At 42.6% G+C, this 115,343-nt stretch carries 106 protein-coding genes and 1 tRNA gene (1 of these 107 running past the window's edge); 57 read left to right on the top strand and 50 right to left on the bottom strand.

Annotation, left to right across the window (positions count from 1 at the left end):
- On the bottom strand, nucleotides 1-319 hold the 5' portion of the coding sequence (locus GTQ38_RS09630) for a phosphoribosyltransferase (protein WP_161435304.1). Its footprint begins 326 nt before the window's first position; the window shows 319 of its 645 coding nt (coding positions 1-319); the start codon lies at nucleotides 317-319; its stop codon lies off the left edge, out of view.
- Nucleotides 320-460: 141 nt separating this feature from the next.
- The gene (locus GTQ38_RS09625) at nucleotides 461-1,645 is read right to left on the bottom strand and encodes a polymer-forming cytoskeletal protein (protein ID WP_161435303.1); all 1,185 of its coding nucleotides are present in this window, start codon (nucleotides 1,643-1,645) and stop codon (nucleotides 461-463) included.
- A gap of 204 nt (nucleotides 1,646-1,849) precedes the next feature.
- On the opposite strand from GTQ38_RS09625, the gene GTQ38_RS09620 reads away from it, so the two are divergent.
- From GTQ38_RS09620 to GTQ38_RS09605, 5 genes are all read left to right on the top strand, one after another.
- Nucleotides 1,850-2,092, top strand: a complete 243-nt coding sequence (locus tag GTQ38_RS09620; protein ID WP_238857884.1) for a hypothetical protein — start codon at nucleotides 1,850-1,852, stop codon at nucleotides 2,090-2,092.
- A 39-nt stretch (nucleotides 2,093-2,131) separates the two neighbouring features.
- Complete coding sequence (gene upp, locus GTQ38_RS09615) at nucleotides 2,132-2,785, top strand: uracil phosphoribosyltransferase (RefSeq protein ID WP_161435302.1); 654 nt, start codon at nucleotides 2,132-2,134, stop codon at nucleotides 2,783-2,785.
- Nucleotides 2,786-3,347: 562 nt separating this feature from the next.
- The gene (locus GTQ38_RS21120; RefSeq protein ID WP_262886129.1) at nucleotides 3,348-3,473 is read left to right on the top strand and encodes a hypothetical protein; all 126 of its coding nucleotides are present in this window, start codon (nucleotides 3,348-3,350) and stop codon (nucleotides 3,471-3,473) included.
- 126 nt (nucleotides 3,474-3,599) lie between these two features.
- Entirely contained in the window at nucleotides 3,600-15,971 is a 12,372-nt protein-coding gene (locus GTQ38_RS09610) for a T9SS type B sorting domain-containing protein (protein WP_161435301.1), read from the top strand.
- A gap of 142 nt (nucleotides 15,972-16,113) precedes the next feature.
- Entirely contained in the window at nucleotides 16,114-18,177 is a 2,064-nt protein-coding gene (locus tag GTQ38_RS09605) for a DUF11 domain-containing protein (protein ID WP_161435300.1), read from the top strand.
- A gap of 151 nt (nucleotides 18,178-18,328) precedes the next feature.
- Here the strand turns inward: GTQ38_RS09605 and GTQ38_RS09600 are convergent, their stop codons facing one another.
- From GTQ38_RS09600 to GTQ38_RS09580, 5 genes are all read right to left on the bottom strand, one after another.
- Nucleotides 18,329-18,724, bottom strand: a complete 396-nt coding sequence (locus GTQ38_RS09600; RefSeq protein WP_161435299.1) for a hypothetical protein — start codon at nucleotides 18,722-18,724, stop codon at nucleotides 18,329-18,331.
- 396 nt (nucleotides 18,725-19,120) lie between these two features.
- Entirely contained in the window at nucleotides 19,121-19,861 is a 741-nt protein-coding gene (locus GTQ38_RS09595) for a LytR/AlgR family response regulator transcription factor (RefSeq protein WP_161435298.1), read from the bottom strand.
- Nucleotides 19,862-20,133: 272 nt separating this feature from the next.
- On the bottom strand, nucleotides 20,134-22,122 hold the full coding sequence (locus tag GTQ38_RS09590; RefSeq protein WP_161435297.1) for a YHYH protein: 1,989 nt from the start codon (nucleotides 22,120-22,122) through the stop codon (nucleotides 20,134-20,136).
- Between the two features lie 181 nt (nucleotides 22,123-22,303).
- Nucleotides 22,304-23,065 (bottom strand): hypothetical protein, encoded by a 762-nt coding sequence (locus GTQ38_RS09585; RefSeq protein ID WP_161435296.1) that lies wholly within the window; start codon nucleotides 23,063-23,065, stop codon nucleotides 22,304-22,306.
- Nucleotides 23,066-23,327: 262 nt separating this feature from the next.
- Entirely contained in the window at nucleotides 23,328-23,975 is a 648-nt protein-coding gene (locus GTQ38_RS09580) for a response regulator (RefSeq protein WP_161435295.1), read from the bottom strand.
- Nucleotides 23,976-24,703: 728 nt separating this feature from the next.
- On the opposite strand from GTQ38_RS09580, the gene GTQ38_RS09575 reads away from it, so the two are divergent.
- The 6 genes from GTQ38_RS09575 (at nucleotide 24,704) to GTQ38_RS20980 (ending at nucleotide 28,985) form a co-directional block, all read left to right on the top strand.
- Nucleotides 24,704-25,102: a hypothetical protein gene (locus tag GTQ38_RS09575; RefSeq protein ID WP_161435294.1), complete on the top strand. Its 399-nt coding sequence runs from the start codon at nucleotides 24,704-24,706 to the stop codon at nucleotides 25,100-25,102.
- A 353-nt stretch (nucleotides 25,103-25,455) separates the two neighbouring features.
- Complete coding sequence (locus GTQ38_RS09570) at nucleotides 25,456-26,997, top strand: sugar porter family MFS transporter (protein ID WP_161435293.1); 1,542 nt, start codon at nucleotides 25,456-25,458, stop codon at nucleotides 26,995-26,997.
- 356 nt (nucleotides 26,998-27,353) lie between these two features.
- Entirely contained in the window at nucleotides 27,354-27,671 is a 318-nt protein-coding gene (locus tag GTQ38_RS09565; RefSeq protein WP_161435292.1) for a helix-turn-helix transcriptional regulator, read from the top strand.
- A 146-nt stretch (nucleotides 27,672-27,817) separates the two neighbouring features.
- Nucleotides 27,818-28,216, top strand: a complete 399-nt coding sequence (locus GTQ38_RS09560; RefSeq protein WP_238857883.1) for a hypothetical protein — start codon at nucleotides 27,818-27,820, stop codon at nucleotides 28,214-28,216.
- Between the two features lie 183 nt (nucleotides 28,217-28,399).
- Nucleotides 28,400-28,473 (top strand) — tRNA-Arg (locus tag GTQ38_RS09555).
- Between the two features lie 302 nt (nucleotides 28,474-28,775).
- The gene (locus GTQ38_RS20980) at nucleotides 28,776-28,985 is read left to right on the top strand and encodes a hypothetical protein (protein ID WP_238857882.1); all 210 of its coding nucleotides are present in this window, start codon (nucleotides 28,776-28,778) and stop codon (nucleotides 28,983-28,985) included.
- Nucleotides 28,986-29,045: 60 nt separating this feature from the next.
- Here the strand turns inward: GTQ38_RS20980 and GTQ38_RS09550 are convergent, their stop codons facing one another.
- The 6 genes from GTQ38_RS09550 to GTQ38_RS09525 form a co-directional block, all read right to left on the bottom strand.
- Nucleotides 29,046-29,594: a hypothetical protein gene (locus GTQ38_RS09550; RefSeq protein WP_161435291.1), complete on the bottom strand. Its 549-nt coding sequence runs from the start codon at nucleotides 29,592-29,594 to the stop codon at nucleotides 29,046-29,048.
- Between the two features lie 101 nt (nucleotides 29,595-29,695).
- Nucleotides 29,696-30,499 carry a DUF2971 domain-containing protein gene (locus GTQ38_RS09545; protein WP_161435290.1) on the bottom strand — a complete coding sequence of 268 codons (804 nt, stop codon included), beginning with the start codon at nucleotides 30,497-30,499 and terminating at the stop codon, nucleotides 29,696-29,698.
- 167 nt (nucleotides 30,500-30,666) lie between these two features.
- Nucleotides 30,667-30,936 (bottom strand): hypothetical protein, encoded by a 270-nt coding sequence (locus GTQ38_RS09540; protein ID WP_161435289.1) that lies wholly within the window; start codon nucleotides 30,934-30,936, stop codon nucleotides 30,667-30,669.
- Between the two features lie 183 nt (nucleotides 30,937-31,119).
- Nucleotides 31,120-31,635, bottom strand: coding sequence for a hypothetical protein (locus tag GTQ38_RS09535; RefSeq protein ID WP_161435288.1), 516 nt, complete (start codon nucleotides 31,633-31,635; stop codon nucleotides 31,120-31,122).
- A 40-nt stretch (nucleotides 31,636-31,675) separates the two neighbouring features.
- Nucleotides 31,676-31,981 carry an HNH endonuclease gene (locus GTQ38_RS21205; RefSeq protein WP_161435287.1) on the bottom strand — a complete coding sequence of 102 codons (306 nt, stop codon included), beginning with the start codon at nucleotides 31,979-31,981 and terminating at the stop codon, nucleotides 31,676-31,678.
- An 18-nt stretch (nucleotides 31,982-31,999) separates the two neighbouring features.
- The gene (locus GTQ38_RS09525) at nucleotides 32,000-32,452 is read right to left on the bottom strand and encodes a hypothetical protein (protein ID WP_161435286.1); all 453 of its coding nucleotides are present in this window, start codon (nucleotides 32,450-32,452) and stop codon (nucleotides 32,000-32,002) included.
- Nucleotides 32,453-32,699: 247 nt separating this feature from the next.
- Between GTQ38_RS09525 and GTQ38_RS09520 the strand changes: the two genes are divergently transcribed.
- Nucleotides 32,700-33,929, top strand: coding sequence for a hypothetical protein (locus GTQ38_RS09520; protein WP_161435285.1), 1,230 nt, complete (start codon nucleotides 32,700-32,702; stop codon nucleotides 33,927-33,929).
- Nucleotides 33,930-34,061: 132 nt separating this feature from the next.
- Here the strand turns inward: GTQ38_RS09520 and GTQ38_RS09515 are convergent, their stop codons facing one another.
- Nucleotides 34,062-34,601: a DUF4468 domain-containing protein gene (locus tag GTQ38_RS09515; protein WP_161435284.1), complete on the bottom strand. Its 540-nt coding sequence runs from the start codon at nucleotides 34,599-34,601 to the stop codon at nucleotides 34,062-34,064.
- A gap of 66 nt (nucleotides 34,602-34,667) precedes the next feature.
- Between GTQ38_RS09515 and GTQ38_RS09510 the strand changes: the two genes are divergently transcribed.
- Entirely contained in the window at nucleotides 34,668-34,913 is a 246-nt protein-coding gene (locus GTQ38_RS09510) for a helix-turn-helix domain-containing protein (RefSeq protein WP_161435283.1), read from the top strand.
- A gap of 86 nt (nucleotides 34,914-34,999) precedes the next feature.
- Here the strand turns inward: GTQ38_RS09510 and GTQ38_RS09505 are convergent, their stop codons facing one another.
- From GTQ38_RS09505 to GTQ38_RS09480, 6 genes are all read right to left on the bottom strand, one after another.
- The gene (locus GTQ38_RS09505) at nucleotides 35,000-35,632 is read right to left on the bottom strand and encodes a hypothetical protein (protein WP_161435282.1); all 633 of its coding nucleotides are present in this window, start codon (nucleotides 35,630-35,632) and stop codon (nucleotides 35,000-35,002) included.
- Nucleotides 35,632-37,302: an RNA-directed DNA polymerase gene (locus GTQ38_RS09500; RefSeq protein ID WP_161435281.1), complete on the bottom strand. Its 1,671-nt coding sequence runs from the start codon at nucleotides 37,300-37,302 to the stop codon at nucleotides 35,632-35,634. Before GTQ38_RS09500 ends, GTQ38_RS09505 begins: the two co-directional genes overlap by 1 nt.
- A gap of 77 nt (nucleotides 37,303-37,379) precedes the next feature.
- Complete coding sequence (locus GTQ38_RS09495) at nucleotides 37,380-38,291, bottom strand: hypothetical protein (protein ID WP_161435280.1); 912 nt, start codon at nucleotides 38,289-38,291, stop codon at nucleotides 37,380-37,382.
- A gap of 52 nt (nucleotides 38,292-38,343) precedes the next feature.
- Nucleotides 38,344-39,570: a M48 family metalloprotease gene (locus GTQ38_RS09490; RefSeq protein ID WP_161435279.1), complete on the bottom strand. Its 1,227-nt coding sequence runs from the start codon at nucleotides 39,568-39,570 to the stop codon at nucleotides 38,344-38,346.
- A gap of 4 nt (nucleotides 39,571-39,574) precedes the next feature.
- Entirely contained in the window at nucleotides 39,575-40,384 is an 810-nt protein-coding gene (locus GTQ38_RS09485) for a hypothetical protein (RefSeq protein WP_161435278.1), read from the bottom strand.
- 564 nt (nucleotides 40,385-40,948) lie between these two features.
- On the bottom strand, nucleotides 40,949-41,182 hold the full coding sequence (locus tag GTQ38_RS09480) for a recombinase family protein (protein WP_161435277.1): 234 nt from the start codon (nucleotides 41,180-41,182) through the stop codon (nucleotides 40,949-40,951).
- Between the two features lie 1,017 nt (nucleotides 41,183-42,199).
- Here GTQ38_RS09480 and GTQ38_RS09475 point away from each other — a divergent pair.
- Together GTQ38_RS09475 and GTQ38_RS09470 are read left to right on the top strand one after the other, a co-directional pair.
- Entirely contained in the window at nucleotides 42,200-43,024 is an 825-nt protein-coding gene (locus GTQ38_RS09475; RefSeq protein ID WP_161435276.1) for a class I SAM-dependent methyltransferase, read from the top strand.
- A 63-nt stretch (nucleotides 43,025-43,087) separates the two neighbouring features.
- Nucleotides 43,088-43,597 carry a cache domain-containing protein gene (locus GTQ38_RS09470; RefSeq protein ID WP_161435275.1) on the top strand — a complete coding sequence of 170 codons (510 nt, stop codon included), beginning with the start codon at nucleotides 43,088-43,090 and terminating at the stop codon, nucleotides 43,595-43,597.
- Between the two features lie 230 nt (nucleotides 43,598-43,827).
- On the opposite strand, the gene GTQ38_RS09465 is transcribed toward GTQ38_RS09470, so the two are convergent.
- From GTQ38_RS09465 to GTQ38_RS09445, 5 genes are all read right to left on the bottom strand, one after another.
- Nucleotides 43,828-44,085, bottom strand: a complete 258-nt coding sequence (locus GTQ38_RS09465; RefSeq protein WP_161435274.1) for a hypothetical protein — start codon at nucleotides 44,083-44,085, stop codon at nucleotides 43,828-43,830.
- Between the two features lie 394 nt (nucleotides 44,086-44,479).
- On the bottom strand, nucleotides 44,480-45,109 hold the full coding sequence (locus tag GTQ38_RS09460) for a LysE family translocator (RefSeq protein ID WP_161435273.1): 630 nt from the start codon (nucleotides 45,107-45,109) through the stop codon (nucleotides 44,480-44,482).
- Nucleotides 45,110-45,201: 92 nt separating this feature from the next.
- Nucleotides 45,202-45,678 carry an SRPBCC family protein gene (locus tag GTQ38_RS09455; protein ID WP_161435272.1) on the bottom strand — a complete coding sequence of 159 codons (477 nt, stop codon included), beginning with the start codon at nucleotides 45,676-45,678 and terminating at the stop codon, nucleotides 45,202-45,204.
- Between the two features lie 119 nt (nucleotides 45,679-45,797).
- Nucleotides 45,798-46,748 (bottom strand): alpha/beta fold hydrolase, encoded by a 951-nt coding sequence (locus tag GTQ38_RS09450; RefSeq protein ID WP_161435271.1) that lies wholly within the window; start codon nucleotides 46,746-46,748, stop codon nucleotides 45,798-45,800.
- 63 nt (nucleotides 46,749-46,811) lie between these two features.
- Nucleotides 46,812-47,213, bottom strand: coding sequence for a MarR family winged helix-turn-helix transcriptional regulator (locus GTQ38_RS09445; protein WP_161435270.1), 402 nt, complete (start codon nucleotides 47,211-47,213; stop codon nucleotides 46,812-46,814).
- Between the two features lie 82 nt (nucleotides 47,214-47,295).
- Between GTQ38_RS09445 and GTQ38_RS09440 the strand changes: the two genes are divergently transcribed.
- Nucleotides 47,296-47,853 (top strand): hypothetical protein, encoded by a 558-nt coding sequence (locus GTQ38_RS09440; RefSeq protein WP_161435269.1) that lies wholly within the window; start codon nucleotides 47,296-47,298, stop codon nucleotides 47,851-47,853.
- 55 nt (nucleotides 47,854-47,908) lie between these two features.
- Here GTQ38_RS09440 and GTQ38_RS09435 read toward each other — a convergent pair whose 3' ends face one another.
- The 3 genes from GTQ38_RS09435 to GTQ38_RS09425 form a co-directional block, all read right to left on the bottom strand.
- The gene (locus GTQ38_RS09435) at nucleotides 47,909-49,522 is read right to left on the bottom strand and encodes a carboxylesterase/lipase family protein (RefSeq protein WP_161435268.1); all 1,614 of its coding nucleotides are present in this window, start codon (nucleotides 49,520-49,522) and stop codon (nucleotides 47,909-47,911) included.
- A 74-nt stretch (nucleotides 49,523-49,596) separates the two neighbouring features.
- On the bottom strand, nucleotides 49,597-50,511 hold the full coding sequence (locus GTQ38_RS09430) for a sugar phosphate isomerase/epimerase family protein (protein WP_161435267.1): 915 nt from the start codon (nucleotides 50,509-50,511) through the stop codon (nucleotides 49,597-49,599).
- Between the two features lie 89 nt (nucleotides 50,512-50,600).
- Nucleotides 50,601-51,350, bottom strand: a complete 750-nt coding sequence (locus GTQ38_RS09425; protein ID WP_161435266.1) for an NUDIX hydrolase — start codon at nucleotides 51,348-51,350, stop codon at nucleotides 50,601-50,603.
- A 154-nt stretch (nucleotides 51,351-51,504) separates the two neighbouring features.
- Here GTQ38_RS09425 and GTQ38_RS09420 point away from each other — a divergent pair, with 154 nt between their 5' ends.
- The 4 genes from GTQ38_RS09420 (at nucleotide 51,505) to GTQ38_RS09405 (ending at nucleotide 56,288) form a co-directional block, all read left to right on the top strand.
- The gene (locus GTQ38_RS09420; RefSeq protein ID WP_238857881.1) at nucleotides 51,505-52,977 is read left to right on the top strand and encodes a DUF1593 domain-containing protein; all 1,473 of its coding nucleotides are present in this window, start codon (nucleotides 51,505-51,507) and stop codon (nucleotides 52,975-52,977) included.
- A gap of 47 nt (nucleotides 52,978-53,024) precedes the next feature.
- On the top strand, nucleotides 53,025-53,447 hold the full coding sequence (locus GTQ38_RS09415) for a cupin domain-containing protein (protein ID WP_161435264.1): 423 nt from the start codon (nucleotides 53,025-53,027) through the stop codon (nucleotides 53,445-53,447).
- Nucleotides 53,448-53,532: 85 nt separating this feature from the next.
- A complete protein-coding gene (locus tag GTQ38_RS09410; RefSeq protein WP_161435263.1) occupies nucleotides 53,533-53,994 on the top strand; it encodes a (2Fe-2S)-binding protein in 462 nt (153 codons plus the stop codon).
- Between the two features lie 23 nt (nucleotides 53,995-54,017).
- Entirely contained in the window at nucleotides 54,018-56,288 is a 2,271-nt protein-coding gene (locus tag GTQ38_RS09405; protein WP_161435262.1) for a xanthine dehydrogenase family protein molybdopterin-binding subunit, read from the top strand.
- A 103-nt stretch (nucleotides 56,289-56,391) separates the two neighbouring features.
- Here the strand turns inward: GTQ38_RS09405 and GTQ38_RS21200 are convergent, their stop codons facing one another.
- From GTQ38_RS21200 to GTQ38_RS09390, 3 genes are all read right to left on the bottom strand, one after another.
- Complete coding sequence (locus GTQ38_RS21200) at nucleotides 56,392-56,664, bottom strand: type II toxin-antitoxin system RelE/ParE family toxin (RefSeq protein WP_161435261.1); 273 nt, start codon at nucleotides 56,662-56,664, stop codon at nucleotides 56,392-56,394.
- Complete coding sequence (locus GTQ38_RS09395) at nucleotides 56,648-56,893, bottom strand: hypothetical protein (RefSeq protein ID WP_161435260.1); 246 nt, start codon at nucleotides 56,891-56,893, stop codon at nucleotides 56,648-56,650. The genes GTQ38_RS21200 and GTQ38_RS09395 overlap by 17 nt, the downstream gene beginning before the upstream one ends.
- A gap of 78 nt (nucleotides 56,894-56,971) precedes the next feature.
- Nucleotides 56,972-57,376, bottom strand: a complete 405-nt coding sequence (locus GTQ38_RS09390) for a hypothetical protein (RefSeq protein ID WP_161435259.1) — start codon at nucleotides 57,374-57,376, stop codon at nucleotides 56,972-56,974.
- Nucleotides 57,377-58,077: 701 nt separating this feature from the next.
- On the opposite strand from GTQ38_RS09390, the gene GTQ38_RS09385 reads away from it, so the two are divergent.
- Complete coding sequence (locus GTQ38_RS09385) at nucleotides 58,078-58,635, top strand: hypothetical protein (RefSeq protein ID WP_161435258.1); 558 nt, start codon at nucleotides 58,078-58,080, stop codon at nucleotides 58,633-58,635.
- Nucleotides 58,636-58,677: 42 nt separating this feature from the next.
- Here the strand turns inward: GTQ38_RS09385 and GTQ38_RS09380 are convergent, their stop codons facing one another.
- Nucleotides 58,678-59,733, bottom strand: a complete 1,056-nt coding sequence (locus tag GTQ38_RS09380; RefSeq protein WP_161435257.1) for a M14 family metallopeptidase — start codon at nucleotides 59,731-59,733, stop codon at nucleotides 58,678-58,680.
- A gap of 213 nt (nucleotides 59,734-59,946) precedes the next feature.
- Here GTQ38_RS09380 and GTQ38_RS09375 point away from each other — a divergent pair, with 213 nt between their 5' ends.
- Nucleotides 59,947-60,258, top strand: a complete 312-nt coding sequence (locus tag GTQ38_RS09375) for a hypothetical protein (protein WP_161435256.1) — start codon at nucleotides 59,947-59,949, stop codon at nucleotides 60,256-60,258.
- 90 nt (nucleotides 60,259-60,348) lie between these two features.
- Here GTQ38_RS09375 and GTQ38_RS09370 read toward each other — a convergent pair whose 3' ends face one another.
- The 5 genes from GTQ38_RS09370 to GTQ38_RS09350 are packed head-to-tail and all read right to left on the bottom strand — an operon-like array spanning nucleotide 60,349 to nucleotide 64,938.
- Nucleotides 60,349-61,308, bottom strand: coding sequence for a sugar phosphate isomerase/epimerase family protein (locus GTQ38_RS09370; protein ID WP_161435255.1), 960 nt, complete (start codon nucleotides 61,306-61,308; stop codon nucleotides 60,349-60,351).
- A gap of 45 nt (nucleotides 61,309-61,353) precedes the next feature.
- Nucleotides 61,354-61,893, bottom strand: a complete 540-nt coding sequence (locus GTQ38_RS09365; RefSeq protein ID WP_238857880.1) for a D-lyxose/D-mannose family sugar isomerase — start codon at nucleotides 61,891-61,893, stop codon at nucleotides 61,354-61,356.
- Between the two features lie 5 nt (nucleotides 61,894-61,898).
- Nucleotides 61,899-63,170 carry an MFS transporter gene (locus GTQ38_RS09360; protein ID WP_238857879.1) on the bottom strand — a complete coding sequence of 424 codons (1,272 nt, stop codon included), beginning with the start codon at nucleotides 63,168-63,170 and terminating at the stop codon, nucleotides 61,899-61,901.
- Complete coding sequence (locus GTQ38_RS09355; RefSeq protein WP_161435254.1) at nucleotides 63,167-63,802, bottom strand: GntR family transcriptional regulator; 636 nt, start codon at nucleotides 63,800-63,802, stop codon at nucleotides 63,167-63,169. Before GTQ38_RS09355 ends, GTQ38_RS09360 begins: the two co-directional genes overlap by 4 nt.
- A gap of 38 nt (nucleotides 63,803-63,840) precedes the next feature.
- A complete protein-coding gene (locus GTQ38_RS09350) occupies nucleotides 63,841-64,938 on the bottom strand; it encodes a serine hydrolase domain-containing protein (protein WP_161435253.1) in 1,098 nt (365 codons plus the stop codon).
- A 243-nt stretch (nucleotides 64,939-65,181) separates the two neighbouring features.
- Here GTQ38_RS09350 and GTQ38_RS09345 point away from each other — a divergent pair, with 243 nt between their 5' ends.
- From GTQ38_RS09345 to GTQ38_RS09320, 6 genes are all read left to right on the top strand, one after another.
- Nucleotides 65,182-66,048, top strand: coding sequence for a helix-turn-helix domain-containing protein (locus tag GTQ38_RS09345; protein WP_161435252.1), 867 nt, complete (start codon nucleotides 65,182-65,184; stop codon nucleotides 66,046-66,048).
- A gap of 102 nt (nucleotides 66,049-66,150) precedes the next feature.
- Nucleotides 66,151-66,549: a nuclear transport factor 2 family protein gene (locus GTQ38_RS09340; protein WP_161435251.1), complete on the top strand. Its 399-nt coding sequence runs from the start codon at nucleotides 66,151-66,153 to the stop codon at nucleotides 66,547-66,549.
- Nucleotides 66,550-66,858: 309 nt separating this feature from the next.
- A complete protein-coding gene (locus GTQ38_RS09335; protein WP_161435250.1) occupies nucleotides 66,859-67,440 on the top strand; it encodes a Crp/Fnr family transcriptional regulator in 582 nt (193 codons plus the stop codon).
- A gap of 105 nt (nucleotides 67,441-67,545) precedes the next feature.
- Complete coding sequence (locus GTQ38_RS09330; protein ID WP_161435249.1) at nucleotides 67,546-67,956, top strand: DUF6326 family protein; 411 nt, start codon at nucleotides 67,546-67,548, stop codon at nucleotides 67,954-67,956.
- Nucleotides 67,953-68,948, top strand: a complete 996-nt coding sequence (locus tag GTQ38_RS09325; protein WP_161435248.1) for an NAD(P)-dependent alcohol dehydrogenase — start codon at nucleotides 67,953-67,955, stop codon at nucleotides 68,946-68,948. Before GTQ38_RS09330 ends, GTQ38_RS09325 begins: the two co-directional genes overlap by 4 nt.
- A 5-nt stretch (nucleotides 68,949-68,953) precedes the next feature.
- Nucleotides 68,954-69,220, top strand: coding sequence for a hypothetical protein (locus GTQ38_RS09320; RefSeq protein ID WP_161435247.1), 267 nt, complete (start codon nucleotides 68,954-68,956; stop codon nucleotides 69,218-69,220).
- Here the strand turns inward: GTQ38_RS09320 and GTQ38_RS09315 are convergent.
- Nucleotides 69,191-69,856 (bottom strand): DUF4386 domain-containing protein, encoded by a 666-nt coding sequence (locus GTQ38_RS09315; RefSeq protein ID WP_161435246.1) that lies wholly within the window; start codon nucleotides 69,854-69,856, stop codon nucleotides 69,191-69,193. The genes GTQ38_RS09320 and GTQ38_RS09315 overlap by 30 nt on opposite strands.
- Before the next feature lie 400 nt (nucleotides 69,857-70,256).
- On the opposite strand from GTQ38_RS09315, the gene GTQ38_RS09310 reads away from it, so the two are divergent.
- Nucleotides 70,257-70,985: a 3-keto-disaccharide hydrolase gene (locus tag GTQ38_RS09310; protein ID WP_161435245.1), complete on the top strand. Its 729-nt coding sequence runs from the start codon at nucleotides 70,257-70,259 to the stop codon at nucleotides 70,983-70,985.
- 52 nt (nucleotides 70,986-71,037) lie between these two features.
- On the opposite strand, the gene GTQ38_RS09305 is transcribed toward GTQ38_RS09310, so the two are convergent.
- A complete protein-coding gene (locus tag GTQ38_RS09305; protein WP_161435244.1) occupies nucleotides 71,038-71,607 on the bottom strand; it encodes a DUF427 domain-containing protein in 570 nt (189 codons plus the stop codon).
- A 68-nt stretch (nucleotides 71,608-71,675) separates the two neighbouring features.
- Complete coding sequence (locus GTQ38_RS09300) at nucleotides 71,676-73,376, bottom strand: amidohydrolase (RefSeq protein WP_161435243.1); 1,701 nt, start codon at nucleotides 73,374-73,376, stop codon at nucleotides 71,676-71,678.
- Nucleotides 73,377-73,578: 202 nt separating this feature from the next.
- Between GTQ38_RS09300 and GTQ38_RS09295 the strand changes: the two genes are divergently transcribed.
- Nucleotides 73,579-74,109, top strand: a complete 531-nt coding sequence (locus GTQ38_RS09295) for a sigma-70 family RNA polymerase sigma factor (protein ID WP_161435242.1) — start codon at nucleotides 73,579-73,581, stop codon at nucleotides 74,107-74,109.
- A 32-nt stretch (nucleotides 74,110-74,141) separates the two neighbouring features.
- Here GTQ38_RS09295 and GTQ38_RS09290 read toward each other — a convergent pair whose 3' ends face one another.
- Together GTQ38_RS09290 and GTQ38_RS09285 are read right to left on the bottom strand one after the other, a co-directional pair.
- Complete coding sequence (locus tag GTQ38_RS09290) at nucleotides 74,142-75,179, bottom strand: DUF4405 domain-containing protein (RefSeq protein WP_161435241.1); 1,038 nt, start codon at nucleotides 75,177-75,179, stop codon at nucleotides 74,142-74,144.
- Nucleotides 75,180-75,216: 37 nt separating this feature from the next.
- Complete coding sequence (locus GTQ38_RS09285) at nucleotides 75,217-75,696, bottom strand: hypothetical protein (protein ID WP_161435240.1); 480 nt, start codon at nucleotides 75,694-75,696, stop codon at nucleotides 75,217-75,219.
- 221 nt (nucleotides 75,697-75,917) lie between these two features.
- On the opposite strand from GTQ38_RS09285, the gene GTQ38_RS09280 reads away from it, so the two are divergent.
- The 19 genes from GTQ38_RS09280 (at nucleotide 75,918) to GTQ38_RS09190 (ending at nucleotide 94,737) form a co-directional block, all read left to right on the top strand.
- Nucleotides 75,918-76,529 (top strand): TetR/AcrR family transcriptional regulator, encoded by a 612-nt coding sequence (locus tag GTQ38_RS09280; RefSeq protein ID WP_161435239.1) that lies wholly within the window; start codon nucleotides 75,918-75,920, stop codon nucleotides 76,527-76,529.
- Between the two features lie 93 nt (nucleotides 76,530-76,622).
- On the top strand, nucleotides 76,623-77,885 hold the full coding sequence (locus GTQ38_RS09275) for a TolC family protein (RefSeq protein WP_161435238.1): 1,263 nt from the start codon (nucleotides 76,623-76,625) through the stop codon (nucleotides 77,883-77,885).
- A gap of 1 nt (nucleotide 77,886) precedes the next feature.
- On the top strand, nucleotides 77,887-78,801 hold the full coding sequence (locus tag GTQ38_RS09270) for an HlyD family secretion protein (RefSeq protein ID WP_161435237.1): 915 nt from the start codon (nucleotides 77,887-77,889) through the stop codon (nucleotides 78,799-78,801).
- Entirely contained in the window at nucleotides 78,798-79,718 is a 921-nt protein-coding gene (locus GTQ38_RS09265; RefSeq protein WP_161435236.1) for an ABC transporter ATP-binding protein, read from the top strand. The genes GTQ38_RS09270 and GTQ38_RS09265 overlap by 4 nt, the downstream gene beginning before the upstream one ends.
- Nucleotides 79,711-80,436, top strand: a complete 726-nt coding sequence (locus GTQ38_RS09260; protein ID WP_161435235.1) for an ABC transporter ATP-binding protein — start codon at nucleotides 79,711-79,713, stop codon at nucleotides 80,434-80,436. Before GTQ38_RS09265 ends, GTQ38_RS09260 begins: the two co-directional genes overlap by 8 nt.
- 17 nt (nucleotides 80,437-80,453) lie before the next feature.
- Complete coding sequence (locus tag GTQ38_RS09255) at nucleotides 80,454-80,894, top strand: DUF2141 domain-containing protein (protein ID WP_161435234.1); 441 nt, start codon at nucleotides 80,454-80,456, stop codon at nucleotides 80,892-80,894.
- A 10-nt stretch (nucleotides 80,895-80,904) separates the two neighbouring features.
- Entirely contained in the window at nucleotides 80,905-82,014 is a 1,110-nt protein-coding gene (locus GTQ38_RS09250; protein WP_161435233.1) for an ABC transporter permease, read from the top strand.
- A 17-nt stretch (nucleotides 82,015-82,031) separates the two neighbouring features.
- Nucleotides 82,032-83,156: an ABC transporter permease gene (locus GTQ38_RS09245; RefSeq protein WP_161435232.1), complete on the top strand. Its 1,125-nt coding sequence runs from the start codon at nucleotides 82,032-82,034 to the stop codon at nucleotides 83,154-83,156.
- Nucleotides 83,153-83,980: a phospholipase A gene (locus tag GTQ38_RS09240; RefSeq protein WP_161435231.1), complete on the top strand. Its 828-nt coding sequence runs from the start codon at nucleotides 83,153-83,155 to the stop codon at nucleotides 83,978-83,980. The genes GTQ38_RS09245 and GTQ38_RS09240 overlap by 4 nt, the downstream gene beginning before the upstream one ends.
- Nucleotides 83,981-84,826: 846 nt before the next feature.
- The gene (locus GTQ38_RS09235; protein ID WP_161435230.1) at nucleotides 84,827-85,129 is read left to right on the top strand and encodes a hypothetical protein; all 303 of its coding nucleotides are present in this window, start codon (nucleotides 84,827-84,829) and stop codon (nucleotides 85,127-85,129) included.
- Nucleotides 85,130-85,311: 182 nt separating this feature from the next.
- On the top strand, nucleotides 85,312-85,866 hold the full coding sequence (locus GTQ38_RS09230; protein WP_161435229.1) for a type 1 periplasmic binding fold superfamily protein: 555 nt from the start codon (nucleotides 85,312-85,314) through the stop codon (nucleotides 85,864-85,866).
- 50 nt (nucleotides 85,867-85,916) lie between these two features.
- Entirely contained in the window at nucleotides 85,917-86,252 is a 336-nt protein-coding gene (locus GTQ38_RS09225; protein WP_161435228.1) for a hypothetical protein, read from the top strand.
- Nucleotides 86,253-86,372: 120 nt separating this feature from the next.
- Nucleotides 86,373-87,089 (top strand): ABC transporter ATP-binding protein, encoded by a 717-nt coding sequence (locus tag GTQ38_RS09220; protein ID WP_161435227.1) that lies wholly within the window; start codon nucleotides 86,373-86,375, stop codon nucleotides 87,087-87,089.
- Nucleotides 87,086-88,492, top strand: a complete 1,407-nt coding sequence (locus GTQ38_RS09215; RefSeq protein WP_161435226.1) for an ABC transporter permease — start codon at nucleotides 87,086-87,088, stop codon at nucleotides 88,490-88,492. The genes GTQ38_RS09220 and GTQ38_RS09215 overlap by 4 nt, the downstream gene beginning before the upstream one ends.
- A gap of 2 nt (nucleotides 88,493-88,494) precedes the next feature.
- Nucleotides 88,495-89,925: a DUF3526 domain-containing protein gene (locus GTQ38_RS09210; RefSeq protein WP_161435225.1), complete on the top strand. Its 1,431-nt coding sequence runs from the start codon at nucleotides 88,495-88,497 to the stop codon at nucleotides 89,923-89,925.
- A 1-nt stretch (nucleotide 89,926) separates the two neighbouring features.
- A complete protein-coding gene (locus tag GTQ38_RS09205) occupies nucleotides 89,927-92,137 on the top strand; it encodes a DUF5916 domain-containing protein (RefSeq protein WP_161435224.1) in 2,211 nt (736 codons plus the stop codon).
- Between the two features lie 125 nt (nucleotides 92,138-92,262).
- Nucleotides 92,263-93,255 carry an AraC family transcriptional regulator gene (locus GTQ38_RS09200; protein ID WP_161435223.1) on the top strand — a complete coding sequence of 331 codons (993 nt, stop codon included), beginning with the start codon at nucleotides 92,263-92,265 and terminating at the stop codon, nucleotides 93,253-93,255.
- 100 nt (nucleotides 93,256-93,355) lie between these two features.
- Entirely contained in the window at nucleotides 93,356-93,859 is a 504-nt protein-coding gene (locus GTQ38_RS09195; protein ID WP_161435222.1) for an anthrone oxygenase family protein, read from the top strand.
- A gap of 35 nt (nucleotides 93,860-93,894) precedes the next feature.
- Nucleotides 93,895-94,737 (top strand): NmrA family NAD(P)-binding protein, encoded by an 843-nt coding sequence (locus GTQ38_RS09190; RefSeq protein WP_161435221.1) that lies wholly within the window; start codon nucleotides 93,895-93,897, stop codon nucleotides 94,735-94,737.
- Between the two features lie 148 nt (nucleotides 94,738-94,885).
- On the opposite strand, the gene GTQ38_RS09185 is transcribed toward GTQ38_RS09190, so the two are convergent.
- The 4 genes from GTQ38_RS09185 to GTQ38_RS09175 form a co-directional block, all read right to left on the bottom strand.
- On the bottom strand, nucleotides 94,886-95,455 hold the full coding sequence (locus GTQ38_RS09185; RefSeq protein ID WP_161435220.1) for a lipid-binding SYLF domain-containing protein: 570 nt from the start codon (nucleotides 95,453-95,455) through the stop codon (nucleotides 94,886-94,888).
- Between the two features lie 445 nt (nucleotides 95,456-95,900).
- Nucleotides 95,901-97,019, bottom strand: a complete 1,119-nt coding sequence (locus tag GTQ38_RS09180; RefSeq protein ID WP_161435219.1) for a helix-turn-helix domain-containing protein — start codon at nucleotides 97,017-97,019, stop codon at nucleotides 95,901-95,903.
- 152 nt (nucleotides 97,020-97,171) lie between these two features.
- On the bottom strand, nucleotides 97,172-97,882 hold the full coding sequence (locus GTQ38_RS20975; protein WP_238857878.1) for a DUF6090 family protein: 711 nt from the start codon (nucleotides 97,880-97,882) through the stop codon (nucleotides 97,172-97,174).
- 334 nt (nucleotides 97,883-98,216) lie between these two features.
- Nucleotides 98,217-99,731 (bottom strand): NADP-dependent isocitrate dehydrogenase, encoded by a 1,515-nt coding sequence (locus GTQ38_RS09175; protein ID WP_161435218.1) that lies wholly within the window; start codon nucleotides 99,729-99,731, stop codon nucleotides 98,217-98,219.
- A 376-nt stretch (nucleotides 99,732-100,107) separates the two neighbouring features.
- Between GTQ38_RS09175 and GTQ38_RS09170 the strand changes: the two genes are divergently transcribed.
- The 3 genes from GTQ38_RS09170 (at nucleotide 100,108) to GTQ38_RS09160 (ending at nucleotide 103,282) form a co-directional block, all read left to right on the top strand.
- Nucleotides 100,108-100,515, top strand: a complete 408-nt coding sequence (locus GTQ38_RS09170; protein WP_161435217.1) for an EthD family reductase — start codon at nucleotides 100,108-100,110, stop codon at nucleotides 100,513-100,515.
- A gap of 899 nt (nucleotides 100,516-101,414) precedes the next feature.
- Complete coding sequence (locus GTQ38_RS09165) at nucleotides 101,415-102,056, top strand: YdeI/OmpD-associated family protein (RefSeq protein WP_238857877.1); 642 nt, start codon at nucleotides 101,415-101,417, stop codon at nucleotides 102,054-102,056.
- Nucleotides 102,057-102,193: 137 nt separating this feature from the next.
- Nucleotides 102,194-103,282, top strand: a complete 1,089-nt coding sequence (locus GTQ38_RS09160) for a heavy metal-binding domain-containing protein (RefSeq protein ID WP_238857876.1) — start codon at nucleotides 102,194-102,196, stop codon at nucleotides 103,280-103,282.
- Nucleotides 103,283-103,324: 42 nt separating this feature from the next.
- On the opposite strand, the gene GTQ38_RS09155 is transcribed toward GTQ38_RS09160, so the two are convergent.
- The 3 genes from GTQ38_RS09155 to GTQ38_RS09145 are packed head-to-tail and all read right to left on the bottom strand — an operon-like array spanning nucleotide 103,325 to nucleotide 107,438.
- A complete protein-coding gene (locus tag GTQ38_RS09155) occupies nucleotides 103,325-105,964 on the bottom strand; it encodes a TonB-dependent receptor (protein ID WP_161435216.1) in 2,640 nt (879 codons plus the stop codon).
- Nucleotides 105,954-106,865: a FecR family protein gene (locus GTQ38_RS09150; protein ID WP_161435215.1), complete on the bottom strand. Its 912-nt coding sequence runs from the start codon at nucleotides 106,863-106,865 to the stop codon at nucleotides 105,954-105,956. Before GTQ38_RS09150 ends, GTQ38_RS09155 begins: the two co-directional genes overlap by 11 nt.
- A 60-nt stretch (nucleotides 106,866-106,925) precedes the next feature.
- Nucleotides 106,926-107,438, bottom strand: a complete 513-nt coding sequence (locus tag GTQ38_RS09145) for an RNA polymerase sigma factor (protein ID WP_161435214.1) — start codon at nucleotides 107,436-107,438, stop codon at nucleotides 106,926-106,928.
- 81 nt (nucleotides 107,439-107,519) lie between these two features.
- On the opposite strand from GTQ38_RS09145, the gene GTQ38_RS09140 reads away from it, so the two are divergent.
- Genes GTQ38_RS09140 through GTQ38_RS09130 form a run of 3 tightly spaced genes read left to right on the top strand, consistent with a single transcriptional unit; the run spans nucleotide 107,520 to nucleotide 111,112 of the window.
- Nucleotides 107,520-109,097: a 7TM domain-containing protein gene (locus GTQ38_RS09140; RefSeq protein WP_161435213.1), complete on the top strand. Its 1,578-nt coding sequence runs from the start codon at nucleotides 107,520-107,522 to the stop codon at nucleotides 109,095-109,097.
- A 2-nt stretch (nucleotides 109,098-109,099) separates the two neighbouring features.
- Nucleotides 109,100-109,963, top strand: coding sequence for a sugar-transfer associated ATP-grasp domain-containing protein (locus GTQ38_RS09135; protein ID WP_161435212.1), 864 nt, complete (start codon nucleotides 109,100-109,102; stop codon nucleotides 109,961-109,963).
- Nucleotides 109,964-109,987: 24 nt separating this feature from the next.
- Nucleotides 109,988-111,112 carry a copper resistance protein B gene (locus GTQ38_RS09130; RefSeq protein WP_161435211.1) on the top strand — a complete coding sequence of 375 codons (1,125 nt, stop codon included), beginning with the start codon at nucleotides 109,988-109,990 and terminating at the stop codon, nucleotides 111,110-111,112.
- A gap of 723 nt (nucleotides 111,113-111,835) precedes the next feature.
- Here GTQ38_RS09130 and GTQ38_RS09125 read toward each other — a convergent pair.
- Nucleotides 111,836-112,213 (bottom strand): putative quinol monooxygenase, encoded by a 378-nt coding sequence (locus GTQ38_RS09125; RefSeq protein ID WP_161435210.1) that lies wholly within the window; start codon nucleotides 112,211-112,213, stop codon nucleotides 111,836-111,838.
- A 137-nt stretch (nucleotides 112,214-112,350) separates the two neighbouring features.
- On the opposite strand from GTQ38_RS09125, the gene GTQ38_RS09120 reads away from it, so the two are divergent.
- Together GTQ38_RS09120 and GTQ38_RS09115 are read left to right on the top strand one after the other, a co-directional pair.
- Nucleotides 112,351-113,343: a GlxA family transcriptional regulator gene (locus tag GTQ38_RS09120; protein WP_161435209.1), complete on the top strand. Its 993-nt coding sequence runs from the start codon at nucleotides 112,351-112,353 to the stop codon at nucleotides 113,341-113,343.
- A gap of 79 nt (nucleotides 113,344-113,422) precedes the next feature.
- On the top strand, nucleotides 113,423-115,105 hold the full coding sequence (locus GTQ38_RS09115) for a serine hydrolase domain-containing protein (protein WP_161435208.1): 1,683 nt from the start codon (nucleotides 113,423-113,425) through the stop codon (nucleotides 115,103-115,105).
- Nucleotides 115,106-115,343 lie beyond the last annotated feature (238 nt).

The raw sequence follows: 115,343 nt of genomic DNA, 5'->3' as shown, positions 1-115,343 counted from the left end.
TGTAGTATTGCCTGTGCCTTGTCCTTAGCTTGTCCCTTATCCTTTCGGTTTCTTCTTCGATATAACTCTTTGTTACCCCGAAGGCGTCGCTAAGTACTACATCCTGTAGACTCACTGCACCAATAGCGTATTCTCTGTTGTGGGGATGGCCAATTTTTTTAGTCAAAACCACGTCCAAGGGAGCCACCAAATTCTTGGCTATTATATTTCCCAGAGGTAAACCCCCGCGTGGTATTGCCAAAACCACAACCTCATCTCCTTCATACTTTCTAAGGGTTTTGGTAAGTTGTAAAGCCGCATCTGTCCTATCTTGAAACATTTTCAATTTCTATTAAAGTCATATTAGAACCTGAGTTCATCAGGCGTCTCCTTCAGTTTGTGTGTCACCATAAATCAAGTTGTGGCATCTATGCCTGTTTTCAATGATTTATTATATTGATTTTTCACTGGCTGCCTATGACTAATGGACTGCGGTTATGTTAGCTTTTTTTGGGAAAATTGTGAGTATTATTGCTCCATAACTAACAGCCAGCAGCACTATGGAAATCAGAACTCCCAAAAACGGTATCAATGTCAATAGGCGAAACAGAATCGCAATACCCAGGGCCAGGAATACCAGCCTCCAAAACCCCCAGTTAGCCTGTACCCTGTGATTCCAATAATGTGTAAATAAAGATGCGGCCACTAAATGTCCGAAGACCAGACTGAACAAAAACAGCACCAGCACGAACAAACCTATGGGGATCCCAATGATTATTACAAAAGTCAGGGCAATCAATATTGGAATACCCAGTAAGTATATCAGCCCGTAGCCAAGCCCTTTCCAAAATTCTTCATCTAAACTTTTTATGGCATTGGCAAACAACTTTTTAAAAACCCAATTCAACAATAACAGGATCAGAAAAGCGGATAGAACGTAAAATATCCAAAAACCCAGGGTGGCCACACCAAACATCTTCCATGGAAACTCATCCTGCTCTTTCATAAGGTCCGGGTTAAACGAGGCTGTAGAACTCACCAACGAATTCTTGAAGTCAATTTCGCCTTCTTCTGTCCAATACTCCACATCGCCAAAGAACCTGGCATTTTCGCCCAGTTCCAGTTCCTCAGCCACAATTTTTGAATTTCCTCTGATCTCTCCGTCAACTTTTATATCACCCCCATATAGCTCTACCCCTTCTCCCACGGGACCTGAAATGCGAATTTTCCCACCAGAGGCCTTTATCATTCCCACGACTTCGCCTTCTATATCAACTTCACCCGAAAAATTAACCAGGTTACCTTGTATTTTGGCTTCCTCAGTAATGGATACTTTTCCGCCAAATACGATAACATCATCTCCGACATCCTCAGATATGGTCAGGGTGCCCCCGGCGGCCCGTATGTCATCTTTGACGATACCTCTTACTACGATATCGCCCCCGGCAACAACCAGGTCCTGGGCAATGGTGTCCCTAATGACTATTTCTCCGCCAGCTACCACTACATCCCCATTCACCATGGCATTTACATTTATAGACTCACCTGCCAGGTAGATATCTTCATTTTGCTTTGTTGAAACAGTAATCGTTTCTGCAGCTTCATATTGTCCATAGATCAATACGGGCAATAAGACGGCTAAGGAAAAAAGTAGTCGTGTTTTCATCAGTTCATTTATTTAAAGTTCAGTCTTCAAAGTACTTGAGAATACCCCTGATTTGAAATGATTTAGATCAACCTTAAAAATCAATGATGCGGATTGATAAGCATCATTTCAATCCTATGTACCATAGACTAACTTTGTCTACAAACCTTAGCGTTTTTGCTGTTGAAATACGCGGCAAAAACCATAAAAAATTGTAGTCCTATAATGAAAACAGAAAAGGGTCCGGTGATGAGAGAAATGCAAGAAATATTGAGTGAGATCATTCTTTTGACCAACCATATTGAAGTGGAATACCCGGAATTGTATCAGTTTTTGGAAGAGCAACCTATGACCATCCCAACGGAAGACCACCCAATTATTGACAAAAAAACCATGAAGGTGTATTTGGAGGGTCTTAGGCAATTGTTGGAACACTATGTAGAAGAGCATCATTTAAGAAAAGCCTGAGCTTTCACTTATATGTTCCCTACTACCAAATACTGAAATATGGTCATCCACCGATTTGATAAGGAGAATTCGCTCTTGAAAGCCTTTATTGGCGAAGTTAGAGATGTAGACGTCCAAAAGGACGCCATGCGTTTTCGAAGAAATGTCAATCGAATTGGCGAAGTGCTAGCCTATGAACTGAGCAAGACCATGGACTATGAAGATACCAGAGTTCAAACGCCTTTCGGTTCCAAAAACATTAGCCTGCCAACAGATCAACTCGTGTTATGCTCTGTACTTAGAGCCGGTCTACCCCTGCACCACGGGCTTTTGAGCTATTTTGACAAGGCAGAAAATGCTTTTATATCCGCCTACAGACACCACCCGGATAACAGCGACGACTTTGAGGTAATTGTGAAATACTTCGCAGCGCCTTCACTTCATAAAAAAACCCTGGTACTGATGGATCCGATGCTGGCAACCGGGAAAACCCTTGAAAATGTGATGAAGGCCATGGCAAGTCATGGCAAGCCCAAAAAAATACATATCGTCTCGGTAATCGGTTCAAAAGCCGGAGTTTCCTATATAGAAAAGATATTTCCTGAAGAAACACAGTTATGGATTGGGGCAATAGACGATGAACTTACCAGCAAAGGCTATATTATACCAGGTCTGGGGGATGCGGGCGATCTCTCTTATGGACCTAAGTTGTGAATTATCAAGCCTTAAGATATGCAGCATACCGATTCCAAAAGAGAACATATCCAAAAATGGGTTATGAGTTTGGAGTTTGGAATTATGAGCTTAGGGTCGTAAAAGTTAAGAACTCAACAATTAGAATTCAACGCTTCACACTCGTTTGCCAAAAAGTCTAACTTAATGTCTTGAAGAGTTTAACCTAAAGACTTAGAAAGTTTAAGTTCAAGATTAAGTTTAAACCATTGGCTTTTCGCTTTGCGCCATACGCCATACGCATTTTTCTTTAGAAACGCTTTAAGACAGTAATTTTCCCCTGCGCTACCGCGAGATTGTATCTCGTGGTAAATCTAATTATAAAAAGCAATCACCGGAGTGGCGCGGATTGTATTTGTCCACCTTTAATAGAGATCTATGCAAACTGGCGGCACGAGCGTAACGCTCGCGCCAGCGGGGGCAAAACTGTGAAGCTTCCTACCTTGAAAATCTGCCAGCTTCTAATTCTAAATACGAGTATTCTGCTTAATTGGACAAACCGGTACCGCGGGCATTAGCAAATCCATACCTCAAAACCCATCAGTTGGAAACGAAAAAAAGGAAGGATGCTTACAAAGCCAATGCCCTGGAAATGCCTTCAAAACAGCTGCTTTGGTTAACGTTTAACGGATTTTTCCTGCCTTACAACGCGGCAATACTCACAGACTAAAGAGTTTGTTAAAATTCATAACAACAAATACCTCAGTATTAACCACCTAATCCCTCAGGTTGACAACAATTATCTGCCAGAGAGAGATAAAGGGTTTTCTTTTGTTAAAAAACAATTGCTGCCCAAATGCCCACCAAATCTAGTACTTACCGAAAAAACCTACTCAAGTCTTGCCTGGCTTTTCTGTTGCTATTCGCATTCAACAGTATAAATGCTCAGCTCAGTGACCTTCATTATCTACCCCCGATGAAACAAGGTCAGAACAATCAGGGTATTCGGCAGCAGGCGGTTTACCTTTCCACGCCGGAACCGGTAACCTTTGCAGTAAATGTGTATCGTGGGACTAATACCACTCCGGTAGCTACTTATAATATTTCTAATCTCAGCCCAGCGGTTTACACCCTCGGAAATGGAGATAATAATATCACCCTTGTTAACAACGCGAACACTGGTGTGGTACTGAATAATGCAGGACTGCGCTTTGAATCTCCCAGTGGAAACAGGTTCTATGTGAACTACAGGGGGTATTCCTCATCGCAGGCGGCATCCCTGACTTCCAAAGGACGGGTGGCCATGGGTACCAGGTTCAAATGGGGTGGTGTACCTAATTTGGGATCACACCCATCCAAATCGAACACCCTGGGAATCATGGCAACAGAAGATAACACCACGGTTCAGGTTTTCGGATACGATCCGGACTGTCAGTTCAGAGTGGGAAACAATGTTGCCGGAATTACAGCTGACACCTATACCGTTAACCTGGATGCCAACGAGTCCTTTGTATTTGAGACCTATATAGGAAACAACCCCACTCAGGCACACGAAGATGGCTGGATAGGGGCCTCGGTCATTTCAGATAAGGATATCGTTATCAGCAACGGTTCTATAAATTATGGACGACAGGCGGGCGCCAGTAACCGTGACGCCGGTATTGACCAGCCTGTGCCCGAGAACAGACTTGGAAAAGATTATGTATTTATCCGGGGTAATGGTAATGCCAATGGATTAACTGAATTCCCACTGATCATCGCAATAGCGGATAATACCCAGATCTTTGTAAACGGTTCCGCCACACCAATCGCCACTATAGACAACGGGGAGTACTTTCAAGTACCCAGTAGCTATTACTCCTCCAATACGGTTGGAGCCAATATGTTTGTACAAACCTCCAAAGACGTCTATGCCTATCAATGTATGGCGGGCGACAGTAAGGTATACACCCAGGGATTGAATTTTGTAGCTCCTGTAAACTGCCTGTTGCCTGATGTGATGGACAACATCCCGGATATCCGGAACATGGCAGGTACTCTGGTCAATGGTGGTCTAACCATAATTGCCGCGGTAAATACACCGGATGCCAATATCATGGTAACGGATGGTAACGGACCTGTAACCCTCCCGCCATCTAATCCGGTCGCGGGAACCACAGACTGGAAGACCTTTTTTATACCCAACCTGAACGGAAATGTAAGTGTACAATCCACAGGCCCCATGGCCATTGGATTTTTTGGTTATAACGGCGCCCGGGGGGTAGCCGGATATTTCTCCGGCTTCGATACCGTACCCGAAGTAACCCTGGAAATCAGAGGGGGTAGTGGCTGTTTTGTCGGATCAACCATCTTTGAAGCCACAGGTAACTTTGATGCATACCAATGGTATGGGGACGGGCAAATGATTCCCGGTGAAAACGGCCCCAGCTATGCGCCCGCGGTAGCAGGTGACTATTTTGTAAGGGGAACCAAAGGACCCTGTACCTACGACTCCCAACCTATTTCAGCTTATTATTGCGACCCGGATGTGGTCATGGAAAAAACCGTGGACAAAGCTGAGATCACCGAAGGTGAGACCGCGACCTTTACCATTAAGGTCCGAAATCTAGGCGTAGGCCCACTGACCAATTTGCAGATTACAGACGATATCCCGGCAGGGTTAACCTTGCAAAATGCCTTTACCATTACCGGAAGCTGGAGTGGAAACACCTGGAACATCGGGACCCTGAACGGAGGAGAAACCGCTTTCCTGGAATTGGAAGTTTTGGCAGATCCTATAGACACCCTGCCTTTGCTGCGTCTGGCAAATACTGCTGTAAATACACAAGACCAACCGGATACCAACATCTCCCAGGACCACCCTACTGCATTGCTTACAGTACATAACGATTTTGACAATGACGGGGTGGTAGACAGTGTTGACCTGGACGATGACAATGACGGTGTTTACGATACGGAAGAATGTGTCCCCACCCAAAATAACCTGGCTTTGGGAGGTACGGTAACCATGAGCTCCACAATTAGCGGGGGCGCCGGTTCAAACGCGGTTGATAACGACACTAATGGTAATTTCGCTAATGGTTCCGTCGCTCAGACAAACACTGCCACAACCAACGAATGGGTTAGCCTGGATCTGGGAAGTAATCAGTATCTGGACGAAATCGTGCTTTGGAACAGAACCGATTGTTGTAGCGACAGGCTTTCCAATGCCTACCTTATGGTATCGGAAAATCCATTCCCTGCAAGTACCAATCTGGATGACGCTCTGGCAAATGCTAAATATGCGTTTCAGTTTGGCAACACCACAGGGCAAACCGAGATCAGGACATTTATAGGTACCCAGGCCAGATATATCAGGGTACAAAAGTCGGGAAATAATATCAACGGTGATGCCCTGAGCATTGCTGAAATACAGGCCATACAGAACGCTGTTTGCAATACAGATGGAGATGCGTTGCCCAATCAACTGGATCTGGACAGTGACGGAGACGGGTGCACCGATGCCAACGAATTTTATAAGGATAACAACGCGGATGGTGGTGACGGAGGCGAATACGGCTCCGGGGTTCCCGTTGTAAACCCTACGGATGGTACGGTAAATGCCGCTTCTTATACCGCGGTTTTTGCTCCGGAAATTTTATTGGGAAACACCACAGAAGATCTGGGAGGTACTGATATCAATGGCCAGGGAGTAAATCTCGGGGAAAGCTTTCAATACGTGCTTCGCTTTCAAAATACTGGGGATGATAATGCTGTAAACTATACCATACGCGATATCCTACCTGCCAATGTAACACTGGATAACGTAGATGTTTCAGGGGCGCTCGGCACAACTCATACACACGACATTAACACCAATACCATAGTATTTCAGGTACCGGATAACCTGGTAGAGGTTGGTGATCCCGAATACACTATCAGGATCACTGTAACGGTATCCGGCAATTGCTCAGACTTTGTAAATGCCTGTTCAGCACAACTTGAGAATCTTGCCTATTCCACCTTTGAGGGTGTACTTAACCCGACGGTTTTTACGGATGAGGCAGGTTCTTCTAATTTTCCCTGTAATACCGTTCCGGAAGTAGCCAGCAACAATATTTTGGATGATCTGGCCAATTGTAACCAGGCCAGGACTGTACAATTATGTGGAAATGATGTAATCTTAAGCGCTGGATCGGGGTTTAATACCTACAACTGGGCCCTTGACAACAATGGAAATGGGAGCATAGATGCCGCAGACACCCTATTGAACGACGGTGACCCGGACGGCGACCCAAGTACGCTTATAGTAACCGATATCGGTAATTACATCGTAGAAAAGTCGGGTGCAAGCGGTTGTCCGGATCTTGTAGAACTTATTACTGTAGAGCGTTTCGGTACAACACAGACCAACCCCATAATAGACTACTTTAATCAGGTAAATGCGGACGGTGATCCTGACAATGACCTTCAAGGGGAGATTGCGAGCTGTGCCATAGACGGTTCCCTCTTACCTAAAATATTCCTTTGTGGCGAAAACGATGAAGCCACCATTCAATTAGGGATCACCGATGCGGACAGCATCATCTGGCAACAACTGGATGAGACAAGCTGCTCCGATGCCGGAGACGATTGCGCGAATACCGATGGTAGCTGTACCTGGAATAACCTGGCTACTCAGCCGAATTATACGGTTACAGACAGTGGCAGGTACCGGGTGGTGATCAATTACCAGAATGGCTGTTTTAGCCGTTTTTACTTCAATGTTTTCAAAAATACTTTAGACATACTGCACACGGCTTCAGATATCCTTTGCAGCACTCCTGGTAATATCCGAATAACCAATATTGGTACAAATTATGGTTTTCAGCTGGTAGACGCTTCGAACAATAATATTGTTGTGCCTTTTGCCGATGATAATGGCCCTGATTTTAACATCAACAGCAGTGGAACTTACAAAGTGCAGGTAACGCAACTGAACCCGCTCACTGGTGATCCCATTTCCGGTGGTTGTATTTTTGAAACTGAAGACATTGGAATTCTGGAAAGGGATTATCAGGTAGACCTCAGCTCAACACCCGCGGATTGCAATCAATTGGGAACCATTACCGTACAGGCCCTGAATGTGTTGCCGCTATACCATTATGAACTAAGATTGGACGATGGTAGCAATGGAGGTCAGGGTACTTTTATTGACAACCGCCTGGCTACAACAGACAATACACATACTTTCACCAATGTTAATCCGGGGGATTATATCGTAATTACCACCACAGATGATGGCTGTAGCGATACCCAACAGATCAGGGTAGATGAGATCCCTGAGCTGACACTGACGGCGCTAACAGCGGAAAATATCACCTGTACCGCTGGAATCGTTACGCTGACCCCATCTGGTGGCAATCCGAATCCGGATTATCAAATGGCCATATGGAGCAAGGACGGTGCAGATCTGTACGCTAGTCCCGCTGATATACCTGCATCCGCATTGCAGACAGCAACGAACTTTTTATTTGGATATCGTGGCACACCCACTACCTATTTTCCTAATGAAGATGGAGATTATGAGTTCATTGTTTTTGATAACAGTGGTTGCTCGGCGATCTCAAACACAGTGACAGTAGAAGAACCAGGAGGACTTTCTTTATCGGCTGCGCATTCTGGTATTGTTTGTGCTGATTCTTCCACGGCTTCGCTTACTGTATCCGTTACAGGAGGAACCACCCCTTACCAGTACAGTCTGGACGGTGGCTCCAATTACCAAACAAGCGACACTTTTGTAAACCTTCCGGCTGGCTTTTACACCATTACGGTAATGGACTCCAGTGGCAATGGGGGCTCAGGTTGTGTGGAAACCCTGGATTATGAAATTGATCAGCCCTTCAGGCTTACGGCTTCTGCGGCCATTGTTGAGGATGCCTCCTGTAACCCGGCTGGAGCATCGGTAAAAATACTGAACGCCAACGGCGGTCAGGCACCCTACGAATACAGCTTTGATGGTGGAAGTAATTTCGATGCGAATCATCAAAGATTTCTGCTACCCGGAGATTACCAGCTCATCGTTCAGGATGCTTTAGGTTGTACTTTCAATATGGATCTCACTGTACCTGTAGTGGTACCGGATCCGGACCTGACAACTGCTTTGGACTATGCTTGCGACGGCCTTGGAACACTGACGGTATCTACATCAAATACCACCGATTTTACCTATACCTATGCTCTTGACGGTACGCCAAACAGTCCTGCGGACAACAATGTATTTACAAACCTGACTGATGGTTCGTATGTGCTCACTGTAGGTTATTCCAGCAGTATTACACCAGCTCAGAGTACCTTGTTTTTTGAGAATTTTGGTTCGGGTCCTACAACTCAAATAGGCGAAATAGGCCCTGGATATTGTTATGAACCTCAGGATGGCAGTACTACACCTTGTAACCTTGGTCCGGCCGGTATATTGGTGAACGGAGAATATACGGTAACCAACTTCGTGACTAACCCTATTCCGGGATGGCTGAGCCCAAATGACCATACAGGCCTGGCAGACGGGCGCTTTCTGGCCATAGATGTAAGCACCCTGGCCGGAGATAACGGCATACTATGGGCACGAAGAGGAATTGAAGTACTTGCAAACAGGGATATCACTTTGTCTTTCTGGGCTTATAACCTGTTAATAACATCCGCTAACGGTAACAACCCAGATGTATTGATAGAATTGGTGGATACTTCAGGAACAGTGTTGGCAACTGCCACCACGGGAGACGTTCCAAAGAACAACAACGCGGACGACTGGCATAACTTCACTTTCAATCTAAATCCAGGCGCGAACACTGTAGTGGATATAGTACTAAGGACTAATTTGAACAGTGACTTTGGCAATGACCTGATCCTGGACGATATTGAGGCCTTTCAACTGCCGGAAGTATGCGAGAGGACACAGGACATAGCTGTAGTCATAGAGCCTGACCAGGCCTTTGCAGCACAGTTTTTGAGCGTTACGGAGCCAAGTTGTAACGGTACATCAGACGGAGCTATTCGATTTGAGGTATCTAATTTTGACGCGGTAGCCGGTTTTGAATACTCGCTGGATGGCGGTACGAATTGGATTGGTTCCACAAGTTCTCCTGTCACCACCGCTGCCACACTTGCAGATGGAAATTATTCAGTTCTGGTTCGCAAAGCGGACGATAACAGTTGTTCCGTAAGTTTCCCTGCTACACTCACTGAACCGGCAGCACTTGTGCCAGGCCTTAGTATCACTACGGCTTTCAGCTGTTTCAATACCGGTGCAACTCTGGAGGCTTCTGTAAGCGGAGGCAGCCCGGGCTATGAATATCAATTGGAAGATACAGTAGGAGGTATAGTGGTGGCCTATCAAACCAATAACACATTTACGAACATACCGGATGGCGATTACCTCGTCCGGGTACGGGATAACAACAATTGTGAAGCCTTGTCAGCAGCAGCTGTTACCGTAGATCCACTACAGGCTATAAGCTTTACAACTACTTCGACGGCTTGTTATGACGGGTCCAACAATGCAACCATTACGGTTAATGTCACATCAGGAAATGGCGATTACACCTTCAGGATCGATGGTGGAGCCTGGTTGACCCCTACTCCTGCCACAGCGACTACCTATACTTTTAACGGTCTCGCTGATGGGTCCTACAATATTGAGGTCGCAGATTCTTACGGTTGCGCCGCAGGGCCTCAGCTGGTTGATATAGAGTCAGTGTTAACGGCTACGGTAGACACCGTTGATGTGACTGGTTGTGCGGACGGGAGTATTACGATAAACGCTTCAGGGGGAGATGGAACTTATGTCTATGCTTTCCTAACCTCAGGCTCTACCGTACTTGACACGGATTTTGTAGCGACAAACTCCACGGTTATAAGCAGTGCCACAGCGGGTAGTTACGATGTTTATGTTCGTGATAATTCCGGTAGCTCTCCTTACTGTCAATATATGGAAACCGTGACTGTTGCCAACGCTGCTGTTTTGGCGTTCAATACAACGTTTACCGACCCGGAATGTCATGATGGAATGGGATCCATAGACGTCAATATCACCTCTGGTGACGGTCCTTATACCATTGAAATTGTAGACCTGGACAATGGTGGCGCCTCTGATCAAACGGTTAACAATGTACTGACAAACAACTATGCATTCCTTAACTTATTAGCCGGGGATTACACCATTATAATTACAGATACACACGGATGCTCACTTAGCGATACTCCAATAACCATAAATAACCCTGACGAACTGGTTGGAACCGTAAGCGGGGTAACTCCTATGGACTGTAGCGGAACCAGTTTGGATTTTGGTTTTGATTTTTCAGGATACCCAACAACCATTGGAACAGTAGAATTTAGCGATGATGCGGGTGCAAGCTGGCAAAGCTCGGATCAATTCCGGGATTATATTTCCGGCGAAACCGTTAATCCTTCCCTGAGAACTGTTGATGGTCTGGGTAACACTATTTGCCAGACCGACCTGCCGCCCTTTATCATTCCTTATCCTTTGGATGACCTGGATATTACCATTTCTGCGGTGGTCTATAACTGTAATGAATTAAGGGTAGTTGTACAGGGCGATGAGGGTACACCAGGCTATGAATATGCCTATTCCGAAGACCCTGCCAACTTTGATCCGATCACAGCAACCTGGATCGCCGGAGGGAGTATAGATAATCTTGGTATGCCAGTACCAGCGGGGCACGGAAGGTATGAATGGACAGGCCTGGTTCCCGGACGAACCTATACTTTTTACGTACGGGACGGTGCCGGTTGTGTAAGGCAGAGTAACGTCAATGTGAATAACCTTATCACCCAACCCCTTGGAATAACCTCCGTGGTAACGCCATCATGTAGCGGTAGTAATAATGGAAGTATTACCTATACTATTGTTGAGAATACGGTTTCTCCGGGTTCCGAAATGCAATGGTCTTTCTACGACATTTCTACAGGAACACCAGTCCTGGTAAGTAATAGTGGTGGAAATGTTCCTTTCTCCGACCCACAGACACTGACATTTAATACTCTGGGAACCGGCAATTACTTCGTTGAAGTAACTAAAATGGATGGCGCGGTGGCAAGCTGTGTCAGCGCCTCCGAAAACGAATTGTTAGAAGAGTTGGACGCGCTTACCGGGACGCCTGCAGTCACCCAAGACATTGCCTGTGATCGCCCGGGACTGATCGAAATACCTGATATTTCCGGAGGTGGTGGCATTTATTATTTTGATGTAAGCGGTCCTGCGCCGTTTACCCCAATTTCCGGAACACTTGATAATCCAATAGAAATTCCGGCAAACTCGCCAGGAGGTTCTTATTCAATTTCCGTAAGTGATCAATACGGTTGTACCCTAAGTCTCGGCAGTGTTAACCTCAACCTGGCGGCCAACCCGACGATAGACGATATAGTCATAGACAATTGTGGCACTCTTGCAAACTTGACTATAACAGCAAGCAGCACTGCCGCCCAAATTTTCTACTCCGTTGATGGTGGCGTAAATTACCTGAATAATGGAGGGTTATTTACAAACTTAGCCACGGGTGCCTATACGGTAAGCATCATAGATAGCAATGGATGTACAGCATCGAGCCCAATTACTATCCATCAGCCACTCCAGGCTACAGCTTTGCTAGACACCACATTAGGTTGTGGAGCCGGAAACGAAGCCGGGATCCTGATAGAAGTGAGCAGTGGATCCGGAAGTTATGATTATGAAGTTCTGGGAAGCTCAAGTACATTGGTCTCCAGGCAGACGCTTGCCACCAATCCTACAACTGTCGTGGTTGCAACAGCAGATACCTACACGGTTAACGTCTATGATACGAATACGGCAAGTCCGGAATGTTCAAGAACCTTCACCATTGAAGTTCCTGCTGCCACACAGCCAAGTTTTACGGCAGACCCAATGGATGTAAGCTGTTCCGGCGCTTCCGATGGAATAATTGCGATAACTGAAGATAATAATGGGATCAGTCCGCTGACCTATAGCCTGAACCCGAACGTTTCCACATTCAACTCTACTACCAATAGTTTTGAGAACCTGCCTCCGGGTAATTATGAAATTACGGCGACCGGACAAAACGGTTGTAGTACCGTACTAAGTAATATTCCTATAGCAGAGCCTAACCAAATTACCTTTGATGTGCCAGCCGTTAGTCCTTTCGGATGTGCTGCAGGAAACAGCATAGACAATGCTTCTGTGACCATCAATACCACAAGCATAGCCGGAGGAAGCGGGAATTATGTGCGATACGAGTTTATTGATAATACCACAAGCGCTGTTTTACAAAGCGGGACGAACGCGGTCTATTTGCATACGAATTACGCTGCGGTAGATGTACTTGTAAGAGTAGTTGATGATAATGGATGTTCAGCACAGTCCCTGGTGAGTATTCCAGCCTTTGACGAATTGCTAAGCGCTTCAATTACCGTGGACGACGCCATAAGTTGTTCTACTCTGGATGAAGATATAAGCATTGATGTTACAGGAAGTTTATCTAACTATGGTTCCGCTCCGGCAAACTACGAATTCAGATTGTTGCCATCCCTGGTGTATCAGTCTTCCAATCAATTTGCAGGCTTGCCCGTCGGGAATCATACTTTTGGTATCAGAAATGTTAACACGGGATGTGAGATCACCATTGGTCATCTGGTGGAAGATCCTAACACCTTTGATATTACGGTTGAGAAACTGGCAGATGCCGTGTGTTTTGGGGATAACGGAAGCGTTCGCTTTACCCTGGTAGATGCCAGCTATACAGGCGGATTTAGCTGGAACATCTTTGATACTAACGGCACCCCTGCGGATAGAACCGATGACGGCCCTGCAATATTAAGCGGGAATTCGGCCACTAACGGACCCACAACACCTATTGCCGTGCCGGCGGGTAACTATTTAGTTGAAATTTCGCAGGACGCCTCTCCGGCATGTAGCCAGGTAAGAGCTTTCAGTATTACCACACCACCGGCGCCTATCACTTTAAGTCCGCTTGATTTGGTTGACGTCGGTTGTACCAACGATCAGGGAAGTGTTTTGATCGCTCCATTAGGAGGTCAGGGACCCTACACTATTGATCTGACCCATGTGGGCACAGCTACTACTACAACCGCAACATCCGTTAGCAGTCATCTGTTTGATGGACTTTCCGCTGGTCAATACACCATTACTGTAGTAGACGCCCTCGGCTGTAGTGAGTCATTTGTGAATGCATTTGAACTTCTGTTACCAGACCCGATTACCGGCTCTATTTCAAATACTGCTATTGTTTGTCAGGGAGACACAGATGCTTCTGTAACTATCAGTCTCAATCCAAGGAATGTGATCACCAATTACCGTTTTGTGCTAAATACCTACGACGACATGGCTGGGTCTACCCTACTGAGTGCCTCTGCCACTCAAACGGCTCAAACGTTCAGCAATCTGGGTGCAGGTTTCTATAGCATTACGGCTATTGACGATATGGACTGCACTTTTGAGACCGGTATTGTAGAAATTATAGAACCAACTGATGTGGATGCCCTGTTGGTAACCAACCAACAGCTAAGTTGCCAATTGCAGGCAGAATTACTACTTGTCGCTTCCGGAGGTACCGGTCCGTATAGCTGGAGTACAGATGGTATTAGCTTCACGCCAATGAACGAGACCCTGGCTGCAGATACCCATCTGTTCCAAAACATTGCAGCCGGGAATTACAGATACTATATAAGAGACAGCTTTAATTGTGTCTCAACCCTATCGAACGAAATAAGTATTGAGGCCATAGAAGACCTTGATGTATCGGTTGACCTTAGCGCGGCCCAGGTGAATTGCAATGGGGACAGCACCGCATTGATCGAAGCTGTTGCAAGCGGAGGTATGGGCAATTATCTATACGCCCTGTTCTCAGACCAGGCCTTAACTAATGAAATAAGGCCAAACCAAAACAACGGCAGGTTCGCGGACCTTCCCACAGGCACTTATTATGTAAGGGTACAAAGCGAAGACTGTGAAGCTTCTTCCATAGAAATACAAATCGACGAACCCGATACCTTAGTGGTCAATACTACGATCTCTGATATCAGTTGTTCAGGGGCGGATGACGGTAGTATCCTTTTAGATGCCCAGGGAGGTAGCGGTGATTACCAATATGCCATTTCGCCAAACCTGAACCAATTTGATTCGGTCAATCTGTTTGAAGACCTGTCTCCAGGAGACTACAGTGTTATAGTACAGGACAGCAACGGTTGCTTTGAGTTTATTGAATTCAGCCTGACCGAGCCTGACGCCCTGACCGTGTCCTCTACTGTAACAGACGAGATCTGTTTTGAGAGTAGTGATGGTACCATAACACTGCAGGTAAGCGGCGGAACCGCGCCATACCGGACCAGTCTGAACAGCATTGATCCTAATAATTTTGTTGAAGGATTATTTAGCTATGAAGATCTGCCTAGCGGCACACATGTAGTCTTTATTCGTGATGCGAACGACTGCGAAATAACGGAAGCCTTTGTAGTAGAACCCGGCGTTAACCTCGCGGGTGAAGCCCGGGTTACCTATGAATGTAATGAATCAGGTTTTACCTCAAATTCGGTGCAGGTAGTATTTGAAGACTCTTCCGTACTCGGCGATGTGTTGTACGGACTGGATACGGATGATCCAAACCTGATGCAACTGGATCCTGTCTTTGAAGGTCTTAGTGGTGGCAGCCACACCATTACGGTTATTCACAGCAATGGGTGTACAAACGCTTATGATTTTGAAGTTACCATATTTGAGCCTTTGACATTGCAGTTAGCTGAGGGGGATATTAACCTGATTAGCGCTGTTGCCGTAGGTGGATCCGGAAATTATACATTTAGTTTAGACGATGGTCCGGGCACTTCGGACAGCGAATTTTATATCACCGAGACCAGAGTTTACTCGGTCACTGTTACGGACGAGAACGGTTGTAGCATTACCCAGGAGATCTTTATGGAGTTCATTGATATAGAAATCCCTTATTTCTTTACCCCGGACGGCGATGGGCGTAATGATATATGGAAACCGGAAAATATAGAGCAATTCCCTAATATCTTCGTTAAGATCTTTGACCGTTACGGTCGGACAATCTACCAATTCAAAGGGAACGAAGATGGCTGGGACGGTCAGTATCAGCTGAATGAACTGCCGACAGGTGATTACTGGTACATTATTAAGCTTAATGGCATTGAAGATGATCGTGAATTCGTAGGGAGCTTTTCGCTTTACCGATAGGAAGGCGCCTGGTTCTTTAGAATTCGTTGAGCTGACTTGTGCAATTTTTTAAATAAATGAACTTTATTTTTATATGAATATTAAATTATTCTTACAAAATATGAGCTAAAGAAAGAGTAAAAAGTAGAAGAGTTCCCCAAAAATGACCCTAAAAAAAATTGTTGCTTCCTTAATGCTGTTCATAGGATTCATCTCCTATGGGCAATTAAGTGATTTACATTATTTACCTCCGCTTAAGCAAGGTCAAAATAACGGTGCAATCCAGCAACAGGCAGTGTATCTGTCTACACCGGAAACGACCACTTTTACAGTCAACGTATATCAGGGTACCAATGCCACTCCTGTCGCTACCTTTAATATTTCCAATACCAGCTCAGCAGTGTATAACCTGGCCAACGGCGACAACAACGTCACACTTGTAAACAATACAAATACCGGGGTGGTTCTTACAAATAGTGGCTTGAGATTCGAAGCGCCGGGCGGCAACAATTTTTATGTCAACTATCGCGGGCGGTCTAATTCGCAGGCAGCCTCCCTGACTTCAAAAGGACGGGTCGCTATGGGTACCAGTTTTAAGTGGGGTGGTGTCCCTAACTTAGGGAGTCATGTTTCCAAGTCAAATACCCTGGGAATTATGGCCACAGAAGATAATACCACTATTGATATCTTCGGATACGACCCGGACTGCGAGTTTAGAGTGGGGTCTAACCGGGCGGGTATAACGGCAGATACCTATCAGATCGTGTTGGATGCCAATGAATCCTTTGTCTTTGAAACTTACATTGGCACCTCTCCTACTCCTGCACACGAAGACGGTTGGATTGGGGCTTCAATAGTTTCTGATAAGGATATCGTTATTAGTAATGGTTCCCTGAATTACGGCCGACAGGCAGGAGCGTCTAACCGGGATGCGGGTATTGACCAGCCGGTTCCTGAAAACAGTCTTGGCAAAGAGTATGTCTTCGTAAGAGGAAATGGAGGTAGCAGCGGACAAACCGAATTTCCGCTTCTGATCGGGACCCAAAACAATACGGAAATATTTGTCAACGGTTCTGCGACCCCTATAGCCACTATAAATAACGGAGAGTATTTTGAGATACCCAGTAGCAATTATTCATCCAACTCCGTTGGTGCCAATATGTATGTTCAGACTTCCAAGGATGTATACGCTTATCAGTGTATGGCAGGTTCCAGCCAGGTCTATACTCAGGGACTTAATTTTGTAGCCCCGATCAATTGTCTCTTACCCGATACTATGGATAATATTCCGGATATCAGGGATGCCGCGGGGATCACCGTGTCGGGTGGAGTAACCATTATTGCCTCAACAGCTACCCCCGATAGCAACATCATCGTTACGGATTCCGGAGGCACGGTAAGCCTGCCTGCTTCTAATACCGTTGCCGGAACATCGGATTGGAAAACCTTTTATATCGCTAACCTGAACGGGGATGTGAGCGTACAATCTTCCGGACCAATTGCCGTTGGTTTTTTTGGATTTAACGGAGCGAGAGGACTTGCAGGATACTATTCCGGATTTGATACCGTGCCGAATGTAGACCTTCAAATAACCGGCACGAATTGTTTACCTGGGGCTACCCTTGGCATTGCCAGCGGTGAAACCTTTGACGCTTATCAATGGTACGGAGACGGCACTCTGATCCCGGGAGCTACCTCAGCAACTTACAATGCTCCCACAGCGGGGGACTACTTTCTCAGGGTTACCAGAGGGCCCTGCAGTTACGATTCAAATAATATACAGGTGTACTATTGCAATCCGGATATTGTATTGAACAAATCCACCACGGATTTGGTGGTTAACGATGGGGAATTGGTAAGCTTTGATATAACTGTTGAGAGTTTTGGAATCGATCCTGTGACCAATCTCCAGGTTACAGATCTGCTTCCTACGGGATTGGATTTTGTTTCGGCGACAGTTTCAAAGGGATCATTTAGCCATCCCAACTGGACAATCGGGACTATGACCCAGGGTGAATTAGTTAGTATGACCCTAACCGCCAGGGCCTGGATGACCAACATTTATTTGTCTTCCATGACCTATACCAACACCGTCACAAACAGTCAGGACCAGACGGACAGTAATATCACTACGGACAGTCCATCCGCAGACGTACAAGTCAATCTCTTACGCCCTAATACTGTAATCACCAACAGTAGGATAACTGTGAGGGTCAATAGACACTGATAAAGTGAGGAGGGTTTCGGTTATCAGCAAAGTCTATGTTTGTCTTTTATTATATCCTACTGCTTAGCAACAATACCTAATAAGCATTGATACTTTGGGTCTGGAATAACAAGACAGGCTAAGGATTGCTTTTTTTGTTTATCACACCACCTTATGCGTACTTCAGATTGCGCCTTTGGATCCTGGAAATTTCAGCTTCGATCCGACTAAAAAGTTCCCGCTTGGGAACATCGATATCCAGCATAATGATCTCGGGATAACTATTTTGCAACCAACTAATTTCGGCATTTGAGGTACAGAGGATAATATGCACACCTTTGTGAAGAAAAGGCAATAATTCGTAAAGCCCTTCCTTACTATAGACAAAAAATACCACGGTGCTGATATTTTCGGACATCAGGTAATCGAATTTGGCTTCTATTGCCGGAGTTCCGGGAAATACAACTTCGAAATCGCGTTGCGATCGAAAAAGCTTTTTTCCGTATGCTCCATGCGCTTTCATACGATCGTAGAACAGAACCCGTTCTTTTTGTTCCTGACTGGCCATACCTGCTAATTAAACGTTAATAATCCTGCCTGTATCTTTCCTTTTTATCGGTCCTGATGATGAAAACCAATACACCGAAAAAAAAGATCATAGAAACTATAAGTATAAACTCCATCATAATCTTGGGGATCATAAGATTAACATACTAATGACGAAGGTATTCCGTCATTTGGTGAATTCCAGACGTGAAGTAATAAATGGTTCTATACCATTACAGTCGGGATGGGAAAGCTGAACATACGAAAAGGCCAGGCAAGCTGCCTGGCCTTTTACCCCAAAAACGCGTTCCCATAGAACACTAAAACTGTACAATGTTAAGGACCAATTCGCAAAAAGAGAATTTAGAAGTAATAAGTGGCGGAAATACTTGATAATCGAGGGAAACAGCAGCAACTGCTACTTAATTTTCAGAAATTTATTGAGGGAATTCAGCTTCCTTTTGGCGACCGGTATGGATTCTCCGGATTTCAGCTCCAGGTAGTTCCCGGCCGCCTTGTTGATATTGGTTACCTGGGTGATATTTACGATAAACGAATGGTGGATCCGAAAGAATATATTCGGATTCAGGAGCCTCTCGAATTCTCCCAGATTCCGGCTCGCCAACTTAGTCTCCCCGCTGGTCAGCTTAATATGGGTATAACGACCTTCCGCCTTTAGATAGACGATGGATTTCTTCTCTATAAGTTCAATTTTATCCATTGAAGGAATGGCCAGTATCTTTATACCTCCGCCTTTCTTTTTTGGTAAGGTCCTTTTGCTGTATTTATGGGATAGTTCTACTTTGTGTTTGGCTTTGTTAATCGCAAAAAGCAGATCTTCAAGTTTTAAGGGTTTTAAAAGGTAGGCCGTTACATCGTAGGAAATGGCTTTTAGCGCGTACTTATCCACATACGAGGTAATCACAAAATGGCACTTTTTCCAAAAGTTTTCTATGATCTGGAATCCGCATCCTCCTTTCAATTCAATATCCAGAAAGACGATATCAGGTTCCATGGAACCAATCAGGCTGATAGCCTTATCCACATCTTCCGTGAATCCCAGAACTTCTATTTCAGGGAAGTACTTTTTTAGAATAAACTGTAAACTCCGATAGGAAACTTCATTCTCAACTATAAATGCTTTCAGTTTTGGAACCATTTCCATCGTATTAAACAATCCTATTTTCGAAGTCAAATCCCATATCAGCCATGGACTTCAGTTATATTTCCCTTATCGTTGCAGATCGCAGAACAGTATATCGTCATCCTCAATACTTTCGCGGATTTTGCAAATTTCGTTTTATCTGCTGGTTCAAGCCATGTGATATTTCGCCGGCTTCCATCATACCTGCGGATTATTCTGATCCAACCGTGATTTAACGCACCTATCACAATACATGATACCTGTTCAAAAAATAACCGGACAATTCCTCAGTCTACAACATCATTGAAGGTTAGCGTAGCGGTATCTATTGTCTCAACAGTTGAAATTGCGTCTTTAAGTACTTTGTAGGTCACATCCACAGAGTTTGCCCGTGGAAGCGTGGAAGGGGTTTCCGATAAAGCGTACAAAGTGATCGTATATTCGTGGCTTCCCGAACTTGCTGAGCAGGGCGAAGTATAGGATACCACTGAACCGTCTTTGTTCGCTCCCATGTACCAGTCTCCATCATCCGCGGCCCCATGAGGAATTTCAGTTACCCCCGGGTCTATTCCCCATAGCAATAAATAAGAGTTTACCTCAGAAGTGTCATCCGGAAAGGGATAGTGATGCATGATCAGTGCAAGGGCTCCTGCTTCGGCGGGAACATTAGACCAGGAAAGGGGTATGGAGGCTTCTACTCCATTTTCCTTTTCCTCGCATTTATACGCGTCTAAAAGTTCCCCATTATCATCAATAGCTATACTGCTCAGTACAAAGTCGGAAGTGGTGTTGCCCGGGCTGTCACTTACAAAACCCTGATAGGTTTCGGTTCTGCTGCCACCGCTGGCATCAGTATATTCAAAAGTATAGGTCCCGGAGTCATCCCAATGGTAATTGACGGTATTGATATTGTTGCCATCCCCATCCAGGTATTTTAGACTATAGGCATTCTCACCGGTAAGGCTAAAAGTTATTGTACCTGTATTCAGCGAGGGTTCTTCTACCTGTCTGAGGGGTGTTGACAAGGCCTGTGGCCATACCTGGTCTTCCGGGGCTGAGCTGTCGGGGTCCAAAGACACTTCTCCCCGCATAGCTGTCATAAAATAAGGTGCTTCCTCAATGGTGTGGTACTGGTATGAGCCATCATCATTGCGAATACCCAGGTATTCGTCAAGTTCGGCCGTGGTGGTCCCGTATACAGGGAACCCATCCAGGGCATAGGCAATGGGTTGACCTTCCCCGGCAACTGATTCCAGGTGTGTGGGCGGAACGTGATAATGATAGTCATCAGCCCGTCCTGAATGGCCACCCCACTCATCGAGCTCTCCGATTTCTTGTGCATATTCCCCGCGGTTGTTACGCGGATTGAATATTGGAATTCCATTAACTGCGATGGCCACAGCACCCTTCATAAAATGCTCTGTCAGGGATAATGGTTCCGCGGCCAAAGCGGGCTGAATGGGTATTGACCAGCTGTTGTCCCCTGAATAATCCTGCGGAACCGGTACCTGACGGTTCCAGGCGGTAATACCCTCCATCATTTGATGTTCAGGTAAACCGGAAGAAGCAACATAAAAGTAAGTATCGTCAAAATGGGTTGTCACCCCGGCGAATTTGTTGAACAAGCTGCTCATGCTATCCGTATTATTGGCTGGAACCTCGCTTGTGTTATTGGTTACTGTATCATCATCGTCCATATTGTTAGACACATAACCTTCAGGCTGTTCACAGGCGGATTTACTGGCATCCGGGTTTCCCAGACCATCTTCATCGGCGTCCTGAAACCAGCTAAGTTCTTCACAGGATCCAGGTTCGTCCTCATTGTCGCAGGTAATAAATATCAGGGATACCAGGAGAAACGCGCTAAAGTGCAAAAGAAGCCTGAAATGTTTTAGGTTTTTAGGTAAGGCAAAAAGGCACATTAAGACGGCCAGGCCAAGTACTACAGCAAGAGAGACCGGAAGTCCTTTTTCAGGGATTTCTGTCCCGATAGCAGCTGTTGGCAGATTGAGTGATTGAATTTTTCGATACTTTTCCAGAACGTACTCCTGGTCTATGACAGATAGTTTGGAAAAAGGATATTTCATCAGTTGACCCTTTGCGTTTTCCATAAATACCGTGTCCCTCTTATAGATTAGAAAAGAAGCCCTTAATGTATTGGAAGCTCCTTTTAGGTGCCAATCCCGTAAAACCGATTCGTGCCCGCCCTGATGTGCCTGGGCGATCTGGCCAATTCCCAGCATAAGTAAAATCACAAGGGGTCTAAGTATGTTCATAAGGCTTGGTTTGGTGGAAATTTGCAATGCTCAATAAGACCAGTATCAGGTTGATGGCAGTCACTATTGCCATAATGCCTATAAAGGTGTACATAGTTTCATTGATATAAATGTTAGCTGGTTATTTTTCGGGCTCAACCCATAGATCCACAGTTTATGGGGTTTGTCGGGTATTGATTTTTTATGTTGGATGATGTATGAGATCCTTAATGCTGTATTCTACGATCTTGGCTTCTTTTTGGGTCAGGCAGACCATTTTTCCTCCAACGGCTACACGGCAGGTTTGCTCAAATGGTCTGATCAGTATATTGGTTGTTTTTTGTATTTCCCGGCGCACTTGCTCCGCTGTCTGAATTGTGGTGATAAGATCAATGACCTGAAGCAGGGTCTTTTTGAAGAAGCTGTATCTGAGATAATGGCAATTTCCGACGATGCTTCCGGATCTCCAGATTTGCTCGAGTATTCTAAAATCCTGTCGTAACCGGAGGTCATTTACAACCCATTTAAGGCTTTGCGGGGTATTGCATGGGTTCCCGTTAACATATACCTCCCGGGTAATATAGTAGCTCTTCCTTACGGCCCGGGACCAAATGAGCTTCAGACCTAAAAAGGTTTTAAGTGAGTTGCCCTTGTTCAAATAATTCTGCAGCACCACTGCATCCGAATGCATCTGCTTCGTGGTCTTGTTGGTCAGATAGTCAATCCTGAGCTCGGTGTCCATCCACTTTAGCTCCGCCTCATCTAGCCGGTTAATGATCTTCATGGAGCGCAATAATTGTTTTTCCAGGATTCCAATTTTGCCTGATTGATAGATCTCAATAATATTTTTAGAAAGTTGAGACTGCTGGCTGGTAGCCTTTTCGTTGTGTTCCTTCAGGTATTGAAGTTTCTTTTGTAATTGCTTAAAATCTCTACATTCTATGAAAGCTGGCAGGGTAATCATAAGTTTAGGTTTATGGGTTGATCTCTAGAATTCAAACCTGCATCATCGGGAAAATCAGTTCATGCATCATAAAATTGGTGTAATCAAAGAATGAACAAAAGACTTATGTAATAAGTGGCGGAATATTCTAATAAGTGCTTGCAATACATCCTGCCTTTCGATCATGGGGCTAAATTATCATGGGTAGAAAGTTTCGGAAATAAGCGTCAATGCGTAAATCGTGCGTAGCAGCACGTATACCAAAAACAGGGATGGAGGATCTTTAGATCTCGAGGATTATCTTTTTATTGGTCAACGCCCAATTGGTCAGCGCATTGGGTCCTCCTTTCAGATTTAGCTTTGAGATAATATTGCTCCGGTGCTTCTCGATCGTCCGTACTGAAATACCCAACTCTTCGGCGATATTGTTATTGGATATCTGTCTGGCAACCAGTTTAAGGATCCTCAGTTCCGATGGGGTCAGAAGTTGTAAACTTCTTAACTCTTCGTTCGCCTGATCCAGAGAGTGGTGATCAAATGAGCTACTGAAATAAGTATTCCCGGAGATTACGGCCTCAATGCAACGTGCAATTTCAAAAAAAGAGTCCTCCTTGAGAAGGTATCCACTGATCTGAAGGGTTTTCGCCCGATTGATATAAGAGGCCTCCTTATGAAAAGAAAGTACAATAAAACGGGTATTCACTCCTTTATCCCTGGCCATCTTAATGACGTCGAATCCACTTAAGAAGGGCATATCAATATCCAGGAAAGCTATGTCTGGCCTTAGCTTTAAAAGAAGTTCCAGGGCGTTCATGCCATCAGCAGCCCTTCCGATGACATTGTAATCATTGGAGACGAGTTCCTCGTATAACCCCTTTAGCAGAATGGGGTGATCATCGGCGATAATTATGGAGACATCCTTGTTGGCCATGATTCAGATTCGGTGTACGAAGTTCTAAAACCTCACCGGATTGCTCCATAAAATTAAACCATTTGTACGGATTTAGGATTTTAAGCGGTCTAAAAATGAAGTGAAGCCCATAATTCGTCGTACATAATATACAACTGGGACGATTATCAGACTATCGGGCCGGATAGCGATCAAGCGTTATTACGACAGTTCCAGCAGCCCAAGTCCCCCGGAAAATAGCTGGTCATGGGATTTTGAAAATGAATTTTCATCAGCATTGGATTACGAGCTGTCCAAAATCCAGGAGTCAAAATACCTATAGCTGAACAACGGCAGTTGGCTGCGAATTGCCAATTTAAATTTAATGATAGTCCAACGGCCAATTATACCATTAATAAAGGCGTAGAATATTTTTTGGGAGCAGAGGCCCGGTTTCATTACCCTCAAGAAAGATTAAAAACAAAGGTTTGGAGACTTGCCGAATACTGTCAGTCCGAGCAGGTGAAATTGGCCTTAGAAGTGGTCCCTTAGCGGGCAACACTTATTTATCTATTGGAACAGTTGTGCATTGTAAGTTTTTTCTTGCTAATTATCATGATAGATTTACCCCATGAATTTAGGGAGGGCACTTGATCGTCACAAGGGCATAAGGGCGAGAGGCTGGCGATCTTCAAACGCCAGATGGGGACATCCTCCTTATGCCACGCCCTTCCATATGTATTTTTAATAATATTAAAAAAGCAAGAGCTATGACTAAGGAAGAAAGATACCCGGAAATTAAAGATTTACTGGTTTTTGGAATTGAAAAATTGAGATCGAATTTTGCAGACAAGACCGCCAATATGGAGAACATGTGTGCCGTCCATACCGCATACAGGGAGCTTGCCCTATACTCTTTCGGATTGCTTGAAGTTCCTGAGGCATACCGGGATAAAATAAGCAATTGCCTGACCGGTGGGACCTCACTGCTAGAAACTAAGACAGCTTTGTTAGACTATATAGACTCGGGTGAATACATTGAGATCTATGGAGATAAGTTGCAATCGCCATTGGAAGCCGTACAGACCCTGCTGGATCATAGCGAGACCCATTTGACCTTAGAAGCAGGTCAGAAACTATTGAGACAGATCATGGACTTTTACGGTTGAATAAAAATGGTTCTGCCTTCTTGGCCAAATTCATCCTCTTCAATAGCCACTAACAAGCTAAAGCCACTATTTCTTATACTTAAACCTGAGCTTGAGCTTAAACTTGTTTTGCCGTGAATCAGCCTAACAACCGCAAATCCGACCGGTTAGAGCTTTAGATTCAGAGTAGCACCATGAGCTGCTTCCTCTATTATTAGTATATTTAGAGCAAAGGCTAGGCGAAGCGAGCAAAGCCGCTTCGCGCTCCTTTTACTTTTTACCCCCATTTCTCATCTACGGAGGTTCCCGAGTTGACCCACTTTCGTTTGCTATGGTACCAAGCCAAAAAAAGACCAAACTCAAATACACTTTCCATGAAACCAGCTGAAACCACTATTAAAATGAATAAATCCTACACCATCCTGATCAGCCTGATCGTCGCATTAGGAGGTTTTTTGCTGGGTTTTGACAGCGCGGTCATTTCCGGAGCTGTTAAAGGAATAAGCGTGTATTTTGAGATGACTAAAGCCATGGTAGGCTTTTCCGTAGGTTGCGTGATCTTCGGGGCCATGGCTGGAAATCTGGTCGCCGGCCCGGTAGCTGATCGCTTCGGCCGCAAAAACGTATTGATCGTTGTGGCCGCCCTTTTTGCAATATCCGCTTCCTGGTCAGCCCTGGCAACCAGCTACCTGGAGTTCGTGGTCGCCCGGATCATTGGTGGGATTGGAGTAGGTGGAGCCATACTGATCGCTCCGATCTACATTGCGGAGATCGCTCCTCCTAAATTGCGCGGAAGCCTGGTTTCTTTTAACCAGCTAAACATAGTTATCGGTATTTCCGTGGCCTATTTTTCCAATTATTTCCTGGTTGATATAGAAGGGGAAAGCTGGCGTTGGATGTTGGGAGTTGAGGCTTTCCCGGCCATCGTATACTTCATTGGTCTTTTTACGGTTCCCAGAAGCCCCAGATGGTTGATCCGGAAACTGAATAAAGTAGCCCTGGCGCGCAAGATACTGACACGGATTGGAGGCGAGGCCTACGCGGAGTACACTATTGAGGAGATCCAACAGGGGCTTTCTAAAAAGGAAACCAAAGGCAAACTTTCGGATTTATTCAAGAGCAAGTATGGCACTATAATGACCATTGCCCTTGGAATTGCCTTTTTTCAACAGATCACCGGGATCAATGCGGTCTTTTATTATGCGCCTACCATATTTGAGCAGGCCGGAGGCAGCACGGATTCTTCATTTTTACAAGCCATTGTGGTTGGACTGACCAATCTGGTCTTCACCCTTGTAGCCATATGGCTTATTGACAAATTGGGCAGAAAGCCTCTGCTGTTGATAGGCACTACATGCATGACCATAGCCCTGCTCATGACCACTTTCGCTTTTAAGAACGCCACTTACAATTTTAATGAATCTACTTTGAACAAGGTTAGCAACGCGGAGATAAAAACAGCCTTAAGCGATCTGGACGGACAGACTTTTGAGAGTCAATCGGATCTTTTCGAAACCATAAGAACAAAACTGGACCAAGAACTGTTTTTGGAATTTGAACGGGAGGAGATCAAAAACTTCATCAATATCAATGCGACCCTGGTATTGATCGCTATTTTACTCTATGTTGCTGCTTTTGCGATTTCCCTCGGACCTGTTATGTGGACCCTAATCTCTGAAGTATTCCCAAGCAAAATAAAGGCTATAGCAATTTCTGTGGTCGGTTTTTTCAATTCCCTGGTCAGCTATACGGTCACCCAGGTTTTTCCGTGGGAGTTGTCCAGTCTCGGGCCTACGACCACTTTTGCGATTTACGCTGCACTTTCTTTTTGTGCCATTCTCTTTGTTTATAAATATATCGTAGAAACTAAAGGAAAAAGCCTGGAGGAAGTAGAGGCTTTATTAGTGAGAAAATGATCCCGGATATTGAGGGTTTCTGTTAAATTAATCCTTTAATCATCCTTGAAACGCGGTTAAGAAAGTGTATAATGGCGAGTCGGCTCCTGCGCTCGTATTCCAGTTTTTTGCACTTATCTATCAGTTATCCCGATTATTCATTGTCTTTTGCTTCCTGCTTAGTAAAGCGGGTACATTTGCTCCATAAAGGGGAGGTACTTTGTCTGCATTTCACGTATTGCAATGAAGCACTTTACCCGGTGCCCGCTAAGCCTGAAAATGGTTAGTGAAATAAGGCCTCCCTTTTTTGTTGACGAGATCCCATTGACCTTAATCTGGTCAGTAAAGCAAAGACAACAGCCTACAATTTAGTATATATGAACTATCACACCAACAAGAGGGACCTTTTATCCCTTAAGATCCTCACCCCACAGGACTGGGTGACCTTCAGGCAAAAATTCAATTCCATTTACCCGGACTTTTTTCCTTTGATGCACAGCAAAGGATACGGTCTGACGGATTCGGAGGAACGACTGCTATCACTGGAAAAGCTAAATCTGACCTCCTCTAATATTGCCCACATCCTGGGCATTTCACTTCAAAGTGTATATACCGCAAGATACCGCTTGCGGAAAAGGCTGAACGTTCCGGACAAGGAATCCATAATCGGGTTTTTGGAGAACCGCTATCCCTAATTGCATTTATACGGAGGCATTAGCCTGAACAAGTCTTTCTACTTAGATTAAAATTTTCCGGGTTTAGGGTAATCCCCGATAAAAGTAGACTTCGATTTGGTAGATTTCGACTATTTTTCAGCTGTTAAATCATAAAACGCTTCATCATGAAAAATTGTTTATTTCTGCTTATCCTAAGCCTTTCGGCCCTCTCCTACTCCCAGTCGTCGGAGAAGATATCTGCCCTGGATTTTGTCCAAATCCTGAATGACAACAAGGAAGAAACCCTGTTTTACTACCACAACAATTGGAAGGTACTGCGGGAAAAGGCTTTGGAGAACAATTATATCCACGCTTATGAGCTTTTGGAAACTGAGGCCACTGAAGATGCGCCCTTTCAGCTCATCCTTAAGACTACCTACTTAAACAAGGAGCAGTTTGACCAAAGCGAGGAAAATTTCCAGAAACTTATTGACGAAAAGGGCGAGACGCGTTTTCTCAATGAAAAAAGGCCTCCGCAGTTCCGGAAGTTGCTCTTTCACAAAAACCTGAAACACCTGGAATAGGCCGGCAACGCGGGCTTAAACATCACTTTAAAAGACCTGGCTACCTATTGGCAGGCCGGCCATGTCTTCCAAGAAAGTAAAATTTCTTTTTGCCACTTTCAGAATGATAATCGTATATTTGCACCCGCATTGACCTCAGCCCCTCTTTTGTTTAAGGGTGAAAGGCCTTGCAGCGCAACAAAAGGTCGCGTAGCTCAGCTGGATAGAGCATCTGCCTTCTAAGCAGACGGTCACAGGTTCGAATCCTGTCGCGATCACTTAAGAATGAAAAGCTCGCCTAAGGTGGGCTTTTTCATTTAGACTACGGAGCGCAATCAGGATCACAAGCTACAGCGAGTAATCCTGTCGCGATCACAATACTAAGTCCTAAATAGTTTTATTACAACTATATAGGACTTTTTTGTTTTATAAAGTGTAACACTTTCTGTACACTAAATCTATTTTTTCCTGATGAAAATTGGTGTTACTTAAAGGATAAAATGGATAGATTCTGCGAGGCAAAATCAGAATAAATTTTCTTGAGTGGAACTAAAAAGCTACTTTGCTCAAATCTTTCTCTATGAAGATATCCAAAAGCTCCAATCACCCCAGTAACCTCAATGAATTGATTAAAGATGCTTATGGTACAAGGGAACAGTTAGCAGAGGTTTTAAACTTGGGTATTGAAATGCTGTTCTATTTAGAAGAGGATACCTTTGAGCGAAAGGATGTGCAGCACGTCGCCTCTGCCATTAGATTGGTTAGGGAAGTTCTAATACAAAGCGATTGATCTTTTTCTCTGTAAAGGCCCACAGAGCTATGAACTATGGTCATTTTTAGCATGCGTTTTTTATCTCCAATTGTCGAATTTTCGAGAAAGAAATGAACAGATAAGCAGTTCACACTTCCTGTTGTTGTCTATATTTACCTGTTCCAGTTTACAATTCTTGTTATAATCGATATCAATTTTCGTTTCTTTTTTAATCCGCTCGATATATATTTTCCACCTATCGTCCTTTGGCGGAATGGGGAATAAGACAAATGAAACAATTCCTTGAGTTGAATTTAGCTTTTTAGCATCCTTTACTATTGATTTGATATTTTTGGTGATTGGTCTACTGTTGTTGCTTACGCCTTCAATTTTCCAATTCGTATTTGAAGTTTTAAGTTCAACCTGATAATAGCGCTCATTGTAAAAAAATGAAATGTCAGCACGATTGTGTCCAAATCCATTTTGAGATTCAACTTCCACATTTTCCATTCCGATTAATTCGAGTCGGTTGGCTAACTCAAATTTCAACCATCCTTCAAATTTGGCTTTTTGTCTGATGGGTATTTTTAATAATTCCTTATTCTCTCTTATGATTAAGGAAATTTGTTTTAGAATTGTCTGGTCCAATTAGTTTATCCTTTATGATTCTTCAGACTGCGAAATCAAGCCTTTTTAAAATAGAAATTTTTGAGGTTAGGGGTAGAGGCCATGCTGAACTGTAGACAACGTTATGCGAGGGGTTTTATTAAATTTTCTTTCAGAGAAAAAGTTTTATCGTCTATTTCCATTTTTTTTATAGAAATAAGATTATAGTTCATCATGCTTTTCTCCAGTCTATTAATAGCAAGTTCCAGAGAACTCTGAGAAATGTTGCAACCAAAAATTATTTCACTTACGTATGCTAAATCAAATTTAATTAATTCCGCATTTTCATTGTTTTTTGTTTTTGCTATTGCTCTTACTTCTTTTTCATATTCCCATCTCTCTGATTTTGTTGTTAACCAATAATAAATTACTCTATTTAAAGGAGCGTTTCCATCTAATGGTTTTAATTCCGAAATGTATTTAACAGGAGCTAGGACAAACTGATTTAAAATGTTCGCATTGAACTTAAACCCAATGCATATTCCAGAGTGCTTTTCTGCATAATGAGACCACATAAGGATTTCATCACTAACTTCTGAAAAACAACTTATTTTAAATCTATCACGGTTAATTTTATTGTATTCTTCGTATTTATTTTGGTCATTTATCTGGTCCCAAACTGTTCTTCTGAAATCTGAAGGAATTTTTGGTTTAATACTATTAAAAAGCTCTCTTTTTTCTTCTTTTGTTAACCTAATTTTCAAAAGCTTTTCGTTGCAATCAAAAGGGTCGTTGAATATTGAAGGATGAGAAAACTTTAATGTTCCGTTCAGTAAGATGTTTTCGATTCCAACTTCAAGGCTGGTGTATTTATATAATGTCTTATTGGAAATATTTTTCCCAAAATCATTATTGATTATTTCTTCAAGTTCTGATTTTTCGAGCATATAATTTTGAGGTGCAACCAACCTTGCGCAAAACGGTCCCGGCTATGATTTCGTTGTGGACATTCCCGTTAGGAAATCGTCCGTTTGAAATCCAGCCGTGTTAAAGGTTAATTAGGTTTCAAGTTAGTTAAAATGCCGCAATGAATTATAGTCAATGTTGGGCATCGTTATTTACTTTCCACTGATATATAGTCTTTATCATATTCAAATTCCCCTCCTTTAATTTTTCCGCTTTTGTAAGTCAAAGTTATAGGGTCAGAAAATCCGTAAAAAATAGTATTATGATAGTCGACATTAATCAAATCATTTTCTTTTGGAAAAGAATTATATAAAATCTTGTTGTATTCCGGTTGCAGGTGTTTTATTAATGCTTTTTCCGCATCTGAGGAAATTGTCTTTTCGTTTGGTAAAGTATAATCGGAAAGGTAGCTCGTCATATCCTCTGCATTTGATTCTGGCCCAAAACTTACAATGGTATTATTATCTACAATCTTTAATAGAAGTATGATTATTTCGTTGGACGGAATATTGTCATAGGAAAATGGTTCTTCGTTTATTAATATCTCTTGGAATGTAGAATGGTTCGATAATCGTTTACAAATATTTTGCTCTGTAGACTTTCATACATAGTGGACTTTGAATTCACACATTTTTCTATAGTTCGCTGAAAAATCTGCACGTATATGTCCTTTCCAATGGTTTTGAAATAGTTTGTCAGGTGAGAACCAACCCAATGTCTTAGTTTTTTTTCCATTAGCATCAATTTCCTGAATTGAAAAACCTTGTGTTCCATTAAATGGAAATCCAATCTTTTTTTCTAATGTATTTTTTCGGTTGTGTAGCCTTAAATCTATTCGTTTTGATAAATCAGTTGTGATATTTTCTTGCACAAGTGGAAGTGTACATTTAATAATTGAAGGATTTTCATCTTGTCTTATTTCAAAATTTAGTTTTAATTCTTCTCTAAAATTAAAGTTGTTAAAAGTTAGTGCTTTTCTTTGGGCAATGATATATAATTGACTGTCGAAAACATTGTCACGAAAACCTTCGTCCATTATCAATTTCCGAAAATCATATGCACTCATTGGAGCATATCCTAGTCCGATTTCGTTTATTAGTAATCCTTTACCTTTCATTTTATAATTATAGCCAATGTTGTGCGCAGACTTTTATTTATTAATGCAATTTGTCATGACATGATTTGCATATTGAAACCAACCATTTTATAGGCTCCTTTCCAATATTTTTCTTGGCATATCTTTTATGATGTACCTGTGTTGCACGCTTTCCGCAGTAGACACATTTCCAGTTATCCCGTTTCAAGACTAGGTAACGTTTTCTTTTCCATTCGTCGGACTTTAAATAGGTATTTCGGTAATAGTCACGACGACGTTTTCGTTTTAAGCTGAAACGCCAACGTTTAAACAACCAAGGGACTAGTCCAACAATTAGAAGAAGAAGTAATAATTTGATGTCCTTCATATCATTTTCTAATGATATTTAAACAATTTTCCAATCTTCTGACCAATCATATTCTTCTTCATTTTTCCATGGCGCTCCGATTTCTACACTACTGACTTTTCCAAATTCCACGTTTAGAGTTAGCCAATTTTCGTCATCGCTGTGAGTGGACCAAAAATCGTATTCTTCTATCTCCCACTTTTTGACAATTCCTCCAAAAACTTCACTTTTAACCCAATCGACATTTCGGTCAATTATTTTAATTCCGTTGAATGTCAAGTGTGGACTGCTTGAGTAGATGTATCCCAGACGATTGTCCTCATTTTTGTATATGGTCAGCCTTAATTTTTGATTGTTATATTCGATGTAGAGGTTATCTGAATCATCTTCGTCCTCTTGAATTTTATCTGGTATTCCAAATGTCTCGTAAATCACTTTTTGGAACATTCCAAATTTCAAGTCACCAATTCCAACGTTTAGTTCGAGTTCCATTTTTTCAGCTCGCGTAAAACGGTCACGGCTATGATTTCGTCATGTGGTTGAAATTCTTAGAATTTCGAACCATAGAAATCGAGCCGCTTATTATTTTGTGAATTTGAAGTTAGCTAAAAAGCAGCAATGAATTATAGCCATTGTTTTGTGCCGCACTTTGTTAATCTAAACTCTTCCAAAACATAATTTAATTAAATATGGATGTTAGATTCGTTTTTATATATCTTTTATTTTTAATAGAGTATAAATGAATACCTCAAGAGGCTTATTGTATCCGGCACTACATAAATTCTATAGTTCCTTGAGCAGTCTTGAACAATTTGAAAAAGGGACAAACTTCTTTGACAACATAAGTTACTTAGATAATTTCTTTTCAGAGTATAGAAATATCACCTTTGTGTTGCAAAAATCTTTGGCCAATACATCATTCCTGTCCATATATGAAAAGCTGCGTGATAAATACCTAGTCAATGATGTCGGTAAATGGTTTATAGAGAAACGAAACGAGGTACTTAAGCAACAACCTTTTAACCTGGAAAAAAGAATTTTAATAAGTATCTATTCTGGTCAGAATCCGTTGTCACTACCTGAATTAGTTTATACTATTGATAATGATGTAGAAATTTCATCTATCGTTGACTCGCTGAGGACAACATTTATTGACTCTGGTCAATTAGAAGTGATGTTTTCGGCTGAGTTTTCATTTTTTGAATATGGCCATAGTGAAGATTTGTATGATAATTTGATTTTCGGAATAAGCCAAATGAAACTCTTCCTAGCTGACATGAAAAAGGAAATCAAAGGGGACTGTAAATTATCTGATGAACTCGAAAGGAAAATAGATAAGATAAATTTCTACCGGGTGCCTAAAGATATGCTCTTTGTTGATGACTACGTATTTTATAGTAAAAAAGAATATTTTGAAAAAGCATCGAGAGTTGCCTTGTTGTCAGGTCAAAGACAGATAAAAGTTCCAATTGAGAATCTAAATAAAACTTATCCTAACGGTGACTTGTTTAGCAAATTTGAACTAATGCATTTGGTGATTTTTCAAATGCAAAAAACACTATTACCAACTTGTCTAATTTTATATAGTGATGATACATTTGAACTAATTACTTTTGGATTCTCTATCAAAACTACAGTATATAGAAAGTTCAATGAAATTTCTAAACGAATTGAAGCTGATAAAATAGTTAGTGTTCTTTTTGTCACGGAAATGTACATTTATGATATTGGTAATATAAATAATCTGGACAGTCGTGAAAGGGTCGAACATGCTAATAGCGAGATTTTAGCATTTTATATGATTGATAAAGATCTAGCAATTAAATCACGTTCATATGACACAAGACAAATTGATGACTTTGAATACATAGCTTCGATAATACGAACTAAATCGAACGAACAAGAACTACCAAGATTTATGAACCCGATTTTGCATGAGTTTACACGTTTAAAAACAAATTTCAAATAGGTTTGCCATACTTTGACTGCATACAGTTTGTGATGCCATTATTGGGAGCTGAGGTAGTGTTTTGGTTATATAATTGTACCCACACTGAATTTGTTACGACTTGCTTTTGCATTATTATCTACACCGAAGTATTTACCAATCCTGATCATTCTCTCCAGGGCTTCCAGATAGGATATAGTTCTTGAGGCTTTTGTTGAGGTCATTAAAGTAATTCTCAATTCTGTTTGGTGATTCGCCAAAGTTCTTTACCATAGATTTTTTGGTCTTAAAACCCTCTATATTTTTATAATCAGCCCCATTTCCATACTCATTGGGTGGGGTTTCTATGGTAAAGATTTCAAATTTGTACCGCCCATCTTTTACAGCAATTTCAACAGTGTACTTTAATGGGAACGAGTACTTATTTTTTACAATCAACAAATTGGATGCAACCCCGGTTAACCTGATTTTTTTACCCTCGATAGTGGCTTTAAGTACCTCGTCAGGATTTTTGTAGGTTTCCTTTACCCAATTGAATGCGCTGGCATAAATTTCATCTGCCGTCTTACCCTCCACCTTGGTAACAACGTAATCGTTTAGCCCTTTTTCTTGATACTCAAATTTTTTGGCATCCTGTGCTTTGCCTGTACCGATGGTACCGATAACGAACAGTATAAATACTAGTCTTTTCATGTTTATTGTTTTGGTAGTTAATTACAATGAACTGCCAATTATAACGAATCCGTTATAGATTTTATTATGCAATGTGAAGTTCTTTACGTTGTCATGGACAATGAGAAAGAGCTTAAACAGTTGGGTGAGAAGTTTGCAAAGGCCAGAGAATCATTGGGCCTTAGCCAAACGGAGTTTGCAAACAGCATAGGCAAAGATCAGCCTAGCATCAATAGGCTTGAAAAGGGTAAAATAAATCCCAGCTACATTTATCTATTGGAAGTTTGTAAAGGATTGAAGATGAAATTGTCTGAACTACTTGAATCTTTTTAGTTTTTTCAACAAATTAAAAACCCTCTTGAATATTCGGGAGTAGACGAGAACGAGCCACCGCTAATAGTCATCTTTGTTTTGGACAGTTATTGATTATAATAACTCGCAAACGAATCTCGAAAACAAATCAATGCTTCTGGATAGCGTCTAGTTATTTGTTTTTTTGCTCTTTTATAATTGGGAGGTATTATTCTTTGAGAATCTGAACTTTCTACCTTTCGGTGTTCTAATTTGTTTCTGCATTCATAAAGGTTATTCATTATTCTACCAGCTTTTTCAGCATCATTTTTCTTCTGGTTAATTTGAATGTATCTAGAGCGTTCTGTACCAGCATCACCCTGCCTTTCAGGCTCCTCTTTTATTATTTCTTGTAGATAATGCAATGCAAGGTGGTCTGTGAATCTAATGGCATTTTGCAACCAAGAATATATTGCTGAATTATCTTGAATTTTCTTGAAAGATGAAAATGTGTTTAGACAATTGGCAGCATCCCCTTGTGCTAGTTGATAAACATCAGTCGTTAATGCTTCTTCAAACTCAAATTGAATTTCATTATCGATTACATCTTCATAGAAATAAACAAATGAGTCTTCATTCATCCCGACTGTTTCTTCTTCTTTCTCAATAAGTCCGATTACTATAAGTTTATTTGAGGCCGTTAGTTCTTTCCCTTCACCAATAGAATTCTTTATGTCTTGAAGTGTTTTTAGATAATCCATTATAAAAACCAAGATTTTAAATTGTCAATTGGAATGTTTAGATTCTTTTGATGGATTAAATTCAAGACAGTTTCTTGAACATAAATTTCAGGTTCGGATTTAATTAAGTATGATAAAGAATCTGCTATTTGTGAATTGGCTTTTATTTTTTCAACTAAAATCTTGTAATAACCTAGTCGGACAAGAGGGCTTTTTTCTTTACTGATTTTCTTGATGATAGAATTTACCTTTTGACTATTAAAATCTAGTGTCTTGCCATATACAGCGAGTAGCTGGTACTGTACCCATTCATAGTCTTTGAAATCATTAATTAAATTATTGAACTCATCATTATAATCTTTCAAATCAAGGTAATATGTTAGATTCCAAATGAGATTGTTTGCTTTCCAAAAGATGCGAGAAATACCAAATAACCAAATGTCGACCATTTCGTAGTCTGGAACTTTGTCATCAATGTCAATTAAATTTTGAGTTATTAATCGCCATTTTTGAGCTAGTGTTAAAAATCTCCTGACAAGTTTTACATCCTTTAAAAATGAGGATTCCAATATGTTTTCATCTTTTGTATTATGATAGATGTCTACAAGTTCATTCTCAATTTCCTCGATAGCATCGTAGTAAAAGCTTAAAGCTTCCCTTTTATCAAGAGATTTAATATTTTTTTCTTCATCCCCACTTATTTGAGATGAATCATGTTCTAAAATATCTACGTCTATTTCTTTAGATTTTTTATGCTTTTTAATTTTAATACCTGATGCGTCTAGCAATCTACCTTTCTCACTATCAGAGCGTTCAACTTCTTGAATTGATGTCTTCTTGATGTTAATTGATAATGACTTACTTTTTAAATGTCTATCAAAGCTTATTAATGCTGAATTAAGAGTATTCTTATTTGAATCGTATATTCTAATATCATCCATAAACCTATAATAGGTTAATCCATTTTTCATAGCTAATCTGTCAAGACTATCTAAAATTAGATTAGCGAAGAAATAAGAAGCAGCAGGTCCTTGTGGAATACCTACCCCAATTGTTTGCAAATCTCTAGTTCCTGACCAGAAATTGAGACACTTACCCAGTAGTTGTAGAATGTCATTAGCGATTTTGAATTCGTTAAGTTCTATGATTAAAGTTGAGTGAGGAATAGTGTCAAAAAAACTAGTAATGTCTGTTTCTAATTGATACTTGATCGAGCGTTTATCTACTGTTTCGTTTATACTTTGTACAAATCGATTATAAAGACTCACGTAATACTCGAAGAAGTAATAATCAATAACATCATCCTCCAGTAGTTTCACCCCTTTTTTTACATCTGGACTTAATACGCTTCCAAATACAAAATGTCGGGTTTCAGAAAAGTGGTCGTATGTTATTTCTGCTACATGGTTTGCAATAGCTTGATAAACAATCGCATCTTTTATTCCGAGTACTGTTTTAGTTCTTTGAGTACCATTGATTTTTGGCTCGAAATATTTAAATGGTCTGGTTGGATTATACTTTCCAGAATCAAGTTCTTCTGTTAGGTTTTTCAGGTTTTGTGTTAAGTCTGAATTGAAGACACTTATACCAAAATAGTCCTTAGCATCTGTTCCAACACTAGCTATAACCCGTTCCCATGCAAGTAGTATTGAATCCGCCGAAAAACATTTTTTAAATTCTTTACTGTTCATTTGATATTTTACTGTTTTTCGTAATGACCTGTCTTTAATAATGGCATAGTGTCAAATCATGAAATACGTCGTTGTTTTTAATCATTTTTATTTTTCGATTCAGGTTTCTGAACGTGGATTACTCCACTATCGGTTTCTATAGAATAAGGAACATTATGGTCAGGTTTTTCAGCAATTTCTGATTTTAGGATGTACTCTATGCCATTTTCAGTTTCTATTGAAAAAAGAGTGTCATTATAATAATCAGATACATACCATCTAATTTGGTTTAACAGAATTTTTCTTTGAGGTGAATTTTGCATTTTCTTCTTTACTGTTGAACTGTAAAGATTTACCAAATCTTGATGATTTGTTTCAAAATATGTTAAAACATTAAAACCACCTGTTTTTAGTTCGGGTTTGTCATTGATTTTGATGTTTTTTCCATCCATAGTTTTCAGCGTAATATCTATGTTATATGCAAATAATGCAGCTGGAGGAACTATGTTAAAATTGAAAACAATTCTCTCAGGTTTATCAGGGTGAAAAACCTCCGAAATATTTTTTACGATAGTAGTATCCATTGGAGTGCTTGTAATTGAAAATTCATATTCTGACGTGATTTTCACTCCAGAGGCTTGTTCCGTGCCATCGTCATTTTTGTTATTACTATTACCATATAGCATATTCGATAATCTAGTAGAGTCAACCTTTGGATACGTTAGAAAATTTTCAAACGAGTCATAATAAAGTACTTGAATATTGGTTTCGAGTCCATTAATTACAATTGGCTTATTAGATTTATTATAAATTAAGACTTCCGCCATAATATTATTATTATAGGATTTGTTTTCAATTTTTGTAGAGATTGAAAATGGATTGATTGCAGTGGATGTCTTACTAAGGAAATCCCAAATATCGTCCACATTAGTAAGAACAGCAGCTATTAAAGCAATGGCACTTACCATCGTTATTTTCTTTCTTCTTTTTGACTTCTTAGATTTTCCCATTACTCAATTTGGTATAATCAAATACCATAGATGTGATATTCCTTGGATGTTTCTATTTATCAAAACACTCACTTTCATTACTCAACTCTTTGATATAGTTTTTTGCAGGTTCAAACTTTTCCGAAGTAAAACTCCACAGAATTTCAAATAATTTATCGAGTGTATCTATTAGATTCGAGTAACTAGTCGTTTTAGGTATTTTATTTTCAAAAGTGTCCTGAATATATTTTCTTCGAGCATTAGCACTTGGGTGAGACTCCTGTCCGTTGTAATAACCATGAACCAATTGCTCACTTTTTTGAAAAATATCCAACCACATAAACCATAATTCCGCACCAGCAATAAAGATTTCGGAATCATCAATTGCTTTGGTTTTGGCATGCTTTAATAAAAAAGTAAAGGCCAGACTATCCGCTTCGTGTTCTTTGTTAGGATAATTAGCTATTTCAATTGTTTCTTCATTATCCGAAAAGTTTGGTTTAAAAGTGAGATTTGAATAAGATGCATCATGTTGAAGTAGTGCATGGGAATACTCATGGGCAATCACAAAAAATTTCATTGCTCGAAAAAACGAGCTATAAAATTTAATTTTACGTGGGTCTATTGATAAAGAAGTAGAATCAGGTGTTGGGTCTGATAATAAATGACCCATAACTTTAACACCAAAATCTTCGATTGTTGGTTTCTGCGTTGCTATAAAATCTCTTAGGGGGACAACGTCCATATAAGCAATTTTATCGTTATCCGTGTAAGGCAAAATTCGAGAAGAAACCTTTGCTAATTCCCCAATATCAAGACTTAGTCCATTATTTATTTCTAACAAATAGTCTCCATTTTTACCCCATTTTAACAATGATAAAGCCATGGCATTGTAACACTTACAATCTACCGTGTAAGGATATACTTCACCAATTTCAAAGGAATCATACTCATTAATTACTCTTTCTACCTCCATTAAATCAATCGCCAATGAATATCTTTCAACAAATAATTCATGCTTTGTTTTTGGGTGCGTAATGGCATTCTTTATATTTTCCATGTCCTTAATGGCCTGAGCATTGCACTCTCCATTAGGACAGAAAATCTGTTTCAATAGCTCGTCAGCATTAATATCTAATTCCTTATTTGGTGCTTTTTTCCTATATTTTCCTTGTCGGCTTTTGATCAATGCAAAAGCTAAATCATCGTTTTTTTTTCCGTTATCATTTTGACTTGAATTTTCGCCAGTTTTGCATGCAACTAAAACAATAGCAATGAGAATTAATGGCAAATACTTCATCAGATTATTTTGGCGTTATGATTAAAGAGATTCTCCCACTTTTATGAAAGTCATTCAAACTTGAAGGTCCAGAAATCGTTTTATTCCATAAAATTGCCCAGTTTATTCCTGGTAAAGTGAACCCTAAACTCACTTGCGAATACGTGAATGAACTGGCGTCATCTCCCAACAACCCTAGTCCCTCATAGAATGTATCCCCTCCGACCACGTATGCTCCTCTAAAATGTCCTACAAATCCCAAATTGTTTTCGGCAAGAGGCATATTGAATCTAACTTCCCCACCAAAGTCCATATTAATTGTGCTATCATCGGTACTAGCTCCCAAAGCAGGAAAATCGAATCCAAGTTTTGGATTGAACAAAAATGTTAAATAAGAGCGGTTAGAATCCCAACTTAAGGTAGGTCCGATAAGGGTAAAATTAAAGACTGCAGCTCCACCTCCACTCAGGAATCTTTCAATACTTTGATCGCTCTCGCTTTCTTCTTCCCTATCTGTTGCAGCTACAGTAGATGTCAATGCAACCCGAACAGGCCCTGCATAGTCACTTATTATATCTACGAAAGCGGAACCTGTTTCCCCCGTCGCGTTAAGGGAAGCTGTGTTCAGGAAACTAAACCTTTTACCATCACTCCAAATAGTAGAGGCCTCCGTAGCGTTTTTTGCAGGAAGCCATTCGAAACAAATTTTGCAGCTATCATCAACTAGCCCCTGTCCTGTTGGCCCTCCAATTACAGGGTTTATTGGACTTAAAACTTGAGAGAATAGCTGATTGGTAATAATAAAAGCGAGGATAATAAAAGAATGTTTTTTCATTTTAGTGTTTTATTGTTATTAATCTGGTTTATTGAAGCTTATATACATCGGTAAAAGGTCGACCAAAACAGAATTTGGCGAGTCCAAATAGATTTTTTAGCCACTTAAAAATGTTTAAAATGAAATCAAAATAGAATACCCACTAATAGGTATTATCTAGGGGGAAGTTTAATCCATTCAAAATAGTGTTTTTACAAAACAAATGATTACATTAAAACCTTAAAAAAACTAAGGTTTTTGTACAGTTAAATTGAAAGAACAACGGGATTTACAATTGACAATCACCTATGGTTATTCTATATGAATTGGGAGTCAATTTGGACTGTAGGAAATTTATTTTTGTGTAGTTGATGGTTGTGACCAATTCGTGAATTTATTTTCTTTCTTTTTCGAACTAAACACCTTTTTCAATTTTCCGACTAATCCGAAGTTAAACAATTTTAAAAATCGGTAATGCCAAGGGTATTGTATCTTAAATACTTCTCAATAAGTAATATTATAACATTTTTGGGACGTATTAAGAGATTAATTTTTGTGCCACATCTCTATCCAAAGAACTCAAGGTTAATTATTCAGCATCCTTTTCACTTTAGTAGCTTGGAACTGTTTGCCAGTACTTGTTTTAAAACCAGCATCGTTTAACTTTTTTGCCATAAGTCTAAGACTGAGGTCCTCATTTTGAATAGCCTCTATATAGGCTTTAGCTTTAGTATTATTTTCGTTTTTTAGTGCCTTTGTTTTGTTTCTTTCGGCACCCTTAAGACGCCCTTCCAGTGTAAGATTTTGAGGGCTACCCAACCTTTTGCCATTTGCCTTAAGAACAGCTAATGCAGCCTTTGTGCGATCACTTAAGAATGAAAAGCTCGCCTAAGGCGGGCTTTTTCGTTCGAATGAGATTTGAATTCATTCAAAAATCGGAATGAGAATGAAAAAGCCCACCAACCGAAGGTTGGCAGCTTTTCATTTAGACTACGGAGCGCAATCAGGATCACAAGCTACAGCGAGTAATCCTGTCGCGATCACGACACTCAGGAAACCACGCCCAAAGGCGTGGTTCTTTTGTTTATGGAAAAACCAAACGCAGTTTGAGTTTTGGAATAGACAAAAGAACCACCAGCAGTAGCTGCGTGGTTTCCTATTTGCAACATTGAACTGCAAAGGATCACCGAAGGTAATCCTGTTTTACCGAAAAGAACAAGCAGCGATAGCTGCGTGGTTTCCTATTTGCAACATTGAACCGAAAGGATCACCAGAGGTAATCCTGTTTTACCGAAAAGAACCAGCAGCGATAGCTGCGGGGTTTCCTATTTGCAACATTGAGAAGGAAGGTCCACGAGCTTTAGCTAGTAATCCTGTTGATTCAATACTTAGTGATTCGCTATCTCACCAAAAGGAAATAGACCGTAGTGTAAATTACAAAGAGAAAATCGTGGCAAAACAGATTGATTGGTAATCCGACACAGATTACGGAAAGTAAATCCATAGGCATAAGGGTTATTTAAGGGCCAGGGGTTAACGCTTTGTTCCTGGCTCGTAATTAAAAAACAACATTGTATACCACTTAATTTGGGTTTGGGCATTATTTACGTGAAAAGGAAGTGATTCAAATATAACTTTAGATATGATTCTTAAAATAAAACGATAGGAAAGCTGAGGCTCGTATTGGTAGTATTGACTATACAAATCAACTGTACCTACTCGGCATCCAGGGTGATGTAACATGTTTGGAACGGCCTAAACAATTTCAAGAAGATTTTTTAATGGGCAGTGCTACTGATTTTAGCCCGATATCGCAAAGAGAGAAAGCAAGAATTAATGGATAAAATAAAAAAGGTTATCAAAACCTATAACGCAGCGGCAGATTCTTTTGATAAAAAACCTCTTAGTTTTTGGAATTTTTTTGGACAAAAGACGGTAGACCTTGCCAACCTTAGGCAAGGTGATTCCGTTTTGGATGTCTGCTGTGGAAGTGGGGCGTCTGCCCTGCCTGCAGCCAGAGAGGTCGGCAAAGAGGGTCTGGTGATCGGCGTGGATTTATCCGAAAGGCTTTTACAATTGGGCCAAAGCAAGGCGGATGCGGCAGGTTTGGATTGGATCTATTTTATACAAGCGAATATGGAGCAAATAAAGTTCCCCAGGCACAGGTTTCATGCGGTAATGTGTGTGTTCGGCATCTTTTTCTTTGAGGATATGGAAAGGCAATTGGCAAACCTTTGGCGCTTGGTCAAACCCACGGGAAAAATTGGGATTACCACTTGGGGCAGTAATATTTTTTCTCCGGTATCCGAAATTTGGAATGAAGAACTATCAAAGATCAGAATGGATCTGGTCAGTGACTTTCAACCTTGGGACAACATTACCACAGAAAAGGGGCTTAAGGAATTATTTTTCAATACCGGTATAGAAACGGTCCGTATTGTAAGTTCCCAAAGAAAGCAAATTCTTAATGACCCTGAGGACTTCTGGACCATTGCCATGGGAAGTGGTTTTAGATGGATCATAGAACAACTGACCCCCGAAGAGCGAATTTACTTTAAGACCCGCCTTCTCTCAAAAGTTAGGGCACATGGCATTAATTCAATCGAGACCAATGCCCTTATCGCGGTGGCACAAAAACCTCCTGCCCGTCAAGATCTCTAAAAAGTTAAGTGAGGGAAAAAGCAAACCTAAAAACGGAAATTAATAATTAAAAGAGTATTAAGTATGAAGAAAATCCACAGCTTCCATGTAGCTATAGTCTTGATATTATTGGTGTCATGTGCTGAAAAAAAGCAATACGCGCATAGCGCCACACCTACTGAAGTCGTTGCGAAAGTAAGAAAAGCGGCAAGTCATTTGGAAGATAAAGGACTGGAAGGTCTAAGTCAACTTCGAGATCCCAATTCCGAATTTAGCTGGAAAGACACCTATGTTTTTTCATTCAATTGTTCTGAGGACAGGGTTTTGGCAAATCCTGCTTTTCCGGACAAGGTAGGCGGTGATATTAAAAAACATACTGACTACAATGGATTTCGATACGGCTTGAAAATGTGCGAAGAAAGTGACAATGTCAACGGAGTCTGGATAGAATACCTTTGGCCAAAGCCGGGAGGGGGACAACCCCTAAGAAAAATCAGCTATGTCATCACGGTTAAAAGTTTAAACATTCAGGTAGGTGCCGGTATTTACAATGAAGATATTGGTATGGCCGAACTTAACAGACTGATTCAATGAGCAAGGTGAGAACTATTTAGAATTACAAGGAATTTGACAGTAGAAATATGGAGAATTTTCAGTTAGATACGGCTAGACTTCATTTGGATTACGAACTGCTATCTGGATCACGAGATATTGCGATTAAACAATAGCACTCAGCCTACCACAAAGTATTGAAGCATTTTGTGGCAGATACCTTTTCCAGCAATAAAGGGTAGAATCGATTAAACCTTTGGACTATTGGCTCGTTAATTAGACTCTTCCTCTCCTACTTCTTCCGCCTGAGTTGTGACGGACCCAGTTGTTGCGTTGCCATAAACCGGATCTTCATTTCGCAAGATATCAATAACTCGAGCAAAATTTGAGGAAGTCATATACGGCGTTTCCTGACGTTTTCCCTGAAATGTAGTAAAATAGAATTTTCCGAGATCGATCTTAGGATCCCATAATGCTTGATACGATTTTAATTTAGTCCATCCTGTAGTTCCTTGGGCATAATGTGGCATAGTAATAAAATTTAAATTAAACACTCAATTAGATATGCGTACAATAGAAATGCGAGGGAACTAATTATTGGTATATTTCTTACACATAAAATACGAAAAATATTAAAAAGTATTCGTATTAATTGGATATAATTTTACAGATAATGCGCCAGATAAAAGATCACCCAGTCACAACAGCAGTTGTGCTTCATGCCTACTAAATCTTCAAATGAAAATCATTTGTTTTAATTCAACTCAACTAAGTAGCTTTTCATTTGGACATTGGAGCGCGATCAGGGTTATGAGTCATTCGGCTGCGCTCATGACAGGCTTTAGTGAGTTAACCTGTTTAAGGACGAGAACCAGCAGCGATAGATGCGGGGTTTCCTATGCCATTTAGCATTAAGTTTCCCCTCTAGTTATTCGTCCGCTGCACCATAGACAACATAATTCCACTCAGAATTAATAGTCCGCCTACAATTCTGTTTTGCATGTGAACTTTTTGCTGATCTTCAAGGTAGGACTTTAGCTTTTCAGCAAAAAGAGCATATATAAACAGCGATAGTCCGTCAATGATCAAAAAGGTGATCGCTAGGATTACTATTTGTGGAATGATGGGATCCGATTCATTTAGGAATAACGGAAAGAGTGCGGCAAAGAACACAATCGCTTTTGGGTTGGCTGCCGACATTAAAAAGCCCTCTGCAAATAATTTTGAAAAACTTATGTCCTCCTTTCCATTTGTTGCTAATGTTATCTTCGGTTTAGTAATGATCTTCTTAATTCCGATATACACCAGATAAGCCACCCCACACCATTTGATAATCTGAAACAATTCCCCGGACGAAACCACAATAGTCGCCAATCCCGCGGAAGCAAGAATAATTTGAAAGAGATTGGCCGTTAAGTCCCCTGCTATGGTCCCTGCGGTTTTTCCTTTTCCGTATTTCATGCTGTTCGCAGTGGCCAGTAAAACACTTGGTCCAGGTGTTATGGCCAGGATAATTACCGTTCCAACAAAGGACAACCATACTGTTATTTCCATCGTTTTTGAAATTTTCTAATTACTCACAACTTGTTGATATACTTACCAAATGGAATAAAACCAATAAAAGAGATGATCGTTTGATCAAACTTTTAACTGCTTAGTACCTCTTTCCACCTTTCGGACTCAGCGAATTCCTTTATCGTATCATTGCGTTTTACAAGCAAACCTTTCATATAATTCTTTAGAAACAACCTATCTGCCAGGACTCCCAAAAGTCCGAATGGGGATGTGTAATCAAAAAAATCGGTCATTAAGGTTTTACCATCAACTTCTGCAAAATGATGCTCGTGCCGAAAATGTTTAAAAGCGCCTTTCACCATTTCATCTGCAAAGAAATCCGGGCGTTTAAACTCTGTGATCCTGGAGGTCAGGTTCTGGTAAACTCCCAGGTGTTTTGCCCGCCAGGTGACCCATTCACCCGCACCTATTAATCCGGAAGTTTTTCCATCAACTGCCTGTTCGTCAGTGTGCTCCGTTGAGATTTTGTGTAAGTCGATACTTCTGGCCAGATCAAAAACGATCTCTTTTTTCGCCCTGATCTTGGTTTTTAATTCAATTCTAGGCATGGTCCTTCTTGAACTTTACTTGGTCCTTTTTAAATCCAATTCAGTTTTAGATTAAATCACAAACATAAAGGTATCACAAAATGTGATACCTCATTAGACTTGTCAGTTGCCGCAAACTCCTATCTGTTTTGCGCCTGTGGGGACCCATTTGCCCTTATTAGTGAAGCTGGAAGTTTTTCTGTGAACCGCCAGTTCGTTCGTGTATTGCGCTGTAAAAAATCCTGGGTCACCCTGAGCAAAGCCTCCGGCTTGTCCATTTGAACAAAATGCCCGGAATCCTCAATAATTTCCAAACGGGAATTGGGTAAGCTTTTGTCCAAAAGCTCCCCCAGCGCTACATTGATAAATCTATCATGTCTTCCCCAGACGACTAAAACAGGCTGTTGTATTTCATGGATCCTGCTTTCCAGGTAAGCCTGACCCGGTGCGTTGTTCTGAAAATAGCTCAAAAAGGCATTCTGAGTCGTTTTATTATACCCGTCTTTTAGAAATTCGTCTTGAATTTCCCTCGGAATATTACTACCCTTGTAAAAGCCTTTGTTATAGGCAATCTTCGCGGAGATCTTTGGGAACCACTTTATCAAGGCCTTTGCGCGTATGGAGTTCTTACGGCCAAAACTCCTGACTTCCCAGGAAGAATAGGCAGATGTTGGGAAAGGAATACCGTCCATGACCACAATCTGACCGATCCGATCCGGCTGCTCAACCCCCATAATCAATGCCGGAGAGAGCCCGATATCTGTGGCCATGATATTTGCAAATTCAATTTGCAGGGTATCGAGAAAATCCATCCCCACGGAGGCGAAGGATCTTGGATTGTGATCTGTCATTTCTGAAAAAGCCTCGCTGCCACCAAAGCCTGGCCAATCTATAGCCAGAACATGATAATTTTCGGAAAGCGTTGGCGCGATATCATACCAGGTCTGCAGGTTTTCCGGTACGCCATGTAGTAACAGGATTGTTGGATCGTTTCTATCTCCTAATTCCGCATAACGAATGTTCAGTCCGTATTTTTGAATGCGTACATGCCTGGTACTCAATAATCTTGACTCTTGTTGATTTGTTTTCATTGTATGTGATTTTATATTAAGAATTATAAATATGTTGTATATGCAACTTATGTAGTAAATTTTTTATTTCATTCTGGATTCCAAGACTTTAATACTGTCCATCCCCTGCTCCTGCAACTGGTCTACAAGCAGATCCATGGCCTTTTCCCATTCCGGGATAAGGATCTTGACCAAATCCATTCCTGAATCGGTCAATGCTACCTGAGGTCTGTAGTCCGCGGTCCGAATAATTAAACCCTGTTTTTCCAATAGCTTGATATTCCTACTGACGGTTGACCTTTCCAAGCAAAGTACCTCTCCTACTTTCCCCTGTTCCACCTTACCCAGTTCGTGAAGGGTAAATAAGATCGTCATTTGATTTTCTGTGATCTTATGATCCCCCAGGAAGCTTCTGATATGGCCATCAGCAATCCTGGATAATCTTCTGAGCCTTGACCCAACACAATGTTCTAGTTGATACTTCATAGGTCAAAAATACATACAAAAGTTGTATATGCAACATATTTAACTTTTAATTGGCTTAAGCAGCTTTTTCAGCAAATCCGAAATGGAGGTCATAATGAGAATTCACAGGTTGCATCAGAAAGTATTACATTTAACTTTATGTGAATTACTAGTTGATCCCGAAATGTCTGAAAACCTTATTGCTTTTTTGATATTGTTAGGAATTGGAGGGTTTGTGACCTTGCTTGTATATCATAAAAACCGCGGCAATCCAAAACTTGCAATACGAATTGTAGCCTGTGTTATAGGGACATTCTTTCTGGTGCAATTTGGAATGTATGCAACAATTAGGCAAAACGGTCGGAGGGATTTTAAGAGGGAATTGAGAAAACTGGATTTGAAAGTAACTGAAATCCAGGTCAATGGGAATGTTGTGGATTTAGCGACAGAAGAGGTCATAAAAGAGCTATTATCCGTGGATAACCTTCGTGCGCATCACAGTTCTCCAACAGATGAATTAATATTCCATATTACTGACGGGCAAACAGAAATCAAGTTCAAACTTGGCAGGGATTCTGAGTTCAAAACAGAATATTGGCTTGATATTAAAGGTAGAAATATCGGTAAGATCAGAACCCGATTATTCAATGATATTGAATAATTTAAGCATGAAACTTCCTGATTTAGTCTATTTCCATAATTCTTTTATTGGATGATTATTTATTAGCAGTCAATTGAAACAACTCCTTATCCCGCTGTGGACCTACAGTACAGCTATTGTCAAAGTACATGGTTGCCGTATTTTCACTGTTATAGGCCGGCCATTCAGGTAGTCCATCGTGATTGGGATCCCCTGTTTTGGCAAAGTTTAACCACGCACGGCTCACTTTATCCGCCAGGGCATGGGCCTCTTTTCCACCTCCGGTCATATGATTGGCAAGGGCTACATTGTCAAAAACAAAGGGAAGCTCCATACAGTGCAGCGATTTATACTTACCGTCCATGACGGGGGATTGCCATGTAAAGAGGAACATATAAACAGGCGCCCCACCCTCCAGGGATGACTTTTCGTTAGCCTGTTCCACTGCCCCGGGCCGGAAAAGCGTATCCACATCCAGAAGGTCTTTGGGGTCAGTATCGTTAGGATATGCCTTTTTTACCGCGGCAATATAGGCATCTGCCTTGTCCTTATAGGTTTCCTTAATATGCTTTAAAATGTCTACTTCAGAGGCTCCCAGGAAACGCATATTTGCAAAAGGTGCAAATTCATTCTTAGTGGTACCTATTAAGAGGGGTACGTCTTTTGAAAGCTCGAACGCCTCCTTGGAAAAGAGTTGAAAGGGCAGGTCCTCACCGTCAACGCTCGGTCCCCATCCCAGTCCGAAGCCCGTTATTGGCTTGCCCGCTGCCTTCATTTTTTCCTCCACAATTTTTAAGGCTTTGGTGCCCGCTGCGCTCAACTTTTCAAACGGAAGCGTTTGCAGGCTATCCACCTGCTCAGGGCTCAAACCCAATTGGGACAATACCTCGGCACTTATAGCCTGAGTATCCTCCTTTTCGAGTATTCCCATACGGAAAGATCCACTTTGGTTCACGGCTTTGTGAAAGAGTCCTTTCGCTTTTGGCATAGCCATAAGGGTGTTCACTTTAGCCCCACCACCAGACTGGCCGAAAATCAATACATTATTGGGATCGCCTCCGAAATTGGAAATATTGTCCCGTACCCATTCAAGGGCCGCAACCATATCCAAAATGCTGTTATTGGCCGAATGCTTGTATTTTTCACCATAGGCTGAAAGATCCAGAAAACCTAAGACGTTGAGGCGGTGATTAATAGACACTACCACCACATCGCCTTTTTCGCTCAGGTTCTTTCCATCATAAGAAGGCAGTTCCTGGCTGGATCCCGCGGTAAAACCTCCACCGTGTATCCAAAACAGTACGGGCCGCTGTTTGTCGTCTAAACCTGGTGTCCAAATATTGATCCGCAGGCAATCTTCGTTGGTATAACCCCAGTTATGATCAAAAACAAACTCGCCTTCATCGTTCACCTCGGTAGTAGGGATCAGCAAAGGGGCAACCGGGCCATAGGTCATTGAACTTCGGATCCCTTCCCAGGAATCGGTCTTTTTAGGAGGCATAAAGCGCTCGGCCTGGGCATAAGGGATCCCCTTATAGATATAAGTATTGTCTTCTATATAACCTCGAACCTTGCCGGCTTCGGTATCGGTTACGGCAACGTTTTCACCGGTTTTGATCTCTAATTGGGCAGACAGTATGTTGAAGGAAAGCAGCATTCCTACAAGCAAATAGCTAACTATTTTTTTCATATTTAAGGTGTTTTCGATTTTCGGTTCCAATTGCTTTCAAATGTATTTTTCAGGCTTATCCAAAACAGCCAGGATTACTTAAACCCTATTTTCGCAATACCTTCATGGCTTATCTTGATGGCCTCCAGGGGTTCGAGGCCGTCAAAGGTCATGTCTTGCTCCACAAAATAGTACTCCATCCCGGACAGCTCTTTTTTTGACAGGATGGAAGCGAAATCAATGGTTCCTTGCCCCACCGGCGCAAAACGGCCCTGTTCGTCCATATCCTTAACATGCCATGCCTTGAAACGGCCAGGATACTTTTCAAAATATGCCAGGGGATCCGCTCCGGCCTTGGTAACCCAGTATAGATCCATTTGGAAGTTTACCAATTCCGGGTTGCAGTTCTCCAGTAAATAATCTAAAACCACAACGCCATCCTGATTTTCTATCAGTTCGAAATCATGATTGTGATAAAGTAATTGCAGTCCTGCTGCCTTAGTCTTTTCACCCAAAGTATCCAGGATATCAGCCAGCTCCTTTGCTGTGCCGGTCATGGAAAGTTCCCGTGTTTCCGGATTGTAATTAAACATCCCCATAGGCGGCACAGGAATGACAAAGTACTTAAACCCGGCTGCCTTAACATCCGCTATCATAGCATCCGCATTCTCAAGGGTCACGCTGCCCTGATGCGTACTAACAGGGTTCAGCCCTATTTCGCTCAAATAGCTTTTAAAATCAGAGGGAGACATGCCGTAGAATTTTCCATCTGAATAACCCGCGGCCTCAATATTCTTATATCCGGCCGCAACCACAGCCTTCAGGGTTTCTTTTGCCTCTGTACCCATGGCATCACGCACGGTGTATAAGGCTAATCCTCCAAAATTTGCACTTTCATCTGCCTTAATTTCAGTAGCCTCCGTGCTTGTTTCTTTTGTTTTATCCGCGGCTTGCTTACAGGAAAGCAAAGCGCAAAACGTCAGGACTAGAATTGGAATTGTTGTTTTCATTTTTTCGTATTTAAGAATTATATGTCGAATGCCTTTTAACCCCCTGTAATCAATTCATTTGGTGTTGAAATGAATTAATTAAGGTGAAACTAGGCGTACTTTTTTCCTTTGATTGGGTTTTTATCCTTAAAGCTATACAGGTAAGGCGCCTTGTGCGCACCTCCGGTAAACAGTTTTTCGTGCCTGATTAGAATTTCCCTGGCCAGAATTTTACGTTGAAAGGTGGTCCTTCGTAGTTTTTCACCTAAAATCGCTTCATAGACTGTTTGTAAGTCCTTCATGGTAAACTTTGCAGGTAGTAGATTCATTCCGATTAGTTTTTTATCCAGGTTTTCCCGTAAGTTTTCCAGTGCCTTATCCACAATGGCCCGATGATCCATCATTAAAGGCGGTAAATCATCAATAGCATACCAGTTGATGGAATCTGAAAGCTCGTCCGGTCTTGGCTGGACATCTTCATAATTGATAAGGGCGTAATAGGCTATGGAGACAAAGCGATCGAACAGCCAGTGATCATTATGTACTTCATATCCGTTGTTTATAAGAATTTCACGCATAGTCTCAGCGGAAGATCGGGAAACCGAACCGAAGGTGTGGAACTGTTCCAAATAGATATCGCTTAAGCCTGTGCGTTCTTTCAGTCCTCTTTTAACCGCATCGTTAATATCTTCGTTTCTTTTGACAAAGCCACCCGGAATCGCGAACAATCCTGTATTGTGGTATTCCAATACTAATATCTTAAGTTGTTTACCATTAAAGCCGAAAATGACCGAGTCGTAGGCCAAATGCGGTATAAATTCCTCATTTGAAGGGGGTTGTTTTAGCTTTCTCGTACTCAAAACGATCAATTTTAATCAAAAAAAAGCTAAATTCCGATCAAATCAAAGTATTATTGTAACAAATTGAGACAATAAGAAAAAATTACCTGAAATGGAGATTCAAGTCGTTAGGCGTCAGCTCAAAGTCATAATCCTTCTCACAGTCTTTTTTTTAATGGGAAACAACTTAGCACAATCTCAATCTGGAAAACTGCGTACTGTTGTAACCACCGATGGGGAAATAGACGATGTGGATACTTTCCTTCGGTATTTATTGTATACCAACGAATTTGATACCGAGGGGCTGATCTACTCCAGTTCCATGTGGCATTGGAAAGGCGATGAAAAGGGCACAAAATTCACGTCCGAAATGGAGATGACCCGAAACATTTATGGGGAAGACCTTACTAATCTGCGTTGGCCGGGAACTAACTGGATACAGGAGCTATTGACCGAATACAAAAAAGTACACCCCAATCTGCTGTTACACGATACCAATTATCCATCCTCCGAGGAACTATTGGCTGTGGTAAAAGTGGGTAATATTGATTTTGAGGGTGAAATGGAGCAACGTACCGAAGGCTCGGAATTGATCGCCCAGAAGCTGTTGGACGATGACCCTCGTGAGATCTTTCTACAGGCCTGGGGAGGTACCAATACCATTGCCAGGGCACTAAAGTCCATTGAGGAGGATCATTCCAAAACCAAAAACTGGAAGGATATCAAAGAAAAAGTTTCCCGAAAGGCGATTATTTATACGATCATGGACCAGGATGCTACCTATAAAAACTACATTGGTCCGAATTGGCCGGAAATCAGGGTGTTTTATAACGCTAACCAGTTTTGGTGCTTTGCCTATCCCTGGAAAAAAGTGGTTCCCAAGAGCCAGCAACCTTATTTGGAGGGAAGTTTTATGGGGCCGAATATCATAAATAACCATGGGCCCTTGCTTAAGAAGTATTACGCTTATGGAGATGGGCAGAAACAAGAGGGCGACCCCAACCATTTTGAGGGCGATATCAGCAAAATAGCCAATACCGACAGGGGTAGTTTCTCCAAATACGATTTTATATCCGAAGGGGATTCCCCGGCATTTTTGCATTTGGTTGATGTAGGCCTGGACAATTACAGCGATCCGTCCCGGGGAGGCTGGAGTGGGCGTTTTGTGCAATCCGAAGAAAACCCTTTCAAGTATGAGGATGGAAAGGCCTCGGCCGATTTCAATCCCGAATCGGGTGAAATGGATCCCAGATACCCCCAAACCCGCTGGATAAAGGCCATGCAACTGGATTTTGCAGCACGAGCCGATTGGTGCGTAAAACCCTTTGATGAGGCCAATCATCCACCAAAAATTAGGATTTCGGAAGGGAATACCCTTTCTGTCAAGGCAGGCGAAGAACTAACAATCCATTTTTCAGCTTCTGATCCAGATGACCATAAAGTAGCGTTTTCGGCCTGGTGCTATGCGGAAGCAGGTGATGGGGCGGTGCAGATCGAATCTCAGGAAGCATCGGCCAAGATCAAAATACCGGCAAATGCGGAACAGGGAGCCAAATACCATATCATCGTTGAGGGTACGGATACCGGTTTTCCCGCATTGACCCGATATCAACGAGTCATCCTGGAGGTGACTTCCGGAAAGGATTAATAGTTTAGGCGACTATATTTATCCTACCTTAAACCAAATATTCAAGTATGAAAAACCTTATTCCACTTTTGATCGCTTCACTCATAAGCTTAAACCTTCATGCACAGTATTCCGGCGAGATAAAAGTCGTGGAGTTATTAGATGCCGAAACCAATGCCATTGGTCAAAAAATTGAGTATCCCAACTTTGACAGCGCGAAAGTTACCATTCGCAAAGTCATATTTCCTCCTGGCTCGGATACCGGCTGGCACAAGCACGAGATGCCGGTATTTTCATATATCCTAAGCGGCACCCTCACCGTAGAAGTTGAAGATCGGAAATCACTGGAATATTCTGGCGGGGAATCTTTCGCCGAATCTATTGGCATATACCACCGTGGCATCAACAAGACCGATGATGATGTGGAGATAATAGCGATTTATCTGGGTGGAGATCAACAACAATTATCAATCGCGCGTCCTGAGGAATAAGAAGTATATAAAATGTTCTAATTCAGAATGTTTCTAAGTATTATCAAGACAGATATTTTGTAATTTCAAGACAATAAAGAACATCATGGCAAAATTTACACTTAACATCAACGGAAAAGCCCTTGAGGTGGATGTTGACCCTTCAACACCCATGCTCTGGGTATTACGTGACCATCTGAAGCTGGTCGGAACCAAATACGGATGCGGTATCGCCCAATGCGGGGCCTGTACCATTCATTTAGGGGATACGGCGGTACGTTCCTGTATGCTGACAGTATCTTCCGTGGGCAATCAGGAGGTGACTACCATAGAAGGCTTATCGGAACATGGTGACCACCCTGTTCAAAAGGCCTGGCTTGAGGTCGATGTACCGCAATGTGGCTACTGTCAGGCAGGGCAGATCATGACGGCATCGGCTTTGCTGAAACAGAATCCTAAGCCCAGCGAGACAGAGATCGAAATGGCTATGAACGGCAACATATGCAGATGCGGTACCTACACCAGGATCAAGAAAGCGGTTCAATTAGCTGCTGAAAGCGGATCCTAAGCCAACTCCAAAAAACTATAGCAATGACACTAGTAACATCGAAAATGGGAAGAAGAGCCTTTATTAAAAATACCAGTTTGGCCGGGGGTGGATTGGTACTTGGTTTTAACCTTTTAAATTCCTGCAAACCAAAGACCACCGAAGCTGTGGTCGCAGAACTGGAAATGCCTAAAGAATGGTATGAGATCAATGGTTATTTAAAAATTGGCGATAACGGGGTGGTGACTATCCTGTCGCCCAATCCCGAAATTGGGCAGAATGTTCGGACATCAATGCCTATGATCCTCGCGGATGAACTGGAAATTGACTGGAAAAATGTGGTGGTGGAACAAGCTCCTCTGAACACCGACCTGTACAGTTGGCAGGTGGCCGGGGGAAGCAGATCCATAATGAACTCATGGGAGAGCCTTCGTATGGCGGGTGCAACTGCAAGACATATGTTGAAAGAAGCCGCCGCTCAGGCCTGGCAGGTACCTGTTGGAGAAATCAGCGCCGTTGCCGGAGTGCTTAGCCATGAGGCAAGCGGTAATTCCGCAGGCTATGGGGAAATGGCATCACTGGCATCACAGATGGAAGTACCGGAAGAAGTTGAATTGAAAGATCGGTCAGAATTCTCTATTATCGGAACCTCTCGCAAGAATGTGGATGGAAAAAAGATCGTCACCGGCCAACCCTTGTTCGGAATAGACGTTCAACGGGAAGGCATGCTGATCGCAGGCCTGGCACATCCGCCAGCATTTGGCATGAAATTGAAGTCTTTTGACGCAGCGGAAGCCAAAAATATGCCGGGTATTCGCGATGTTTTTTCCATAAAGTTGTACGATGAAGGCTTTAAGAAATCGGCCTTTCACCATACGGCATTCAATGAATTGGTCGCGGTAATCGGGGAAACTACCTGGGAAGTTATGCAGGCCAAAAAGGCCTTAAAAATCGAGTGGGAACAGGCATCCGAGTCCGTTGAGAGCATGAGCATTCTCGGCAGGGAAATGACGGTTAAACACCCTACAGGTATGGAAAATTCCGATACCCATAATGCGAAGTTGAAAGAACTCAATACGCGTAAAGGAAGGGTTGCTCGTAAAGATGGTAACCCGGAAGCGGCTTTTGCCAAAGCAGCAAAAATCATTGAGCGCAATTACAGCTGTCCTTTCCTGGCACATAATACGATGGAACCTATGAATTTCTTCGCCAATGTTACCGAAGACCATGCGGAACTCCTTGGGCCCACCCAGACACCAGAGTGGATGGAACCGGCTGTGGCTGAGCGTCTGGGTCTTCCTTTGGAAAATGTTGACATTCAAATGACCCGTCAGGGAGGTGGCTTTGGCCGCAGGCTGTATGGACATTTTATGGTTGAGGCGGCTGTGATCTCCCAGAAGATGAAGGCCCCGGTGAAGTTGGTATACAGCCGGGAAGACGATATGTCTCAAGGAATGTACCGGCCCAGTTATTACGCTACTTATCGTGCCGGACTGGATGAAGACAACAATTTAATCGCATTTCATGTGAAGGCCGGAGGTGTTCCGGAGAGTCCGCTTTTTGCAAACCGCTTTCCCGCGGGAGCGATTGACAATTATCTGGCGGAAGATTACACTATAGATTCCAATATTACCACCGGAGCGTTCCGTGCGCCTCGTTCCAATTTTATTGCCGGTGCTGAACAGTCATTTTTGGACGAAGTGGCCGAAGAGATGGGTAAAGATCCTATCGATTTCAGATTGGAATTGTTGCAACGTGCAAAGGAAAATCCTGTGGGTGATCCGGAAACCAACGATTACGATGCGGCCCGTTATGCCGGTGTATTGGACCTGGTTAGGGAAAAGTCGAATTGGGGACAAAATGAATCCGGTGTATACCGGGGGGTTTCGGCCTATTTCTGTCATAATAGCTATGTAGCCCAGGTATTGGATATGGTTATGGATAACGGTAACCCTATAGTGCAAAAGGTGACCTCAGCAATTGATTGTGGTATTGTGGTAAACCCCGACGCCGCGACCAATATGGCCGAAGGAGGCGCGGTTGACGGTATTGGTCATGCCATGTATAGCGCCCTGACCTTTAAAGACGGAGCACCTGAACAAACTAATTTTGACCGTTATCGTTTAATCCGTCATAGCGAAGCGCCAAAGGAAATCGAGGTTCATTTTGTGGACAACGGCATTGACCCAACCGGAATGGGTGAACCTCCCTTCCCTCCCATTATGGGAGCTTTGGCAAATGCTTTATACAAGGCCACCGGAAGGAGGCATTATCATCAGCCATTTATTTCTGATAGGCCGCCTTTGGTTGGCTAGGGGATGACAGGCTCGAAACCAATCTTTTATTTTTGTATTAGACTCTGCAACACGGTAGTTCGTTTTAGATAAATCTTGTGAGAGTGGAGGTGTAGCGTTTGCCTTATTTGAATTTTTGCTTATGGTGCAGGATTCTTAGAATATAAACAACATCATGGTGTAGTATAAAATGAATTGCATACTTAAAACTATCAAAATGAGCACGTCTAATATTTCGATAGTAGGTTTGGAACAGAAATGGATTGGCCCTTATATATGAGATTTGACTTTTAAAATCCTTATCAAAGTTTTGTTCTAACCCAGAAACCCTGTAATAACATTTCGCGGTTAGCAGGTCTTTCTCGGCATCCTTGGAAATTTTAATCTGATATGCCATTCCTACTCATAACATCCTCAATAGTGGAAAATTCTATTTCATCTTTATCGAATTTGCTCAATAAATCGTCCATCATGTCCGTATATTCCTTGGACGGGACTTCTAGTTTTTTGGCCTGTTCCATGGCCAAGAACTCAAGATAATTTTTAAGACTACGGTTCTGTCTTTTCGCTTCAGCTTCCAAAGTTGAAATAACTGCTTCATCCAAATGTAACTCTTTACGCACCATAACAATAAAACTTATACGTACAATATACGTATTAATCACGTAAAAATTACATAAAATTCTTAATTTTCTGAATGATACTTATAACTTAAGCCCCATAAAACGCATAAAGAGTTCCAGGCATTCGTCTATCTGCTGCTGATGTTCCCGGATATTGGACTGCAGCGCTAATGGATCAATTTCCCCACCGGACTTCTCCAGGTACGGAGGCAGGGTTTCATTGCGATCAAGCATCACCCAGGCCGGATTGATGCCTTTGGTGTCGTACAAAAAGTTCATAAGGTGGGTCAACTTTGCCGATGTAATGCTGTTCAATGTCTCCAGCCGTGCCATGGTGTTCTGGGTGAATTTCCCCTCCCCGTCAAGAAGTTTCCTTTGACTTAGATATCCGTTGATCATCGTGACAAACTCCTCCTGGGTTTTGACGTAAACCTCTGTGCGCAATCGTCTGACCCTTTGGCCTATGTTATTTGAGCATACTTTCATGGCAGGTATCAATAGGTTTTAGACAGGAAGCAAATGCGGGCATGAAAGGATGCTGTCCAACTTAAAATCCAGTTGTTCCGGGAATCCCGGGCTGTAAGAACAAAATCATTACCAATGAATGCCCAAAACAGCTTTCCCGAAACTATGCAAGGGCCGCAAGAGGGACAAACACGGATGCACAATCGGGTGGATAAAAAGATAAGTGTGAAGTAATTTGCCTGACAGGAAGAAATCCAAGTTAATTGAGGGTTCCGGCCGTAGGCCTTGCCAACGGTCACAGAACCCTCTTCCTACATGAAACTAACTAACTCAAAACACAGCCAAGGGATAAAAACCATCTAAAAAAACCTAATACAACTAATGGACTATGGTATCCCTTGAACTGCACAAGCCAAATCTAAGTCAGCATAGAGAGATAGGCAAAGACCAATGCACAAGTGGTCTATTGAAATAATAACTGTTATAAATCTTTTATTGAATAATTCTTTAGTCTGGCTCAATTAACACCTGGCAAGCATCTTTAATCTGCTCTTCTTTCCTCAAAACGCTGGCAAAAGACCTTAGATTCCATGGCACGTCTGAATTTCAGTTATTCCGTGATTCACCCATTTATTTGGCACTTCCTTATAGGTATGCATTTAGCCTTGGAGCCCGACAGTTTTGAGGATATATTCTGAAGCAAAATCAACGAACTAGTAAAGATGAATAATCTATTTAGACTCGCCGGATCTGTTACCAAAAGTGTACCGTTTATTTCAATCTTGCTGATTTTCATATTTGTGGCCTGTAGCAATGACGAAGAAAAGGTTCCGGAAAGCGATCCGAGCATCGTCTTCAGCATGGGTAGTGTAGAAATCAACGAAATTTCCAGGGGTTTTATGCTAAGTGTTCTTGCCAGTCATAAAATAAGTTATTACGATACGGTATACGAAAAGCCCAAGAATCTCGTCGCTTTCAAACTAAGGGATGTGCTGGAACTCGGTTACGAGATCAATTTAGATACCATCAGGAACTCCACCTTCACTTTTTTGGCGCTGGACGGATTTCAGGATTCAGCCAGTAGCCATCAGGCCAACGAACCCGGTGGTTATATTGCTTTTGAAGATCTGGACGTGGAGGGATTGGAGAACTGGGAGCCCGTCGCTATTGAAAACAACAATAACCCGGCCCCATTTTACGTCGTTTGGATCAATGAAGGTCAAACTCCGGAAGACGGCTATCCCTGGCCGTATCAATTGTATGCGATTGATAAGGACTAATATCAGAAAACAGTCCGGCAGCCGTTATCCCGGCCAAAGACCTCAATTGTCCTTCTCTTCCGTATTTGAGCTAATACACATCACCGTATCGTCCACATTGATGGGCGGAGTTGCCAGTTTGTACAAAACAATGCCGTCCTTCGGGGCTTTGTATTGCTCCAAAACATTACCGAACTCATCGGTAGTATAGCCTACTACATCATCTTTTTTTACGGTATCCCCGGCTTTGTATTCGCTATAGAATATTCCCTGTACACCGGCGTCAATATAGGTCTGACTATTCCGGTAGATTATATTGGGATGAGGCCCGCTACTCCTACCATACATATCCAAAGCAGCCAGCATATTATACACTCCCTTTTGGATCAGATGTACATTCTCTTCCTGTACATTACCCAATTTGCCGCATTCAATACTTAGACCGGTTTTGCCATCCTGAACCGCCTGCTTAAAGGCATACTTTGCCGGATCTGTTTCTGATATGGTATATGGATAGGACACAACATATTCAAAACCGCTGTTTTCGGAAAGCCTCCGGGCGAGAGCAGTTTGCTCCGGTTTAGCAACATTATTGTAATAGCAAACAAAAGGAATCAGGTCTTCGCAGGCATCCCCGCCGTGAATATCAAGGAATACATCACTTACAGGAATAATATTTGTAGTTATGAAATACGCCAATTGTTCCGTGATGCTACCCTCAGCCTTTCCGGGAAAGGCATTGTTCAGATTTTTTTGATCCTGGGGATTGATAAAGGGTGTGCGGGTAAAAAACGAAGCCGTGTTAGCCATGGGAATGACGATCAGGGTCCCCTCGAGTTGCTCTTTATCAATTTCCTCCATTAATTTTTGGGTAGCCATAATAGGTGGGTATTCATAGCCGTGAACGCCGGCAACAATTGTGAATACCGGCCCCGGGCTTTTTCCCTGAATTATGGATATGGGTAAAAACCCTTTATTTCCATCTGCATCTTCAAATTCAATGCGCATATCTGCCCTGGAAGATGTTGTTCTTTGTTCAAAACGGTTTTGAAATGTATTTTGAGCTACTATGGAATGCAAAGCGCATAGAATGAATAGCAGGTAAAGGTTTTTTCTCATCACTTGATGTTTTAGTGAATCTACAATCCGATGGTTAGACTTTGTCCTTTTTGCAACAAAAGGTAAGAAAATCCGTTCTTGATCTACAAACCGAAAATATAATATCATCACAACCGCGTTAGTTTTTGAATATTACTGACACCTGTAGCTGATGTAGTGATGGCCCATTCTAAAAAATGGAAAATCGCTGTAAATATTTTAACAACTGAGTATATGATGATCCGAAAAATATTTGTGCTATTCGCACTATTGTTACTGGGGACGGAAATGAAGGCCCAGGATAGCCAATCCCTTACCGCAACTTTTAGTTCTTATGAAGAAGAAACCTTTTATTTTATGCCGGATGATAGCGAACAGATGGAGTTTTCTTCCCTGAACGAAAAGGCTTCTGCCAAGTACGACCTTACAAAGTCAGAGTTTAAAGGTAAACGCTTCAAAGTCACCTATATCATAGAAACCGAGACGGATGCTTCCGGTGAAGAAATTGATGTAAATATTATTACAGACCTGGAACGCATAGAATAGCAATAGATCTTTTCCTGCTTAAGATGAATTAAAAAGGGGGAACTTTGAGATTTCGATATTCTCCTTATTGAATGCCCAGGTTCGAGCATTTCAGAGTCTATAGATCTCTTTACGAACCAATTTCATCAGGTCCATATGCCGCTCTTGCCGCATAAGATTTCGATATTTCTTTCTGTCCAGCTTATCGACAAGGTTCCAGATGGCCAGGTTCATTTCCGCATGTTCGGTAAAAAACCCAATCATATCAAAAATTCTGGGAGAGGCGTCTGCGGTAAAGTATTTATCATAGCCATATTCTTTGGCGTAAAAAAGGAACTCCACCGTATGCAAAAAATTCCTTGACCCCGAAATCAGGTCCCAATCAAAGTTAAAATCGTTATCGTTAGTGTGCAGGTAGTAGTCTGTCCCGGTCTCCTCACACAAAGCTATTACCTGGGCCGGATTCTCTTTAGCAAGCAGCGCATGCCCAAAATCTATAGTAACTCCCGTAGCTTTGTTGCCTACTTCCTTTAAGAACAAAATGGTTTTAGCACAATTGTCCAGTTGCGCATGCACCCTTGTTTCGTTGATCTTGTACTCAATGAAGAGCGGGATCTCAGGTAAATAATCAGCGGCCTCCGCCACGGATTCCACCATATTTCTCCACGCCAGAGGATAATCTACCTGGAAAAGATTGTCATATCCGTCAGAAAGCGGGCAACAGGTAACCAAAGGAGCCCCTACGGCTTTCGCATAATCCTTGGCTTTTTTGATGATATCTACAGCACCCTTCCTCAAGTCCGGGTCCGTTCTGGAAAGCACTCCGGGAACCCATTGGGTCTCTTTCTTGATATTCGCGTTGACTGCGGCAAAATGTAGTCCCCGGTCCCGAAACATCTGTAGTGTTGTGCTGGCTTCTTCCGTCTCATAGGGATATACAATTTCCACCCCATCCACCCCAGGTATTTTTGTCACCAGATCTAACCTTTCCGCTAAAGTTGTAGGCTCCTGGTATTCTGAAAATCGGTCCTGGGTCCTTCCCAGAAAAGCGGTGATAATACTTTGTTTCATTTAAATGTCTTTATATGTTTTTGTTGTCGGTCTACCTTGATAACATCAGCCTATAACTGTTTCGCGTACGACATCCGGATCGGTGAACTGATCCATCAGATCGGTTACCCTGGTGGAGAAGGAGTACAATACGGCCCCTCTTTTTCCGGCTTGAAACCAGTGTTTTGTACCAGGGGGTAAAACCAACTGATCTCCAGGCTCAATGACCACTTCGTGTCGCATGGTGTAGCAGGAATCCTTGCCGTCTACAATAAAGCCCTCAAGCATATTATCTTCCCCGGGAATGTAGAAGGTCAGGTCTCCCCATATGCCTCGAATTACCTCTTCCTTGCCAGGGTCCTCTCCTACTGGCGGATGCCAGTGTTCCGGTTCGGTTTGATAAGGGAGGAGGACCAGGATCTTGGCCGCCATGCGATTGGTATTGAAAAGGGTCAGAATCTGAACCCCTTCCTCCCGTATTCGACTCAAGCCAAAGTCTGCAGCGGTAATATTCTTCTTGTCCGCCTCTGTCAAATGGATGCCGGTAGCCTCAATCATTTCAATGGACTTTTGGCAAACTTCTGCGTACTCTTTCTTAGTGATCATGTTCTTTATAGTGTTAGGTCTAAAGGCAGCTGGGGTTTAACACCCAACCACAGGACAATAGCAATTAGGTTTAAAAAAGCGGCCAGGTAAAAGAAGGGGATCTCGGAGCCTGTCATATCCAACAAATAGGGAAATGCCAAAGCAGTAAGAAAGGATCCGATATTACCAGCCATATTCATGGTGCCGCTAACCGCTCCGGAAAACTGCCTCCCTACATCAACACATGCAGACCAGGAGGGACTCAAAGTCATATCTGCACCGAAAACGGCTATAGAAATAAAAACAATGGCCGGAGTAACCGTCTCCATATAGGCACCTGCCACTATGCCGACCGAGGCAAGTAAAAAACCTATGATTGCAGGTAGTTTACGAGAAAGTGTCATTTTGTTCTTCTTATAGATATAATCTACCAGGAAGCCTGAAAACCAGTTGCCCAGGGCACCGCTAATCAAAGGTGCGGCGGTAAAAAAGCCGGCTTCCAACGCATCCAGGTTATACTTGGCCTTTATATGCGGAAACAACCAGGTAAGACAGAAAAAAAAAGTAAAGTTGCTGGAAAAATACTGTCCCATTAACAACCACATGGTTTTGGACCTGAACAGTTTACCAAGGTGAATTTGAGCCTTGACCGTATTTGCCACTTCTTTCTCCGTGTGTTCAATAATGAAATCGGTCTCCTTTGCGGATATACCGCTGTGATCTCTTGGATCATCCCGAAACCACCAATACCAGACCACTCCCCATAACATTCCGACCAGGCCAAGGATCACAAAAGTGAGTCGCCAGCCAAAGAGGTCCATTAACCAGGCAACCGCGGGAAGCGCGATAGCGGCGCCAATCCTTCCGCCGGAAAAATTTATGCCGTTTACAATGCCCCTTTCCTGCAGGGGGATCCAGCGATATATGGCTCTTGCCATCCCAGGAAAGGCTCCGGCTTCCCCTACGCCGAAAACGAATCTTACGATAAGCAGGGATATGTAATTCCAGGTTGCTCCGGTGAGAGCAGTAAATAGAGACCAAAGGCTAACCACTGCAGTAAGTATCTTGCGGGGACCGAATTTATCCGCCAACAAACCGGCGGGGGTTTGGAACAAGGCGTAGCCCAGCGCAAAGATGCTCATGGCCCAGCCCATCTGCTTGTCGCTAAGCTGTAGTGATTCCGCTACGGGATCTTTTGCTACCGAAAGCAGGATCCGGTCGAACAGGACTATCATGGCCAGCACAAAGGTGCCAAAGACCATTTTGTATCGCTCTGGAAATAAAACCTTATCCTTCAATTATCCTCTGTTTTGTCAAAAAGCCTTTTTGTCTTTTCCAAGTGTTCCCTCATAAGTTTGCATGCCTGCTCCGCATTCCTGTTCTCAATAGCAGTAATAATGTCCAGGTGTTCCTGCAGGGTTTCGCTTGGGGGTCTGAGTAGGCCTAACATATCAATACAAACCAATAAGTTCCCTTTTTTAAACAGATCGTATAGGAAGCTGTTTCCGCAAGATCTTATTAAGGTATCGTGAAAGATACTATCGGTGACCTGGTATTTTTTTTGAGATATGTTTTCGGTTGTCGTATAAGGGTTGAATAGTTTTCTTAGCTTTTGGATGTCCTTATCAACGGCATTCTCCGTAAAGAGCTGTATTGCCATAACTTCCAAGGCGATACGGCAGTCATATATCTCCCGAATCTCTTCCCGGCTGAATTCCCTTACCACAACTCCCCTTCTGGGGATGGATTCAACAAGAGATTCCGCCTCCAACATTTGCAGGGCGGTACGCAGCGGCGTTCTGCTGATCCCCAGTTGCTCAGCCAGTTTTTCCTGCACTATTTTTTTTCCAGGCTCCAATTGCCTGGATACGATCAGATTCTTTACTTCTTTATAGGCCTGTCTGCCTAGTTCATTGGTGCTAAGCTTCATTTAATTGTAATTAGTTGCCATTAAGTTTTATAGCGTCACTACTGCAGGGCCAGGGACATTCGTTTAAAGAACTCATTATAGACAAAAGGTTTGCCCTTTTTGGGATTGCCATCCTCCCCTCTTCTCACGAAGACCAGATCCCATTCCGGGATCACAAAACACATATTATTGTGTAAGCCACTGGCGTAGTACAAAGACTTAGGGGCGTCAGGCATGTGATAATCAGCACCTGGCATCTTCCCATTTACCCACCAATTGTAGCCATAACAACCTCTGCCGTCCACATTACTTCTATCGGTATCGGCAACCCTGGTGGTATTCACCTGATTTTGGGTAGCTTTTTCGATCCAGGCTTTGGACAATAATTGCTCTCCGTCCCAATTCCCTTCATTCAGATATAGATGACCGAATCGCGCGAGCTGCTCGGCATTGATCATAACGCCGGTACAACCGTTGTTGATGGGCAGTTCGTTGACTTCCTGTTCGGTTCCCCATTTGTATTCCCCGATTCCAATGGCCTTTCCAATATATTCATCGAAGATTGATTTTAAGGTCCGTCCGGAGTGCATCGTCAACAAGCGTCCGAACATCATTTGAGCCTCGTCCCAATAGGCGTATTCTTCACCTGGCTTGAACAAAGGTTCTTCCAATTGGTAGGGTGTCCAGGACCAGTCCTCACTGGGTTCGTTCCACCGGCTGTTGCCCACAGCGCTGTAACCGGATGTCATACTGGCGAAATGTTTGAGCTGGACCTCCGGATATAAAGCTCCAAGACTGGAATCTATTTCCCTGGCATAAGTTTCCTCAGAAATCTCACCCCGATCTGTCAATAAACCCAAAACCGTACTGGTAAAAGATTTGCTGGAGGAATAGATGTTGTGCTTTTTATAGATGCTGTCTCCTTTGTAAATAAGATATCCCTTGCGAACGATGAATACCTCTTCCAGTCCATCTTCCCCGGACTCCGAGGCCAGGTATTCCAGGGCCTGCTGCAAACGCTCAGGGTCCACTCCCAATTCCTGCGGTTTCTTTTCCACCCATTGCTCTCCGGGAAAGACCATCGGCAGTTCCCTGCTTCCCTCGGAGCAGGAAAAACAGATCAGTATCCCAAAACCTATCAAATACAGTCTCTTCATATCTTATTTCAATTGTGCTTCGCGGCTATCATTCAGTCCCAGTCAAGTCTGACTTTAACGTTTCTAAAAATACGATATTTTTGTATACTGTATACAAAAATGAATATTGATTTTCGTAAATTATAGATTGATCATTCAAGGGAAGTACACCGTAAATCCAGGATTGCGGAAGTCTGAACCAAGCTGCTGGTTCATTTTCCATTACAAGTTCATGATTATCTTTATATCGTATCCAGCCGCCTTATGAAATCCAAATTTCTTCACAATTACGACTATCAGGAATACATAAAAAATGTTCTGCACTCTACGGAAGCTCAGAAACCCATATTCATCGCGACCGAAGAGGAATTCTCCAGGGGCAAGGGAATCACTCACCCTTATCGCAGCAATTTCTATTCCTTTGGGGTACTCCACCAAAGTGAATGCCAACTTCAGGTAGGGATCCGGGAATACCACATCAAAAGGGGGTCTTTAACAATGGTTGGACCTGGAATAGTCCGTAATTGGATCTCAAATAGTTGGGATATGGCGAATACCACGGTATTTTTTAAAGAAAGCCTCTTTGGTAAACCATTTCATTCCAATTTCCTTTTGGATTATGATTTTTTCAGTCATGGAGCAAATCATGTTGTGGATCTGGATGAAGAAGCGTATAACAAGATAAACCTACTGCTTGAACTTCTCAAGGGGAACATCGACAACCTGGCCTTTGCCAGTGGTCTGCTCTACGCAATACTTGAGTATATTAATCAGGTTTACAGTGAGAACCAGACACATCTTCCTTTAACTCGAAACGATAAAATTGCAAGGGAATTCAGGAATTTGCTCCAGGAGAATTTTCGGCAGCATAAAACCGTAGACTTTTACGCTGATAATTTCAACTTGAGTTCCAAGCACCTGTCCGATTTGCTTAAAGATACTATTGGAAAAACCATTAAACAGGCTATAGAGGAAATGGTCATCTTCGAGACCAAGAGTTTGCTTAAGCAGACCACCATGGATATTAAGGAGATCGTATATCAATTGGGGTATGAAGACCCATCCTATTTTTCCAAATTCTTTAAGGGAAAAACCGGTTACACCCCTTCGGAATACCGTTTGAAAGCTTAAATCCGTAAAAAATACCATCCTTTCCGAATTTAGGACTAACCCTTGCCTTCGCTGCTGCCGGATATTTGTTCCAAGTAAAGTTTAATCCTAAAAAGATAAATCATGAAAACTAAAGATCTCAGATTAAATCAACTATCTGAAAATGCTTATGACAAATATCTGGCCTATCTAAAAGCCATGGACAACAAAGACGTAGATACTTATGGAAAATTTTTGGCAGAGGATGTGGAAGTATGGTTCAACAACAATCTGTTTGGCAAAGGCAAACAAGAAATATTGAAGGGTCTTGGAGAATACTGGCAAAGCTTCGCTGCTATAGAACATGACCTCACCAATATCTATGGTACTGACAAAAATTATGTGCTGGAGGCCCTGAATCATTACCAAAGACATGATGGTAAGGAAGTAACTGTAAAAGCAGTGGCATTCACTGATCTGAATGAAAGTGGTGAGGTCAATTCCGTTAGGCTGTATATGGACATGTCCCCGGTTTTTTACTGATCGCCGGCAAACTCAGCTATTTGAAAGTCACTTTCTTCAGTTCAGGGACAATCCTGTCCGCCTGGGGAAAGGGACTCTTCCTGTGATGTTAGGAGCTATTGAATCTATTTTTTTCAAGTTGCTGTAAGCCAAATTTCTCAAAACCTGAGCTTGTCTTTCCCCTGCATCCCGGTACTCTTGATCGGTCGTTTCCATGACGGTGTAAAATTCAAAAATACAGCTGCGTTTTTTTCATTAAAAAGTAAATCCTTGTTACATTTATTAGGTAGTACAAAGCATGCGGAAAAACGTAAATCAACCCTAGTAAAGATGGATGAGGTAATATTTGATTTTTTATCGAAATATATTGAGCTGACCCAGGAGGAGAAAGACATCATATCCGATCTAAAGTTCATAAGGTCGTACAAGAAAGGCTCTGTATTACTGTCTGAAGGCGATTTGGGAAAGGAGTGCTTTTTCATTCTAAAAGGCTGCATTTACAGCTATTATCTGGTGGAGGGTGAGCTTAAAGTCACCGAATTCTTCACAGAAAAACAGGCAATTACCCCTGTGAGTTATACTTTAAAAAAACCCTCGGAATATTACCTGGAGTGTTTGGAAGACTGTATCGTCTCTATAGGATCTCAGGAAAGAAGCGCGGAAATCATGAAAAAGATACCGAGGCTGGCTACCCTTGGTCCCAACTTTCTGGAGGATGAGCTGGCCTCCCAGAGAATGAAATACGACACTTTTATCAAATTATCTCCCGAGCAGCGTTATCAGAATCTTCAGGAACAATCTCCAGAGTTGCTGAACAGAATTCCTCAGTATCTAATTGCCAGTTATTTGGGAATTAAACCTGAATCCCTTAGCAGGATAAGGAAACGACTTCTCAAGGCTTCCGGATCTTAAGTCGACACCGCTTTTTCTTATTACATCCAATCGCGATTTCTTAACCCAGGTCAATGAAAAGCGATCTAAGGTGTTACAATTTTGCATTTCGAAAACTTAAGACCTATGAAGAAATACAAAATTGAACCCCCGGCCCTATTGTCCACACTTTGGATATTCATTCTGTTCAACATGATTTTCAGAGACCTTCATCAATTTGCAAGTGAAGGTTTTATACAGGAAATCATGGCCCTGGAAATATCCCAGGAAATGGTGCTTGTCTATGGGATTGTATTGGAAATTCCAATAGCCATGGTGCTGCTATCCAGAATTTTGGATGATAAGTTCAACAAATGGGCGAACATTATTGCAGGCGTTATCACTTCGCTTGGATTATTAAGCAGTTTACCCACTGCGGATATGGATGATATCTTTTTTATTATGGTTGAATCCGCAGCGCTGCTGGCAATCATCAGGATTGCCTGGAAACTCACTTCATCCCCTAAAACACAAACCCAGCTAAAACACCAGGCATGAAAGCAATTGTTTGTACAAAGTATGGATCTCCGGATGTTCTGCAGCTTCAGGAAGTGGCTATCCCGGTTCCAAAAGACAATGAGGTATTGATTAGGATACATGCGGCTGCAGTGACCACAGCAGGACTCATTGGCAGAAAAGGTACTCCGTTTTTTACCCGGATTTTCAGTGGTTTAACAAAACCCCGGAACAATATCCTGGGAATGGAACTGAGTGGAGAAATTAAGGCTGCTGGCCGTAAAGTAAGCCAGTTTAAAAAGGGCGATCAGGTATTTGGACTTACCGGTACAGGATTGGGTTCGAATGCGGAATACATATGCCTGTCTGAAGACGCGGCGCTGGTGAAAAAACCCAAAGATCTGACCTATGAAGAATCTGCCGCCTTGATAGAAGGGGGCCTAACCGCTTTGAATTTCCTTAGAAACAAGGCCAGAATTCAAAGCGGACAAAGGGTCCTTATTGTAGGAGCATCCGGATCTGTGGGTACAGCCTCCGTTCAACTCGCAAAGTATTTTGGCGCAGAGGTGACGGCTGTTTGCAGCAAGGGGAATGCAGGAATGGTAAGATCACTAGGGGCAGACAAGGTCATAGATTATAAGGCTGAGGACTTTACACAAAGCGGCCATACCTACGATATTATCTTTGACACCCTGGGCAAGCATTCGTTTCCCGCTTGCCAAAACTCTCTGACTTCAGATGGAATATTTCTTGACGCGGCCGGATTGTCTACTGTTTTTCATATGCTGTGGACCTCAATATTCAGTCGTAAAAAAGCCATTCTTACCGCGACCTATGTACGATCTGCAAAGAAGATCAAGCCAGATCTTTTGTATTTAAAAGAGTTGATCGAAAGGGAAGTAATCAAACCTGTAATAGACCGGCACTACCCCCTTGAAAAAACAGCTGAGGCACATCAGTATGTGGAAACCGGACGCAAAAAAGGGAATGTTATACTTTCAATTGTACCCTCAGCAGTAGAATTTCAGAATTGAATGCTATGAAAACACTAAGCAATACATGGCCAAGAACATGGGCTTTAAGGCGTTTCGTCTTTCAGACTTGTTTGGTCCTTATGGGCATTACCTTCCTAAGCGGATGTAGCGCCTACAGGGCTGAACGGTTAAAAAATAAGAGTTACAGGCAGTGGAAAGCCCGTCAAATGAATGAGGAATCCCACAGTAAGGACAATGTCTCAAACCGGTCCACCTATTTTGGAAGAACTGGAAGGAACAGCTTAGGCCGGACCTTTTCGTCCTCCCTTTAACAGTAACCAAAACATAAACACCAATTCACCAAAAAAGGTGACCATCAACCAATCCGTGTTGACAGAAGGGAACAAGTAGTTTCCGGAATATGTAATGAAATAGCCCAGGCCGGCAAGGACCAGTAACCAACTGATTATTTTTGGAATATAAGTCGATCTTAGGGCCAAATACCCCAGCAGACCCAGGTAAATCCCAAATAGTATTAGCCCGAATCCCATTTCCCGGCCAAAGGAATTAAAATAAAAAAGTATTTGGTCAAAAACCTGTTCCTGACTTGTGGCCAAAAAATACTTGTCCGCGTTCAGCAGTCCTAATACCTTGATAAGATTCAGCAAGGCAATCAAATAAATTGCCGTATATACTATTCTAAACCAGGCAACAAGAAGGGAAAGCTGTTTATTTACCGGTTTCAGAAAGACGTATAACGCCCAGGCGACGATAATGTCGCAAATTATGGTTATAAAGTTCAGGAAAATCCCAAGGATGAAATAGGATTTATTGTCATGGAGGTTTTTTGCAGTTATTTCCGGGCTTTTATAATCTATAAGAGAGGGGAATATCTGAAATTCCGCAAAAGGAACGGTCAGGACCATGATCAAAAGGCCTATTCCAGCAATTACGGCTGATTGTCTCAAAGATATTTCGGTGCTGTTTTTATGCATCAAATTCCGACTAATTAGTATTCTTTAGATTCATTTTACTCTTGGCTTTTCTAACATGAGTTGTTCCTGCTCTTTAAATTACAATTTTCAATGTCTATTTAAAAGAGACGCAAAACACCGGAAAATAGTTGCCTGGTGATTTGATGTTCCAAATAAGCACAGGACTGAAGCAAAGGAAGTACCTTAAAATGGTAAAAGGGATACCTCAACACCTGAAAACCGCGTTGCACCGCCAATGTAAATATAGCTGGGATTTGACTATCTTTAGATACTCCCCCATTTCAAATTCGAGAATAGACACTGCTTAAAGATTTCTAGTTACAAGAATCAAACTAGTCAAATACAAGACCTTTATCAGCACAAGACCGAAATAATGATCAAGAAATTTGCATATCCAATACTGCTGCTTTGTTTGAGCATGCTGTTTATTTCATGCGGGAAATCGGACAAAATCATGTTATTTGATGGTGAGTCTTTTGAGGGGTGGGAAGGCTCGAAGACTGTTTTCAGAATAGAAAATGAAGCCATTGTTGGCGGCAGTCTAAAAAAGCCGAACGATGAGAGCTACTACCTATGTACTAAACAGAAATATGAAAATTTTGAATTGAGACTGCAAGCTAAATTCATATCCGCGGATGATAAGACCAACGGAGGCATAAGTTTTAGAGCCAGTCGTGTACCCAATTCAAATGAAGTCATGGGCTACCAGGCCGATATTGGATATATTGATGCCCGGGCAATCGCACTTTTCTCTGATTTTATACCAAGGGATACCACTGGTATTTATCCGCTATGGGGTAGTCTTGTAGATGAATGCCGGCCAGATACTTCCAGATATCCCAGGCCAGATATTTTTCCTGTCAGAATATTTGAAGTTGCCAATAAAGAACTTATTGAAGAAACCATCGATCCGGATGGTTGGAATGAGGTTTACATCAAGGCAAACGGACCCGATATCGAAATTAAGATCAATGGGGTAGCAACTGCAAACTTTACGGAAAGAGATAATGTACCTACAACGGGATGTATTTGCCTGCAAGTGCATTCCGGAGATCCTTTTGAAGTTTGGTACAAAAATGTTGAGCTACAACAGTTGGATTAATTGAAGACCTCCGAAATTATAAAGGATGAGCATGCGTTCCCCCCTGAAGCCCTCACCAGTGTCCGGTTCCCGGTTCGCCCTTAAATGGTCCTGCCAGGTCTGGGGTTATCCATCCGGCGTAAAACCTCCCGGCTTGAGGCCGGACCTTAATTCCCTCTACCCTGCAGTCCAGATGTTGAGGATAGAAACCTAAATGATGTTTTAAGGCTTCAAATTCCTCAAAAGGCTTTGGGTACGACCAGGCGACGGCTATTTCGCTCTTTTCCTTGAGCGCCCAGTAAATAGCACTGCCTTTCCACTCACATAATGAAGTTTTTCCGGTCAGGCTTACCAGCATATCCATATCGATGTCCTGCTCAGGAAGGTAGTAGGTTGGCGGACTGGCGGTTTCCAGTACGGCCAGGGCCGCACGAGAATCGGCAAGGGGTTTATCCTGATAGCTAATGGTGATCCGTTTATTCACATTCTCGACTATAGGTGGGCGTGGAAAATCCCAGACGGACCGCTGACCTTTTTTGGGTTCCTGGGCGAATGGCGGTCGGCTATCCCCCTTATGATTCCACCCTTCCCGGGCCTTTTGTAGCCAGTCTGGCTTCCAATTACTATGGTCGTTTTTTTTCATTTGATTTCTTAGATAGGCGTTATAGGCTTCGGCTCTGGCAAGTCAATTGTGATCCTTAATCCCAGTCCCTATTTCCTATAAACAGTATTTCCTTCTTTTATGGTTTCTAAAACCACAATATTCTTAATCTCAGCCTCATCGACCTTTAATGGGTTTTTGTCCAGAATAACCAGATCTGCTATTTTACCTTTTTCCAAGGTCCCTTTGGAATCTTCTTCAAAATGCTGATAAGCAGACCAAATCGTAATTCCTTTTAGGGCCTCATAGGGCGTTAGTTTTTCATTCGCGCCAATGAGCTGTCCGGAACGCGACTTTCGCTCCACAGAAATCCCGACCATTCGCATTAAATTCGGAAGCGCAACCGGGGCATCCGTATGAATAGTCACCTTTACACCCTTATTAATGGCGGTCCGCATAGGGCTAATTTTATTGCCCAGTTCGTCCCCTATAATTTGTTTGTGCCAATCTCCCCAATAGAATGTATGTAATGGAAACAAAGAGGCTATTACATCCAGGTTTTTTAAAGAATCCAATTGATCTTCTCTAATGTACTGACCGTGAATTAATGTGGTCCTTCTATCATCATTTCCATATTCGTTTGCCGCGATCCTGGTCGCCTTTATGAACTGGTCAATTGCTGCATCTCCATTGGCATGCGACAGTACTTGCCAATTGTTTTTAAATCCTTTTTTAAATAGGTCTATGGCTACATTTTCATCCGGAAAAGCAGGGTATCCCCGGTAACCATCTTTAGCTCCATCAGGTTTTATGAGATAAGGTCTGGTTCTCCATGCCGTTCTGCCCTGTGGTGAGCCATCCAGCGTTATTTTCATTCCACCGATCCTATAATGATTGTTATACGTTTTACTGTTCCACCTGGTTTCCATAATGCTATCGGCATAGGCATAATCAATGTAGGAGACGACATCCAGTTTAAGCGAATTTGCTTCAGCGGCATTTACAAACATCGAATGATCCATAGCCCTTCCCTCCTGCGCTGTAGTGTAACCATAAGAAAGTGCCATTTCCTGTCCGGCTTCAAAAAATCTTTTGGCGGCCTCATCAGAAATTGGCGTCATAACTTTTATAAAATGAGGTAAAGCTGCAAGCTCTTCAAGGACTCCATTGGGTTCATTTCCGTTTTCTCTTCTTATTATACCCCCATCGGGATCCTTTGTGTCAGCTGTTATATTCAGCAAGTCCAGTCCCTTGGAATTGACTACAGCAAAATGACCGGAAATGTGGATAATACAGATTGGAAATTCCGTTGAGACCTGATCCAGGTCGTGTTTAGTCGGAAAACGGTTTTCTTCCAGTACGGAATCATCAAAACCCAGTCCGAAAACCCATCCTGTAAGCGCTCTGTTTTCAGGTGTATTCCATTCTTTAAGAATGCTAATGAGTGTTGGTATATCCTTTGCCCCGGCATCTGGTGGTGGTAAGATCTGAGCTCCTATTGCCTGGGCCGAAAAGGAACCGAAATGCGCATGTCCATCTATAAAACCTGGTAGCAGGGTTTTACCGCCTAAATTGGACATTTTATGCCCCTCCCCGGCCTCTTTCATCGCTGCATCAGACGGGCCCACAAAAGTAATTTTTCCATCTTTTACTACCAACGCTTCAGCATATTCCGGCGTCTCACCCCTCATGGTCAATATATCGCCCCCAAAATATACAACAGCATCGTTTTCGATCTCTTTCTTATCTCCTCTGTTACAAGAAAATAGCAAGCCTATCCCGAGTATTAATCCGAAGTATTTTGTTTTCATAAGCGTTGGATTTGATAATTGTCAAACTACAGGCATTCTGAAGATCCCTATTTCATAATCAATTTCCATTAAATGTAATACTTTTCTTATTCAAATGGCTGTATGGCAAATGCCTAAAAAAGAAAAAACAAAACTTTGTTGCATCATTTATAGAAAATCACGACTATAGGCTAAACGGATCTTGTTTTATTTGGCAATTGATATGCTTAAGGAAATAAACAACTATTACGACCCCTTACTGGGCTATGTCAAGAAAAGGGTAGACAACACCATGGATGCGGAAGACCTTACCCAGGAAATTTTCCTAAAGCTTTCCAGGAGTGATCTGGAAACTGTGGAAAATCTCAAAAGCTGGATGTATCGAATAGCAAAAAACACCATTATCGATTATTACAGGGCCAGGCAAAAGAAACTGGAAGATTTGGTCATTGATTTATCCAATGAGTCCCTGGATGACGAAAACACCATAGAGGAACTTAGTCGGTGCATACTGCCATTTATAGAGAAGCTCCCGGAAGAATACCGTACCTTATTAAAATTATCTGAGCTGGATAACATCCCCCAGAAACAGATCTCAGAGCAAATGAACATGAATTACGTCACCGTTCGATCTAAGATCCAGAGAGGGAGAAAAAAACTCAGGCAGATCTTCGAGGAATGCTGTCATATCTCGTCGGCTGGCAGGGGAAGCATTATTTGTCATCAAAAACCAACCAATTGTTGCGGTGATTAGCGGCTGATCCGATATAAACATTAATCCACCCTTTACATTCTGAAAGTCTTCACCAGAATCCGTTCTACTATGGCCCTGGCCGTGGTAAGCCTTTCAAGATCCGGATAGACGGAGCCGGTTTGTGCGGAATGATGACCGTGACCCACCAGTTCCATCAGATAGTACTTCTTTTGGTCTTCCTTCAAATCGATTACTACTTCGTAAACGACAGAAGGCTGACCCAACTGACCGGTACCGTTGTGAAAGACCTCGTCTTCCGGAAAATCGTATTCGGAGTAAAATTCGTTGTCATCAAAAGCCACGTTGATCTCCAAGCGTAAACGTACTTTTTCCGGACTGCCTCCGAACGAGGTTTTTAGCCGGAAACTGTTGGATAGGGTTGCCCCAGAAATGGCGTCCACCAGCGGATCTTCCGGACTAGGTGCATATATCCCATCGGCTTGTTGTACCCCCCTTTTATGAGACCAGACCGGAAGTGCATCAACCCTTCTGTATTCCTGTGAGTTGCCCGGTTTGGCATCAAAACTTTTAAAGTTCTCTTTGGTTCGTCCACCAAAAAAAGTCCCTTTGGCTGTGGCGTAAGTGACATATAGAGAAGCAAGGTATTCCCCGTCTAAGGTCTCCAGCCAAATGGCCATTTGCGGATGCCAATAGTGTTCTCCTGCAACCAATTCAATTTCCAATTGTTGGAGGCTGTCCCTGTTTTTATCAATCGCGATAAAGCTGTTGTTTTCCACCTCCCGCTCCTGCCCTGCCCTTAAGCGGGTTCCAAATTCCATAATATGTGACACCGGCCTGGAATCCGTTACGGAAAGGCTTAGAAGCAATAGTAATATCAATCCAAGGGAGATAAAATAAGGATTGGACCTCTTTTTCAGCACATAAGCCCTCAACCCTTGCCAATTATTACTAATGTGGAAAAATGCCCCTATAAGAAAAAGAAAGCCAAAAAGTGTATGGGTCGCGGCTATACCTCTCTTATAATCCAAAACAAAGGATAATACTCCTGAAACGGACACTATGGCGAAGCACAGGGCCAGGCCTGTGCTTATCAGTTTTCTTTTCATCATTGATATAAGTATAAGCCTCAGTTATCCGAAAGGAAGATTACAACAGTTTTGCCAGATCGGATATTCTTGCCCTTAGAGTGGAGACTAGCCTGGCTTTGCGTTCAGGGTACGCCTGCTCTGTAAATTGTACCTTAAGTTTTTGGCTTAGTTCCCTTTCTATGATTTCGATCTCGTTCTTTATAATGGACAGGCTTTCATCATCGGTTTCCCCAATAATACTGTGAATATCATACGATCTGGGGCTAAAACTGATGCTGCTGTGATTTTCCATTTTTGATTTCACCTCGATCAGGCTTAGCCGTAGATCTGATATTACTCTGGCCTCTCCAAACTTGGTTTTTGCCCCCCGGCATGCCGAAGGTTTACAACCAGAGTTCGTGCTTGCAGCGGTGTTAACTCCGTCTGAGCTTTCCTGGGTGGCCGCTTCTTTTGATTTTGTTTCGCAAGATTGAGCATAAGTTCCAGAGATCCCCATAATAAATGCAAAGGCCCCTATTAGCATAAAATACTTCTTCATGATACGAATTTTAGATTTCCCTTTTAAGGACGTACGTTAAGAAGAAATGATGCAGCCCTGAGACAAAGAAATGATTCCTGAACCATTTTCACCCCTTGAAAATCGGTCCATTTTCTGACATTTAATGCAAATTCTATTGAACTTTGGTTTAACCATTTGGTTAAAATATTTACGAGCTTCGATTTTATTTTTCATTTTTGCAGTAAAAGAAGTTTAGAATTATGGAGGGAAGGAAAAACACTGAGGCTGATATTTTAAAGGCTGCCAAGAAAATTTTTATCCAGCATGGATATGCAGGGGCCCGGATGCAAGCCATCGCGGACGAGGCTAAGATAAATAAGGCCATGCTCCACTATTATTATCGGAGTAAGGATGCGCTTTTTGAAAAAATTATGGATGGAGCCGTTGATTTGATGAGCAAACAACTCGTTCATGCGCTTTCCGGGGATGCTACAGTGATGGAAAAGATGGAAAAAATGGTTTCAAACTATACGGATACTATCATAAAGAATCCATACATCCCTATTTTCATTTTAAATGAACTAGCCCGTAACCAAATGAATTTCCAGAATAGGTTACTACATAATCTGCAACAGAACAATATATTCAATGACTTTCTGTCTCAAGTAATTTCAGAACAGCAAAAAGGAATCCTACAACCCGTTCCGGTGCCCCATATTATGCTGACCTGTATGTCTTTGATCGTGTTTCCTCACATTGCCAAACCCGTATTTCTAAAGATTTTTGAAATGTCCGACAAAGACTATATGAATATGATGGAAGAGCGCAAAGCGTACATCATGGATTTCCTTAAAAAGAGCCTGGTCTTATAATTTTTTGTTAATTATTAACCGTTTGGTTAAATTAATTGGTTAATAATCTTTTTTGTTTGTACACTTGCATTAACCAAATGGTTAATCAACGTTATGAAGAAACTGATCCTCCTGTTTTCAATACTGTCTTTCAGTGGTCTTTATGCCCAGCTCACCAATTCAAGCACTTCCCTGACAGAATTATACGAGGCCGCAAACTCCAATTATCCATTGATCAAAGACGCTGGTCTTATTGACAAAATTGAAAAGGCCGGCCTGTCAGTACTTTCAAAGAATTCCTTGCCTAAGATCAGTATTGAAGGCAAGGGTCAGGTTCAGAGTGAAAATATTGAACTCAATTTAGGAAACACGGCAATTGAAGCTCCGCTGGAAACATGGAATACCTCTTTGAACATTGATTACAACCTCTACGATGGAGGTACTACCAAGGCTCAAAAAAAGGTCGAAACTGCTTCAGCCAAAGTAAACCGCAATTCCCTGGAAGTACAGCTGCGATCTTTAAAGGATCAGGTTAACACATTGATATTCGCCATATTGCTCAGCAGGAAACAAAAACTTATCCTGGAAAATTCCAAAGAAGATCTGGAATCGAATATAAGAAGCCTTCAGGCCGCTTTTGAAAATGGAACCGTCCTTGAAAGTGAGGTCTCCAAACTCCAGGTCCGACAACTTGAACTTGTATCGGAAATTGTTTCCCTGCAAGCGGATACCTCAACATATTTTTTGCTGCTGGAACAGTTAACCGGCAAGACGCTTCCCAGGGATGTGCGTTTTGAAGTACCAGTTTTACTGGCCCTTGAAAACGAAAGGGTCAATAGACCTGAAAATCAGCTTTTTGACAGTCAAAAGTCTTTATATGCCGCCCAGGAAGCGTCCATTGCCGCCAGTACCCTTCCCAAGATCTCAGTATTTGCTCAAGGTGGGGTCGGAAACCCGAATCCTCTGAATTTTTCAGATTTGAGTACTGCAACTTACGCTTTGGGCGGGTTGAAGTTAAACTGGAACTTTATGGATTTTGGCAAGGGAAAAAAGGAAAGACAGCGCCTGCAACTGCAACAGGAACAGATTGAGGTAGACCGTGAATTGTTTCTCTTTGATATTGAAAGTAAATCCACGGAATACCAGGAAAGGATAAAAGCAACACAATTGCAGATTGCTAACAATACCAGTATAGTAGACCTCCAAAAAAACATCCTGGCCCAAACCAGGGTACAGTTAGACAACGGGATTATCAATGCTACGGACTATGTTACCCAGCTGAATGCCACTCTTAATTCAGAACAGGAACTGGAGTTCAACAAAACTAAGCTTCAACAACTACAAATAGAATATCTAACCCTCTTAGGACAACTTTAATATGAAATTACTGAAACCACACCTCCCATTTGTACTTATGGCGCTTAGCCTGGTGTCTTGTAATGACAATGGCAAGGCGGACGCCTACGGGAGTTTTGAGGCAACCAGCGTAACGGTGAGCGCCAAAGGCAGCGGAGAACTTCTCAGCTTTGATGTAGAAGAAGGGCAGCAAATTGACGCTTCCAGAATTGTAGGGCTTATAAATACTACCCAACTTCACCTGGAAAAAGTAAAGCTCAGGGCCCAGCTAAACGCTTTAGATCTTAAATTACAAGAAGCCGCACCAGAAGTAGCCGTCCTTTTAGAAGACAGAAACAACCTGATTCGGGAAAGAGACCGGACAAAACGACTATTTGCGGAGAAAGCGGCTACTCAACAGCAACTCGACGATTATAATGGCAGATTAGATCTTATTGATCAACGCATTAAAACCACTCAACGCAATGTGAGCCTGGCAAACAGGGCGATCCTTTCCGAACGGGAACCTCTGGAAGCTCAGATTGCCTTAATCGACCATCAAATCAGTGATCATACCATCGTCAATCCCATTGCCGGAACCATACTGACAAAATTTGCCGAGGAACATGAACTGGTCAACCAGGGTACACCCCTTTTTAAAGTCGCTGATCTCAATCAAATAAAATTAAAGGCCTACACCAGTGCTACCTTGCTTCAAAACGTAGGATTGGGAGATGAAGTAAAAGTGCGTATTGACCAGGGCGAGGACGATTACCAGGAACTGAAAGGTACGGTCTCCTGGATATCGGATGAAGCGGAATTTACACCAAAGACCATTGAGACCAAGGAAGAACGCGTCAATCTGGTATACGGTATCGAGGTGACGGTAAGCAATAACGGGGCTCTTAAAATTGGAATGCCAGGAGAAGTAATATTCAATCCCAATTCTGAAGAATGAATGCAATAAGCATCCAAAATATCAGCAAAAATTATAAAGATACCAAGGCCCTTGAGGATATAAGCTTCGAGGTTCAAAACGGGCAGCTTTTCGGGCTTATCGGTCCGGATGGAGCCGGGAAATCTACCCTTTTCCGCATACTCACTACGCTGTTGTTAGCGGATAAAGGCCAGGCCTTTGTGGATGGATACGAGGTCGTAAAGGAATTTCGGGAAATTAGAAAAAGAGTGGGTTATATGCCTGGTCGATTTTCTTTGTACCAGGATTTGAGCGTGGAAGAGAACCTCTCTTTTTTTGCTACCATATTTGGAACTACCATTGAAGAAAACTACGATTTAATCAGGGACATTTATGTCCAGATCGAACCCTTTAAGAAAAGGCTGGCCGGTAATTTATCCGGAGGTATGAAACAGAAGCTGGCCCTATCCTGCGCCTTAATCCATAAACCAACTGTGTTGTTCCTGGACGAACCCACAACAGGAGTAGATGCTGTTAGTCGTAAAGAGTTTTGGGATATGCTCCGAAGCCTAAAAGAAAAGAACATTGCCATACTGGTTAGTACCCCCTATATGGATGAAGCGGTTCTCTGTGATGAGATCGCACTCATTCAGGAAGGTCGCATACTTAAGATAGATGAGCCTCAATCCATGATCCATCAGTTTGACAGGCCACTGTTTGCGGTCAAGACCAATGACACCTATAAGTTACTCAAACACTTAAGGTTAAAGCCCTTTACCCATAGTGTATTGCCCTTTGGGGAATGTCTGCATCTTATCAGCTCTGAAAGGATGTCTGCTGCAGACCTGCAGGACCAGCTCAGGTCTGAAGGCTTTGCAGACGTCATCGTATCAAAAATCAAAGCGAGTATTGAGGATGTCTTTCTTGAGCTTTCGCATAAAACCGAAGGCCATGTCTGAAACCAAAGTGATAGAGGTAGCTGGCCTTACCAAAAAATTCGGGGATTTTAAGGCTGTGGACAATATATCCTTTGAAGTGGAAAAAGGAGAGATCTTCGGTTTCCTGGGTGCAAACGGGGCAGGAAAGACCACAGCAATGCGTATGCTTACAGGCTTGAGCAAGCCTTCATCCGGCAAAGGTAAGGTAGCAGGATTTGATGTGCTTAAAGAATCGGAACGCATCAAGGAACGAATAGGATATATGTCCCAAAAATTCAGCCTGTATGAAGATCTGACAGTAAAAGAAAACATCCGGTTTTACGGTGGTATTTACGGGCTGTCAAGACAGCAGATCCAGACCAAAACTTCCCACATATTGGAAGAGTTAAATCTGGACCAGGTCGGAACTAAATTGGTAAAATCATTGCCTTTAGGCTGGAAACAACGCCTGGCTTTTGCAGTGTCTATGGTACACGAGCCCGAAATTGTCTTTTTGGACGAACCTACCGGAGGGGTGGATCCCATGGTGAGAAGGCAATTCTGGGAAGCGATCTATCAGGCAGCCGAATTGGGAAGGACTATCTTCGTGACGACCCATTATATGGACGAAGCAGAATACTGTGACCGCATATCGATAATGGTCGCGGGTAAAATCAAAGCCCTGGACTCACCAGATAAACTAAAAGATCAATTTGAAGCCGGCTCCATGGACGAAGTATTCCTAAAACTGGCACGTTAACCCTAAAATTATACCTCATGAAAAAAATTGCATTTGTCTTACTTATTGCTTCAATCACAACGAGTTTTAGTACCGCTGAAAAGAGATCAGCTTCCAAAGGAAATATTACCGTTACCGTAACCGGAATAGACGAAATCAAGGGGCAGATCGTTTTTATGCTCTTTAATCAGGCCGACGGCTTTCCCAAAGAACTCGATAAGGCTTTCAAAAAGGTTTATGTTAAGGAATTTAATGATGTGGCCACAGCTACCTTTTCTGAGGTACCCTTCGGCGACTATGCCGTATCCGTGTTTCATGACCAAAATATGGATGGGGAGATCCAGACTAATTTCATAGGTATGCCCAAAGAACCCGTTGGCGCATCCAATCTTACCAAAATGGGGAAACCCAGTTATAAAAAATGTGTGTTTATGCTAAACGAAGCTGAGATCGCTATCAAACTGAGATTCATCCTTTAAGAAACGGTTCATGTTTAAGGTATTGCTGGCATTCATTCGGAAAGAATTCTATCACATTTTGAGGGATAAACGCACCCTTTTAATACTCTTTGGGATGCCCTTGGCACAGGTACTCATTTTCGGCTATGCCGTTACCAATGAATTCAATGATGCGGAGATTGATATTATGGATTACGCGAAGGATGAGACCAGTGAACAATACATCAATCACTTGCAAAGCTCTGGCAACTTTATTGTACGCAGGGTATTGGGATCACCTAATGAGATGGAAGAAGGGATGAAAGCAGGAAAAGCGAAACTTGTCGTTTCCATACCAGATAATTTTTCCGAAGATTTCTACGCCGGAAATTCCATTCAAATTCAGGTTATAACCGACGGATCTGACCCAAACAATGCCAATACCCTGGTACAGTATCTGACGGAGATGACCCAGAGCTTTCAGCGCCAAAAGCGAAATGAACCTACAGATCCGTACACCATTAATGTGGCTAGTCGTATGCTTTATAACCCTCAGTTGGCCAGCGCTTATAATTTTGTTCCGGGTACCATAGCCTTGATCCTCCTTATCATATGTGCTATGCTCACTTCATTGACCATTGCAAAGGAAAAGGAGATAGGGACCATGGAAATCTTGTTGGTTTCTCCCCTGTCCCCACTGCTGATAATTTTGGGGAAAGTAGCCCCCTATGCCCTGTTGTCATTCGTCAATGCTATTGTAGTAATTCTTATAGGATTCTTTGTTTTTGATGTACCTGTACTAGGGAGCACCTTATTGCTATTGAGTATGTGTTTTCTATATGTATTTACAGCCTTAAGTCTTGGGATCCTAATTTCCACCACTGTCAAAACCCAACAGGAGGCCATGATGAAATCCCTTATGGGATTGATGATGCCTTCCATGCTGCTCTCCGGATTTATTTTCCCATTGGCAAGTATGCCTGTTGTGCTGGAGTATATCGGAAAAATAATTCCTGCTACTTATTTCATTCGGATCCTGAAGGGTGTGATGTTGAGAGGTGTAGGACTGAACTTCATTCTTTTTGAAATAGCGGTGCTCCTGGCCATGACATTGGGCTTTCTCTTTTTGTCGTGGAGGAACTTTAAAATTAGGCTGGAGTAAACATAAGACCTGAAACCATGAGACGATTAAGATTTCTGATACAAAAAGAATTCATCCAGATTTTTAGGAATAAGGCCTTATTACCTATGATGACTTTATTGCCTATAATCCAACTCATAATTCTTTCCAATGCTGCATCCAACGAGGTCAAAGATGTTAGGGTTGCGGTGGTAGACCTGGACCAAAGTGAGTTATCAAGGGCCTTGTCCAACAAAATTGTAGCCAATGACAGGTTTTCGTTGGTCGCCACCCCTTTTAACAAAAAAGAGGCTTTAGACCTTATGCAATTGGACCAGGTTGATATCGTACTTGAAGTTCCCAGTGACTTTGAAAAGCAGTTCTACAGGGGTGAAGCACCTCAACTACAGACCTTGGTCAATGCGATCAATGGACAACAAGCTACTGTAGGCTCGGGTTATCTGTCTGGCATCATCGGTTCTTTAAACGGGGAGATAAGGGCTAAGGAGCCCATGCTTTTCCCAGACCTGGCCAAACCCAATAAACCCATTGTGGTTACTTCCAACAACTGGTACAACCCGGAATTGGATTATCCTCATTTTATGGCTCCCGGAATATTAGCAGAACTTACAGCCTTGCTGACCATCGTGCTTACGGCTATGAACACGGTTCGCGAACGTGAAATCGGGACTATTGAACAAATCAATGTCACACCTATTAAGAAATGGGAATTCATCCTGGGGAAGCTGGTTCCCTTTCTATGTCTGGGGCTTCTACTCCTTACCGTTGGACTAATTGCCAGTAAGCTCATTTTTGACATCCCGATGCGAGGTAATATCGGACTTATTTTTGCCTATGCCATCGTCAACCTTATTTGCGTACTTGGATTCGGGCTTTTGATCTCTAATTTTGCAGAGACCCAGCAGCAAGCCATATTTGTTGCCTTCTTCTTTGTCCTGATATTTGTGCTCATGTGTGGACTTTTTACACCTATTGACAGTATGCCCAAATGGGCACAATACGCCACTATACCAAATCCTTTGGCACATTTTATTTCAGTATCCAGAAAGGTTTTGTTGAAAGGGAGTGGCCTGGCCGATATTAAAATGGAATTTTTGTACACCTTTGTCCTGGCAATACTCTTTAACACGGCAGCCGTATGGAGCTACAAAAAACAAGAATGACCTTTCTGGTTGCGGCACTGTTGATCACGACCATTTCCGTTGATACTCAGGGCCAGGAAGTAGTATTGGATAGCTCAAACTACAAGAAGTACATTCGCAGTCTGCCCGCCTTCACCATGTACGGGGATAACTATTTCGTAACAGGCATTTCCCTAAATGAGGATATCACTTCAGAAACCAGTGACGCTAAATTTGAGATAGGATTTAAGCAGCGCCTGACCAATGTGGATCTACCCTGGGATGTTTTTCCTTTTATAACGTATCGGCAAAAGTCGTTCTGGAACATTTACCTGGAATCCTTTCCTTTTAGGGAAACCAATTACAACCCTGCCCTGGGGCTCGCCAAGCTTTTTGTCAACGATGAAGGTATCCAATCCGGACTTTGGTTTGCCTTTGAACATGAATCCAACGGTAGGGATGGCGAGAATTCCCGGAGTTGGAACTATTTCGCACTGCAGTATTTCAAGCCTTATGGCACAGACTGGCAATTCAGGGCGAAAGTCTGGATCCCTGCAGGGGATCTAAGTGATAACGAAGATATTACCTCCTTTCGTGGATTCTTCGCTTTAGGAGCTACCTATAGTCCTGTAAAGAACCTGTTTTTCGATATGGATATTCAACCCGCTTATGATGATAAGTTGACTGGCTTTATAAAAGCGGGCTTAAGTTTTAAGATCTCAAAAAATAGCAACCAATTTGTCTACCTGCAGTATTTTGGTGGTTATTCGGAAGACTTGTTTAATTATAACCAGGACGTAAGTAATTTAAGGATTGGGATTGCCTTCAAAGATCTGATGATGAATTTTAGAACTCATAATAACTAACCGCCATAGATATTAGGAGGATAGTTCACTACCGACAGTAGGACTGCCAACTTCCCAGTACTCAGTGCCCAATGCCCATTGCCTACAAAATTGATTTTTTCCAATTTTTGGGGTCTAGACCCCACCCCTTACTCAAGTTAAGGTTTGACACTGCATTTTGAAAGCAGGAAGACTATTATTCAATTTAAAAATGTGGAAATGGAACAATTTGAAGAATTGTGAAATTGAGAAATTGAGGAATTGGGGAATTAGACGGTTGGACGGTTGGATTGATAGACTGTTGGATGATCGGATGATCTGAAGAATTGTAAAACTGGGAAATTGAGGAATCGGGGAATGAGATTTTCGGACGGTTGGATTGACAGACGGTTGGACGATTGGATGATTTGAAGAATTGTAAAACTGTGAAACTGTGAAACTGTGAAATTGAGGAATCGGGCAATGAGATTGTTGGACGGTTGGATTGATAGACGGTTGGATGATTGGATGATTTGAAGAATTGTAAAACCGTGAAATTGAGGAATTGGGGAATGAGATTGTTGGACGGTTGGATTGATAGACGGTTGGATTGATAGACGGTTGGATAGTGAGATTATCGGAAGACGAACTGTTTACTGCTTACTGTTTACTGTTTACTGTATTTATCCGCCGAAGCTTTAGCGAAGGAGGACTGATTACTGATTACTGAAATTGGGGTTACACTTCGTTCCTCACATCACTGCTGGATGCTAAGCCTAATTGATCATTAATTGGATCCGGCATGCCTGGCAAACAAGCTGTTTCCACAAAAAATTATAATATCCTTAACACAAAAAGCTGCTGAAAATCCTCTAGATTTGTGGAATTGTGAAAGATGTCTTAAAATATCTTGGTGTTCTGCTATTCACAGGGCTTATGCTTGCAAAGGCCACTGCGTTTCATATCTACGAACATCACGATACCATGAACGGACAGGACACTCAATGTGAGCTCTGTTTGTTATGCATAGACAATCAGCAGTCAGAAGCCCTGGCTGTTTCCTTTGAGATTTCAGAGGAAAATCCTCCCTTACCGGAATCCAGTAGCAAAATTACCGCGATTGACTTTCAGGTCAATTTAAGTCTGCAAGAGAATAAACTGTTCTGCAGACCCCCTCCATCTTTGCTTTAGTAGCAGTATCTGCAGGACTTTCCGAGCTTTACAGCCTATCACACATCTTTAGGAATGGTATATATATACCAATAGCATTGAATCGTTCTGTGCGCTACCATCGTCGATCTTAGTGATAGATCCTATATCCGAATACCCGAGAAGTACATATATAGTCAATAATCCTAATTTTTAATTCAATTATGAAATACATTAAGTTTTTATCCATTTTAGCCCTGACCGGAAGCCTGTTTGTCGCATGTTCAGATGATGATGATGCTCCAGCCCCGGTAAATGAAGAAGAGGTGATAACCACCATGACCGTTACCCTGTCTCCTCAGGGTGGTGGTACGGACATCACCCTGCAGACAAGAGATCTGGACGGCGATGGTCCTGACGCGCCTGTTGTTACTGTTTCCGGCGATCTGGCCGCAAACACTACTTATGACGGCTCTATTGTTCTGCTAAACGAAACGGAAACCCCACCGGAGAATGTAACCGAAGAGGTGGAAGCGGAAGACGATGAACACCAGTTCATTTTCGTCACCACCGGTAATATAGCCAGTGTTGAATACGACGACGAGGACGGAGACGGCAACCCTGTTGGTTTGAGTTTCGACCTGACCACCGGCGACGCCGGAGCGGCCACCCTGTCCGTTACCCTTCGCCATGAGCCTACGAAGCCCAACGACGGTACCCTGGCGGGTGCCGGTGGCGAAACCGATATTACGGAAACATTTGATTTAACGATCCAATAAGATCGGACTAATTAAGATTGGGAGCGGATAATCTCCGCTCCCTTTTAAAGATGAAGAAGGCCTTTTTAAAAAACTGCTATAGCCTTACGCTGGCAATTCTACTGCTGGTGCAAATGGGCTTTCATGCAGTTCATGCGCTTACTTCACACCACAAGGTTCATACCGTAGATCACACAACCTTTTCTGATACCCAAATCCAGGAAACCTACCACAATTGTGAGCTATGTGCAAAACTCTTAGGACAAAAGCTCTATGTAGAGCCGCTTCCTGAAGTTAGCCCCTCTTTCACCAATTCCTTCCATAATTCAACCTTCAGGGAAACCCTGATCAGCTCCCGATCTTTTGAGATCCTCTCCCTCCGCGGACCACCCCGGGTATTGTGCTGAAAATCTCCATTTCTGGAATCCGGGTTCAGTTAAACTGGCCCTTTAGACCAATACATGTCACCATCAGATAATCTGGTAGTGCAAGGCGCAGTATTCTTATAACATTTATAATTCAAAGCGATGATCATAACTAACAACCTTACCAAAAAGTACGGTGAACAGACGGCACTGGACCATTTGGAACTCGAGGTAAAACAAGGTGAAATCTACTGCCTCTTAGGAGCAAATGGTGCCGGAAAAACAACCACGATCAACCTGTTATTAGGCTTCATTGAGCCAACTTCGGGCAGTGCATTCATCAACCAGCTAAACGTGCAGGAAAACCCGAAAGAGACCAAAAGATTTTTGGCATATATCCCGGAAAACCTTATGCTGTATCCCAGCCTTAGCGCCGTGGAAAACCTGGATTACTTTTCCGGGATCGCGGGGAAAAAGCTTTCAGATGCGGATCTCAAAGGATTTCTTGCCGAGGCCGGATTACAGACAGATGCTTTTGGAATGCGTATTTCAACATTCTCCAAGGGGATGAGGCAGAAGGTTGGAATAGCAATTGCCCTGGCGAAAGATGCCAAAGTACTGCTTTTAGATGAGCCCACATCCGGTCTGGATCCCAAAGCCAGCAATGAATTCGGACTATTGTTACAAAAGTTGCGAACCAAAGGTGTGGCCACATTAATGGCCACGCACGACCTGTTCCGAGCCAAAGAGGTAGGCACGCATATTGGAATCATGAAGGACGGTAGCCTAAGACAACAGCTGGTAGCAGAAGACATAAGTCTTTCGGAGCTGGAGCAGGCCTACCTCAATACTATGGAATACAAAGAGTTAGTCTTATGATCTCTAAAACATTTCTCAAGGAAACCCGGGAGCTCATGCGCGACGGGCGTGTGCGCATTGCTTTTTTGATCGTGATCGTGTTGCTTGGAGTAGCGGCCTTGATAAGCGCCAGGCAGTATAAAAATGTGAACGAGCAATACGAACTAGCTAAAAGATCCGAACGTGCCATTTGGGACAACCAGGGTGAAAAGAACCCCCATTCGGCAGCACATTATGGTACTTATGCCTTTAAACCTAAATATCCGCTTTCCCTTTTAGATCAGGGTGTAGATAAATACGCCGGAACCTCCATTTTCCTGGAAGCTCACAAGCGTAACGAAGCACAATTCAGCGCTGCGACGGATCAGACCGGCTTAGCGCGTTTTGGGGATCTCACTCCGGATTTTATACTATTATTCATCATACCCCTACTCATTGTGCTCCTTGGATACAACAGTTTTACCAAAGAGCGGGAAATGGGAACACTGACACTACTTAAAAGTCAGGGGGTCTCTGCCTGGAGATGGGCATTGGGAAAATGGACTGCCCTTTTCTTCCCTGTTTTGATTATTACAGCAGCCCTGTTTCTGGTAGCAGGTATTGTATTGAGTAATCTTGACGATTTTGGCGTGTTTAGTTGGAGCTCTCTTTTTATAATGTTTGTGGTCTTCGTGGCCTATTACATCATCTTTATCAATATCGTCCTTTTGATATCATCGCTGGCCAAAAGATCGGGGATTTCCCTGGTGGTCGCGCTTTGCATCTGGATTATTGCCTGCCTTGCAGCGCCAAAGGCTGCCAGCAATATTGCGGAATCCAAATATCCCTATCCTACCCGACAAGAATTTGCCGCCAATGTATTAAAGGATAAAAAAGAGGGGTTGGACGGGCACAATCCATGGAGCAAGCAGGCCAAACTATTGCAGGAACAGGTGCTCAAAGAACACGGTGTTGATAGCCTTCATCAATTGCCTTTCAATTTTGATGCCTACCGCATGCAAAAAGGTGAAGAACACGAAGCGGAAGTATACTTTAAGCACTATAATTACCTGAAGGATCAATATATCAAACAATCGAGGATTTACAAGGGTTTAGCAGCTATTTCTCCCTATCTCCCGGCTCGTTTTTTGAGTATGTCCATAGCTCATACCGACTATGCCACACATTGGGATTTTGCTGATGCCGCGGAGTCTTATAGAATCGCAACCCAGAAATTTTTGAACGATAACTTTGCTGAAAACTCCGAGTTTGGGCAATGGTCCTACAGGGCCGATGCAGATTTTTGGAAGGAGCTTCCGGCATTTGAATACAATCCGCCAGAGCTGGGTACCATCCTTTCCGATAACAGATCCAACCTTTTCATTTTAGGTATTTGGCTGATGGCTTCCTTTGGACTATTAATGTTTACAACCAAAACCATTTGACCATGTTATCATATAACTGCAAATACGAATTAAAACTGTTACTGCGCAGTCGATGGATACAACTTTTGAGTATTATGTTGTTGCTGCTCTTCGGGTTTTCAATATACAATGGGCTGGAAAAGGTTGAAAAGCGTAAAAGAGATATTACCGCTGCCAAGGAAGAAGTAAAAGAAAACGACGCAGTGATGTTGAAACTACTGGATTCCGTTGAAGGCGGAATGGAGGTCAGCGCATCTCCCTGGACGATCCCTACCAGTCCTATGGCAGTGGGTAATTATCACCCAAGGGTGGCCGCAATGGAACCTCAGTCCATGGCTTTTATCGCTACAGGACAGGCCGATCTTTTCACTCATTACGTTAAACCCAGGGTATCGGGAGACGATTCCGCTCTTAATTTTGCAGAGATGACCAGTCCCGTCCAATTATTATTCGGCAGTTTTGACCTGGCTTTTGTTATAGTATACCTGTTGCCCTTGCTTATTATCGCCTTTTCTTATGACGTGCTCTCAGCTGAAAGGGAAAGTGGTTCGCTTAGGTTATTGGCAGCGCAACCCATAAGGATCCAGAGTTGGGTATTGCAAAAATTAGGACTGCGTTTTTTTTGGTTGTCCATACTGGTCATAGGTTCTCTAACCATCATATTTTTTGCCGTTGGCCTCAACCCATTTACTGAAATGACAGGCTTTTTGGGCCTATTGGGTTTGATTATCACCTATATGCTATTCTGGTTTGCGTTGGCATTCCTGATCAATCTATGGGTGGGTACCTCGGCTAAAAATGCCGTTGCTCTTTTAGGACTCTGGGTAGTATTCGTGCTTTTGGCCCCTTCCATGTTGAACCAGTTGGGCAATACACTGTACCCCATGCCTTCACGTACTCTAATGATCAACCAAATGCGGGATTTAAAGGCGGAAGTAACCAAGAAACAGGACGAAATACTAGACAATTTCCTAAGGGATCATCCGGAATACGCAATTAACGACACTACCCAGTATCGCGGGTTTTACCACCGATATATGGCATCCCAAAAGCTAGTCAAAGAGGAGCTTGCTCCGGTAGTGGACAAGTTTGAGGGGCAATTACAGAAGCAGCAGGACTGGATAGGCCGTTTCAAATGGGTGTCCCCTGCAATCATTGTCCAGGAATCCCTGAACCAGATGGCAGGTACATCCACCAGGGATTATGAAAATTTTAGAAAACAAGTGGTAGGATTTGCATCGGACTGGCGTCAGCACTTCATGCCCTTTTTATACAACAATCAAGACTTTAGTCAGAAAGACTATCCCAATCTCCCGAAATTCCAGTTTGAACAGCGATCATCTGCTTCTTTTGGCGTGATTCCTGTCCTTTTGCTGATTGCTATCGCATTGTTCGGATTGGGTTTTACGGTTTCAAGAAGTTCCAAAAAGGGCAATATTCTAACTGCCAACTGATATGTATAGGATTCTTCTGTGTATACTTCTGGTTAACGTCAACTGGTTAGGGGCCCAGGAAAATGAGGAAGATAATTTTCCTCCTCCGGACCAGCCCTTTGAAGTTAAAGTTTCAAAGGCCGTTGGCGAGATTAAATTGGATGGATCCCTGGACGAGGCGGACTGGGAGCAAGCCATAGTTACGGACGACTTTTTTAGAACCGAACCAAGGCAGGGAGGTACTGTAAGGTACCGGACTGAGGTCCGTTTTTTGTACGACGACAAAAACCTTTACGTTGGCGCCTTTTGTAAAGATTCGGTAGGATTGGAAGGTATTCGCATCCAGGATCTGAGAAGGGATTTCAGTTGGGGCGTAAACGATCTTTTCGGCGTTGCCCTTGACCCCCAAAACTTAAAACAATATGCCCAGGGTTTCCAGACCACACCTTATGGAAACCAGCGGGATTTCCAGAATTTTAATGGCAACAACTTCGATACTGGATGGAACACGCTTTGGCGGGTAAGAACAAAAAGGACTGCAAATGGCTATACGGTGGAAATGGGTATACCCTTTAAGTCCTTGCGTTACAACCTCCCTGAGGAAGGGAATGCGATAGAACTCGGTTTTACTCTGGTCCGCTATGCCAGACGGGACATTGAGGTCTCCACCTATCCGGCAATCCCCCAGTCTTTCACTCCCTACCGTATGACCTATGCCGCTAAACTGGTAGGGATCCAGGCTCCACCACCCTCTACAAATATTCGTGTTGAGCCATATGCCTTATATCAATACGACGAGAACAAAGAAGGGGATATACTAATAGACAGGTTGAATGAACCAAAAGTGGGTTTTGATACCAAATGGGCGGTCAACCCTAAAACAGTACTGGACCTTACGATCAATACGGATTTCGCCCAGGCAGACGTAGACAGGGCGGTAAACAACCTGGAGCGATTCAATATCTTTTTCCCGGAAAGGAGGCAGTTCTTTTTAGAAAACTCCGGGATCTGGGCAGGCGGCTTACAACAGTCCATACGTCCATTCTTTAGCCGTAGAATCGGGCTTCAGGGGGAATTCAATGCTATTCCCGCACCTATTGATGTGGGCGCCAGATTTACCCAACGCACCGAAGGGAATGCCCTAGCGGCTTTATTTGTAAGACAGCGTGAAACAGAAAACTCCGCCGGGGCCAATTTCGGGGTCCTCAGATATTTAAAAAACTACGGCAGGGAGAATAATATAGGCCTTATGGTTACCCACCGTCTGGACGACAGTTATTCGGAATTAGGCCTTGAAAGCAACAACAATACAACCATTACCCTGGACGGACAAATAAGACCTGCCAGTCAATGGGATATTCAATACTTACTTTCAACTTCCATAGACGAGCTCAGTGGGGAAACGGGTTATGCCGGAAGAATTTTCGTCGGAAATGATTCCAACAAATACTATTACGGATGGGTTACGGAGTACACTGATGCCAATTACAACCCCAGAATGGGTTTTGTAAGGCAAAACGATGTGATCAGGCACAACCCCGGTGGCTACTACATCTGGAGACCCAAAAAGATCGATTGGATCAGGAGGTGGGATCCGGGAGTGTTCGCCAACTACAACCATGACGCCACAGATCCCAGCAGTTTTCAACAGGCCAGTCTGTATATCTTTCCGGTATTTACCTGGTTTAAGGACAACAGTTTTCTGGAGATCTCCACTACCCCAACCTGGCAAAACATCAATTTTGATTTCGCTCCTTTGGGTCTTGAAATTGAACAGGACAGGTATTTTTATACGCGCTATTTGGTTCAGTTCAATACAGACCTTTCCAAAAAATGGTCCGGGGATATCGGATTGGACTTTGGGGATTTTTACAATGGCAGCAGAACTACAATCAACGCCGCGGCCAGATTTGCTCCTATCCCCCACACAACCCTTACCTTAAATTATGAACACAATGATATAAAAGGGGTAGGCCTAATGGAGGAAGATCTGAAAACCGATCTCTATACGGCCAATTTGCGCTTAGCTCTTAATCCCAGGGTACAACTCTCCAGTTTCTATCAGTACAACAGCTTTAATGAGCAGGGAAGATGGAATATTCGTTTTAGCTGGGAGTATATGCCCTTGTCCTTCATTTATCTCGTATTTAACGACACTACAACAGATATTTTCGATCCGGTGCAGAGCAGTTCTCAGTTTATCAGTAAGATAACCTTGCTGAAACAGTTTTAAAGCAAGCAGAACTTCTTTTCTTTATCCGTCTGAATGATGATAGCCAGCATGTCCACATAAATGTTCATTTGGCTCAGGGATATTCGGGAAAAATTACACATTCTCCTTATTTTTATACTATTCCTATGAACTATATCTCGATAAGTCTTTACAAGAAAATGATCAATCATGCCATACATGAAGGTATGGATGTAGATGAACTTAAGGATTTGCCCATCAGCCCCGAAAGTATGCAGAGCCTGCAGGCCGTACCTGCGGATCATTTCTTTGAGTTACACGAGATCCTTGACGAAAGATTAGGGCCGGGATTCGCAATTAGAGTGGGCCAGGAAATGAAAATAGAGGACTACGGGGTACTCGGCCTTTCCTGGAGAACCTGCTCATGGGCCGGTGAAATTTTTGAGCGAAGCGAACGCTATTTCAAACTGCTTTCCAATACCTATGTTTTTACCGTGGAGAAAAAGGGGGATGAGTCGCATATCTTACTCCATAGAGAACCGCATCGAAGAGGCCTGGAATTGTCCAATGAAGCAACGCTGTCTGCCACAGTTGTTGTGCTACAGGCCATGACAGAGACTGATATCACCCCTACCCAGGTGACTTTTAAACATGATCCTCCAGGTAATCTAAGTAGCCATGAGGCTGCATTTAATTGCCCTGTCCTCTTTAATCAACCCAAATATTCCATTACCTATAAGACGGCAGACCTTGAAACCCGCACGGCTAAAGCCGATATAAGCATCAATAAGTTTTTGGTAGAAAGGGTTGAAGAGAAAACCAGGGGACTGGAGGTAAGTACCAATAAAGTTGCTTCGGATGTGGAATCCCTCATTAAAGATGCTTTACCCAGCGGTATCCCCAGTATAGCACAGATCTGTGATCATATCGGGATGAGCAACAGAACCTTGACCCGCAGGCTTTCAGAAAATGGGGTCACTTTCCGGGATCTTATTATGAGAACGCAGAAAAGATTAGCCAAAGACCTTCTTAAAAACACCAACCGAAGTATCGCTGAGATCGCCTTTGAAACCGGCTTCTCCGAACAAAGCGCTTTCAATCGTGCCTTCAAGCGATGGACCGGCTTTTCTCCTACTGAATTCCGGAAAAACACTCAATAAACTTCTTTTGGCTTAAAGTGTCAAAACATTGGCTTGAACTATCAAGCATGCCTCTACTGTCCGGCATAGATTTGCTTCATAATCAAAAACATCAACTATCATGGAGCTATCTATCAAAACATTCGTCCTTCTCGGAGCCGTAATCCTGACAGGACTTTCCGCAGGCCTGTTCTACGCCTGGTCTGTGTCGGTTATCCCAGGCACTCAGAATCTGGAAAATTCAAATTACCTGCAAACCATGCAATCCATTAACCGGGCCATTCTTAATCCGCGGTTTTTCGCGGTATTCTTTGGCAGTATAGTCTTTCTAAGTATTGCCAGTATTTACGAATTCAATTTGAATAGAACAGCTTTCTGGCTAATCCTGGCGGCCTCCATTTGTTATCTGATAGGGACTGTGGGTGTAACCGGTTTCGGGAATGTACCGCTGAACGATCAACTGGATGTTCTTAAGCTTGAAGATCTGAGTAGCAGTAAGATGGCAGAATTCAGGGAGTACTATGAACAGCACTGGAACCGCTGGCACTTGATACGCACCATCTGTGCCGTAATAGCTTTCATCCTGGCAGTGCTATCGCTATTTACACACATAAAAAACATTTAAATAAAATCATCTCTAATATTCTAAATCTCGTAAAAATGAAACACAACATCTTAGTAATCGGAGGTACTGGTAAGACCGGTCGCCGAGTAGTAGAAGGATTAAATCAGCTGGGACATCAGGTAAGGGTGGCCTCCCGAAAAAGCGAACCAGCATTCGACTGGGAAGACGAATCCACCTATTCCCAGGTACTTAAAGGTATGGACAGAGCCTATATAGTTTACTATCCGGACCTGGCTGTGCCAGGGGCAAAAGATGCCATAGAAGCACTGACTAAAGCTGCACTAAAAGAAGGACTGGAGAAGGTAGTATTATTGTCCGGTAAAGGGGAAACAGAAGCAGAGGCCTGTGAGCGGATCGTTGCAAATTCCGGCCTGAACTACACCCTGGTCAGAGCTTCCTGGTTCAACCAGAACTTTAGCGAAGGGGCATTTCTAGAAGGGGTTTTGGCCGGACATGTGGCCCTACCCATGCCGGAGGCTGAGATTCCCTTTGTAGATGCGGACGATATTGCGGACGTGGTGACCAAAGTTATGGTAGATGACTCCTATAATGGAGAAACCATAACGGTTACAGGACCCAGGAAAATGACCTTTGCCCAGCTGGTGGAAGCCATGTCTGAAGGTATTGGCAGGGAACTTCAATATCACCCTATATCCCTTGAAGAATTTAAAGAAGGAATGAAAGCCGCAGGCCTGCCTGATTCTTATGTATGGCTATTTGGTTATTTGTTCAAAGAGGTCCTTGGAAATCCGGACAACCAGGAGGTGTCTCGGGATGTAGAACGGGTATTGGGCAGAAAAGCCACAGACTTTGTGGAATACGTTGAAAAAACAGTAAAAACGGGAGTCTGGAACCAGTCACTACCACAATCCGTTTAGAAATTTATAGGGCCGCTTATTGCAGTAAGCGGCCCTTTTCTATGGCCTTGATCCACCTGTGCATTTCAGGATTGTTATAAGCATCAGCGTACTTTTGCAGTTCTTAAACTACCTGTAGCAAGCTGAAATTATGATATTCAGGCTTAGGTTATTTGGATGTCCCCGTCTTTACCTTAGGATGATAATTGAAATGCTGACCTCCAATGGAAGCTTCATACATTACTCCTCCTTTGGTCAAAGTAAATACAGCCACACCATCTTGATATGCTGCATCAATTGATACTCCTGATTTAAGAGCTACGGCAGATGCCTGGGCATCGAATTTAAGTTTTCCGTTCGTGAATTTTTCAAAGGTCTCTTCGTTTTCAAAAAAGATAACTTCTATGTATTGCTGACCTCCAAATTGAATTCCTGCCGTTACTTGTTTCAGGTGGGCTCTTCCGACTACTTCGTCCTCTTCATAGACTATTCCATTTCCTGCAGCCCCTCCTACTCCTATAGCGGCTTTCGTGACTTTCGGAAATACGGCATAGCCATAGGCCTCGTCTTTAAATGATTCTAACTTTGGACTTTTTTCCAAAACGATTTGCATGGCTTCTGACGCGTTTAATTCCAGGTTCGGGTTCCATCCGTCTACCTGTCCTATCACTGTAAGAGACAAAAAGAGGGCAAATGTTGTTGTAAATAATTCTGACATTTTTAATTTCATTTTTTTCATGATTTTTAGTTTAAACGATTTTAGTTATGATGATTGATAAATAAACTCTTGTATTTGAAGGCGCACGCATGGCTAAAAGCCTGCCGGCACTGATTTTGATTTCTGTTTGATGTCTTGCTTCCTATCAGATGGTATTCTTACCCCACCCCAACCAAATCCTACGACAAAATGTGGGTGCTGTATTGTACTCTTTCTAGTTATGGTTTTCATGATCTTTACTTAATTACTGATATACCGTCCTGGGTTTATCGTTGTATTCCAGGACAAAGATGAGGCAGATCTATCAGTAAAAGGACCTGGCTTACAGGCAGGTCCGGAAAAGGTGTACGAGCCTATAGGGAAGCTATAGTAACTATCTCAATTCGTGATACTTAAAGCAGTTATAGATCAGGTAAAAAAACGCGTACGAGTACTCAGGCGGAGCCAGGTAAGTAGCTGTTTATTCTCAATAATCGAAAAATTCGGTGGGTGTTTTTCCGGTGCAGTTTTTGAAGTGTTTGTTGAAAGTGGATTTAGAACTAAACCCGCAATCATAAGCCAAAGATATTTTGGTGTATTTGCTGTTTTCGGGAAGTGAAGCAAGTTTTATGAACTCCTGTATTCGAATGGAGTTGATATAGTTGTAGAAGTTTTTTCCTTCCTGCTCATTGATCACCTGAGAAAGATGATTGGGATGGGCGTCCACCAATTTAGCCAACTCAGACAGCGTGAGCTCTTCATTCTTGTATACATCATCTGTGATCATAAGTTCATTTAGCCTGGTACTGATTTGATGGGCTATCTCTTCCGTAAGACCGGACTTGGCGTAGCGACGGGTAACAGCCTGGCCCGCTTTGGAGTTTTCTGCTACGGAAGACTCAGGGGTATTGGCATTTTGCCGGACTGGTAATTCCGAAGTTGCAGTGTAAAATATATTCAATTGATTTATTCCGAAAAAGCCAATAAAAAGTACCAAAACTACCACTGCGGAAAAGATAATGGTACTGTCAAAGAAAATGGTCAATATCCAAATAATAACAAAGCCCATAGAAAGATACCTGAGCCACAGCAATTCTTTTTTGTCCGTATTGGAAAAGTTGTCCTGGATCCTTAATTGGTGCTTTCTAATAAGGATCAGAGACCAAATGGCGTATACCAGACCTGATAACGGGATCAGGATGTTGCTATAAAGGACGTACCACTCAAAACCGGCTCCATCATTCTCAAAGACCTGTAATTTTTCGGCTCCCGTTAAACTGTAAAAAGGAATTGCCAGAACGATAAGCGATATGCCCGGAATAAGATGAAGCAAATTTACCCATTTGTTTTTGGGAGCGTTTCCCGTTATTTCGGAAACATAGAAAAACAAGAAAAGCCCATTGAGCACCGGCAGCGGAAAATCTATCCCTAACCAATTTGGGTATTTAAACAGGTAACCACTGTGTAGTAAATAATTGAATGCCAGGTTAATAATGATGAGCAGAAGCCAAACTGCCAAAACGATATCGGCTCTGGATTTGTTTTTCTTGACGAGCAACAAAAACTCCAAAAAAATTCCTATAAAGATTCCGAATACAAAAAACATAGGTTCAACCTTGACTACCAAAAGTCGAGATACGCTTTGGTTTCTATTCTAACAAATGTATTTTTTAATCGCGTTCAGTGGCTACTTACAGTTGAATATAAGTCACTCTATATGTCAGTATTATATTGGCAACCTCCAGGGTTTATGCAAGATTACATTTTCTCTGCTATTTCAACATTTATCAACTCGGTGATGTTATCGATCACATTTAAAGCATCATGGTAGACCTTGTCCTTTTCTGCCATAATCTGCAATAGCGAAAATAAAAGATTCTGGAATTCAACAGAAAATATGTTTTCCGGCTTTACGATATTGGCATCAGAAAATCTAATACTTGGTGTGATCGATGAAACAACATAGGTCATCATGGCATCGTAATGAATGTTCTCCATCCTATTGATATAAAGGTATTTTTCCTCCAATATCCTTAGGCCATCTACTATCTTATGATTCCGCAATAGCTTGACCTCCCCGCTATTGACCATAGTTTCATAAATATTACCATGCCTATCAAAGTCGGAATAATTAGTAAGGTTTCGCACAATAAGACCCAGGGTGTCCATTTGGCTCCGGTCATTAGCCTCAATAAGCCCTGAGGCGAATTTGAATTGTTGCATATAACCATTATTGTAATCAATAAGGTTACTGATCAATTTCTTATCATCTACAATCTGATCCCTAATGTTCATATAGTGACCGATCTCCGTGTTCTTCCTGATCCTGGCCTCATTCCAGTTATTTACCTGCAAGGCCAGACTGATCCCTATCATTACCAAAAGAATCTCTCCAATGGCATATAGTAGGTACTTTTTTAATTGTCCCTTGTTAATTTGGTCTATACGTATTTTTCGAAACAGTTTCATAATTATCAGCTTGGTCAGTTACAGACATATTGCCAGAACTAATGGGAGATGATGCTTATGGAAAACTTGGGCCAGGCGAATTACCAAATTTCAACATTGGATATGTATAGTCTTGAAATTTTGAGATGGATCCGTGTTATTGAAATTAAGGAAAAAACCATGATAAACCATGTCTGACTGAGTAATAGAGTTATAATATGGTTGAACTGATATAAGCCCTATTAAGAAGGCGATGTGATTACAATACTGAAAAGACGCAAAGCAAGAATAAAAAAACGCAGCTGCCTTCCGGCAGCTACGCTTGCATAAAAATAATAAACTGAACACTTAATTTTTATTCTCCCTGTCCTAAGGAGAATCCTCTTTGTCCATCGAATTCGTAGAGGTTTTCCGTTTTGATCACATCGAATCCCAAATAATTTAGTTTGGAGAGCAGGGCGACAACCTGTTCAAAATCAATATGGGCGTACTGAGGTTCCCTTCTGTTTATTTTAGCGTCCACCCCTACAAAGCGGCAGCGCCAGTGGTCTGTACAATAGGTTTCCTTTAATCCTTCGGGGTATACCTTGACCCCTCGGTTAGTGATCATTTTTAGTTTTAATTTGTAGACATCCAGGGATGAGAGGGCGTCTCCAAGTTCATTAGGATCCTTACCCTGCCAGTCCAGGAACACATCCACACCTACCAGTTCTTTATACTGCTGTTGGCGGAAGTATTCCGGCATTTGAATCACACCGTTTCCGTGGGCCAAAGTACTTTTGGTCAGATTATCCGGTGTTTTTCCCAGGTTTTCAATGACTTTTTCCGCGAATTCCTGTGTCTTTACCTTTTGCGCGCTCACTCCTTCCTGATAGATATCCGCTGTGTGATAGCCTTGTTCCAGGGTTGTTAGCCAGGCGTTCTTCACCTTATCACCGATCTCTGCCTGTCCGATGTGGGCCAACATGGCCACCGCAGCATTGATAAGCCCTGAAGGATTCGCTATACCTTTTCCCGCGATATCGGGGGCAGATCCGTGGATAGCCTCAAACATGGCCACTTCCTTTCCAATATTTGCCGAACCGCACATCCCCACAGAACCTCCTATTTCCGCAGCGATGTCAGAAATAATGTCTCCGTAGAGGTTTGCAGTAACAATTACATCGTAATTTTCCGGACTGGCCGCCAATCGCGCAGAACCTATATCGATAATCTGAGTCTCCGCCTGAATTTCAGGATATTCAATTGAAATCTCATCAAAGACCCTATGGAACAGGCCGTCTGTCAGTTTCATGATGTTATCCTTTACCATGCAGGTAACCTTCTTTCTGCCATATGCTTTGGCATATTCAAAGGCGTAGCGGACGATTCGCTCACATCCAGGTCTGGTTATGAGCTTAAGGCATTGATAGACCTCTTGCGTCTGCCTGTGCTCTATTCCCGCGTATAGATCTTCCTCGTTTTCACGAATGATGACCACGTCCATGGTAGGGAAATTTGTAGGGACATAAGGGTATAAAGAAGTAACCGGTCTTAGATTAGCATAAAGGCCCAGAGATTTTCTCAGGGTAACGTTAAGGCTTTTGTAACCTTTTCCCTGAGGAGTGGTGATGGGGGCCTTAAATATTATTTTGTTGTTTCGGATTGCTTCCCAGGCCTTGGAATCTATGCCTGATGTATTACCGGATAAGTAGACTTTCTCACCTAATTCTATGAATTCTGGTTCGATTTGGGCTCCTGCAGCCTTGAGGATGCTAAGGGTAGCTTTCATGATTTCCGGCCCTATGCCGTCTCCCTGAGCCACCGCCACTTTAACAGGAGTGTTTGTTTCTTTCTTTTGTAGTTGTTCGGTTAAAACCTTTATATCCATATGTACTTTGTGATTTTGTTTCCGGAACAAAGATCAAAAGAATATTCCATAAAATTTTATTTAATTATTTTACCAATCACATAAATATAATTTATGATTACTTCCTAAGGCCCTACAAATATGGCTTGGGTAATAAGCTGTGATCATAGGTTTTTTGCCCAATAATTGGTCAAATACTGTTAAGGAATCAGGGAATTCCCATTCAAAGAATTAAAATCGTAAGTGGAAATGATAATATATCGTCAATATTGCCCCAAAAAAGGCTGTAACTTGACAAAATCGTATTGGTTTAGCGGGGTTTATCCCTGCTGTACTATGTTGTGGCCAAGGCCACAAGAAATAAAGTAACCTATTCAGTTTATAAAATCTCAACAAAATGAAAGCTAAGTTCGTACTCTTAATTATCGGAGTTGCTATACTCCTTGCCAGTTGGCAGACTTCCACCGGCGATGCTCCCAAAGCAAAAAAAGGCATGGTCAAGATAGCCATTATGTATCCTAATGAAGAAGGGAAGACGTTTAACATGGATTACTATTCAGAGAAGCACATGCCAATGTGTGCACGCCTTTTTGGTGATTCCTTACAGCTGATGGAAATCGACAAGGGTGTTGGTGGCAGGACCCCGGACGAGCCTGTTCCCTATGTGGCTATCGGTTATTTTTACTTTAACAAGCTTTCCGAGTATCAAAATTCCTTCGGACCTAATGCGGAACAGATCCTGGGTGATATCCCCAACTATACGGATATTCAGCCGGTGGTACAAATCAGTGAGGTAGTACACTAATTGAGCCAGAGCTCCATTAGGGTGATTAGGATTCAGGGCTAAGTTTAAACTCAAGTTTAAGTTTAAGTGTAAGTTTTATGGGGTGGCTTGGAGCGTTGTAAAACTGTAAAATTGTGAAATCGAGGAATTGTAACATTAGACTATTGGATGATTGGATGGTTAGAGGGTTAGATTGTTAGACAGTTGGATGGTTGGATGGTTAGATGGTTAGACGGTTGGATGGTTAGACGGTTGGATGGTCAGACGTTTGGATTGTTAGACAGTTGGATGGTTAGACGTTTGGATTGTTAGATTGTTAGACTGCTGGATTTTTAGACAATAAACTGTTTACTGGTGACTGTTCACTGTTCACTGATTACTGCCCACTGCCTACTGAAACTGGGGTTCTAAACCCCTCCCCATATTAAGTTACCCACTACTACTGCAATTTCAAAGCAGGAAGAAAGTAAATCAATTTGAAAATGAGGAAATGGAACAATGTAGTAGTTTGAAGAATTGTAAAACTGTTAAATTGGGGGAACTGGAGAATTAGACAATTGGACGGTTGGATGTTTTGGATGGTTAGATTGTTAGACAGTTGGATGGTTGGATGGTTAGATGGTTAGACGGTTGGATGGTTAGACGGTTGGATGGTCAGACGTTTGGATTGTTAGACAGTTGGATGGTTGGATGGTTAGATTCTTAGACTGTTGGATGGTTAGACGTTTGGATTGTTAGATTGTTAGACTGCTGGATTTTTAGACAATAAACTGTTCACTGTCCACTGTTTACTGACTACTGATTACTGATTACTGACTACTGATTACTGATTACTGATTACTGATTATTTCTTTATTTTTAAGTTATGGCGTTAAAGAAATAATGCACACTTCAATTGGTAACGCATACGATATATTGAAATGAACAAATCCGTAGACAATTATCTCATCGAGGGTTGTGGACGATGTGAACTCGGTGGAACACCGGATTGCAAGGTGCATAGGTGGACCGAGGAATTAAAACTATTACGAGGCATTGTTCAGGATTGCGGATTAACCGAGGAATGTAAATGGGGTGCACCCTGTTATACCTATCAGGGGAAAAACATACTCATGTTAAGTGCTCTACGGGAGTATTGCTGTATCAGTTTCTTTAAGGGTTCTTTGCTGGCCGATGCCAAATCCTTGTTGGTAAAACCCGGGCCTAATTCCCAGGCAGCCAGGTTGTTTAAGTTTGTGGATGTAGGAAAAGTAAAGGAGCTTGAAACAAATATCAAAGCTTACATTTTTGAGGCTATAGAAATAGAAAAAGCCGGTTTAAAAGTGGCCTTCAAAACGAATCCCGAACCGCTCCCTGAAGAATTGGTAATGAAATTTGAAGAGGATCCGGTATTGAAAACTTCTTTTGAAGCTCTGACACCGGGGCGGCAACGAGGATATATACTCCATTTTTCCCAACCCAAACAGTCGAAAACGAAGATCGCCCGAATCGAAAAATGCATCCCTATGATCTTATCAGGAATAGGATTGCATGATAAGTATCAATCCGGAAAAAGAGGCTAAGCCTAAACTTATCAGCGTATAGCAAAAACGTCTTCCCAGAATTAAAAATGTAATCATGCAGGGCTTTCGGTCACAATGTATACTTTTACATTGATACATTTTGCTGGCCAGGATCGGCATGGTATTAACTATCTAATATGAGGTTCATCTTTTCTTTTATACTCATTTGCGTCTGCTTTGTCTCTTGCCGCAACAAAAGCGGAGAATACGTATGCCCCCCTTGCGACCTTCCCTGTGATGAATTGACTTTTTCGGAAGCGGGGAACTGTCCGCATTGCGATATGGCCCTTGTGAGCAAGGATAAATTGATCAAAGAAAATGAACTACAAGTTAACCAGGTAGACATTCAAAACGGATCTGGGGCATTTCTTGTTGACAGCGGACCGGGACATGAAGGTCAGAGCATAAAAGTATACTACCATAAACCCGAAAATTTCCATGAAGATTCCAAAATTCTTATAGTCATTCCCGGAGCCGGTCGAAATGGGGATAGTTACAGGGACGCGTGGATTGAAGAATCTGAAAAATACGGCCTGCTTATTCTCTCCCCTATGTATAATGAGAGGGAATATGGTTTTGGGGATTATCATCTTTGCGGATTGCTCAAAAATATAGAACTGAAAAACAGCATCGAATATGTGGAAAACACCAATATCGCCAGAATGAACGAGGAGAATTTCAAGTTTGAGATCAACCCAAACCGGGAGCAATGGATTTTCAACGATTTTGATAGAATATTCGATATGGTGATAGCCCATTTGAATTCAAAACAGACTACTTACGACATATTCGGGCATTCTGCCGGTGGTCATATACTACATAGAATGGCCTTGTTTCAAAAGGATTCCAAGGTAAATCATATCATGCCTGCCAATTCCAGTTTTTACACTTTACCCAGCTTTGAATACTCCATGCCCTTTGGCCTGAAAGATGCCCCCATTGAGCGAGAATCGTTGAAACAGGCCTTTGGCCGGAATTTCGTGCTGTTTTTGGGCGAAATGGATAATGAAAATGAAACCGGTGGGACTTTTTTACGATCAACAACTGCAGATAAACAAGGGCTTCACAGGTTGTCCAGGGGAAAATTCTTTTTTGATACTGCCAGGGCGATAGCGGAAGAACTTAAGGTTGAATTCAATTGGAAAATTCAGATTGTCCCTGGAGTGGGGCATAACCACAGGGAAATGGGAAACGCGGTTGGTGAATACCTGTATGCGAACAAATAAGTCTAACTACGAATCGTATAACGTAGATCACTACTCCTGCTCTTAAAAGTTGAATCTCAGCAGGAAGTTAGGCGTCAGCCCCAGGGATAGTTGCTCCAACTGGTCTATGTCCTGTAGTCCGGTAAGCGGATTCTCATCAACCCGATAAAACACCGACAATGGCACCTGACGATTGTACACATTTTGCAGAGACAAGCCGATAGTACCTGTACTTTCATTTTTGGATGAAAGCCGGAAGCCGTACTGTAGAGAAGCATCCAATCGGTGATAGTCAGGAAGGCGGCCACTATTGATAGTCTCAAATTCAATATCACCAGTCACCACGTTAAAACCCGAAACCGGGGTAAAAGGCACCCCTGTTCGGTAATTCCAACCTAATGAGAAACGCCAGTTCCCTGCCTCGTAAGTGTTAGAAAAGGTCAGGTTATTGGTAATATCATTATTGCCTGGAAATTTAGCATCCTGTAATTCTTCAAAGCGGTAATCTACCTTGTTGTAGGTGTAGCCCAACCAAATCCTGTAGTTTCCGAGTTGCTTTTTCAACAAGAAATCCAATCCAAATACATCGCTGGTACCCTGGGAATAATTTTCTGAGGCATTGGTGAATCCATTGGTAAAGGTGGTGAGCCCATCGATCTTTTTGACATATCCATCCACATCCAGTATCCAACCCTTAAAATCGAACAGCAGGCCGAGGGAGAATTGTTCACTTTCCAGCAAGGGAAATTCATTGTCGTCAGTTAAGGTCCAGATACCGCTTTGCAAGCGTAGGCGGGTATCGTCGAATTCAACTAGCTGACTAATGGTCTGATACCTTTTCTCCCCTGTGAGCTTCAAGCGTAGTAGCTTGCTCAGAGGATATTCCACATTTAGGCGCGGCTCAAAATACCAGCCATCGAGCAATGAAAAGGTAGATACCCTTAGCCCCAAACTTATCAGGCCCTTGTTTTGCGGCCGGAAAACATAAGCTCCGTACACTGTGTTGGTAGTATTCTTTCTGTTGGACACTTCATTGAAATCCCGTTCGTCCGCTGAAGGCAGAGGGTCCTCATCATCCTCCGGTTCTCCATCATCACCATTCTCATCACGGCTAAGCTGGTAAAAAACTTCGTTCGAAGAATATTGATAACCCCCTTTAATAGCGTGTTGACGGCTAAAGTCATAAGCCAACTCCGCATTAAACCCATAGTCCAGCACGGTATTACGCCTAAGGTTGTCTTCCTCTATCTGCTGTTGCTCGCGAAACTGGGTCCGGTAGAAACTTTCATAATCAGAATAATAAGCCCCAAAGGAATAATGCCAATTTGTTCCCTTCTCTCCGATCCATTCAAAACTCAGACCCTCATTTTCCGTTATCAGTGCGTCCTCTGTCAGGTTTTCATCTTCCTGCAACCGAAAGTTCAGGTCGTTATTTGTGAGCAACCCACTAAGGTATATACTGTCCTTTTCCGAAGGTTGAATGATCAGTTTAATATTGGTATCATAAAAGAAAAAGGTTTCTTCTCCACCAACCAGGGTCTCCTCATCCTCATCCTCTATAATCTGCCCGCTGGCTTCGTTGACCACGATAGTATTCTGAAATACTTTTTCTGATATGGCATCAAAGGTGGGTGTACCCAGATCCCCAACGTCTGCATAGGAACGACGTCCGGAAACTACCAGGCCTACAGATTCACCCAGGCGGGCTTTCACAAAGGCATCAGCCTGTGTTCCGTTAATACCCAGGCCTGCCCTGGTCTTTTCTGGCACTCCTGTTTCTCCCTGTATGTCGATAACCCCGGAGATGCGGTCACCGTATTCAGGGCTGGCCCCACCTTTAAAAATGGTTGCATTTGAGGTGATATTAGGGTTGAAGATGGAAAGCATACCAAAGAAGTGGCCGGTATTGTACATTTTTATCCCATCGTACAGGATAAGGTTCTGATCTGCTGATCCTCCACGGATCTGAATATCGGAAACCGTTTCATTGATACTTGTAATCCCGGGAACCCATTGGGCGGATTGAAAAATATCCGGCTCCACTAATCCAGGCAGTATGCCCTGCTCTTCAGAACTAAGTGTCAGGGAACCGTCTTTATTCTTGTCGATCCCACGGATGAGATAGGAACGAACGATAACTTCGTTGAGCGTCTCTGCCTGCGGATACAAGAGAATATTTCCGCAGTCGTTCCTGGTGAAATCCGCTGGTAAGAGCAGGCGTTCCGCGTAGCCCACGTATTGAACAAGTATCCCGTTGATCGTGGATTCGTCATCAATCGCAAAATAGCCGTTCTCATCCGTGGTATAACCCTTCGCCGTACCTTTAAGAATCAATGTCGCATAAGGCAATGGGGCTTTGGTCAACCCATCGAACAAATACCCGCAAACAAGAGTTTCAGTCTTTGGTACGCTAATGATCACCTGTCTATCCCCTATTTTTTCAAATAGCAGGCCTGTATCGTCTGCAAGTATATTCAATATGCTATCAAGGCTGAGATCCGAAGGCTTTATGGTAACCCTTTTGTTCGCGATAAGCTCATCTGAATAAGAGAAGCTTAGTCCGCTTTTTTCCTCAATATCCGCTAATACTTCTTTTAAAAAGAGATTCTCATAACCTACTTCAATACTATTCTGCGCCTTAAGCGGCAAGAATTGAAGGGACAAAAGAAGGACAAGGGAAAATCGGATCGCTTTAGGGAGCATTAAGGGTAACTTTTTTCTTGTCATTAGAAAGTTCATAACTGATTCCCATAGGAACAAACACCGATTTTAGCGCCAGTTCCAGATCGTCATGGACAAATACCCCGGTGAAATGTCCCTGAACTAAAGCGGGTTCGTATGAGAACGAAATACCATACTGATATTCAAGTTCTTCAATAACCAACAGCAATTCAGCATTGGAAAAACTACTCCTGCCTTCCTGCCAGGGCGGTTTGCTATCACTATGCTTAAACTCCAGCAAAATGTTGTCTTTTAATTCAACGGCATCTCCCACATTTAAGTATGCCCGTTGTTGCTCCCTTTCATTTTCGTAAAGTACCTTGCCTTCATAACAGTACAACACAAATGAGGTTGGCCTTGAGCGGATATTGAATTCGGTACCCAAAACCGATACCGTTCCGCTTTCGGTCCTTACCTTAAATCCTTCCCCTTTGGTAACCTTAAAAAAGCCTTCGCCTTTTAAATCAACCTCCTTATTATTGGTCCAAAAGAAACGCCGGTGCTTTAGGGTAGACATGGCATTAAGGGCTACCTCTGTACCATCAGGAAGCACTACACTCATTTTTTGGCCTTCAACGGTGGAATAGCTGACCTGACTAAAGAAAAGGCCTGCTATGAGTAAAATAGAGGCCGCGATACCAGCGGCGTAATACCAGGGTTTAAGCCGGATAACTTTTGTTTTTTGCTGCTTCTCAATAGCTGCCCACAATTTTCCTCTCAATACTTCCTTATCAAAATCAGGCTTTTGGAAAGCTGTCAATCCCTGTTCCAATCGTTGATATTCCGCATATTCCGATGATGCCTCAAACGCTTTGCGCTCAGACTCGGTCAGCTCACCTGCGAGCCAACGCGCCATTATGGTATCATCTCTTTCTTCGAACATATTTTTGGTTGTGGTTATTAAGGAAACAGGCTAATACTGATATACCCTACCCCCAAAAACTCAAATATTTTTTATCGTCTTTCTCAATTTCACCAATGCCTTATGCATACGCTTTTCCACAGCTTTTTGGGATACTCCTAGAGAGGCCGCGATCTCCTTATAGGTCATCTTATCCATTCTGTTCAACAAAAAAACCTCCCTTTGCCCTTCCGGCAGGTCGGCGATGGCCTGCTGCAAACGATCCATAAACTCCTTTTCTTCCAACTGAAATTCCGGAGTCTCAGTATCCGTATTATTCTGTGGTAATTTGCTGAACTTCAGGACAACCTTCTTATGCTCCTGCTGGTTATAGAATGCATTCTTGGCCACGGCGAATAGAAAGCCCCTGGCCTTTTCGAACAATACTTTTTTACAATTATTCCAAAGCTTGATGAAGGCATCCTGTACCAGGTCCTCTGCCTGCTGCATATCTCCACATTGGTAATAAAGGTAATTTCGAAGGGATTCGGAATTCAGGTCGAACAGCTCATTAAAGACCCTTTTTTCACAAACAGACTTATCGCTTTGGCTCATTCGTGAATTTTTTTTCGCAAGGGGGGGTGGGGTGAATTCAAAGTATCCTGTTCTAATACCAAAACTAAAAAATAATTGGTTATGAATGTCCCAAAGCAATTTAAGTTCATCCTTGGCGGTTTAAGTTTGCTTGCTGTAGTTACCATTACTTATAAAGCTTATCTGCTGTCTAAAAACGAAAGTAGTTTTTACCCGGACGAAGTTTACAAGGTAACCTACCGATACTTTTTCAAGACAGATACCAGCGCCACAACCATAAAAGCGTATTTGCCCAAAAACAATTCCCGGCAGCAAATAAGCCGGCAAAAAAGTACCCTTCCCGGCAACATTAAATTTTCTACTATTGCGGATGGCTCTAACATTAAGGGTCGATGGTTTACAGAAGCTCAAAACACTTATGAAAGCCTCAGCTACTCTTTCTTTTTTAAAGGCAAAAGTCAGATCTACGGCCTGACTGAGACATTTAGACCTATCCCGGATGCCATGGACCAATACCTGGAAAGCACTAGAAATATTCAAACTGCTGCCCTACCCATCAGCCGATTAGCCAATAATTTAAAGAAGCAGGCCGATACGGATAAAAAGACCATACAAGCACTTTTCGACTATGTTCACGGAATTCCCTCAGCTCCTATAATCACGCTAACCGACGCCCTGAGCGCCCTGGAGCGCAACGAAGCCTCCTGCAATGGTAAGAGCAGATTGCTGGTGGCCCTGGCCAGAAATCTGGGATATCCTGCACGTATAAAAGGAGGGATCATACTGACTGAATCCAACAAACGCACCTCGCATGCCTGGGCAGAGCTTTTTATAAATGGTAATTGGGTGCCTTTTGATGCCTTAAACGGACACTTTGCCTACCTGCCCGCCAATTATCTGGAGTTATATGAGGGAGATGAGTTTTTGATCAGCCATAGCCAGGGGATCCAGTTTGACTATTCCTATGAGATCACCAAAGAAGAATCCCTTTCCATACTGGATGAAGAGGCCGGTGAGACTCAAAGGGTCACCGCCTTTTCCCTATGGGGTCTGGTAAAAAGCAAGACCATCTCTAAAAAGAACTTGTTTTTGCTACTGATGCTACCTCTTGGCGGATTGCTGGTGGCCTTACTCAGAAATATAGTGGGTATAAGGACCTTTGGAGTATTCCTTCCCGTTTTGATCGCTTTTTCGCTGCTGGAAACGGGTTTTACTACCGGAATGGCCCTTTTTCTATTCCTGGTGTTGTTCGTAGGCTTGATCACACGTCCGTTTGACAATATAGGTCTGCTTCATACCCCAAAACTGGTTATTTCCCTGACCCTGATGGTGCTGGTAATGGCCATAGGCAATTTCCTGGGTTTTACTTTTGATATTCCCTGGCTGAGTTCCCTCACCCTCTTCCCTACCATAATTCTGACCATCTCTGCTGAACGCTTTTCCAAACTGATCGTTGAAGACGGGATGCATAAAGCCACCGGCACCCTATTTCAAACGCTGATGGCGGTAAGTGTCTGCTACCTGCTATTTTCTGTGGAAGGCTTGGATAACATCCTGATACTGTTCCCTGAACTGCTCCTACTGATCATCACCGCTTGTATGATACTAGGAAGATATGTTGGCCTGAGGTGGACAGAACTATTGCGCTTTGAACCCCTCTTGAACCCCAAATACATTTAAAGATGCTATCACGAATTTTTAAAGTGCCAAACCCCGGTGGGGTCATTGGCCTTAACCGCCGGAATATTGAATTTATTTACCCGCATAACCAACGCCGGCATTACATACTGGCAGATGATAAGGTAAAAACCAAAATGATACTGCACCAAAATGATATTGCCTGTGCCAAAACCTATGCCGTTATTGAGCGAATCAGTCAGATTAAAGCCAAATGGGAGTCTCTGCAAAACCAAAGTGCGCTGGTCCTTAAACCGGCCCGGGGCTGTGGTGGCGGAGGCATCAAGATATTGAAAAAGTCGGCTTGCGGTCAATGGCAAAGCAGTGGAAAAACCATCAGTGAAGCCAGGATCTTTCAGCATATTACCAGCATTATTTCCGGGCTGTTTTCTATGGCTTCCAACGATGTATGCCTGATCGAGGAATGTATTGTACCCCATCCCTTCTTCGCTGAGATCTATGATGAGGGAGTCCCGGATTTCAGGATTATTACCCTTAAAGCTGAACCTCTGATGGCCATGCTGCGTATGCCTACCTCGAAGTCTGATGGTAAGGCTAACCTTCACCAGAAGGGAGTGGGTATAGGCGTAGATATGGATGCCGGCACCCTTACCCAGGTGTATGACGGCAAACGCTACTCCAACCATCACCCGGATAACGAAAACGGGGTATTTGGCAAGCAGATCCCCTATTGGCCCGGTATGCTGGAACTCGCACAAAAAACCGCCCGGGCCTTCCCCCTGGATTACCTCGGCATTGACCTGGTCATTGACAAAGTCAAAGGCCCTCAGATCATGGAAGTCAATGTGAGGCCTGGCCTGGGCATCCAATTAGTTAACAAATGTGGACTGCGGTCTACCGTAAAATAATAAGCCACTTTAAAAGAATCCATTATGAAATATTTTCTGTGTACACTTACTATTTGCCTATGCATGAACCTAAAGGCCCAGGAAAGGCACCGTTTCCAAATAGGTAGCCAAACAGGATATGAGCACAACTATTTTAAGAGTCCGGACCAGGTTCTGGTGAACGACACGCTTTTATCCGGAGACGATCTTATAGCCAGTAGCGCTTACCTGGATGTCTCTATGGATTACGATTACCGTTACAAGTGGAAGGGGCATCGCATACGATTTGCCATTACGCCTTTTGCAAGGCTTTTTCAGGAGAATATGTCCGACAGCTATTGGAGTCTGAATGCGGCAGTGAAATACGATTATGAACTCACTGAAAGCACCAAACTGCTGGGCCAGCTAAACTTTAAACGCATGAACCGCGAGGGATTGGATGGGGCCCAGGACGTTTTGGTCAACCCCCTGGGATATACCAATTACGGAGTTTCTAGTGGAATAAGCCTGGAACCCCTTAAGCGGAATAAGACCACTATAGAGGGCTTTTACAATTTTAAGAATTTTGATGAGTACGGGATCCGTGACCTGCAGTTCAATGAATTTGGAGTGCAGTTGGGTAGTAAACAAAAATTTCGACCGGGACGTTATGATCATGCTGTTGGCTTTGTGGCCTATTACAAAAAACGTTTGTACGACACCTTCAATGCCGAAGACAGTCCACAACTGGGGCGCCGTGATTGGGACTATGCCAGGTTGAGCGCTTTCTATGAACTACCTCTGACGGCTACCCTGGAGATAGAACCGCAGCTAACGCTTTATTCCCGAATAGACCGCCTGGAGAACCGTTCCGGCTTTAACCAGTACGGTCCCGGTTTGCGATTGCGCTTTGATAATGACAAGACCAAAATAAGTGCCCTGGTAAAGTACCTGGTAAGGGATTATACAGATATTCAAGCCCCAAGTAGTGCAGAGCCCATTGGACTTTTGAGATACCAGTATTTTGATTTTTCGGTGAATTTTGAACATCAACTGCCGGTAAAAGGTTTGCTGTTTACGGGTACCATCTATAACCGCTTTCGCGAGACCAATACTACCAACCTGGCTTCACGTTCCTTCCGCGGGTACCACAATTATTATGGAGGGGTAGGATTAACATGGAAGATTTGAATTCATGTGAAATTGTGAAACTGTAAAATCGTGAAACTGTAAAATTGAGGAATTGGATAGTTAGATAGTTAGATGGTTGGATGGTTAGATGGTTGGGCGGTTAGATTGCTAGATAGTAAGATGGTTGGATGTTTAGACGAATTCTTGGATTATTTGTAAAATACGTTTAAGAACGAATATCGTATATCTAATATCGAACATCTAATATCGAACATCGAATATCGAACATCCCATATCGTACATCGTATATTCGTCTTACGCTTTGCGCTATACGCTGTACGCAGACAATCGACGCTTTGCCGTCCGTAGCCTTAGCGAAGAAGGGATCAACCATCAACGATACCTGAGAGAACTGTTTACTCCAGATAGCTATCGGGACTGTTTACTGTTCACTGATTACTGTTTACTACCTAAATAGGTCTCGACTCCATCTTCACTAAAGTTACGATGGACACGTGCGCTCGACCAGACAGTATCGCCCACTACCTACCGCCAACTGATTTCATCCTCCGAAGCCTTGGCGAAGGAGGACTGTTCACTGATTACTGTTTACTACCTGAATAGGTCTCGACTCCATCTTCACTAAAGTTACGATGGACACGTACGCTCGACCAGACAGTATTGCCCACTACCTATCGCCAACTGATTTCATCCTCCGAAGCCTTGGCGAAGGAAGACTGTTCACTGATTACTGTTTACTGTTTACTGCTCACTAACCTTCCCTCAAACAATACTCCGCTCAAAACCAAATGCCTTAGGGGCAAAAGTCGCATCCAGGCCCATTCCTATCGCAGCTTGTTGTAGCTGTTCCGGAACTTCCCCGCAAAACAAAAAGGGTCCTGGCTGGGCTATTTGCAATAATTCCGGAAAGTGTCCGGCAGCGGTTGTACCCAGGTGAAAACCAAGCGCATCGCTATCCTTAAACAGGTCTAAAACCAGTAATACTCCAGTACTTTCATTAAAGAAACAATCTACTCTTAAAGCTCCGGGCTCGTTTTCCTTCATTTGCTTTTCCACCTGCTCGTAAATGGCCTTAAGTTCATTACCTTTTTCCGCTTTGGCTGTCCACTTATAAACTACTGTAATTTCCTGATCTTTCATGATATATGTTTTATGTTATTGATCGTATACTACAAATGTATGGCATATATCACCTCTCTATAGGTGTCTTTTTCGACAATTTAAAGGGTTGTTTTCGACAATTCTATTGTTTACCTTCGTCATTATTTTTGATGATCATGAAACACATCAGCGTAATTGTCCCGGTGGGCAGCAGTATTGTAGATACCATTATCGCCCCTTTTAATCTGCTGAAAATGGCCAATTCTTACTCCATGCGCCTAAACAGGGAATCTGCCGGACCCTATAAGATAGACCTGGTAGGTCTGGATAAGGAGCCCATAGTATATCAGGGATTGTTTAGCATTCAACCTACAGCTGCTATTGGCGAAGTGAAGAAAACCGATCTGATCCTGGTATCTCCTATCAGCGGGAACCTGGAAAGAGAGGTAAGCAATAACCGGGGTTTTGTTCAATGGATCAGAAAACAGCGTATTGAGAACGATGCGGAGATCGCCAGTTTGTGCAAGGGTGCTTTTTTACTTGCTGAAACAGGCCTTCTGAATGGCAAATCCTGCGCCACGCATTGGACGGCACATGAGCAATTCCAGCGCAGATACCCCGCTGTCAACCTCATCCCTGAAAAGATCATCTGCGAAGACAATGGGATCTACTCCAGTGGAGGGGCATACTCCATACTGAATTTTACGCTCTACTTAATAGAGCGATACTTTGGTAGAGAAACAGCCATCTGGTGCTCTAAGGTCTCGGAAATCGACTTTGATCGTATCAGCCAGAACGCTTTTATCATCTTCAGCGGCCAGAAAGAGCATTCCGATGAGCCCATTAAAAAGGCCCAGCAGTATATAGAGGATCACTACGAGCAGAGGTTAAATATCAACAGCCTGGCCGCAATGGTTAACCTCAACGGTCGCAGTTTTCTCAGGCGATTTAAGAAGGCTACTTCCAACACCCCTTTGGAATATATTCAACGGGTTAAAATTGAGGCAGCCAAAAAGCAATTGGAGTCTACTACCAAAACCATTCTGGAGGTTATGTACGGCATTGGATACCAGGACGAAAAGGCCTTTAGAACCACTTTTAGGAAATACTCCGGCCTGTCACCTAAAGAATACAGAAATAAATACAACCGGGAGATGGCTTTTTCCTAAATTTAATGCAGAGATCGGCAAAGAGTCAGTATAAAGGCTAATGCAGATCCCTATCAGCTCACATTAAATCTGGAACAGCATGAAAAACGGATTGATCTTAGTACTATTTGCCTTTATGACTATCAGTGGCTGCAATACGGCTACTCAAAATGAGTCCACCGCTTATGACGATCGCATTGACGGCATTTTTACAGGCTTTGACGATGCCAACAAACCTGGAGCGGCCGTTGCCGTGGTAAAAGACGGAGAAATAGTTTTTAAGAAGGGGTACGGCAGCGCCAATATGGAATACGATATTCCTGTAACTCCTTCAACGGTTTTTCATATTGCATCGGTTTCCAAGCAGTTTACGGTATTCGCTATACTCCTGCTTGCCGAAGAAGGCAAACTTAACTTTGACGATGATATCCGCAAACACATCCCGGAAGTACCAGACTTTGGCAAGACCATTACCCTGAGGCATCTGGCGGCCCATACCAGCGGCCTAAGGGATCAGTGGAATTTGCTGGCTTTAGCGGGATGGCGGCTGGACGATGTGATCACTAAGGAACACGTTATGAAGCTGGTAGCCGCGCAAAATGAGCTGAATTTTGATCCAGGTGAAGAGTTCACCTACAGCAATACCGGTTTTACGCTCCTGGCCGAAACCGTAGCCCGCGTATCCGGACAATCGTTTGCAGAATTCACCAAAGCCCGTGTTTTTGATCCATTAGGGATGAGTAGCACACTGTTCTATGACGATCACGAAAAAATCGTAAAGAATCGCTCATACTCCTATTACAATACCGGCAATGGGTATAAAAAAAGTGTTTTGAGCTATGCCAATGTTGGCGCCACCAGCCTGTTCACTACGGTAGAAGACCTGAGTTTATGGGCCATGAATTTTGAGACTCCCAAAGTGGGTAGTAAGGAAATCATTGAGCAAATGAATACCCTGGCCCAATTGAACAATGGCGAAACTTTTGGAGGTGCTTACGGACAGTTTGTAGGTGATTACAAAGGCCTGAAGCAAATCCAACACGGTGGTGCCGATGCCGGTTATCGTACCTACCTGGCACGCTTTCCGGACCAAAAATTCGCCGTCGCGGTGTTCAGCAATTACGCGGATGCCAATCCCGGCGCTCTTGCTTTGAGGGTGGCAGATGTCTTTTTGGGGGATCAAATGACTACAGAACAACAGGAACAGGCAGCAATACCTGATTTTATAACGCTTTCTGAAGAAGACATGGGATCCTTCGCAGGAAGTTACTGGAATGAGTCCGGGGTTTATGCGAGAAAGATCTATTTTAAAAACGATACACTGCGGTACTTCCGCGGTGAAAACAATGAAAGTCCATTGATGCCCATAGATCAGAACACCTTTCAAATGCTGAATGTGGAAGTGGATCTTAAAGTAAAATTTGAAGAGAAAGGTGACAAGAAGACCATGATCGTTACCATAGACAACGGAGATCCTATCGTTTCCGAGCAATTTGAGCCCTTGGACTATTCCAGGGCTGATTTGGCAGGGTTTACAGGCGTTTTCTACAGTGATGAGCTAAGTACCGCCTATACACTGATCATGAGAAATGACAGCTTGATTGCCACACATCCAAGGCATAGCGACTTTTCCCTAACACCCATTAAGGAGGATATGTTCTCTGCAGACCGATGGTATTTTGGCAATGTTCGTTTTGAACGTAATCTGGACAATTCCATTTCGGGATTTAGAGTCTCCAGCGGAAGGGTAAGGAATTTGTTGTTTGAGAAGGAGGAGGATTAGACGATTGGATGGTTGGACAGATAGACGGTTAGATTGTTGGACAGTTAGATGGTTGGATGGTTGGATGGTTAGACGAATTCTTGAATTATTTGAAAAATACGTTTAATAACGAATATCGTATATCTAATATCGTATATCTAATATCGTATATCTAATATCGTATATCTAATATCGTATATCTAATATCGTATATCTAATATCGTATATCTAATATCGTATATCTAATATCGTATATCTA

It is taken from the genome of Poritiphilus flavus (assembly GCF_009901585.1).
Classification (GTDB): domain Bacteria; phylum Bacteroidota; class Bacteroidia; order Flavobacteriales; family Flavobacteriaceae; genus Poritiphilus; species Poritiphilus flavus.
This window is presented reverse-complemented; position numbering and strand designations above follow the sequence as displayed.

Bases quoted from the DNA above. Each gene is read 5' to 3' on its own strand.
- GTQ38_RS09625 (WP_161435303.1), bottom strand. From the start codon at position 1,645: ATGAAAACACGACTACTTTTTTCCTTAGCCGTCTTATTGCCCGTATTG.
- GTQ38_RS09620 (WP_238857884.1), top strand. From the start codon at position 1,850: ATGAAAACAGAAAAGGGTCCGGTGATGAGAGAAATGCAAGAAATATTG.
- upp (WP_161435302.1), top strand. From the start codon at position 2,132: ATGGTCATCCACCGATTTGATAAGGAGAATTCGCTCTTGAAAGCCTTT.
- GTQ38_RS09610 (WP_161435301.1), top strand. From the start codon at position 3,600: ATGCCCACCAAATCTAGTACTTACCGAAAAAACCTACTCAAGTCTTGC.
- GTQ38_RS09605 (WP_161435300.1), top strand. From the start codon at position 16,114: ATGACCCTAAAAAAAATTGTTGCTTCCTTAATGCTGTTCATAGGATTC.
- GTQ38_RS09600 (WP_161435299.1), bottom strand. From the start codon at position 18,724: ATGGCCAGTCAGGAACAAAAAGAACGGGTTCTGTTCTACGATCGTATG.
- GTQ38_RS09595 (WP_161435298.1), bottom strand. From the start codon at position 19,861: ATGGTTCCAAAACTGAAAGCATTTATAGTTGAGAATGAAGTTTCCTAT.
- GTQ38_RS09590 (WP_161435297.1), bottom strand. From the start codon at position 22,122: ATGAACATACTTAGACCCCTTGTGATTTTACTTATGCTGGGAATTGGC.
- GTQ38_RS09585 (WP_161435296.1), bottom strand. From the start codon at position 23,065: ATGATTACCCTGCCAGCTTTCATAGAATGTAGAGATTTTAAGCAATTA.
- GTQ38_RS09580 (WP_161435295.1), bottom strand. From the start codon at position 23,975: ATGGCCAACAAGGATGTCTCCATAATTATCGCCGATGATCACCCCATT.
- GTQ38_RS09575 (WP_161435294.1), top strand. From the start codon at position 24,704: ATGACTAAGGAAGAAAGATACCCGGAAATTAAAGATTTACTGGTTTTT.
- GTQ38_RS09570 (WP_161435293.1), top strand. From the start codon at position 25,456: ATGAAACCAGCTGAAACCACTATTAAAATGAATAAATCCTACACCATC.
- GTQ38_RS09565 (WP_161435292.1), top strand. From the start codon at position 27,354: ATGAACTATCACACCAACAAGAGGGACCTTTTATCCCTTAAGATCCTC.
- GTQ38_RS09560 (WP_238857883.1), top strand. From the start codon at position 27,818: ATGAAAAATTGTTTATTTCTGCTTATCCTAAGCCTTTCGGCCCTCTCC.
- GTQ38_RS20980 (WP_238857882.1), top strand. From the start codon at position 28,776: ATGAAGATATCCAAAAGCTCCAATCACCCCAGTAACCTCAATGAATTG.
- GTQ38_RS09545 (WP_161435290.1), bottom strand. From the start codon at position 30,499: ATGCTCGAAAAATCAGAACTTGAAGAAATAATCAATAATGATTTTGGG.
- GTQ38_RS09540 (WP_161435289.1), bottom strand. From the start codon at position 30,936: ATGACGAGCTACCTTTCCGATTATACTTTACCAAACGAAAAGACAATT.
- GTQ38_RS09535 (WP_161435288.1), bottom strand. From the start codon at position 31,635: ATGAAAGGTAAAGGATTACTAATAAACGAAATCGGACTAGGATATGCT.
- GTQ38_RS21205 (WP_161435287.1), bottom strand. From the start codon at position 31,981: ATGAAGGACATCAAATTATTACTTCTTCTTCTAATTGTTGGACTAGTC.
- GTQ38_RS09525 (WP_161435286.1), bottom strand. From the start codon at position 32,452: ATGGAACTCGAACTAAACGTTGGAATTGGTGACTTGAAATTTGGAATG.
- GTQ38_RS09520 (WP_161435285.1), top strand. From the start codon at position 32,700: ATGAATACCTCAAGAGGCTTATTGTATCCGGCACTACATAAATTCTAT.
- GTQ38_RS09515 (WP_161435284.1), bottom strand. From the start codon at position 34,601: ATGAAAAGACTAGTATTTATACTGTTCGTTATCGGTACCATCGGTACA.
- GTQ38_RS09510 (WP_161435283.1), top strand. From the start codon at position 34,668: ATGCAATGTGAAGTTCTTTACGTTGTCATGGACAATGAGAAAGAGCTT.
- GTQ38_RS09505 (WP_161435282.1), bottom strand. From the start codon at position 35,632: ATGGATTATCTAAAAACACTTCAAGACATAAAGAATTCTATTGGTGAA.
- GTQ38_RS09500 (WP_161435281.1), bottom strand. From the start codon at position 37,302: ATGAACAGTAAAGAATTTAAAAAATGTTTTTCGGCGGATTCAATACTA.
- GTQ38_RS09495 (WP_161435280.1), bottom strand. From the start codon at position 38,291: ATGGGAAAATCTAAGAAGTCAAAAAGAAGAAAGAAAATAACGATGGTA.
- GTQ38_RS09490 (WP_161435279.1), bottom strand. From the start codon at position 39,570: ATGAAGTATTTGCCATTAATTCTCATTGCTATTGTTTTAGTTGCATGC.
- GTQ38_RS09485 (WP_161435278.1), bottom strand. From the start codon at position 40,384: ATGAAAAAACATTCTTTTATTATCCTCGCTTTTATTATTACCAATCAG.
- GTQ38_RS09475 (WP_161435276.1), top strand. From the start codon at position 42,200: ATGGATAAAATAAAAAAGGTTATCAAAACCTATAACGCAGCGGCAGAT.
- GTQ38_RS09470 (WP_161435275.1), top strand. From the start codon at position 43,088: ATGAAGAAAATCCACAGCTTCCATGTAGCTATAGTCTTGATATTATTG.
- GTQ38_RS09465 (WP_161435274.1), bottom strand. From the start codon at position 44,085: ATGCCACATTATGCCCAAGGAACTACAGGATGGACTAAATTAAAATCG.
- GTQ38_RS09460 (WP_161435273.1), bottom strand. From the start codon at position 45,109: ATGGAAATAACAGTATGGTTGTCCTTTGTTGGAACGGTAATTATCCTG.
- GTQ38_RS09455 (WP_161435272.1), bottom strand. From the start codon at position 45,678: ATGCCTAGAATTGAATTAAAAACCAAGATCAGGGCGAAAAAAGAGATC.
- GTQ38_RS09450 (WP_161435271.1), bottom strand. From the start codon at position 46,748: ATGAAAACAAATCAACAAGAGTCAAGATTATTGAGTACCAGGCATGTA.
- GTQ38_RS09445 (WP_161435270.1), bottom strand. From the start codon at position 47,213: ATGAAGTATCAACTAGAACATTGTGTTGGGTCAAGGCTCAGAAGATTA.
- GTQ38_RS09440 (WP_161435269.1), top strand. From the start codon at position 47,296: ATGGAGGTCATAATGAGAATTCACAGGTTGCATCAGAAAGTATTACAT.
- GTQ38_RS09435 (WP_161435268.1), bottom strand. From the start codon at position 49,522: ATGAAAAAAATAGTTAGCTATTTGCTTGTAGGAATGCTGCTTTCCTTC.
- GTQ38_RS09430 (WP_161435267.1), bottom strand. From the start codon at position 50,511: ATGAAAACAACAATTCCAATTCTAGTCCTGACGTTTTGCGCTTTGCTT.
- GTQ38_RS09420 (WP_238857881.1), top strand. From the start codon at position 51,505: ATGGGAAACAACTTAGCACAATCTCAATCTGGAAAACTGCGTACTGTT.
- GTQ38_RS09415 (WP_161435264.1), top strand. From the start codon at position 53,025: ATGAAAAACCTTATTCCACTTTTGATCGCTTCACTCATAAGCTTAAAC.
- GTQ38_RS09410 (WP_161435263.1), top strand. From the start codon at position 53,533: ATGGCAAAATTTACACTTAACATCAACGGAAAAGCCCTTGAGGTGGAT.
- GTQ38_RS09405 (WP_161435262.1), top strand. From the start codon at position 54,018: ATGACACTAGTAACATCGAAAATGGGAAGAAGAGCCTTTATTAAAAAT.
- GTQ38_RS21200 (WP_161435261.1), bottom strand. From the start codon at position 56,664: ATGGCATATCAGATTAAAATTTCCAAGGATGCCGAGAAAGACCTGCTA.
- GTQ38_RS09395 (WP_161435260.1), bottom strand. From the start codon at position 56,893: ATGGTGCGTAAAGAGTTACATTTGGATGAAGCAGTTATTTCAACTTTG.
- GTQ38_RS09390 (WP_161435259.1), bottom strand. From the start codon at position 57,376: ATGAAAGTATGCTCAAATAACATAGGCCAAAGGGTCAGACGATTGCGC.
- GTQ38_RS09385 (WP_161435258.1), top strand. From the start codon at position 58,078: ATGAATAATCTATTTAGACTCGCCGGATCTGTTACCAAAAGTGTACCG.
- GTQ38_RS09380 (WP_161435257.1), bottom strand. From the start codon at position 59,733: ATGAGAAAAAACCTTTACCTGCTATTCATTCTATGCGCTTTGCATTCC.
- GTQ38_RS09375 (WP_161435256.1), top strand. From the start codon at position 59,947: ATGATGATCCGAAAAATATTTGTGCTATTCGCACTATTGTTACTGGGG.
- GTQ38_RS09370 (WP_161435255.1), bottom strand. From the start codon at position 61,308: ATGAAACAAAGTATTATCACCGCTTTTCTGGGAAGGACCCAGGACCGA.
- GTQ38_RS09365 (WP_238857880.1), bottom strand. From the start codon at position 61,893: ATGATCACTAAGAAAGAGTACGCAGAAGTTTGCCAAAAGTCCATTGAA.
- GTQ38_RS09355 (WP_161435254.1), bottom strand. From the start codon at position 63,802: ATGAAGCTTAGCACCAATGAACTAGGCAGACAGGCCTATAAAGAAGTA.
- GTQ38_RS09350 (WP_161435253.1), bottom strand. From the start codon at position 64,938: ATGAAGAGACTGTATTTGATAGGTTTTGGGATACTGATCTGTTTTTCC.
- GTQ38_RS09345 (WP_161435252.1), top strand. From the start codon at position 65,182: ATGAAATCCAAATTTCTTCACAATTACGACTATCAGGAATACATAAAA.
- GTQ38_RS09340 (WP_161435251.1), top strand. From the start codon at position 66,151: ATGAAAACTAAAGATCTCAGATTAAATCAACTATCTGAAAATGCTTAT.
- GTQ38_RS09335 (WP_161435250.1), top strand. From the start codon at position 66,859: ATGGATGAGGTAATATTTGATTTTTTATCGAAATATATTGAGCTGACC.
- GTQ38_RS09330 (WP_161435249.1), top strand. From the start codon at position 67,546: ATGAAGAAATACAAAATTGAACCCCCGGCCCTATTGTCCACACTTTGG.
- GTQ38_RS09325 (WP_161435248.1), top strand. From the start codon at position 67,953: ATGAAAGCAATTGTTTGTACAAAGTATGGATCTCCGGATGTTCTGCAG.
- GTQ38_RS09320 (WP_161435247.1), top strand. From the start codon at position 68,954: ATGAAAACACTAAGCAATACATGGCCAAGAACATGGGCTTTAAGGCGT.
- GTQ38_RS09310 (WP_161435245.1), top strand. From the start codon at position 70,257: ATGATCAAGAAATTTGCATATCCAATACTGCTGCTTTGTTTGAGCATG.
- GTQ38_RS09305 (WP_161435244.1), bottom strand. From the start codon at position 71,607: ATGAAAAAAAACGACCATAGTAATTGGAAGCCAGACTGGCTACAAAAG.
- GTQ38_RS09300 (WP_161435243.1), bottom strand. From the start codon at position 73,376: ATGAAAACAAAATACTTCGGATTAATACTCGGGATAGGCTTGCTATTT.
- GTQ38_RS09295 (WP_161435242.1), top strand. From the start codon at position 73,579: ATGCTTAAGGAAATAAACAACTATTACGACCCCTTACTGGGCTATGTC.
- GTQ38_RS09290 (WP_161435241.1), bottom strand. From the start codon at position 75,179: ATGATGAAAAGAAAACTGATAAGCACAGGCCTGGCCCTGTGCTTCGCC.
- GTQ38_RS09285 (WP_161435240.1), bottom strand. From the start codon at position 75,696: ATGAAGAAGTATTTTATGCTAATAGGGGCCTTTGCATTTATTATGGGG.
- GTQ38_RS09280 (WP_161435239.1), top strand. From the start codon at position 75,918: ATGGAGGGAAGGAAAAACACTGAGGCTGATATTTTAAAGGCTGCCAAG.
- GTQ38_RS09275 (WP_161435238.1), top strand. From the start codon at position 76,623: ATGAAGAAACTGATCCTCCTGTTTTCAATACTGTCTTTCAGTGGTCTT.
- GTQ38_RS09270 (WP_161435237.1), top strand. From the start codon at position 77,887: ATGAAATTACTGAAACCACACCTCCCATTTGTACTTATGGCGCTTAGC.
- GTQ38_RS09265 (WP_161435236.1), top strand. From the start codon at position 78,798: ATGAATGCAATAAGCATCCAAAATATCAGCAAAAATTATAAAGATACC.
- GTQ38_RS09260 (WP_161435235.1), top strand. From the start codon at position 79,711: ATGTCTGAAACCAAAGTGATAGAGGTAGCTGGCCTTACCAAAAAATTC.
- GTQ38_RS09255 (WP_161435234.1), top strand. From the start codon at position 80,454: ATGAAAAAAATTGCATTTGTCTTACTTATTGCTTCAATCACAACGAGT.
- GTQ38_RS09250 (WP_161435233.1), top strand. From the start codon at position 80,905: ATGTTTAAGGTATTGCTGGCATTCATTCGGAAAGAATTCTATCACATT.
- GTQ38_RS09245 (WP_161435232.1), top strand. From the start codon at position 82,032: ATGAGACGATTAAGATTTCTGATACAAAAAGAATTCATCCAGATTTTT.
- GTQ38_RS09240 (WP_161435231.1), top strand. From the start codon at position 83,153: ATGACCTTTCTGGTTGCGGCACTGTTGATCACGACCATTTCCGTTGAT.
- GTQ38_RS09230 (WP_161435229.1), top strand. From the start codon at position 85,312: ATGAAATACATTAAGTTTTTATCCATTTTAGCCCTGACCGGAAGCCTG.
- GTQ38_RS09225 (WP_161435228.1), top strand. From the start codon at position 85,917: ATGAAGAAGGCCTTTTTAAAAAACTGCTATAGCCTTACGCTGGCAATT.
- GTQ38_RS09220 (WP_161435227.1), top strand. From the start codon at position 86,373: ATGATCATAACTAACAACCTTACCAAAAAGTACGGTGAACAGACGGCA.
- GTQ38_RS09215 (WP_161435226.1), top strand. From the start codon at position 87,086: ATGATCTCTAAAACATTTCTCAAGGAAACCCGGGAGCTCATGCGCGAC.
- GTQ38_RS09210 (WP_161435225.1), top strand. From the start codon at position 88,495: ATGTTATCATATAACTGCAAATACGAATTAAAACTGTTACTGCGCAGT.
- GTQ38_RS09205 (WP_161435224.1), top strand. From the start codon at position 89,927: ATGTATAGGATTCTTCTGTGTATACTTCTGGTTAACGTCAACTGGTTA.
- GTQ38_RS09200 (WP_161435223.1), top strand. From the start codon at position 92,263: ATGAACTATATCTCGATAAGTCTTTACAAGAAAATGATCAATCATGCC.
- GTQ38_RS09195 (WP_161435222.1), top strand. From the start codon at position 93,356: ATGGAGCTATCTATCAAAACATTCGTCCTTCTCGGAGCCGTAATCCTG.
- GTQ38_RS09190 (WP_161435221.1), top strand. From the start codon at position 93,895: ATGAAACACAACATCTTAGTAATCGGAGGTACTGGTAAGACCGGTCGC.
- GTQ38_RS09185 (WP_161435220.1), bottom strand. From the start codon at position 95,455: ATGAAAAAAATGAAATTAAAAATGTCAGAATTATTTACAACAACATTT.
- GTQ38_RS09180 (WP_161435219.1), bottom strand. From the start codon at position 97,019: ATGTTTTTTGTATTCGGAATCTTTATAGGAATTTTTTTGGAGTTTTTG.
- GTQ38_RS20975 (WP_238857878.1), bottom strand. From the start codon at position 97,882: ATGAAACTGTTTCGAAAAATACGTATAGACCAAATTAACAAGGGACAA.
- GTQ38_RS09175 (WP_161435218.1), bottom strand. From the start codon at position 99,731: ATGGATATAAAGGTTTTAACCGAACAACTACAAAAGAAAGAAACAAAC.
- GTQ38_RS09170 (WP_161435217.1), top strand. From the start codon at position 100,108: ATGAAAGCTAAGTTCGTACTCTTAATTATCGGAGTTGCTATACTCCTT.
- GTQ38_RS09165 (WP_238857877.1), top strand. From the start codon at position 101,415: ATGAACAAATCCGTAGACAATTATCTCATCGAGGGTTGTGGACGATGT.
- GTQ38_RS09160 (WP_238857876.1), top strand. From the start codon at position 102,194: ATGAGGTTCATCTTTTCTTTTATACTCATTTGCGTCTGCTTTGTCTCT.
- GTQ38_RS09155 (WP_161435216.1), bottom strand. From the start codon at position 105,964: ATGCTCCCTAAAGCGATCCGATTTTCCCTTGTCCTTCTTTTGTCCCTT.
- GTQ38_RS09150 (WP_161435215.1), bottom strand. From the start codon at position 106,865: ATGTTCGAAGAAAGAGATGATACCATAATGGCGCGTTGGCTCGCAGGT.
- GTQ38_RS09145 (WP_161435214.1), bottom strand. From the start codon at position 107,438: ATGAGCCAAAGCGATAAGTCTGTTTGTGAAAAAAGGGTCTTTAATGAG.
- GTQ38_RS09140 (WP_161435213.1), top strand. From the start codon at position 107,520: ATGAATGTCCCAAAGCAATTTAAGTTCATCCTTGGCGGTTTAAGTTTG.
- GTQ38_RS09135 (WP_161435212.1), top strand. From the start codon at position 109,100: ATGCTATCACGAATTTTTAAAGTGCCAAACCCCGGTGGGGTCATTGGC.
- GTQ38_RS09130 (WP_161435211.1), top strand. From the start codon at position 109,988: ATGAAATATTTTCTGTGTACACTTACTATTTGCCTATGCATGAACCTA.
- GTQ38_RS09125 (WP_161435210.1), bottom strand. From the start codon at position 112,213: ATGAAAGATCAGGAAATTACAGTAGTTTATAAGTGGACAGCCAAAGCG.
- GTQ38_RS09120 (WP_161435209.1), top strand. From the start codon at position 112,351: ATGAAACACATCAGCGTAATTGTCCCGGTGGGCAGCAGTATTGTAGAT.
- GTQ38_RS09115 (WP_161435208.1), top strand. From the start codon at position 113,423: ATGAAAAACGGATTGATCTTAGTACTATTTGCCTTTATGACTATCAGT.